Consider the following 99,528-nt stretch of genomic DNA (forward strand, 5'->3'; position numbering starts at 1 on the left):
ATCTCAAAAATTTCTTCTAGAGGCCGCGCGCTAAATACCTTTCAAAAACAAAGCTATTTAGCGCGCGGCAACGATTTTTGTGCCACAATGTCAAGTTTTTTTGATGTTAATTTTCCTTTTGATGATATCTTTTTCCTTTTGGAGTGCTGAAACTCTAAACTCTAGTTATAAAAATCCCGTTATTTTTTAGGTTCGTGCAAAATTCGGGCTAATTACTTGGCAAGGGTCTGGAATTTTATATACCATGCAATAATTGTCTGGCTGAAACACAACAGTAATTAACAAATTTATGCAACTATGGTTAGAGTAAAACATTTAATACTCGATGTACTTAAACCGCATCAGCCAAATGGACTGGCATTTGCCAGTGCTTTAGCAGAAAAATGCCCTGACTGCCATATCAAATATACGGTTGTGGAAGTGGATGAAAAAACAGAATCAGTCATACTTTCCATTGCCGGTGATAATATTCGATTTGAAATTATCGAAGAAGCTATTAGCACCATGGGCGCATCCATTCACAGCATTGATGAGGTTGAAGTCGTTGGAACAGATCCAGCGGCCTGAAAATCCTTTTCCTCCATGCGACTGATCAATCAGTTTTCATTTCTGGCGAATATCACACGATCACATCTCATCGCAAGACGTTATTTTGTCGTCAATGGTTTTGACGGCGCGCTCGCCATGTTAGGTCTTTTAATGGGGTTTCATGTCAGCAATCAAACCGATTTGATTACGGTCATCAATGTTTGTCTGGGTGCGGCGGTTGCGCTGGGCATGAGTGGCATAACCAGCGCTTATATCAGCGAGGCTGCCGAAAAGCAGCAGGAACTGAAAAATCTGGAAGAAGCCATGCTGTCGAATCTGAGTCAATCGGCGCATGGCCGGGCAGCAAGAATCATGCCCATGGTCGTTGCTGCCACCAACGGCCTAACACCATTTATCATAGCAATCATTATCATGCTGCCACTGATGATTGCTCGCTGGATACCCGGACTTATCGAAAATCCTCTGGAAATTGCCACCCTGCTTGCTTTCATATTAATTTTTCTGCTTGGTGTTTTTCTCGGACGGATTAGCGGCCATCTCTGGCTCTGGTCGGGAATTAAAACATTATTTGTTGCATTGATAACCACACTGATCATTTATTTGTTAAGGCCACTTTAAATTAAAACCGGCAACTGCAACAATACAGTCGAAAGAAGCAGCAGAGCCGGACCCGGCCAGTGTCATCGTTTCCCACCATCACATCACTGATGTCAGTTTTTTCATTTACCTACATATATAAACAAATATCCGTTCGACCGAAACGCATCTGATCCTGAAAAGATCGTGTCCATATTTTTTTGTAATTGATCTTATTCACAGTCTACCCTTGTTCATTTGGTGTCAATAACGACGTCTTAACCAATAAGCATGTGTTCTCGACATAATTTTGCTTACGGTTGGTTTTATCTTTAAAAATTAATGTTAATGATAATTGTTTTTGTTTGCGTGCAGAGAATTTGCCCTGTATAATGCTTTATCATTCTTTGCAGCCTTATCTGACGAAGCGCTGCCCACCAGCCAGCGTATAACCAGTACAGCCCAACCGAATGATTGGATTTATTCAAGTTATACAGGGAAGCTACCCGGCATATCACATCTCTGGATCGATTGCGATATGCCGGTTTTTTTATGCTTTATTCACTTCGCAACATTTATTCCATTCCAGCAAGCAAACTGAATGAAACTTGTGCAGAACTGCTTACTTCAGGAAAAACCGATATAACATGATAGAAATAAACATGTTTTCACAAAGAGAACAGGGCAGGAAAAATTTTTACTCGTTTCGCTGCTAACCCCCGCCTGGAAGAACGGATTGATAAACTGCGCTACCGAAGGCTTTTGCAAAGCCTTGCATCCGGTTTAACCGCCGAAGCAGATCCTGGAATAAAAAACTGTACATCGAACTGGTTATTTCAAATATCGAAATGACTAACTGATTGCATGTTTGGATTGGCCATTCATGCACATACGCCTTATAATCAGGCAACAACAGACAAAGTTACCGGTGAAGCCTACAACTCGGAATTGACCTTCCACACAAAACAGAATAATAGCGATAAATCCGCAATAACATGAATTCAAATCTTGATCTTCTGCAGCCCTATCCGTTCCAGAAACTACGTAAACTGTTTGAAAACCTCGCACATAAAGCCGACTTAAGTCCAATCAATCTGCATATAGGCGAACCCAAACATGCAACACCGGATTTCATACGTCAGGCCATGGTCGAACATTTACACAGACTGTCAAATTATCCCACGACACAGGGCATGCCAGAATTGCGTCACAGCATCGCAGACTGGATCGTGCGCCGTTTTAATGTGCCCGCAATCAATCCAGACAGCGAGATTATTCCCGTAAACGGCAGCCGTGAAGCTTTGTTTTCTTTTGCTCAGGCTGTTATCGATACAGCTGCAACACCTGCACCCTATGTTGTGTGCCCAAATCCTTTTTACCAGATATACGAAGGTGCTGCACTTCTTGGCGGCGCCTCGCCACAGTATATCAATACTACCGCAGACAATGCTTTCAGGCTGGATTTTTCACAGCTTCCCGATACTGTCTGGTCACGCACACAACTGATTTATGTCTGCAATCCGAACAACCCGACGGGCAGCGTCATGTCTCTGGATGAATGGCGCCAGCTGTTCGAGTTATCAGATCGCTACGGCTGCATCATTGCTGCCGATGAGTGTTATTCTGAAATATATTTCAACGAAAACAGACCACCACTGGGCGCGCTCACTGCTGCGCATCAATTGGGACGCACAGGATTTCCACGATTGGTGGTATTCAACAGTCTGTCCAAACGATCGAATGTACCGGGGCTACGTTCCGGTTTTGTTGCGGGCGACGCGCAAATTCTGGAAAAATATTTACTGTATCGTACTTATCATGGCTGCGCCATGAATCCTGCAACACAGGCAGCCAGTATCGCCGCCTGGTGTGATGAAACTCACGTTGCAGAAAACCGGCACTTATACACCCGGAAATTTTCCGAAGCAACGACTAGGTTGTCCGGTGCAGCGGCTGCGCAAATGCCTGATGCGGGCTTTTATCTGTGGTACAAGACGCCGATCAGCGATACTGATTTCACCAGGCAGCTGCGCCGCGACTATAATGTCACCGTGCTGCCGGGCAGTTATCTGGGCCGTGAAGTACACGGTGTCAATCCGGGAAAAAATCACGTGCGTATCGCGCTTGTAGCGCCACTGGTTGAATGTATCGAAGCAATTGATCGAATTAAAAATCTGCTGAACGATTTGAGCCGCGCTTAAATACAGCAATCAAAAAAATTCTTACTAACAAAACCTAGGAAAAACTATGAAAGAACTGCAAACCACGATTGAAGAAGCATTTGACCGTCGCGCCGAAATCACACCGCGTAATGTCGGTGCCAACCTGAAAGAATCAATCGCGCAGGTATTGAATATGCTTGATAGCGGCAAACTGCGCGTTGCTGAAAAAAGCAATGGCGAATGGATCACCCATCAATGGATCAAGAAAGCCGTACTGCTGTCATTCCGCATTGAAGACAACAGCTTTATTAAAGGCGGTTTTTCCAATTATTACGACAAAGTACCGTCAAAATTTGCTGATTATAGTTCGCGTGATTTTCGCGACGGCGGTTTCCGTGTTGTTCCGCCGGCGGCGGTTCGTAAAGGTGCCTTTATCGCCGGCAATGTGGTTCTAATGCCATCATACGTAAATATCGGTGCTTATGTCGATGAGGGCACGATGGTAGACACCTGGGCCACTGTCGGCTCATGCGCACAAATCGGCAAAAATGTCCATTTATCCGGCGGCGTTGGCATAGGCGGTGTGCTGGAACCCGTCCAGGCCAATCCGACAATTATTGAAGATAACTGCTTTATCGGCGCACGCTCTGAAATTGTTGAAGGTGTTATCGTCGGCGAAAACTCGGTCATTTCAATGGGCGTTTATATCGGCCAGAGCACTAAAATCTATCATCGCGAAACAGGTGAGGTCACCTACGGACACATCCCACCCGGCTCGGTCGTCGTTTCTGGCAGCCTACCTTCAGCGAATAAGGAATACAGCCTTTATTGTGCAGTAATCGTTAAACAGGTCGATGCCAAAACACGCTCTAAAACTGGAATTAATGAATTGCTGCGCGGCATCTAACACTTCGCGGTATGTCTATAGTCAGCAATGTCGCTGAAGTGTCAATCGATTCGTTCATTTCCTGATGAAGCACCCCTGCCAAACACCGGACAGGGGTTTTATGCTTATCAGCCACCTTTATAATCAACAATTCCCGGTTATCTGACGTTCAACTGGTTATCGACATCTTTGACGCCGTCAACCATCCAGGACAGCATATTGATTTTGGTAATTTGATGGTTATTTGTCACTGTTCCGGTCAGCAGTACGTTACCATCATCGACTTTGAGCTCGACCTCGCTGCCTTCCAGGTCGGGGTCCGTATTGAGTGCATAGGAAATCCTAGCGTAAATGGTTGAATCATCATAGGCAATGCCAGACGGCTTTTCGATCCATGATTCATGCGTTCTTTCTGCATAATTTTCGCATCCACTCAGGCCGAATACCAATATGAACGCAACGATGGAAATTGTTAATGTATCACGACAAAACATAAGTTCACTTCCTATCAAGTTCTCAACAAAATGTTATTGCTCAACGGGTCTTATAATTCATTCTGAAGTGCAATTCAACTGTTCTCATGTTTTTCAGTACGGCATGAAATTCTGCGCCCGATTATCCGCAAGATCACCTATCAATCATAACCCTGCTGTATTATCGCCGACTAGACCATTCAATATCAGTCATTCGGTACAAAACCGGAAAGCAGCCCATTATCCAAAAAACCCGCAGCATTGCTGCAGCGGGTTAAATAGGATTGACAAATTTTACAGATGACGCAGTAAACATTACAAATAACATTCGTATGTTGTTATTCCAATCATCTTAACATTCAGCATTACTCATCATCTGATTCTCTCGGGCTGGTATCAAAATCAGCAGCATCATAAGCAGATGGTGTCGGCTTATCCATCAGATGACCGTCAGGTGTTCTTCTCGGCTCACCGCATGCACCTAAAGCAAAAACTGCAATTACGAGTGCCAAAAAAGAATACTTCATACTTAATCTCCTTTTAAAATTATTTAAAAACCAAATAAGGTAAACGCTTTCTCACTGCGCTTTCTCACTGCTTTTTGAAAATCTCACGAAATTGCGTCTTGCATCTTGACAATAATCAAAAAACAGCAATGTTTGCAACCTTCTCGCTTTGTCACTGCTTTGTTTCACTGACGATATGCGCAGCTTGTAAAAACCTGCAAACCTGAAGATGCACGTCATCTGCCAGGCAATCAAAAGCAATGATTTCATGTCCACGCATTATACTGCGTAACCAGGTCAGTTGTCGCTTGGCAAGTTGCCTCGTGGCAGCGATACCCTTGTCACGCAACGTCTCATGGTTGATTTTTTTCTCGAGAAACAGCCATGCCTGCCGGTAGCCAACACAACGCATCGATGGTAGATCCGGATTTAGCTCGAATTGCTGACGCAACAACGACAGTTCATCAATCAGCCCCCTTTGCAGCATACCTTCAAAGCGTTCCGCAATCCGTTGATGCAACTGACTGCGATCAGCAGGTAATAGTGCAATCTTGATCAACCGAAAAGGCAGTTCAGCATTTCGAGGCGCCTTGAGAATCTCTGACATAGGACGGCCCGTAATCATGCAGACCTCCAGCGCACGTTGTATACGCTGGCTGTCCGCAGGTTGAATCCGTGCAGCACTTTCGGCATCAATCGTGGCGAGCTTTTTGTGTAATGCTGGCCAACCGGAGATCTTTGCCTCGTTCTCAATTGCTGCACGCAGTTGGCTGTCGGCTTCCGGCAGCGTCGAAAGTCCATCCAGCAGTGCCTGAAAATACAACATGGTTCCGCCAGCCAATAGCGGAATCTTGCCACGCCGGACAATATCCTGCATCACGTCCAGTACATCCTGCCTGAACTGTGCAGCGGAATACTGTTCAACCGGATCTATCAGGTCAATTAAATGATGCGGTGTTTGAATCAGTATCTTCCGGTCTGGCTTGGCTGTACCGATGTTCATATACCGGTAAACCTGCGCCGAATCAACGCTGACAATCTCAACCGGAAATCGTTGTGCGATCTCCAGTGCGACCCGGCTTTTCCCACTCGCTGTCGGCCCCATCAATACAACAGCAATAGGCATTTGATTATGCGTACCCTGTTTGCGCAAAACGGCAGAATCGGCAGGCAATTTTTTGACTTTTTCTTCAGGCATACAAGGTGTCATCCATCAGTTCGAACAACGCAATTTGAACTATTCTGTGAATATAACTTAGAATAAACAACCATGAAACAACGCACCGTCAATTGTCCACAATGTGGTAAAGCCGTGATCTGGAGCCAGGCAAACAGGTTTCGTCCTTTCTGCTCAGAACGCTGCAAGACAATGGATCTTGCACAATGGGCACAGGAATCCTATCGAATTCCGGAACCCGAACAATCTGTAACCGAGAGTGATGAACCCGGTCCAAATAAAAATTGACCGAATTTCAATCATTTTGGAACTGTAATACAGCGTTTACAGACGGCTGGTTCCGCGTATCATGGCCACGCCATGCGCGCCCAGCTCGCGGGCGATGGCCTGATCATCCGGCTCCATGCCGCCCAGGGCATAAACCGGAAGCGGATAGTCACGGATAAGGTCGGCGAATTTCCGCCACCCCATTGGCGTTGCATCGGCGTGACTCGACGTCTGTAAAACCGGCCCCAGCACTACAAAATCAACTCCAATTAGTGAGGCCTGGTACAATTCCTCGCTATTATGACAGGAGGCGCCACACCAGTTGTCCCCTGATGTGGGGCGGCTGGACAGAGCCATGAGCTGCGGCGCGGTCAGGTGAATGCCATCCGTTCCACACGTATCAGGCAAAATCGTATCGCTGTTTCGTAAAACATACGCTCCCGTCCCGTGCGCAAGCGATATAATTTTTTCTGCAAACGCCTGCAGCACATCCTTTTCCATCGTTTTTTCCCTGATCTGTATCAGGCGAACTCCATGCTGCAGCGCCAATTCAATCTGTTGTAAAGCGGCCGGGACACCAAGCTCCGTTGCCCGTGTAATCGCATAAACCGGGGGCAGTATCAACGCACGCAACACTGGTGCATTTGCAGGCAACATCGGTGAAACCGTGACCTGATCTGGCCGTTGCCATGCCAGTTGCTGATGTTCCCGGGCCTGCGGCATTCCCTGCCACCGGATAACGCGGAAAAAATGCAAACAAACAGTGGCATGGGAATACGTAAAGTTACGCGTAATCCATGGCTCTGCATGCAGAATCTGGATACCGAGTTCCTCCTGCAGCTCCCGGTCCAGCGCATGCAGCGGCGACTCTCCCGGTTCTATCTTGCCGCCAGGAAATTCCCAGTAACCGGCGTAGGGTTTTCCTTCGGGGCGGCATGTCAGCAGGAAACGGCCATCCGGCTGCATAATTACGGCAGCGGCGACATCAACAATCCCGAATGATTCTCGCGTCATCATGAATCAGTCACTTGCCGGGCTGAACGGGCAACCGGCCTAAGGCATGTTGCCGCCCTGCAAAATCGCACGCAAACTGCCAAGCGACCCGGCCACTGCGCGAACCTCGCCCGAGTGCCCATTGCAATGCCGCCCGGTGTAGTTCATCATTCATTTCTGTAAACCCGAAACCGGCCAGCCAGCAGCGCACAATTTCAAGATACTGATCCTGATCAAACGGGTAAAACGATACCCATAAACCGAAACGTTCCGACAGTGAAATTTTCTCTTCGACTGTCTCGCTTGGATGCACTTCTTCTCCCACATGACGCGTATCGAGATTATCGCGCATATATTCCGGCACCATATGCCGGCGATTGGATGTAGCATAAATCAGCACATTATCCGAGACCGTCGCAACGGAGCCATCCAGCACCACCTTCAATGCCTTGTAGCCTGGCTCATCACGCTCAAAAGTAAGATCGTCACAGAATATGATAAACCGCTCCGGGCGCTGCGCTATTTGTTCCACAATGTCATGCAGGTCCACCAGATGATCCTTTTCCACCTCTATCAGGCGCAACCCGTTGCCGGCATACTGATTCAGCACCGCCTTGATCAAAGATGACTTGCCGGTGCCACGTGCGCCGGTAAGCAGTACGTTATTTGCCGAAAAACCCTGCACAAACTGATGGGTGTTCTGATCAACAAGCCTTTTTTGGTTATCAACACCATGCAAGTCCTTTAGCGTTATCTGGTGCGGACGTGGCACCGGTTGAATAAAACCGCTGTTGTGGCGGCGACGCCAGCGAAAAGCAGTGCTTGACGACCAGTCAGGCTCAAGCGGTTGTACAGGCAGAAAATTTTCAAGACGATCAAGCAGCGCCTCTGCGCGATCGCAGAACTTTTTCAATTCTTCCATATTAATTGCACCAGCGATCAGCTGCGGTAGTCGGCGTTAATCTTCACGTAATCGTATGAAAAATCACACGTCCAGACTGTTGACGACGCGGCGCCACGGTTCAACACGATCCGCACGGTAATTTCGGATTGATTCATGACAGACTGACCGTCCTCTTCCCGATAGGTTGGTGCACGCGCACCTTTTTCAGCCACCAGAACATCCCCGAGATACAACTCAACGCCGCTGATATCGAGATCTTCGATTCCAGCATTGCCAATTGCCGCCAGTATTCTGCCGAGGTTGGGATCGGACGCAAAAAAAGCGGTTTTAACGAGCGGCGAATGCGCAACGGCATATGCTGCAAGCCTGCACTCTGTTTCATTGTAACCGGAATCAACCTGCACGGTAATAAATTTGGTTGCCCCTTCACCATCTCGCACGATCATTTGTGCCAGCGTTACTGCCACATCGGTTACAGCATCCCTGAGCTGTTGAAATTCGGCGCTGTTTCGTTCATCGATTTCGGTGTGACCGGCACAGCCGGTTGCCATCAGCATAAATGCATCATTTGTCGATGTATCGCCATCCACCGTAATACAGTTAAATGAACGGTTTGCTGAATAACGCACAATCTCCTGCAGCAGCGCGTGACTGATGTTGGCATCAGTGGCAACAAAACCAAGCATGGTTGCCATATTTGGCCTGATCATGCCCGAACCTTTAGCAATGCCGGTAATGGTTACCGTTTTGCCATTTAGTGTAATTTGTCTGGACACGCCTTTGGGCACGATATCAGTCGTCATTATCGCCCGTGCCGCGTCGAACCAGTTATCCACTTTAAGGTCCGTCACGGCAGCTGGTAATCCGTTAACCAGTGTGTCAATAGGTAATGGCTCCATAATCACACCGGTAGAAAATGGGAGCACCTGTTTCGTTTCACAGTCAAGCAGTTCGGCAAGCGCCGCGCACGTTGTGCGGGCATGTTCCAACCCTGTTTCACCGGTACCGGCATTGGCGTTGCCGGTATTCACCACCAGCGCCCTAACCGTTGACAAGGCCAGATGCGCCTTCGCCACAATCACCGGTGCGGCACAAAAACGGTTATGTGTAAAAACACCGGCTACCCGGGTGCCTTCATCCAGTTTAAAAACCAGCACGTCTTTACGGTGCTGTTTTTTTATACCTGCTTCAGCAATGCCCAGCGAAACGCCCGGTACCGGCAATAAATGGTCTGGAGCTAATGCAGTGATATTTACGGGCATAGTAGTTCAGTCTGTCGAAAAAAAACATTATGCTACCGCATCTTTTGCAGCTATTCACAAAAATTGATCATTACATTTAACCGGTTTCACTCTTCTTCCTGCTGAAGCGCTTGAATTCGCCTGGCAAGCCATTGATCGATATCATGCAACAGTCTGCTTCTTAACGGCTCAGTCAAAAATAAATGCTGATGGTAACGCCATTGCTGCAATGCCTGGTATGCATTATCAGGATGATTGTGTAATGTTGCGTCGATAAAATCTTTACTGCCCCAGGCCGGCGTGATGGGGTCATGCACGGAAAATATCAAATAATACGGCAAGGAAAACCTGTCCATGTGGCGGCGAAACTGCACAATTTCATTTTCAATTCCTTTAACGTACCGCAACAGGCTGCGTCGAATAATCCACCCATCAGATCGCAAACGGGCTTTTTCACTGGCGCTGTCAGTCAGATAATCAACGACCCAGTCGGGTGCTGCTGGTGTGGCAAGACGGCGTATACCGGGCCAGGAAAGCACTTCAAATGCTCCGTCCAGAATCGGCACTGTCAACAAGGACACAAGCTGATTGAAAAGCAATACAGGTAACGGCTCATCGTGTGGATGCAAAAAATGCGTTTCGGCATGGAACGACAACTTGATCAACGGATTGGCCAGCCAGCCCCGCCACCCCGGCACTTCGCTGACGGCGAAACCGGGCCCAAGAAGTACAACACCGGCTATACGGTCGGCCGCTTCATCGGCACCATACCGCTGCAGCGCATATGAAACCGTTACCAGCGCGCCGAGACTGTGTGCAACAATAAATACCGGTTTTTTCGATTTATCCTGGGCATCGCAGATCTGCACCGTTTTTTTGATTGCGCGATCAAGATCACGGCGTAGCGGTTCGAGATCGTCAAGCGCGACCTGCGCCAGATACGCTTCGCTCACATCCTGTTTATCAGCACCGTCAGCCAGTCTTTTATCTGCCTGTTGCAACACCGGGTTGGACAGGCCGTGCGCAAAATAATCAAACCCGGCGACCATATACTGCCGCGAAAAGAAGTGTGCAACATCCTCATAACGACCGATATATTCGTTCATGCCGTGCACAAGCAGTAAACAACCCACAGGCGGTCTTCCTTCCGAAGGTGCCATGACACGCAGCAACAGGGAATCTGATGCAACCGCGTTACCAGTGCCGGATAATCCGGTAATCGGGTATTCTTTCCCCCAGCGCGGATATGGCTTGTCGACATATTGCGGCTGCACGCATCCCGACAATACTCCCAGCATAAGTAACAGGTATATTCGATACATAGCAGTTTTTCCTGATATCGGGACTTCACCCGTCACTTCAGTTCGCCAAAGCGTTTATCGGTATTCCGGTTTTGCTCACCATCCGGCCCTGCAAATGGATTGCAACATAAACTTGTTATCAGCGGTTTGAAATACAGAATCAGGCATTGGCACAAGCACTGAGTGTTTCTGCAAAAACCTGAAGATCAGCATCGCTGAACAAAACAAAACGGACATGATTGACCCTGGTGAAGTCGGGCAGAACATCAAGCACCGTTTTCAATGCAATCTTGGCTGCAGACTGCAGCGGAAACCCAAAGACACCTGTGGAAATTGCAGGGAAAGCTATGGATTCAACGCCTTTTTCTTCAGCCAGCTTCAGGGCATTGCGAAAACACGAAGCAAGCAATTCATCAGAAGGCTCGTCAACCCCATAAACCGGTCCCAGGCAATGAATGACATAACGATTCGGCAGCCGGTGCGCGCCGGTAATGATTGCCTGCCCAGGGCGGATTGGCGCAAACTCCCTGCATTCCGCCGCAAGTCCGGGGCCGGCGCTCCTGTGAATGGCACCGGCAACGCCACCGCCAGTTCGAAGTTGGGCATTCGCCGCATTAACAATAGCGGCCATGTCAGGCTGCTCGGCAATGTTTCCCTGGATGCATTCAATAAGAATGCCATTTGATTTGAATTGAGTCACCGTACTATCGCTGTTATTTCAACTGAAACCATATTATGGTTCGACATACAGCAATTGTATTCCTTTAACAGGTTGTGAAGCAAAACCCGTCCAATTGGCAAACTTCGATACCACCAGTTTGAAATAAAACCTACATGCCGCTCAATTGTTTAAACTTTGCATACTGTTTGAACAACGGGATCATTTTCGATAAATGCCAAATTTCAAGCACGATACCGGTAGCCAGCATGGTGTACACAACTTCATGATTATTCAATAACGGATGAAATGCATCGCCTTTGGCGACAACAAGACCATAAATCCCCAGCCCCAGAAACAATGTGGGGATTACACCGATAATCTGCATACGGACAATACTGTTTTGCATCTCTGTCCGTTCATTTTCTTTACGCGTGCTCATCTTATTTACTGATCTCCAGTCTGATTGAAAAAAATTCCTGCTATGGGCGGATCTTGAAAACCATTGTCAGACTGTCAATAGGCCGAGACAAAAAAAAAAGGTGAAAACACAGTTTTTGCATGAGATGCGTCATTACATCTGTTTTTTTAACCGTTGCGCCAACGGCACCCGGACAGTTTTTCAACGATCCTCAGTCTTCACGGTTATTGCTTGTACGGCGCATTGAGCGTTCCCTTGACTTCACCGGCTGCTGAAAAAATCAGAATCACATTATGGTACCGGGCCTGCAAGGGCATATAAATGTAATCGCTTTTATCGCCTTTCGATTGTGCCAGGAAGGTATCGAGTTCCTGCCGCATCTGCGCATTGCGTGCAACGATTTCATCAATATCAAGTTGATTCACAAATATTTCATCCCGGTTTTGCCTGAACGGACGGTAAAGCTGAAACTGTTCAAACGGCGCCAGTTTTTTTTCAGTACTCAGGGCGAGCAGTTCATGAAGTTCCTCAATACTGACCGGGCGCCTGGCATGAATCAGCACGGGTGTTTTCGTACCGTATTGCGCCAGTTGTTCCAAAACGATATTCTGCTGATGATACGCTTTGGCAGGCATGCTGAAGAACTCACCGTCCCAGTGAACGATGGCAACCGGGCGTTCATCGTGCACTGTATAAATGCCCCAGGCAAGCACACTGGCCTGTACCAGCGCAATCGTTCCAAGATCAAACCGGATCTCCCGTTTCGATTTTCCCGGGTTAAAAATGATCAGTGTCATCAGCGGACCGAGCACCAGATCGATCAATGCAACAATGCGTATACCCTGCCAGCCACCATCGGCGGTGAAATACGGCAGGGGATACCATTTGAATATAATAAAATATGCGAGTATCAGAAAAACAATGCCGCTGATAGCCAGATGAATGCCGGCTGCCTTGAATTTTGATTTGATTAAAGAAGTATGTTGTGCAATAGTCATTGCCGCTTCCATGAATACCTCACTGCTTGTGTGTAACTGAAATAGATCAAAGTTATTTGAAAAATTAGCTAATCTGCGCCCACCAAAACTGAAGAAAACCCCTGACAGCCCCTGAAGAATGCTGTCGCGGCCTGCATATAAACAGTTTTGTAACAACCTGTTCAGTAACGGCGCACGGATTTTATGCTTTAATAGTGCAAATGCCATCTTACAATATCGATAAATTGAGATATGCCATGAAAAAACAACTAACAGTATTATTTATTCTCGCTTTGATCCCTGTTGCCGGCTATACGCAACAGACAGGCTTCAATCCGGAACACATGCAGCAACTCATGCAGCAGGCACGGCAAATGCAGGCTTGCATGGCCCAAATTGACCAGAATGCACTTGCGGCCCTGGGACAGCGTGCGCAAACCGTGGAAGCCGAAATCAAATCCCTGTGCCAGTCTGGCAGACGGGACGAAGCAATGGACGTGGCAGTTACATTTGGGCGGGAAATGGCCAACGACGACAATGTCCGGATCGCCCGGGAATGCGGCGAAATGGCACAAAAAATGTTGCCTGACTTCAAATTTCCAACCAGCAAGGCGGAAGCAAAAAGCAGCCATATATGCGATGTATACACACAATAAAGTCGCCAATCGCTCAATCCGGCTGTTGACATGACCCAGTTATACTGGCTAGATCGATGGGAGCGTAACGAAACCGGCTTTCATCTGGAGACATTCAATCCGTATCTGGTCGAATTCTGGCCAGTACTGCGCCTTGCTGCCGGCAGCACGGTATTCGTGCCGCTTTGTGGAAAAACACGCGACATGGTCTGGCTGCGTGATCAGGGTCATGACGTACTGGGCGTTGAATTAAGCGCGCTCGCAGTGCAGGCTTTTTATCAGGAGAATGCGCTCGTACCAGCCCTGGAACAACTTCCAAACGGCCTTTTCAATTGTTATTCCGCAGCAAACATCAACATTCTGCACGGCGATTTTTTTGATCTGAACAAAACCGATTTGACCGGCATTCACGCTGTTTATGACCGTGCATCGCTGGTCGCACTACCACCGGATATACGCAGACGGTATGTCGCCCGCATGATCGACATTCTGCCGCCCGCCACTCAGATTCTGCTGGTCGGCTTTGACTATCCGCAGGCTGAAATGCAGGGTCCACCCTATGCGGTGCCACCCGAAGAAGTAACTGCGCTGTACCAGCCGGACGCTGACGTGCGACTGCTGGCACAGATTGACGTGCTTGCAGACAGTCCGCGTTTTCAACAGCGCGGACTGACCCGGCTGATAGAAAGCGTTTATCTATTGACCCTGCATCATCCAGAACGGTCCTGAACAGAAACTCAGCAAGCCGGATCAATTTCATGCGGACGCCACAATTGCGCGGCGCCGCGCACGCCGGAGCTGTCACCGTGTATGTTCCTCAATACAGGCGTAGTGAATTCGTCATTGAACACATAGTGGGCGACGCGCTCGCGCCCTTCGGTATAAAGCCTGTCTACATTCGACAGGCCGCCGCCGAGCACAACCACATCAGGATCAAGGATATTGACCACCGTCGCCAGTGCGCGGCCGAAGCGGTCAAAAAACCGCCGCATTGCAGTCTCAGCCAGGACATTCCCCTGCGCCGCCAATGCAACGATATCACCGGCAGCCAGTGCCGGATCTCCACCACAACGATGAAAATCAGCCGCCAGCCCCGGACCCGAAATCAGCGTCTCCACACAGCCGCAATGACCGCAATAGCACGCTGGCCCGTCCCGTTCGAGTATATTATGTCCCCACTCTCCGCCAATATGCTGGCGGCCCGCATGCAATTGCCCGTTGAACACCACACCACCGCCAACGCCGGTACCCATGATCACGCCAAACACCACGTTATGGCCTTTTCCCGCGCCGTCGAGCGCTTCACTCAGCGCAAAACAGTTGGCATCGTTGGCGATACGCAACGGACGGTTTAGCAAATCCCGCAAATCTTCCAGCAATGGCTGTCCGTTCAGGCATACGGTATTGGAGTTTTTCATGCAGCCAGTGACCGCAGAAATCGCCCCGGGCGTACCAATACCAACTGAACAACGCCTACCGGCCTCTGCTTCCAGCTGACCAGTCAGTTGCGCCACTGCATTCAAAATCGCCCGATAACCATCGGCCTGTGGCGTGGCCACACGTTTTCTCAGCAATTCACTGCCGTTACTATCCAGCACCACACCTTCGATTTTGGTGCCGCCAAGATCGATTCCGATACGCATTTTCCAGTACTTTTATTTCACGCCTTCCTTCAGGCTCGCCATAATAAACTGGTTGAGATCCCCGTCGAGGACAGCCTGGGTATTACCGGTCTCGACATGAGTACGCAGATCCTTGATGCGTGACTGGTCGAGCACATAGGAGCGGATCTGGTGACCCCAGCCGATATCGGTTTTGGCGTCTTCGATGTTTTGTTTTTCTTCGTTGCGCTTGCGCAGTTCGGCCTCGAATAACCGGGATTTCAGCATTGACATCGCCTCCGCCCTGTTCTTGTGCTGTGAACGGCTGCTCTGGCACTGCACGACAATGTTGGTCGGCACATGCGTCACACGCACGGCGGAATCGGTCTTGTTGATGTGCTGTCCGCCTGCGCCCGAGGCACGGAACGTGTCGACACGCAAATCTGCCGGATTGATATCCACCTCAAACGATTCATCGACTTCGGGGTAAACGAATATACTGGCGAATGATGTATGGCGGCGATTGCCTGAGTCAAAAGGGGATTTTCTGACCAGTCGGTGCACGCCGGTCTCTGTCCTCAAATAGCCGTACGCATATTCTCCGGTAATTTTTAAGGTAGCGCTTTTAATGCCGGCAATATCGCCGGGCGATTCCTCGAGCACTTCCACCTGCAACCCCTGCCGCTCGCAGTACCGCAAGTACATGCGTTCCAGCATTGCCGCCCAGTCCTGCGCTTCGGTACCGCCCGAGCCGGACTGCACATCCAGAAAGCAATTGCTGGGATCCATAGGATCAGAAAACATCCGGCGGAATTCCAGCTTTGAAACAGTTTCCTCGACGGTTTCAATATCGTCGACGATACTGTCAAGCGCGGCATTATCGGATTCTTCTTTTGCCAGCGCAAACAATTCACCGGTATCACTGAGCTGCTGGTCCAGCGTCTCGAGCGTCAATACCACGTCTTCGAGCGATTTCTTATCCCGGCTCACCTGTTCCGCCTGCTTGGCGTCATTCCAGATAGCCGGGTCTTCGAGCAAACGGTTTAACTCGACAAGTTTTGTTTTCTTGCTGTCGTAGTCAAAGATACCTCCGCAAGTCACGGGTGCGCGTATTGAGCGCCTCAAGCTGTTCATCCATTGCATTGATTTGTTCTGCTTCCATCAGTCTCTCTGCCTCCTGTATCGATAGATCAAACATATATTGTAATCCGAAATGCATAACAATCCGATTTTGTATCATCAATAAACCCTTACAAGGGTTACCGGCAAACACAATTATTGATTAGAATACACGGCATACAAAACTTACCGAAGTCCTGTTTTTAATCATCATACTTACAATGCCGAATTATTATGCGCTTATTCCAGCAGCCGGTTACGGTGCGCGAATGGGCAATCAGTTGCCCAAGCAATACCTGACACTGGCTGGCCATCCCATGATTTATCACGCAACTCGCACATTTTGCGAATCACCTCAGATCAAACGCGTATTTATCGTCCTTTCACCACAGGACCCCGAATGGAAAAAATATGACTGGGACGTGTTTTCCGACAAGCTGAGCGTGTTCTACTGCGGTGGTGAAACCCGCGCGGAAAGCGTATTCAACGGACTGAACACCGCAGCCGGGCACTTTGCCATTGAGTCGTCCGACTGGATTCTGGTGCACGATGCCGCCCGGCCTTTACTGACACAGCACCAGCTCAGCCAGCTGATTGACGAACTCGCCGACGACGCAATCGGCGGCCTGCTCGCAGTACCTGTCGCCGACACGCTCAAGCGTAGCGGAGCTGACGCCCGCATACTGCAGACCGAATCGCGGGAACATCTCTGGCAGGCGCAGACACCGCAAATGTTCCGTTATGCGATGCTTCTGGAAGCATTGAACAATGTGCCGGAATTGAGCATTACCGATGACGCCAGCGCTATTGAAGCCATGGGCCACCATCCCAGGCTGGTGCACAACAAATCCGATAATTTTAAAATCACCTACCCGCAGGATCTCGCGCTCGCCGAGCTCATCATGCAACAAAGGAACCAGCAATGAATAATGGCATACGAATAGGGCAAGGCTCTGATGTACACCAGCTCGTCGAGAACCGCAAACTGATCATCGGCGGCGTCACCATTCCCCATGAAAAAGGACTGCTGGGACACTCCGACGCGGACGTGCTACTGCACGCAATATGCGACGCCTTACTGGGAGCGGCCGCGCTTGGCGATATCGGCAGGCATTTTTCGGATACCGACGCTCGATACAAAAATATCGACAGCCGCGAATTATTACGCGCCGTACGGCAATTATTGCAAACGCACGGTTACGGAATCGTCAATGTCGATGCCACGATCACTGCGCAGGCCCCCAAAATGGCACCCCATATTCCGGCAATGATTGCCAATATCGCTCTGGATCTGGCAATAGCCGAAAATTGCGTCAATATCAAGGCAAAGACTGCAGAGCATCTCGGCCCGATCGGGCGCAAGGAAGGCATCATGGCTGACGCCGTATGCCTGATTCAGCAGACCGCAACATTAAACAGATAGTGTGACCAGAAACAGCAGCGACGCGAAAATCCGCAACGGTAACAATCAACCAAATGAGGCACGGTTATTTTTCGCCATTCAGCCTGCCGGAAAAATCCGGACAATACTGGGCGACATGGCGCAAAAACTGGCTGAGCAGTCCGGCGGGCGCCACATCAGGCCGGAAAATATTCATCTGACATTATTATTCCTGGGACGTACACCCAAGGAAAAAATTCCGGGACTCGTTTCAGCCGCCAGCGACATTTCTGCTGAACCCTTTGATCTGATCATTCAAAAAACCCGATTCTGGAAACGCAGTCGAATAATTTTTGCGGCGGCCGAAACATATCCGCCGGCGCTATTTACGCTTGCAAACGCAATCAGGACCACGACCCGCAACGCCGGGTTTGAATCTGACGACCGGGCATACAAGCCGCACATGACACTGGTTAGAAAAGCCACGCAACACAAACCGGCAGATTTTGACAAACCGATTGCATGGCAGGTCACGCACTGGCTGCTCATGCAGTCGGAACAAAACAAACTGGGGGTCCGCTACAAAACACTTCATCAATGGAGGCTCGGCTGACAGGATGTTAAAATGTGCACACTAGCAGTCACGCAATTGGCATCGTAACCGGCATATGGCTCGCCGCGAACGAAGAACCGGGATTGCTTCAGATATTGCTGAACCACATTTTATTTTTGCGATACGACTTTCGATACGACATTAGTTTTACATTGAAAATACTGGCTTTTGACACCTCTACAGAATACTGTTCGGCAGCGCTCTTTAATGACGGAGAAATCTCGCAGACCGAAACACTGGCTGTTCGCCGTCATTCCGAACTATTACTGCCGATGGTCCAGGCAATACTGGCGGATGCCGACCTCAAGCTGGGAAAAATCGACGGAATCGCATTTGGCGCCGGGCCGGGCTCCTTTACAGGACTCAGAATAGCCTGTGGCGTAGCGCAGGGACTGGCTTTTGCCACCGGCTTGCCAGTCATCGGCATCAGCACACTGGAAGCAATCGCTCAACAGGAACTGCATGACAACATTGTCGTGGCAATGGACGCGCGGATGGGCGAGATTTATCACGCCGCCTTTGTCAGGGAAGCAGGCCGCTGGCAGGTTGCCAGCAAGCCGGCATTATGCCGGCCGCAACATGCACCCGGCGTATCCGGTTCGCAGTGGATCGGTTGCGGCAGCGGGTTTGATATCTACGACAACACACTATCGGAACGTTATGGTCAACAACTGGCCCATATCCAATATGGATGCTATCCACATGCCCGTGAAATCGCCGTGCTTGCCGCCACCAGAGACATCAGCGACTTCCATGCTGATCCGTCGTTGGCAGCCCCGATATACATCCGCAACAAAGTAGCCCTCAAGGAATCCGAACGATGAATTCAGTGGTGTCCCAGCTTCCGCACGATCCGGTTATCAGGAAAATGCGCGAATCCGATCTGCGCCATGTCATCCTGATTGAACGCGAGATTTTTCTATTCCCATGGTCTCTGGAAAATTTTGCCGATTCTATTCGCGCGGGTTATCTTTGCAGCGTCATGGAAGCCAGCAACACGTTGCTAGGATACAGCATTTTGCTGCTCGGCCCGGATGAGGCGCATGTTCTGACGCTTGGTATCAGCGCGCAATGGCAGAAAAAAGGTCTGGGTGAGAAAATGCTTAGATACCTGATACAGCAATCGGGCGAGAACCATGCCAAATCGGTGCTTCTGGACGTGCGCGAGTCAAATCATGGCGCAGCCAGACTCTACAGGCAGCTCGGCTTTAAACAAATCGCCACACGCAAGGGCTACTATCCGGCCATGTGCGGACGCGAGGATGCGCTGGTTATGCGCCTGATGCTATGAAGGGCACCTCTAAAAATCCATACTTCGTTACAATACTTCGTTGCTCACAAAAAATGTTTCCTTACATATCTATCATATGCTGCGCCAACATTTTTTGCTCGCGCCTTGTCTTGTTTAAAACTATGAATTTTTAAAGGTGCCCTGGATACAATGAATACACGGCGCAAAATCATTCTCCGAGAACTGGGTTTGACGCCGCTATGGCGTCTTAAAGCCGACGCCGATGCCGAGACAGAAAACCAGTCGACACAGGCCGAAACCGGTTCGCTGGAACAGACCGCGCGCCCGATGGTTGAAGTCGCAGATATGGACTGGGAGCAACTGACAGCAACCGTAGCCGACTGCACTGCCTGCCCGTTACGGCAAACCTGCACCCAAACGGTCTTTGGGGTAGGTGACAAAGCCGCGGACTGGCTCTATATCGGCGAAGGCCCCGGCGCGCGCGAAGATGCGCTGGGCGAACCGTTTGTCGGCCAGGCCGGAAAACTGCTGGACAACATGCTGGCCGCTATCCAGCTCAAACGCGGTGAAAATGTGTATATCACCAACATCGTCAAATGCCGCCCCCCCAATAACCGCAATCCCAGCGAAGACGAAGCCAGACAATGCGCGCCCTATCTCGCCCGGCAGATTGCGCTGATCAAACCCAGGCTTATCGTTGCGCTGGGTAAGGTGGCCGCACAGAATCTCCTGAACAGTACCGACACCATTGCCAACCTGCGCGGCAAAGTCCACGACTATCACGGAATCCCCCTGATCGTCACCTATCATCCGGCGTATCTGTTGCGCGCGCTGCCCGAAAAAGCCAAGGCCTGGAAAGATCTGTGCATGGCCAGGGCGTTTATGGAATCGCAATCCTGAGTAACTAACGGTCTGATACCTTAAGAAAGGCTGTACGGCCAGCAGGCTCTGCTGCATGGTGGCCACGAGAATTCTAAAGACGCATTATTTGTCTTTTGTAACAATGAAAGATTGTGTCTGTAGAATTTGAATATGAGCCTGACTCTATCACTGCTACGCTTCATTTATTGAAAAAAACTTGCATACGAAAAAATCCGCGGAGTGTTCGGGATCCGCAGGAACGTATTGTTAGGCATTTTTTTCAATTTTACTTCCTTCCGCCATCAGGCGAGCAATTTTACTCGAGAGCCATGGGAGATACTCTTGAAATTGCCAAGAATTTTTCAACAATGCTGGAGTGCACCAAGTAGGACCATAATCGAGGATATTGGGCTTTGGAGGATTCGAAGAAACATTCAGACGGTGAGTCCGCGGCGAAGCCACACTGTGAAACATTTGATTTCGATATTGATTCCAATCCCGCCAGTTGGCCGAACGTTCTATGGACCGAATCGCTGCAATAATCGAAACATTACCCAGTGCGGATTTGATTTGTTTTTTAATCTGTCTAGGATCGGAGCCCCATTTTCGCCCTTTTATATCACCAAATTCTAGCGCTGTTGGATTTGCTTGGGTTGCCAGGACGTACAGCGAGTAATAGGTACTCTCAATCGCTGAAACTCCAAAAACGAACAGGGACAATAGATCCCTCTCTTGTTCGAAGAGATAACGGTGATCAGGGTACAACTCTAATGCAGCCCATTTCGTTTCCATTTGTAAAATAAGTTCTTTGAATGCAATAAAACGGTATGCTGTGGCCTTAATACCCCTAGAGAACTCAATCCAAGCTTCTCGATTCTCTGCGGTAAGTTCCTTGCCCTTTTCACTGTATGTGACATGCTCTGTAATAGGATATTCCGTCGGTACTTCCAATCCCCAAAACTCCATTTTTGGTTCTGTTTTAGCCATTTTTTCGCCTAACACTCCATTATGCACACTACCTCATTAATTTTTATAAAAATATATCAATCTAACTTTCATCACAGCAAACTTTGTACTATCTACAGACGGATCTATTCAATAAACCCGATGCAACACCGTTTTCTATACGCCGGAGAGGATAAATAAGGGTCTATTATTAACCCTGGCACTTTATCATTTTCACCTTCCAGGCCACCAGTATCATTCCCAGCAACGCGGATACCGCACTGATCGTAAACGTGGTCTCTGCGCCCAGATTATCCCATGCACTACCGCTTAGGATTGCACCCAAAGTCCCTCCCAGTCCATACGAAACGCTGGTATAAATCGTCTGGCCCTTTGCCTGATGCCGGCCCTGGAAGAAACGATGCACCAGCATCATCGCTGCCACATGGTGTGCGCCATAAGTTGCCGCATGCAGCACCTGCGCGCATACAATCACCGCCACCCATTCAACGCCCCAGCCGATCATCAGAAAGCGCAGCACAGCACAAGCAAAACTGAACATCAGGATTGTTCTTAGACTAAAACGCCGCATCATCCATGGCATCAGAAAAAACACCCCGATTTCACATATCACACCGATTGCCCAGAGCCAGCCGACAAAGCCCTTGTCATAACCGTGCTCTACAAGATAGATTGAGAAGAACGTGTAATAAACGCCATGCGCAAAAATCATCAACAAGCTGGAAAACAGAAATGCCAACACTTCCGGGCGTTGACACAGCTGTCGCATTGATTCCTGGTCCACACGCTCGCCGATTACCTCGGATTCCGGAACGCTGCGCGAAAAAACCAGTATGCCCAGTTTTAATACCAGCACCACCCATAGCAGCCAGATAATGCCAACCCTATCCAGCAGATAACCAACGCCAACAACCGTCAGAATAAACCCCACCGAACCCCAGGACCGAATTTGGCCGTACCGGTCGGTTTTATCCCTCAGGTGCGACAACGTCACTGCTTCTATCAACGGCAACGCCGCGCTCCAGCAAAAGCTCATCAGCAGCATCGCCATAAAAATCCAGGCAAAAGACTGGCCGAAGAAAAATCCAATGAAACTGACAAAACCGCCCAGTGCGGCGAACTGCACCACCATCATACGCCGGCCGGTATGATCCGCCAGCCAGCCCCAGACGGCAGGCGCAAAAATCCGTGTCACCAGCAACAGCGACATCAAAATGCCAATTTGCAGCGCACTAAATGATAGCGATTGAAGATACAGGGTCCAGTACGGCACGAACGCGCCAATCACTGCAAAATGAAAAAAATAAAAACCTGACAGTCGCCAGTAAGGTAAGGAATGCATCAGACTTTGTGAATGCGAAGGGTTCGGGTCTGAATAACAGCAGGATAGAAAAAAACGAATGCCCGGTCAGAAAACAATAACAATCAAAAGGGCCTGATTCTGTTCATGGCCCTGCTGACTGGTCTTTCGGCGACATAATGGGAACGCGGTCAAATTATCGTTTCCCTTCCACGACGATCAAAAGAACGTTAACCCATGGCCGTATCCAACCATGCAAAGCAGCATCGGGACCGATAAGGCGGTATTGGTGCGCGATGCCAGCAGCGCGGTTTTTTTCGCACTTGCAATGACCGCGGCGCTATGTTCCTTGCCGTCAAGACCCAGAATTTTCTTCTGGTTTGGCCAGATCAACACCCAGACGTTGAATAACATGATAGTACCCAGCCAGGAACCCAGACCAATGACTGCCATGCCGTTTGTCAGCATAAACGCGTCCACAATACCCTGCATGCCGCCGCCAATCTGGGCCAGCGCGCTAAGACCGGTAAGCCATGTTACTGCAGCAGCCATGCGGAACCATAACAGCGCTCTTGGCGCGATGTATTTATTGATTGCGGCAGGTTGCGGACCGTCCGGGTTCGCCAGTGCATCGCTGACACCGGGGACCTGAACGAAATTAAAATAATACAGCAGACCGATCCAGCAGACGCCCGCCAGCACATGCAGCCAGACCGTTGTATTTAACCCGGCAAGACCATTACCAAACCCGAAAGCAAGCGCAATTGCGAGAACAAAACCAACGGCAATGGTGCCTTTGACTGATAATAATGGATTCATAGTTATTCCTTGATCGAATAGTATTTGAGGTGCTAAAGATAGGTGATTTGCGCATTCAGCACAATAGCAAATTGTGTGTAGAGCACACACGAAGGAATCAGAATAGTATTACTGCACGGATCGCGTCAATTCGACAAATCATTGCTACATCGGGGACTACGCACAAATAGGGGTCAAAATAGGGGTCAAATAGGGGTCAAATCTATTTTTTTATAATTTTATCTACCTATAGCCGGATTCTATCAAATGAGTATTGCAGTTAATTTGTATTAATTAAACATGGACAGGATATAAACAAGAAAACATTTTGGTTTATTATTAATAAACGGACCTGGCCTTTATTAACATCGTAAAATCCAAAATCAAAACAACACTTGCCTTCATGCCGAAAGTGCATGTAAAATCTACGGTTACCACAAAATCAGCTTTTGCTGTGTATGTGTGGATTGATAAAAGAAATTCAGTTTTAAGGTTAAAGCTTTCAGGCAAACGCTAACAGACAAAAAATATGGTCATAATACGATTGGCACGCGGTGGTGCAAAAAAACGTCCTTTTTACAATATGGTAGTAGCTAATTCCCTGCGCGCTCGCGATGGCAAGTTTATAGAGCGTGTCGGCTTCTACAACCCGAGAGCGACAGGCGGCGAGGAAACCTTGCGTATTCATCTGGATAGGGTCAACTACTGGCAATCCAAAGGCGCACAGGTGTCCAGCACTGTTAAACGATTATTGAAACAGTTTGCAGCAACAAGCAAGGAAGCATCGCCAGATAACGCATCCTGACATAACCCAAGCGTCCATGATCGTCATGGGTCACGTGGTGAATGCTTTTGGCATACAGGGCTGGATAAGAGTCTATCCCTATACAGAAAAAGTCGATGGGCTGCTTGATTACTCATCATGGTGGCTCGAAAAAAACAAAACCGGCGAAACGAAAAGCAGCGACTGGATTGAAATGCAGCTTGTATCCGGGCGTGTCAACGGCACACTGCTGGATGCTAAATTAAAAGGATGCAATGACCGGGATCAGGCACTTCAGTATAAAGGCTTGAAAATTGCTATTCCACGAAACCAGCTGCCTGATTTACCGGATAGTGGAGAAGCAGGCTATTACTGGTCAGATTTGATCGGCGTTACGGTCGTTAATTTAGATGGCGTAAAATTGGGCACTGTTGCAGGATTGTTTGAAACCGGCGCAAATGACGTGCTGCGCGTGCAGAATACTTTACAGGATGCCGCACAAAGTGCAGCGCCGGACGCCAAGGAACTGCTGATTCCATTTATTGAATCAGCGGTTATAAAAAAAGTGGATTTGAAATGCCACGAAATCCTGGTGGACTGGGAGCCGGATTATTAAGCAGGCTATTGAGACAAGCGCATGCCGTATGAATGCGATGTAGTTACGCTGTTTCCGGAGATGTTTGATGCCATCACGCAATATGGTGTGACTGGAAGAGCGAGCAGAAACAGTATCTTTCGGCTGAAAATCTGGAATCCGCGCGATTTCAGCGATAACAGCCACCGTACAGTTGATGACAGTCCGTATGGTGGTGGGCCTGGAATGGTGATGATGGCAGGACCGCTTGAAGAAGCCATTATCAGCGCTCGGAAACGGCAGCAAATGCTCGGTATTGAAAAAACGGAGGTCATTTATCTGACGCCTCAGGGGCGACGGCTCGATCACTGTGAAGCCAAACGGCTGAGCCTTTCGCCCGGCATCATTTTACTCTGCGGGCGATACGAGGGTATTGATGAACGCGTCATTCACCGCCAGGTAGATACTGAAGTTTCAATTGGCGATTATGTATTATCAGGTGGTGAGTTGGCCGCTATGGTTGTCATAGACAGCGTCGTCAGACTGATTCCGGGAACACTGGGTGACCCCGAATCGGCGACTCAGGAATCGTTTGTCAATGGGCTTTTGGATTACCCCCATTACACACGGCCCGAGCAATATTGCGAAAGTAGCGTGCCGGATGTTTTGTTATCCGGTAATCATGCGCTGATACAACGCTGGCGCCTGCAGCAGGCTTTGGGGAAAACTTGGCTGAAACGCCCGGATTTGCTTAAGCTGAAAGAAAAAAATGGAATAACGGAAGAAGAAAAAACACTTCTGGAAGAATTTAAAAAAAACTGCAAGATCAAGTAAATATTTTGCCTTGAAGGAAACTATTATGAACATTATCGATCAATTGGAAGCTGAAGAAATCAGTCGCTTGAACAAGGAAATACCCAGTTTTGCGCCCGGCGACACGGTCGTTGTAAACGTGAATGTAGTCGAGGGCGATCGAAAACGTGTACAGGCTTATGAAGGTATTGTGATCGCAAAACGCAACCGTGGCCTGAATTCGGCATTTACCGTACGCAAGATCTCAAGTGGCGAAGGCGTTGAACGAACATTCCAGACCTATTCACCACTGATCGCAAGCATTGAAATCAAACGCCGCGGCGATGTGCGCCGTGCAAAACTCTATTATCTGAGAGAACGTTCAGGCAAATCTGCGCGCATACGCGAAAAACTGCCCGCACGTGTAAACAAACAGTATTAACCGGCATTCATTGCTACTTCAAACGCATTTGCCTTTACTACTAAAAAAAACCGCATATGTTCAATTCCATATGCGGTTTTTTTTGAAATATCAGCAGCTACAGCAAATCCCTGACATTTTCTGGCGGGCGGCATATTCTGGCCTTGTCGCCTTTAACGACAATTGGTCGCTGCATCAAATCCGGATTGTTAACCATGCATCGAATCAGCTCGTCTTCCGAAATCGTATTTAAGTCCAGATCTCGCGCAGCAGATTCATCCTTGCGCAAGACATCTTGCGCGGACAGCCCGAGCTTTTTGATTAATTCGCGTAACTTTTCAACAGTTAACGGTGTTTCGTAATAATTAACGGACTCGTAATCCTGCCCGCTCTCGTTCAGTATTGCCAGCGTTCCCCGGCATTTACTGCAGGTCGGTTTTTGATAAATGGTGATTTTGTCGCTCATGCTGCCTGCCTTCTCTCTTCGTACAACGCCCTGAACTGTTGCGGTACCCGGCACCAAAAACAGCTACCCGGCACAACCAATCAATACTAATACCGTGAATCGCAACGGTACTTAATTCATTCCACACGCTTCGGAAATCGATTTGTATGCAGCTGACGACCCATTCAATCCGAATGTATCTATTGTCTGTGTACCACGTGATGACACACCTTCGACGATCAGGGTATTACCCCGTCTGATTGCCTCGGTCAGCTTATTATCGGTTCCCTGGTCAGGCGCCCAGGCAGAATCATCCTGGGTAAACAATTTAAACGTCTGGTTATTGGCCTTAACAGTCACTTCGCTGCCTGCCTTGTATGTGTAGCCCGCTATATAGCTGAAAACATTTTTACTCCCTTCAGCCGGACGATGCGTTATCAATGCAAAAATATCACCACGCTTCGTATAATCGCCTTGATCTTTTTTGGGCTGACTGACCATATAGCATACCTTGCCGTTGTTTTCCATAAACGTATACGCTGTCCAGTCCCCATGCTGTCCAAGCAAAACAGGCTCCGATGCCTGTGCTGAACCCGCCGCGTTTACCAGTAAAACCATAACGGTGGTAAAAAAAAGCCTGCGCAATTGTCGACACTTCATAATGAAAAACCTTGAGATTGTATAAATATACCGTGTTTCAGTAAATTAACTGAACCTTTGAAAACAAGCCGGTCCGATTGAACCGGCTAAAAGCAAATTATGAACAGCCTTCCATTTTATAAATGTAGTAACCATCTTTATTGATGGCGTCAGTGACTTCCGGCGGCGCGCTCTGGCTATGGCAAAAACTGCATTCTTTACTGGTAACAACAGCGTCTCCTTCACCTATGGATGTCAGCCATTCTTTCGCATATTCAATGGCTTTCTGATCATCTTTAACTGCCGTAAAAACATCGAAATGCATAATATGTCCGTCTTTTGCTTTCACATAGGTATCATAAACATGAATCTGCATAGTTTTCCTTAATCATTAAGATTGAATACGAATTACCGCAAAGCCGTATCAGACCGATACAAAAATAGCCATGCGTTTCCAAACGGTGATTACTATAACAATTAATCCGGCAAACCGCCATGATAATGATCGGATTTTCCCGGATTAAACGAAAATGAAAACAGGCTATTCACAAGACTCAAATATCGAAACACCGACTGCAACCGGAGTCCGGGCACTAATTTCGCCGCCACCGGGCCGATTGGCGAAAGTCTCCAGCGGGCAGGTACTTAAGCACATAATCCGGGTTATTTCATCAGGACCCTACTACTTAATCTCAAGGTATTATGAACAGCCCGTCCATTAAACCACTTTCCTGCGTGCGACGATAACGCCGTCACGTGTTGGATTAATAAACGCATCAAACTCGGGATCATTGAAAATCATTTGATTATGCTCGACAATCGCTTCGGTCCAGCCCAGTGCTATATCGGTATAGGTTTCTGCGGCAACACGGCCATGCCATAGCACATTGTCTGCAATATATAACCCGCCAGGACGGATACGATCACGTGCCAGTTTCCAGACCTCGGGATACCACCCTTTATCGACGTCGTTGTAGCAGATATCGAAAAGACCATCGGTCTGGACAAAAATATCCTGAGCCATTCCCACATTGAATTCAATCCGGTCCCACAAACCGGCTGACGACAGGTATTGCTCGGCACGGTCTCTGTTTTCACTGTTGCCATCACTGCAGATTATTCGACCATCCTGGCCAACGGCACGCGCGAACCAGTAGGCGGAATAACCGTAACCGCTTCCGAACTCGAATACCTGCCTGGCGCCAATCATTCTGGCCTGCATTTCCAGAAAAATTCCGACAAGTCTGTTTACGATCGGAAACCTTTTTTGTTCAGCCAGCGCTTCCATTTCCAATAAAACAGGGTGATCCGTACTGCCGACTAGTGCTCGCATATAACCGTCTATCGCCGGATGAACGGGAATGATTTCACTGGAATTGTCTGATGTCGGTGTCAGTATTTCAGTCATTCTTGTCTCCTTTGCCAGTTTTTTCGTTCTTCGAATCTGGGGTAGATTGTCGTTTATTGTCACCTGTAATGCCGGAGTTGTCCGGTTTCACGCGCTGCCGGCAAGCAGCGATCGCTGTAATCACCAGCAACAGTATCGGTATCCGGCCAAAAATCAGAAAGGTTTCTGTCATTCCGGACAACACGACAAAGCTTATCATACAGACGCCCGCCAGAATCAGTCCGTGTTGCCTGAAGGTCCGCTGCCATGCCCACAATAAAAACAGCAATGCCCCCAGCCCCAAAACGCCCAGTTGCATGCCAATTTCAATCCAGTCATTGTGAAAATGCGAGGTTTTTTGGAACGCCGGAAGATTCTGATACAGACCCTGCTTATATTGAACAACCGTCCGATCAAAAAAATGCTCGGGCATCCCGGTACCTTGCCCCAATATTGGTTTTTGCGCAATACCATAAAGCCCCACATCCCACAAAGCGATACGGTACCCGATACTACTGTTAAAATGCCCTTGCTGTATGTGTTCTAAATCTGCGCCTGCCTGCACCCATCGTTCCTGAACCACCGGACTGGCATAGGCAAACAATAACAGCACCGGCAGCACCGGTACCGCTATAACCGCAAACCTGCTCAAAGAGATTCTGAAATGTGCGATCAGCGTAATGATCAGTGTTGCCAGCGTCGCCAGTAAAAACCCCCGCGCACTTTGATGAAACTGAAGATACAACAACCCCAGCGCACAGAGTGCCAGACAGAACCGGACCAGCGTACTGCGGCAAAGACAGGCAAAATAACATGCCACGATGCAGCCCACACCCAGCAATGCTGAAAAGGACAGATAAGACATGTTGAGTACAGGTATGCCCTGCCTGTTTTCCACCTGCCACTGATAGAATCCGGTAAACAGCACCAGGCAATATCCCGCGATCACGGCTCCAGTAGCCCATGGCAGCCTTCGTTCGTTCAACAGCGCCAGAAACGGCACATAAACCAGCAACAGAAAATATTTTGTCCACTTGTGCCGCCCTTCAAGCGGCGCTTCGCTCCAGAGCAGACCCAAAAGCAGGAATACGCATAACACAACAATCGCCTGAACCAGCGGCTCTGCAATCATTTGCCTGAATGTCGCGGCTTGGTCATCAATCAGCCATGCGAGTACAAGTAATACGACCAGGAATTTATACAGAACACTGAACCACAAACCCGCAGCAAAGCAGACGAGCACAGCTCTAATCAGCATTTCCCGCTGATGTGCAGTTAAATGTTGAAGTCCCGGCACAACTGTTCAGCCAGCGTATAAACGATAATCCGACTCAGGGCCGCTCAAAGATAAAACAGGTTTCCCCCCAGTTTTGAGTCGTTTTCTGTTTTACCTGAAATCCTGCCGCACTCATGAGTTGGACCGCCTCTTCCTGTTCATTTGCTGTACCCAGCTCTATAATGACCGATACCAGTTGCGGATTACTAAGCACTTTTTCGGCACCTCTCAAAATGGAAATTTCGATACCATCGACATCGATTTTCATGTAATTCGGATACGGAAATCCCCACAAACCGCATAAATCATCCAGCGTGACCCCGAACATTCCCTGTATGTGTGTTGCAGGAATTTTCATATTTTGAACATCTTCCCGTCCAAACTGGGAACGGTTTCCACCAGGAATAAATTTTGGAATATAGAGTTTGGAAAACTCGGTTTTACCAGAAACCGCAACACAATAAGCAGCTATATGATCAGCAAGACCATTGATATGGATATTCTTGTTGAGCGAATAATAATTATTGCTTTGTGGCTCGAACGCAAATATTTGGACAGATTTGCCGTACTTTTTCGCAGGATACAAAGAATACTGGCCGATATTCGCGCCAATATCGAAATAACAGGTGTCCGGTCTGAATTGATCCAGCCAGTCCAGCGTATCTGGCTCCTTGATGGAATAGTTCCTGGCCCGCTTGAGTACCCGCCAGTGATCGACCGCAATTTTGATCGGCTGGCCTCGCACGGTGGTACGGGTAAAACCACCGATTAACTGATAAAACGCGATCACAATGTTTTTAAAAAAATTTACCAGCATTGATGTCTCCGCTTCAGTTTACCGAGCCTGTTCATGCCGTTCGATTTCCGTGGCGGACTCCTCAAGTAATGCTACATAATGCTGCAGAACATCTTTGTCCGGCACATCGAGCATCGCGCTGAAAAACCGCTGACGGTGCTCCTCAACATAAAAATCATCGCAGCCATGGGTTATAAAATGATTGATTTTTTCATATACATCATCGCGGCACCTGAGTTCCGTTTCGGGCAGGTAATACGCCACGGTCGAGCGCCCGGCAATCAGATAATCCGCTGCAAGCACGGGTTTTCTGGTTCTGACGGCTTCGAAAACCACAGAAGTCGCCAGATCAATGATGACATCCGCCCAGTCCATCAAATGCGCCGAGTGGGCATGGTCATCAGCGATATGGACATTCGGCAGTTGCGTAACCGACTTGTCCCTGGTCAATGACTGTTTCCAGCCACTGCGGGTATGCGGTTTGATAATGATTTCCGTTCCCGGAAATTCCGCGATGAGATGTACGACCTCTGTAACCTCTTCCCAGAACGTTGTGAAATTTGCCTTGCGTAGAAACAGTACGATTTTCAGTCGACTGTCAGAACGCGTTATAGGCGACGACGGCAATATTTCCGGCAATTTAATCAGCCACTCCTCGCAGAAGCGCGGTGAACCCAGCACAGCGATCTTTTTCTCTTCTAGAAAAGGACGGAAACGCTTCGCACATAATTCATTGGGAACAACCAGACGATCAAAAATGTTCGCATTGGAGAATACGGTATCGGGACCAACCCGCCGCTCTCCGCGACGTATCAGTTGATTCACATGAGGACTGTCACCATGCGGCAGCGAAACCACGCTTAGCGCCCTGGCATGCGCCATTTCAATAAGGATATTGATCCACTCGACACTGATAACAGAATTCCGCTCGACCCAGTCAAAGGTAATCACACCGCTGCGGGCGTCTTCGAAACAATAGTTCAGCAAAACCCCGGTCGCCCGCCGCCACAGCTGCTCGCGGCGCGTTTGATCGTAGCGTTTCGCAATCCGTCGGGCAAGCGCCCCCAGCACGGGAATGCGTCTGACGTTACCGGTCAGCATGTACATCTGCAAGCGCCAGCGGATAAATTGAGGCCAGCCCAGCACTTCCCTGATGTGCGCGACGCGCACGCCAGCGAGTTGTTTGAGAAACTGAATACGGTAATCGCGACGGAATTTTATCGAGCCAATCAGCACGACGTCACAAGCATGCCCCGATACCGCCCATTTGTAAATCACCGGCGTAATATGGTCAATATCGTTATAATGGCGAAGAAAAAAAAGGACTTTCATTCCCTGGGAATGACTGAAGATGAATTCAAGATGACAAACATGTCTAATAAATGCCTTATATTTACTGATGTCTTATATTTACAGATGAGGCACCGGGCGTCTCCAACCACGAGCACAGTTAACACCCGGCCAGAGAAAACCGCAACAATTTTACACGTGCATCCTGCTCTTTACCACTTAACTGTCGCAATCCAGCAACTGGAAGCCTATACTTCCGGTGTTATATCCGGATTCACAGGATTACAATTGCCCAGACCTGCGAATAAACTGGATAATAACGCTTGCATTCAAACAGCAAACCTTTAACCGCTAATCCAATCAACATCATTACCGTTTTTCACAATCACGCATGAAAACTATCGCCGTCATCCCCGCACGCATGGGTTCTACACGCTTTCCAGGCAAACCTATCGCAACGCTTCTTGGCCGCCCCATGATTGAACATATTTATAAACGCGTAGCGCTCAGCAAAACGCTTGACGCCACCTATATCGCCACCTGCGACGAGGCGATCCGCGAAATCGCGGAAGGTTTCGGCGCTTCAGTCATTATGACCGCCGATACACATGAACGCGCCAGCGATCGTGTGGCTGAGGCGGTTGTCGGTCTGGATGCCGAACTGGTTGTCATGGTGCAGGGCGATGAACCAATGACGCATCCGGACATGATTGATGCCGCAGTTCAACCGTTCGAACAGGACCCCGAGCTCGGCTGCGTCAATCTGGTGCGCCGCATCGAGCAGGAGTCCGACTTTCGTGATCCCAACACAATAAAGGTCGTGATGGATCAAGCCAACAACGCGCTGTTCATGTCACGCCAGCCGATACCGACTCTGGCCAAATCCGGTTTCGAACAGACTATTGCCTATAAACAGGTCTGTATTATTCCGTTCCGTCGCGCATTATTGTTTAAATACACGCGCCTGCAGCCTACGACCCTGGAACAGCTTGAATCGGTCGATATGATGCGTTTGCTCGAACACGGTTATACTGTCAGAATGGTTCCGATCGAGTTCAACACCCAGGCAGTCGATACCGAAGCGGATCTGGCACGTGTGGCCAAACTGATGGCAGACGATCCGCTGCTATCGCGTTATTGACCCCTGATATGAAACCCATGCAACTCAAAACAAAACTCGTACAATCTCAGACAACAATCGGTTCCTGGATCACACTGGGGCACACGGCGATTGCCGAAATCATGGCTTCCGCCGGCTTCGACTGGCTGGTGCTGGACATGGAGCACAGTGTGCTGGAACTGAACGAAGTGCAGACAATCATTCAGGTGCTCGACAGCCGGAGTTGCCCCGCCATCGTACGACTGACTTCGAATCATCCCGATCAGATCAAACGTGTCATGGACGCCGGTGCAACTGGCGTAATGGTGCCGATGATTAAGTCCGCCGTGGATGCCCAAGCAGCGGTTGATGGCGTGTACTATCCGCCGCACGGCAGACGCGGTGTCGGTCTCGCACGTGCACAGGGTTTTGGTGCCAGTTTTCCGGCTTACCGACAATGGCTGGAGCAAAACGCGGTGATCGTTGCCATGATTGAACATGTTGACGCCGTGCATGCCATCGATCAAATCCTGAGCGTCACTGGTATCGATGCCTATATTATCGGCCCTTATGATCTGTCTGGCTCCATGGGCCGCCCCGGCGAACTGGACCACCCCGAAGTTCAGGAAGCCATTACCCATATCCGTGAAGCAGGACAACGCGCCAACAAGCCCGGCGGCATCCATGTCATTGAGCCTGAACCTGAAGCGCTGCAGCAACGCATCGAATCAGGTTTTAATTTTCTTGGCTACAGTCTGGACATCCGCATTCTGGATTCCATCTGCCGCAACCATTTACAACTGATCCGCACCTCGACGCAGCAATTATGAATACTTTTGTCATTTCCACCTCCTCGTTCGATACCGAGAATAACGCCGTCATTCACCGCCTCGTCAATGCGGGTCTGCAACTTGTCATGAATCCATACGGCCGCAGGTTGACAGAGGATGAAGCCGCAGCACTGCTCAATAACGATGTCGTCGGTATGATAGCCGGTGTCGAACCGCTCACGGCACGCGTGTTGCAATCGGCAAAAAATCTGAAAGTCATTTCGCGCTGCGGTACCGGTATGGACAGTGTTGACCTCGCCGCAGCCAAAAACCATGGCATCACCGTACTCAACACCCCCGAAGCGCCCGCGCAGGCTGTCGCCGAACTTACGCTTGGACTCATGCTTGCCGCATTGCGGCGAATCTGCCTGACAGACCGGCAAGTCCGTGCTAACGAGTGGCCACGCACGCAAGGCGGACTGCTCGCGGCGCAAACCGTCGGATTGATCGGCCTGGGTCATATTGGAAGACGCGTCGCCCGTCTGTGCCAGGCTTTTGAGGCGACTGTCATCGCCCACGATCCGCATGTCACACAGACACCAGCCGGCGTCGCAAACGTGCCAATGGCGCAGCTGCTTGAAACGGCTGATATCATCAGCCTGCACACGCCTTACACCCCTGAACTGCATCATCTGATTGATGGTCAGGCGCTGGCGCGCATGAAACCCGGCGCCATTGTCATCAACGCCGCCCGTGGCGGTCTGGTCGACGAAAGCGCACTTAAAGACGCGCTGGACAGTGGCAAACTGAGTGCAGCTGCACTGGATGCATTTGAGCAGGAACCATATCAGGGCGCGTTAATCAAAAATGACAATCTTATATTGTCATCGCATGTTGGCTCTCTGGCCAAAGAAGCGCGTCAGCGCATGGAACTGGAGGCCGCAGAAAATCTGCTGAATGGACTCATCAAAACAGGCATCATTCATGACGCATAACACCATTTCGAAGAACCTACCGTCTTCCAGCCAGACCGTCATTGTTTTCGGCGCCAGCGGCTTTCTCGGCAGCCATGTCGCCGACGCGCTCTCGTCCGCCGGTTATCGGGTGCGATTGTTTGACCGCAGCGCTTCGCCTTTCCTGAGACAGGGTCAGGAAATGATCACCGGCGACATCATGGATATGCAACAGGTAATCGATGCCGTCAAGGGCGCAGACATCGTGTACAACTTTGCTGCCATCGCTGATATTGATGAAGCGCATAACAAGCCCGTTGAAACCGCCACCATCAATGTGCTTGGTAATACTCATGTACTTGAAGCCGCGCGTCTTGCCAACGTCCGACGTTTCGTTTTCGCCAGCAGTGTTTATGTCTATTCGGAGTCCGGCTCGTTTTATCGCGCCAGCAAACAGGCGTCCGAACGCTTCACAGAAACTTATCACGAGCGCTACGGACTCGAATACAATATTCTGCGCTATGGTTCGCTGTATGGGCGGCGCAGCGACCGGCGCAACGGCATTTACCGCATGCTGCATGAAGCCATCACGCACCGTTCGATCACCTACAAGGGCAGCGGCAATGCCATACGTGAGTACATCCATGTCGAAGACGCCGCGCGCATGAGCGTGCAGATTCTCGCGCCGGAATTTGCCAACCGGCATTTGATCCTGACAGGACAGGAGAAACTGCGCATTCGGGACGTCATGACCATGATTTCAGAGATCATGCCATGGCCGGTCGAGTTGCGTTTCGATGAAGCCAGTACCGCTCACCATTATGAAATCACACCCTATGCGTTTCAGCCGCGCGTCGGACGCAAACTGGTGCTCAACGAACATGTTGATCTCGGCCAGGGGCTGCTGGACTGCATCCGTGAGATCCACCAGGTGCTGGAGCATGCCGATGAAAACGACGACGCCACGCCATCGACTTCCGACAACCGGGCCTGACAATCATGATTGCCATTACAAATTTTGAAGCGATTATCTTTGACTTTGACGGCGTCATCGCCGAATCCGGCGAAATCAAGACACAGGCGTTTGCTGAACTGTACCGCCCATACGGCGAAGCCGTCGTCACCGAAGTCGTCAGATACCATACTGCAAACGGCGGTCTGTCGCGATACAACAAATTCCGCCACTTTCAGCAGCAGCTGCTGCACGGAGACCCGCTGACATCCGAAGAAGAAAAGGAACTGGACCTGCGCTTCTCCGAACTGGTCGTGGAAGCTGTAGTGGCGGCTGACGCCGTACCTGGCGCCTATGAGCTGATTCACCAGCAGAATGACCGGATTCCATTATTTGTCGCTTCGGGAACACCTGAAGCCGAACTCAAAGTAATCGTCGAACGACGCGGCCTGACACCTTACTTCAAACAGGTACGCGGTGCGCCCAAGCTCAAACCGGTACTGATCGCGGAAATTCTGTCCGACCACGCGCTTGACCCAAACCGTGTACTGATGATCGGAGACGCCCTGGCCGACTATGAGGGTGCGCAGGCCAACAAAACTGCATTTCTGGGACGCGTGCGTCCCGGCGATAACAATCCTTTTCCACCCGGTACGCCGATAGTGCCGGATTTACGTGCACTTGTGATCTGAACTGTAATCTGAATTACCGCACGTGCAGAAAATACAGCGAAATACCTATACAACTACTGATGCACTCGCCGATGGCTTTGCCAACTATGCAGCCGAAGTTTTGCGCACCGCACTGACCCGTCAGCAAACGGCCAGTCTCGTCGTTCCCGGCGGCAGCACCCCGCGCGCCTACCTGCCTGCCCTTGCCGCCCAAACCCTGCCGTGGCAACGCATTACCATCACCCTGAGCGATGAACGCTGGGTCGATACCGGATTACATGACTCGAACGAACATCTGGTCAGAACCTGTTTGCTCAAGCGTTTGAATGTACAGCCGCATTTTACCGGTCTCAAAACGCCGCACGAAAAACCTGAAGCGGCGATTCCAGAAATTGAGCAGCGCCTGAAAACGCTGCCGCAACCGTTTACACTGACCGTATTGGGACTCGGCGAAGACGGCCATATCGCGTCACTGTTTCCGGGCCTGAAACTGCATGAAGCAACGCACAGCTCAGCGGAGCAACGCTGTATTGCCGTTTATCCACCCGTGGCTCCATCACCGCGCGTAAGCCTGTCGCTTGATGCGCTGGCCGGCAGTGCGCAAATTGCACTGGTCGCCACGGGGAAAGTCAAGCGACAATTACTTGACAGGCTTAAGGACGATGCCGATCCGGCGATACCGCTGGTCTGGCTATTGCAGCATGCCAGAACGCCTGTAGCGGTTTTTGAGACGAGTTGAATACAAAATAAAAAACTCATATCGCCGATAAAGACAGTAATGGGGATTTTCTGCACGAACGTTGCAATTCATGTAATTACAGGTAAAAATGCAAATTACGTTTTTTCAAATTGTAGTCTCTTCAAGCTGAATGAAATAGCTTATTATGCTAAGTTCATATATTCGTCATAACTCATTACTGAAAAAATTTTTGACTGCAGCAAAACAGTCATGCATGCTTTTGCAAATAAATCCAGGCTTGTTCAGAAATTAGCATCATCCAGGTCCACAACGCTGGACAGGACGTATATCGGGCAACGGCACGATATTCGCTCATTTCTACACACACACCGCAGGATCGATAACCCGGTCAGAACTAAATCAAATGGGGCAGGTTCAACACGCGGTCTGAGTCCGGAAGTGGACAACGACGAAATTATTCGCGGCCGTACGACCGGGGAAATTATTGGTGACATCGGTCGGCCTATCGGCACGGCACTGGGAAATGTGGCTGCATCGACCGCAAGCATGCTGACAGGAATCAGTATTACCACCACTACCAATCAAGGGCCCACCTGGAACAATCACGGTGCTTTTGTATGGCATGTCGGTTTCAACACCACAGGACGAACAGGCTGGATTATACAGGATATCGTCAATACCTGGCGGGCAAAGGATGCCCGGGGCAATGCTGTCGCAAGCCCGGTTACACCGCATTTCCTGGAAGCCTGGGCAGTGGATAACGCCGGCAAAGTAACGCCGAGCATTGGCACAGACAACGATTACTGGGACAACCCGAATCTGGTCACAACTTATGGCGCCGTCGAAGGGCATCTGGCAACCAGGGCAAAGCTTTATTTTACAAAAACAGATCCCGCTACTCAGGGTTTTATCAAAAACAATCCGGCCACTAATGCTGCCGGCTTGTTATCGTCGACCACCACCCCGGCCAACCTTGGCGTTGTCCGGTTATATCGCTACGCGCAAAGCACCTGGGACTCAACAGGAGCTGCGCCCATTCATTTTGGCTCGGCAGGACCGTAGAAACGGCCTAAGCCAGAATAGCTTTTCCTGATCATTTAGCTGGTCACTCATCAATAATTGCGGGTTTGACAAAGAATACAGGGATTTGTATATTTTCACTTGACCGTGTTTGTTCTTTCCACCACGGACTTGCGCGAATGGCGAAAATAATGGAGACCATGGACCATGTATACTGGTTTTGCAACATTCGCTTCACCGGCAACAACGACCAAACGGACTCGTCCGGCGTGTCACAACATCACTTCAAATCAGCATTCAGCTGTGCGTGCAATACTGCAACGCACCTTCGTGCAACCCATTTCAAACGCCCCGAACCAGACTGTTCAGAAAAAGATAAAAATCGGCTCGTCCGATGATCGGTATGAAAAAGAAGCGGATCACATGGCCGACCAGGTGGTATCACAGCATTCCGGATTGAGCACTGCAGTTCTGGAAAATACGGTTTCGGGTAACGTACAGCGTTTGTGCGATGAATGCGAAGAAACGATACAGCAAAAAGCGATGGACGCAGTTTCTGAAGCTCGCGATCCGAGTGGAATCAGGCAGGAAACATCCCCGGAGATTTCTTCACTTACAAAACACAACTCGAACGGGCACCCGTTGCCTTATGCATTGCGGCAATTTTACGAATCACGCATGGGGCGGGATTTTGGCAATGTGCGGCTGCACACAGACAACAGCAGCTCACAATCAGCCGAAGCAATCAATGCCAAGGCGTATACGCTGGGCAACCACATCACATTCAATCGCGGCCAATATCAACCGGGTACGGCGCAAGGCAGGCATTTGCTGGCTCATGAACTGACACACGTTGTTCAACAGGGAAAAGCCGCACCAAAAAACACCGCTGAATATTCAAACACCGGTGGCACTGCTCATGAGATCCATACAGTCCGAACAACTGTCGCGGACACTGTGCAGCGGGCCTGTGGCAGTACTGCAATCGGTGCACCAGGCGGTTGCACGCGTTCGCCTGATTACGGCGTTTTCAATCCGAGCAGTCCGGTCTATAAATTTGATTTTGATTGCGATACGTTCAAGCCTGGCGAAGACGTCAACCTGGAAAATGATCACCGCGGACTGCCAATCGGTACGCGATTTGCCGTGCACGGCTTCGCCAGCGTTGACGGCGATCCGGGCTACAATCACAATCTGGCCTGTGCCAGGGCTCTGGCTGCTGCAAACTTAATGATGACACCAGGTCCTCTGGGACTGGGTATTTCTGTTGGGAATATCGATGTCTTCAATCATGGGCCGACACCTGGTCCGGTCGATGAACGCCGCAGCGTGACCATCGAACACAACGCACCAGCACAACCGGTTCCGCCCGAGGAAAGGCCGCCGCTGTGCGGACCGGATGCCACACAATGGCTGATCGATCAGATGAATGCAGCGCTCACAGACGCCGCCGTGCTTGCAATACAGGCAGATATTACCGCGGCTGACGGAATTGCGAGAAGACACGGCATCACAGCGCATCAGGTAGCCGAGGGCGCCACGACATTGCGCTTATTGGCCGAAGAGGCTTTACTTCAGGCGCAGGGTAAGAATCCTGCCCGCAACCCGACAATTAATGCACAAATTGCTGCTGGCAGCGCCTCGGGAGCGATCGTTTCCAGGGCACTTCGGGCACACCCAATCGATGCGCTGACCATTGCCAATCATATTAACAACGCGGCCACGGCCTGGGCCGCACTGGTGACCCATGGCGCGCGTTATGACTTTAAATTGAATCCCGCGCAGATGCATTTTCCTCGGACAGCAAACTGTCCCGAAGAAGAATGCGATCAGGGTGAAGTCGGCATTATCACCCTGTGCCCCGGCGTGCTTCCGGAAAACTGCTACCAGTCCGATTTACCGGGAAACCTTTTCTTTTCACGAATTGGCCAGTTTGCAGGATTCAGCGCACTAACCCTGCAGCTGGGCTCGCAATTCGCCGAATTGCTGGATACCGTTCCGCGCCCCGCCCGACCGCATGTGACCTGGGACTCACCGGAAGACACAAGCGCGATACATGTAGCGTCTTCACTTACACTGCCGTTAACGCGGTCCTCACTGTGCAGCATCCTTGCCGCCCACCGCGGTAGTCTCTCGCGCCGGAATGGCTGCCGGGATTGCACTCGACTGACCACGGCAATCATTACTTAGGATTAATTTCGATATCCAGCGATTACTGTTTCTTAACTAGTACTCTATCAATATGATATTGATAGAGTACTAGGCAGAATTCTATTTCGAAACCTATAACGCTTAAACCACAAAACTGGAACTTCATACCGTGGGGCGCGCTCGGAAATTGATTGCGCCTTGATATCTCTGCCCGGTTTCTCAATGTTTCCGATTCCGTTAAAGATCGATATCAACAATCTGCAATGTTGGCATTTACACTGTGTGCAAAATTAGCTCAACTATTTCAATGAGGAAATAATTTTACGTCTATATCAGGGCAGCCGGCATTGAAAACCGTTTCCTGTCAAAAATTCGTTACAACACTCGCCTGGCGATCAGATTCAGTTTCTGCGACATGCGTTGTCATATGAGTGACATTCAACTGTCATGTTATTTAGATAGATTCCACCCGTTAATTGAACTTTATACTCAGAACGTCTGACCGTATAAAGCTACGTCAACTGCAACGCTTCTCAATTGATTATTAGAATAATATGAAACTGCAACTCACTCGCCATTCTTCAGTGATCATTCTGATCGTGATGATACTGGTCACAATACTGCTGGGCTTCCACTATCAGAAATTAGTCAGGGAATCGTTGATCAATGGACAGCAACAAGCAGGCTTGATGCTTACAAAGTCGTACGCGAACTCGATTTGGCCCAGCCATGCGGGTTTCGTACAGCGCGCTGCATCAATCAAGCACGATAATCTGCGAAACAGTGACGAGTTACAGTATATCCACCGCGATCTGCGTCGATTAGTGCGCGGCAGTAACATCCTACGGGTCGCCATCATTGACATAAACGGCCTGATAGTCTATTCAACGAATAGGGAACGGGTAGGTAAGCAATTAACGAATGATGCTGGTTATCAGAACGCGGTTACCGGAACAATACACAGCTCGCTATCATTTCATGATGCTTACAAAAGCAGCCGCGCTGATTTGGAAAGGCGTTATGTCGTGACCAGCCACGTTCCTGTCAGAATCCTCGACGCTGCACCAGTCGAGGCTGTTATTGCCATCGATTTCGATACCACAACCTTGATGAACGAGCTGAATTATCAGCAGATTCAGACGATTGGCTGGCTTGTATTGGTGATGGCGCTCGTATCTTTGCTTTTGTATGGATTTACCAAACATTCCGATCAGCTGCTGGAAAAACAGCTGTTACAACGCGAGAAAGATATCAAGCATATGCGCCACCTCGCCTATCATGATTCCCTGACCGGTTTTCCGAACCGTACAAGCTTCAATGAACATACCGAGGAAGCAGTGTTCCGCGCTAAACGCGTAGGATGGACAATGGCCGTCATGTTTCTTGACCTCGATCGTTTCAAGCTGATTAATGATAGCCTGGGACACGATGCCGGTGATCAGCTGCTTTGTCTCACAGCACATCGAATTCGGGAAGTACTGCGCGAAAGCGATCTGTTATTTCGCATGGGGGGTGACGAATTCACGGTGATTCTGGAAGGTGTCAAAATCCCGGAGCAAGCCGCGGATGTGGCAAACCGGGTGCTGGAAGTGGTAAGTCAGCCACTGGAACTGCAGGAAGAGGAATTTACAATCTCCGCCAGTATCGGCATGGCTGTTTACCCTCGGGATGCAAAATCGGCTGAGCATCTTGTTAAATGTGCCGACGCCGCCATGTATCGCGCCAAGGAAATGGGCGGCAACTGCTTCAGCTTTTATTCTCAGGAAATGAATGAACGGTTCGAGAACCAGCTAAAAATGGAAACGGCCCTGCGCCGTGCCGTCACCAATGAAGAGCTTTTCCTGCAATACCAGCCACGAATATGCAGCCACACACAGAAAATTATTGGAACCGAAGCATTACTGCGCTGGAAGCATCCGGAATGGGGAATAGTCCCTCCTAGTCGTTTCATTTCTCAACTCGAAGAATCGGGACTCATCATACAGGTAGGAACCTGGGTTATCAGAGAAGCATGTCGCCAGAACAAATTATGGCAGGATATGGGACTTGAACCAATACGTGTATCGGTAAACCTCTCATCGCGGCAGTTTCGTAGTGAATCGCTGGTAAACGCTGTACGTTCCGCCCTTGCCGATTCCGGACTTGAGCCGTGCTATCTCGAACTGGAACTGACCGAAAGTCTGCTGGTGGACAATACTGAGCATGCCATTTCACTCATGTATGCCCTGAAGGAGCTCGGTATCGCTCTGTCCATTGATGATTTTGGCACCGGTTACTCGTCACTGAGTTATCTCAAGCGCTTTCCCATTGATTGTCTCAAAATAGATCGCAGCTTCATTACAGAAATTGCCAGCAATACCAAGGATGCAGCCATTGTTGAGGCTATTTCAACACTGGCCCACAATCTCGGTATCGGACTCGTTGCGGAGGGTGTTGAGAATATCAATCAGGCCAAACTGCTGAAAGGATACGGGTGCAACGAAATGCAGGGATATTATTACAGTAGACCAGTCGATGCCAATCACCTGGCCAGTGTAATCAGTCAACAAAACTCATTGATATCGCCTACGAAAATAGCCTGAACCATACTGCCAAGTAGTACTTTTTGCCGCTCGTTTGATAGCATGCGGCGATATACGCCGCGCAAAAATGTTTCAAGAATGTCAATCGCGAGAAAAATTTATAGCATTCATTCATCGATTTTTGTCAGCTAGAGAACACTGAAAGCAATTCTGATTTCATACTGTTACGGCAAACCAGGGGTTACTTCCCCCTCTGATATCCAGTCCAAAAGAACAAAACCAGAGAATTCAGTGAACTGCAGGTATGGAATAATTTAGAATTTTACGGCATTTGCTAACGGCCAAATCTATCGTACCTGGTAGAGAATATATAATCCCGCCATATAAAAAATCAAAACCAGAAGCGAATCAATATTCATGCCAAAAAGTTTCAGTTTTGGGCGAATTGCAATTCCAATACAATAAATTGCTGTCAAGAAAATACCACCAACTAGTGCAACTGACGCTGACAGATCAATATGATTCAAAACCGGGCCATCCGAAAAAAAAGCATCCACCGGGAGTATCAGAAACGTCACGATCAGGTTACTGCCAAAAATATTGGAAATCGCCATGGTATGGGCTTTTATCCTGATTGCAGCAATGGCTGTACTCAGTTCCGGCAGTGACGTTGTCAGCGCCAATAAAGAAACTCCAATAAAACTGCTGCCGAGCCCGGTCTGATCGGCCAATGTCTCAGCAGCATGTACGATAAACACACCGCACACTAAGATAACTACCCCTGCAGCCACCGAAAAAAGAATCAAAATGTGCAGAGACAGATTATCATAATGATTGCTTCGTGCCTCTCCACGCGCTGGCTGTTCATTTGGAAGATCAACCGGACTCCAGGTGTTGCGGCCCTGAATTTTCCAAAGCAAGTACATAAAGAAAATATACAGCAGAGCGATCAAAATGCTGCCAAGCCCGATATGCGCCACTATTGGTATATCACCAATGAAACTTATCATAAGCAGTATCGAAAGCGATGGAATCAATAACAAACCGGCTACTAATACTGAAAGACTGCGTGGCGCGGAACTGAGCACGCCTCTTATGATAAAAATTTCGGCGATGGCCAGCACGACCAACTGCATCATAATACCGCCAAATATATTGTTGAGAGCAAGCGTACCGTTACCTGCCGAGACTGCGGTAATACTCGTTACCATTTCCGGCAATTCAGTGATTGTAGCCAGAAAAATAAGTCCCATAAAAGCACGTGCGATTTTCGTCTGCTCGGCAATCGCGTCAACGAAGTATGACAAATACGTGCCGGATGTCCATATCGCACCGGCAAGTACAGCAAAAATCAATAAATTGATTGTTATTGAAAACGCTTCAAACAATGAACCGCCTCCAATCTCCGTACTCGTTATAAATTTTACCGCGCGGCAGGCACAGCCCGATTAAAAGCAAACCGCAGGCCATACTGGACATCAGGGAGACCGTGCTTGTCTCGAAGAAAAACGGGGTAACCAGTAATGCTGTTCCCAAAGGCAATATAAAAAAACGAAATGCGCGGCCCGATTCAGCCAACGCGGTAATGGTTACTGTCAACACCAGCGAACCAATCAAATGGTCGGCATTTGCCATGCCCGCCTCAGTGCCGATTGTCACACGTGTAAACATCAGCCAGCCCCCAACAGGAATGCAAAGTACCAGGTTCCAGGGTAGCGTCACGCCTCCGCCAAGCATTTCCTTGATAATGACGGATGGTTTCTGTGCAAAATCATCCTCAACCGTTTCCCATTTACCTTCATCTGTATCGCCCTGAAAAAAGACGCGCAAAAGAGAGCGGCCTTGTTTTTTTCTACGGTAAAGAAATTCGGTGGTGGCTATCAATTCATCCAAAGAATAAGGAATCTGTATCAGCATCGCGGCCGCAGCAATCAAACATAGCGTGCACCATGTTCCAATCAGGATAGGTTGGATAATGATAAAGAAAATTGAAACAATACCGAGTGGCACTATCATAATACCGAACAGTATCACCAGCCATGGCATGGTACGCCAGCGTCTGGACGAACCCATAATTCCGGTTAGTATTTCAAGCGCATAAGTCATTGCCCCAAGTCCTGCATCCGGTACCGGCCAGGCTTTGGAAACCGAAGATGTTATGATCTCTTCAGTACCATTTTTTGGGTCCTGTGGCGAACCTGAAAAGAAGGGTTCCCACACACTATCGATATGACCCAGCTGATAAGCACACAAATAGCGGGATATGAAAAAGCCGATAAATGCCAGAATGATGATTGGCAATCGCTGAAACCAGCTAGATGGGGAATAGGTCCATCCGGGTGGTATGGTAGGCCCGGTTTGGGCGGCTACAGGTGAAATACCCGGTACCGGTCTCGTCAAAACTGCAAAACCCATGACCAGCATGCCAACTATGGTATCGTTTAAATAAGCAGCTGCCGTCGGTGCCCAGAAAATTAACGGTGCCCCAAGCAACCAGAGTCCCACTCCGCCACAAAGCCAACGCGCCAGACCAAAACGCCAGGATAACGATACAAATGAGAGCACAAGCAGTGCAATACCAGACAAGACATCGCTCCAGATCATAACCTGTGATTCATAACCCAGCGTATAAGGAGCCATTATCAGCCAGCCAGCCAGACCCATATTAAGAAAATGCGCCCAAATATTCTCACTGTGCTGGCGGCGATAAGCTGATTCGTGCTTTTCTCTGATTCGGTCTGCATTTTTATGTTTCTCTTGCGCAGCCCGCACCCAGTCTGGCTCCGTTATGTGATTTCTTTCATACCAGGCAGCAGGGTCTTTTTTGAGACTGGCAACAATACTTTTCAATCCATCATAAATGCGATGATTGGGCTGCCAATCAAGCAATGTTGTTGCCTGAGTAGTGTCCAGATCGTAATGATCCGAAGCCAGATCAATCATGAATGGTTTGATAAAAGGCTTTTCACCACGGTCAATCACATCAGGAATAACGGGCTCTGCTTTTTCTTCCAGCCACGCACCTGATTTCGCAAGAAATTCGGGCATATCTATGGTTTGCCATTCTTTTTTGCCAAATACCAGATACCCGATCCTATTTTGTAGTTCCTGATAGCCCATCACTTCGCTTTCACCCGCGAGCATGATGCTGGTTTCCGGCAGTTTCTTACGCCTGTCCACCACTTTCTGAAATAGCGCTACCATGTCTTCTTTATGGATAAAAGCCTGACCGGCCATCAGGTCGCCTGCATAAAGATGGCTCTTGAAGTCGCGTTCATAAATTCGGGAAATCTGGTAGGCTAATGTCGGCACTGCACTGTCATCATCATATACACCTGCAAGCCGTAAAATGGTATAAGGCATACGGCCGTGCTGCTGCTTGATGATCTCTTCTGCTTCGGCTTTGGATTGTGGATATGCCCAGCTTGGTTTCAGCGGCATATTTTCATCAATTTTCTGGCCGGGCACTGTTGGCTCATGGACGAGCATCGTGCTGGCATAGACAAACCGTTCGACCTCGAAATCTTGAAGAAATTTCAGTAAGCGCCGGGTTCCGTCAACGGTTACTTTCCTATACAGTGGATGATGCACCCCAGTGAAATCATAGTAGGCCGCCAGATGAATGACGGCCGCTATTTTTTCTCCATGCTGCGCGCGGACAGTATCCAAAGCTGTTTTTACAGAATCATCAGACGTCAGGTCACATTCAATACTGGCTTCTGCATGTTCACAGGGATTGATATCAAACCCAATAACCCGGTATCTTTGTTTCAAGCTTTGACTGAGCGTTTCGCCGATATTCCCGGAAGCGCCTGTCACAATTACAAATGGTTTCTGTCGGCTGGCCATTACTCTATTTACCTCTCTGATTCAATGAATTAACAGATTGATCTTGTAGGGTGGATTTTGTATTGCCGCGTAATATGCCGCGCTGGCTCCAGCGTTTTTGAATAATCAAAAAACCCGGTTTAATCATGTTGAAGCGACTTTGTCTAAGAATTACGATACCAGAGATATTGGAATTTTTGAAATCCTGTAATAGACACATGCATGTTGTATTCGACACTGCACGGGCTAGAATCGACTCCGTAAATGGCTGGCAAACTCCGCTTACCCTTTGTCAATCGTCAGCCAGGCAGTCATTTTGAATCATCGTAATAAATCAAACTTTAGGTTTTGGGTGTAAATTGTATTACAATGCAACATATTATTTAAAGATAATTCTATTCAATAGGTTACCAGATTACCACTTCGGAACATCCTTGGATAATCTATTTTCAAACTCACCAACCAACAAGACATCATTATTTTTATGACGCTGCCTGCCTGACGATTGATGCATAAATTAACATCAGAATCCACGCGGCAGACAACTCCAAAATGAGCGAAACAATCTGGTCTTTCATTATTGTAATGATCTTGCTTACTATGAGCGGAACCATGGCGATGGTCCGAAAACGCAAAACCCCTGAAGATTATCTGGTGGCCAGCCGCAGAGTAAGCCCCTGGCTGACGGCGCTCTCGACTGTAGCCACCAATAACAGCGGCTTCATGTTCATCGGCATGATTGCCTATACCTACCGTTTTGGCTATGAATCTGTCTGGCTTATGCTGGGATGGGTGCTGGGCGATCTTATGGTGTGGATTTTCATACACCCACGTGTGCGCAGAATTTCCGGTAAAGCCAAAATCAATACGCTGCCTTTGTTAATCGCGACCGAGGATAACAGCGTCAATCGCTTGATAGTCATCAGCGCCGGGCTCATTACCATTGTTTTCCTTGGAATCTACGCGGCAGCACAGCTAAAAGCCGGCAGTACTGCGCTGCATGCATTATTTGGCTGGGAAATGTATGTTGGCGCACTTGTCGGCGCTTTTATTGTGATCGTTTATTCTTTTGCTGGCGGTATACGCGCCGACATCTGGACCGATGCTGCGCAGTCTTTTGCCATGATTATCACAATGCTGGCAATCCTGATTGCCGGATTTTTGAATGTGGGTGGTTTGTCTTCGCTGACAGCAAATCTTGGCGCCCAGGATCCGGCACTTGTTTCTTGGTTTCCACAGGAGCTTCAATTTGGCGTATTTGCATTTATTACCGGCTATATTTTTGCAGGCCTTGGCACGATTGGCCAACCGCATTTAATGACGCGCTTGTTGGCTATTAAATCAGTCGACGCAATCAAGCGTGCACGCATATATTATTTCATATGGTATATCATATTTTTTGCAGCCTCTATTGGCGTTGGCCTGTACTGCCGTGCGATTATCCCAGATCTTGCCAATTTGCCAAGTGTTGCAGGTTTAAAAGAACCCACCGAGCTAGCGCTACCAGTACTCACCATGCAGCTGCTCCCGGGAATTTTCGTCGGGGTCGCCCTTGCAGGACTATTTGCCGCGACTGTCTCCACGGCTGATTCGCAAATTATCGTATGCTCGGGCACCCTAACCCAGGAAATTTTCCCGCGTTGGAAAGATTCTTATCTTGCCTCCAAGCTTGGCACGTTCGCCATCACGACAGCCGCACTTGCGATTGCGCTTTTTGCACATGAAGGGGTCTTCGGTCTGGTACTCATTGCCTGGTCGGCAATGGGTGCAAGCCTCGGACCAGTTCTGGTTCTTCGTATGTTTTATCTCCCTTTGACTGCGCCAGTTGCGCTTGCCATGATGGCTGTTGCGATTATCACTGCCACTCTCTGGCATTTTTCAGGATACGATGACGACATGCTAAAGATATTCCCGGCTACAATCGCTGCACTGTTAATTTATCTGTGCTGGTACGTGATGAATCACGTCAAATTTTTCAAGTAAACTTTTTTACTTCTTTTCAACTAGAAAAATAACTTCCAGGCAGTCAGAACCACACACAAAAAACAAGTCGGTAACTGATTCTGCTTTACGACTCAAAAGCAAAAATAGGCACGCCATGTTTGAAACTTGAATTTTTCCGATACGATTCTGACAGGATAATCGCAACAAGTACTAATTGGTATGGAGCAAGTTTAAGATTCTGATTAAATGAAAAATATTTCTTGTCGATGCTGGTCATCACCATTTCGAATCGAAAACCCAATATCGCACAACTGTTACAACTCACCCCGCAGCAAATGATGATATACTTCTGCCGTTATTGATGTTTTGAATTCACTCATCATATCCACTGCGCCACAACCCCTGAAATACGCATGAGTATAAAAACCAGCACTATGGCGCATGCGCGCAATCGCCAGCTGCAAAATACGCTGAATGACCTGATCAGACAGGCCAGGGAAAACGAGAAAAAACAGGAGTTATACGAAACTCTCGGTTTTGAAATCATCGGCGCCGGCTCGCCGAAAGCACTGCTTGATCTGCTTCTGACAGAAACAATTGTACGCTGCCAGCTTGATGAAGCCGTTCTGTGCCTGATTGATCGTCATAGAGATATCAAACGCCTGTTTTTCAATCACAATGATGAAATTCGTGTGCTATATGAAAACAGGCTGGTGATACTGGATTGTGTCAAGGATACCAGATTTGCCGACTCCCTGACTCATACGCCGTTACTTGGTGCCGGGCCGTTGAAAAATTTCCACTGGATGGCTTCCGGCTTTAAAACAAGCAACCCGTTCAAAAGCGCGGCATACCTGCCACTATTGAGAGACAACAGCATTATCGGCGCGCTATTTTTGCTGAGTCACGACAGTAACAGGTTTCCGAAAGATGCTGGTACGCTTTTTTTGAAAAAACTATCCATCATGGCCGCTGTAGCCGTGGAAAACTGCCTTAATCAGCAAAGGGTCAAGGAGATCAGTTATCAGGATGTGCTTACCCAGGTTTATAACCGGCGATATTTTGATTTGCGCTTCAAGGACGAAATCGAACGCTCGCTGCGCCTGCAGGACGACCTTGTCTGCATGTTTCTCGATATTGATTTTTTCAAAAAGATAAATGACACCTATGGTCACCAGGCAGGCGACAGAACGCTGATACACATCGCAAATCTGATAAAAGATCATTTGCGCGCCTGTGACATAGTGGCACGCTACGGTGGAGAAGAATTTGTGGCCGCGCTGCCTGCGACCACTCTGCAACAGGCCCTTGAAATCGCCGAGCGCCTGCGCGAAACCGTTCAGTCAACGGCCCACGATTTCGAAACCGAGTCATTTCATGTCACCATTTCAATCGGCATGACACACTTCAAAAGTCTGGACTCGCTTCAGCACCAGGGCCGACCGGATAGCGAACAGATTGCCACACTTATGCTTGATTATGCGGATAAAGCGTTATACCAGGCAAAATCCGATGGCAGAAACCAGGTTGTGGTGTACGATCCAGACATCGTCATCTCTTAACGATTTTTCCCTGCATTGCACTCGTTATGCCAGTTTTCAACAGTTTTATTGAAGAACTGGCATGCATAAAGACATGCGGTGTGTCCTGCACATTATCGGCCATACTCCTGTCGGCCAGATCAATTGTCAGCAATTATCCAGGATTTCCCAGCGTTCCAATTACAATCCTGTAATCCTGTTTCAGTCTTCATTACGCTGGGAGAAATGCCATTATCCCGGTTCAATAACCGCGGCACTCTCTGTTAGCCATACTATGCGATATTATTTCTGATCCAGGCTTTACAATCTATGAAATCCTGGTTAGCTTTGGTGCCGGCCAGTCCGTTGTTCTGAATCACCTGTTCCCAGGCATATCCGATCTGCCTTCTCGATCTTCCGGCAAAATTGACTCTTGTGGCGTTATTACCGTTGTATTTAACGTGATCCCCGAAATGGATATGCCATCCGGCCCCGATACCCGCATCGAATCTTCTCTGAATGACCTGGCTACCGGATACCTGGAACTGGATGGAGCCGGTTTGCAGCTGTTTCGCGGAGTGGTTTGACAGGTCGTCGGGGACAGTATTGCGCATCGCTTCGGTCGAAGAAGCAATTTCCAATGACTTGTTTCCCATCACATCCGCTTCAGATTCCAGTGCGTGGTCGTCATTTACCGGCACACCTTCTTTCAACTGCATCGTTGGTTGAACCCGTCCCTGGGCCTGTTGCACCACATGCCAGGCCTCGTGCGGCAAATGCTGCTCCTGCCCCGGCCCCAGATGAATATCGGACCCTTGCGCATAGGCAAGGGCATTCAGTTGCGCCGGCCTGTCGGAATTGTAATGCACCCGTACATTGTCCATAGAAATGCCGGAAAGTGACTCGATACCTGTCTTGAGATTATCCGGCAGGCCGGTGTTATTCGATGGTGCTGCCGGCGTTTCCTTACGCTGCAGCAGTTTGTCGGAAACAAATTTACCCTGCAGGGGCTCTTCTTCCTCAAACTTTTGTACCGTCAGGAATTTCCCTTGCAGCAACTCTTCGTCTTCCATGCGCTGCAAAACGTCGAATTTTCCCTGCAGAGGCTCATCTTCCTCCATGCGCTGCGCGGCATCGAATCGTCCCTGCAACAATTCATCTTCGGGTGTATTCTGTAATTGTGCAGCTGCATTGCCTGCGTAATTAAACCGGTTTCTTTGTACGGTCATGCGGGGGCTGTTATGGACCGACTCAGCTTCTCTTCGTTGTGCGACAACGCGTGGGCTGGCAGCGATACCGGCAATTAACCGGCGCTGTGCAATGGTTTCTGTACGTGTATCTGCAAGACCGGATGTATTCACTGCGCGATGATTCCGGCCTGCACGAGGACTGTTGTTTGCATGGCGGTTGTGCTGTTCCAAATCAGGCGATACGACTCGTCTCATACCTTCCTCCGTAATTACATTAACAGGTTGCTCATGCCCGTCTATGCCGCTACAGCAGCAGTCCAGGACCGGATAAAGTCATTTGCGAATATTTTGTCACGTCCTGAACAGATAAGCATATCATGTTGCAATAATACCAACAGCATAGAATCGCAGACAGCTCCCTAATACTCTATCAATATGATATTGCCGGGTTCAGTGAGCTTATCAGTGTTCATGGCAAGGCGTGTCTTGCAGGAAATAATTGTTCTATTACCAAAAGACACAACGTAGTCCATGGACGCTGACAAGCTCACCCACAGGGCGTTACCGTGGTGTCCTGCAGCCGTGTTACAGTACTTGAAAAGGGAATAACCCTTTCCCGCGTACTGTGCCTTGCTCCATAACACCACGGCAACGCTGTACCTGGCAATATCATATTGATAGAGTAATATGCACTACTGGCTTGGACAGACCGTCCCTGTATCAGCATGTGCTGCTGGTAAATTCCCGATATACCTCTGTAACAGACAAATTAGATATCAGTCACAGCAAGTGCCTGCTCGATATCGCCAATAATATCGTCGATATGTTCAATACCAACGGATAAGCGTACAAGATCCTGGCTTACTCCGGCAGCTGCCAGTTCATTTTCATTTAACTGCCGGTGCGTGGTCGATGCAGGATGACATGCCAGTGACTTGGCATCGCCGATATTCACCAGGCGCAGAATCATGTTTAACGCATCAATAAACTGTACGCCAGCATTAAACCCACCCTTAATACCAAAGCTTAAAATGCCCGAAGCTTTTCCACCGGTAATTTTCTGACAGGTCTGGAAATACGGGCTATTGGGCAATGCCGCGTAATTAACCCATTCGATTTTATCGTGATTTTGTAAATACGCCGCCACTTTTTCGGCATTTTCACAATGTCGTTCCATACGCAATCCTAATGTCTCAAGGCCCTGCATAATCAGAAACGAATTAAAAGGTGATAATGCCGCCCCCATATTTCTCAGCGGCACAACACGGCAGCGCCCGATATACGCCGCCGGTCCCAAGGCTTCAGTATAAACCACGCCATGATATGACGGGTCCGGTTCGTTCAGCATCTTGAATCTATCTTTATGAGCTACCCAGTCAAATCGGCCGGAATCGATAATCGCGCCGCCGATACAGGTCCCGTGCCCGCCAATGTATTTGGTCAGCGAATGCACGACGATATCTGCACCCAATTCAAATGGACGGCACAAATACGGCGTCGCAACAGTATTATCGACAATCAGCGGGACGCCAAATTTGTGTCCAATAGTCGCCAGACGTTCTATATCAACCACATTACCGGCCGGATTGCCGATTGATTCGCAAAATATCGCGCGGGTATTTGCATCTATCGCCTGCGCGATCGCATCAAAATCTTCATGCGACACCATGCGGACATCGATACCCTGTCTGGGCAGGGAATGCGCAAAAAGATTATACGTGCCGCCGTACAACTGGCTGATACTGACAATATTCGTACCCGCGTCACAGATACACTGTATTGCATACGTAATTGCTGCCATGCCAGAAGCCACCGCAAGCGCGCCAACCCCACCTTCCATCGCTGCCAAACGCTGCTCCAGTACGTCGGAAGTCGGGTTCATGATACGCGTGTATATGTTCCCCGGTACTTTCAAATCAAAAAGATCGGCGCCATGTTGCGTGTCTTTAAATGTAAATGAAGTGGTTTGATAAATCGGCACCGCTGCGGCCCGGGTTGTCGCTTCAGACGCATACGCGTGATGCAAAGCCAGGGTTTCAAGTTTCATGATTTTTTCTCTGCTTTATAGGTTAAAGATAGATTTCTTGTGCGTACCTGACGCGTCCCTATCGTTCTCGAATTGACATTTTTACACCGCAAGAAAAGGTTTAATCAATCCATTTCAAGTTATTAAAAATAAAAGCCGCCTTGTTGAAAAGTTGTATGACCATTGATTCCGGACATGAATGGAATTTACGTCCAGGCTCAATCGTCATTCAGATTTTGGTACCGGTCTTGGGCGCCGGTTCTCGTCGATGGCCACGTAAGTCAGTTCTGCCTCGGTGACTTTGATACAAATTTCCTCACTCCCCTCGCGCAACCCGCGTTGAGCGTATACCGCCACATCGACGGTAATTGAAGTACGGCCAATTTTGATAATGTCGGCGTAAAAACTGACAAGATCACCAACCAGTACAGGTTGTTTGAACACAAAGGAATTGACAGCCACGGTTGCCACACGTCCGCGCGCGCGCCGAATGGCTGGTATTGTGCCCGCAATATCGACCTGCGACATGATCCAACCGCCAAAGATATCTCCCGCATGATTGGTATCCGACGATTTGGGTACCATGCGCAATACCGGCTGCGCCTCCGGCAAGGGAACATGAAGTGCGGGATCACTGTCATTCTCATGCATAATTATTTTCTGCCATAAGTTGATGATTGAGAAAATAATGAACAAACAACTGCGTTTTCATTGTCGCATATACACTGTCAAACCGGACCGCCATTCTCAAGCCATTCCCTGCTATCGTTCGTCAGAGCCTGTTTACAGGCAGCTTCGTAGAGCACCAGTTCTTCGTCAGACAATACTTCGCACCACCGTCCGTTGGTGCCCTTGTGGAGAAAAGCGGCTGCCCCGCCCTTCCAGAACTGACCGCCCCCCGGCGCATACAAGTCGCCTTGTTGTTTCATTTCGCTAAATGATACGGCTCTGATGAGCGTATCCCAGGCATGATCCGGCACTTCGATTTCCAGAAATGCTGCCATTCGTCGAATCTCTCGTTCTGTATCTGCCAGCATATCGCTGTAATGAAACAGTTCGATATTGGGTAAATGACGGTAAGGCCACCACGACTGCACATTGGATAAATGCGACCAGTACGGCCAGCCATCGCCTTCCCATTCAAACGCGCCACGTGTCATCCAGTTTTTCCAGAAAACATGAATATCTTCCGGTGGTGGAGGAAGCTCGTCGCCCTGTCGGCCTGGCAGATGATTCATAAGCATGAATGTTTCTTCTTTCATCGTTGAATAATGATTCCATAATGACATAAACACATCACGGGCATCCCGGGCGATATAAAGGTACTTGGTATCCTGACGATACGGCAGGCCATCCAGCGGCAGGTGTGTTTTGATAAAACGACGGTGCTGTTGCGCTTTCAGCTTGTTCAATACCACTTCGAGCGGCACAATCCGCATATCCAGCCACGGCGACATTTCAAAGGGCGGAGCAGGAAAACGACCATCCGGAAAAAGCAGATGCGCTGCAATTGCCTGCGTCCAGGTTGTACCTGCTTTATATGAAGTCGCAATCACAATATCATCGTCCCGCGGCTCAAAGTAGTCCCATCGGGTGCTGTCCATATGATGATTCTGATATGTCCGGGTGCGTCGGGGCAGATTACTCATCCTGTGTGTCCTGTTCGAAATAATCGAAATAATTTAATAGAAAACATGCTGTCAGGCAAATAATCCTGCTTACAAATCAAGCGTACCAGTCACACCAGATTGCGTTTAATGCGGCGATTCCAGTTTCTGGAATAAATGCGTTTATCCGCCTCATAAGCATCAAGTTCGGCATCAAGAAAAAAACTGCTTTCGTCACAACGTAATACAGTCCGCGTCACGGTTTTGACATGCCAGTCATTTCGCTTCAGGCTTCTCGTCCACAACGTTTCACCCCGCACTGAGCTGAAATCATCACCCTGGTATGAATACCACTCTTCTGCCTTGCGTTGCACCGTCAAATCAATTTCCTCCAACTGGTAAACGCCGTTGTCGTTGATAACTTCCAGTATCGATACATCTTGATCGAGTTCACGTATGACACGCCAGTTATGGCACCCTTCAGTTATCTGGCGTTGCCCGCTGCTTACTGATCCCTCGGCCTCTGAGAAGTTAATGCATTCTTCCCGCTGCGAGCGTATCGGCAATGTCAGCCGGCTGTTTCCAGTAAAAATTTTTACCTGGGTTGATTGCGGTGGTGGCCAGGCGAGCGGAAAATAAGAGGTGGAGATCGCGATGCGAATGCGGTGACCCGCTGGAAATGTTTGCGCTACATCATTGAGCTGCATGCGCACAGAATAGCGCTTACCCGGCTCCAGAGGCAAAGGACTGGCATGGCTGTCGCGGTGTGTAAGATTCAGTAATCCATAGGTAATACGCGTTACTTTATTGTCCGGTCGCATATCAGACAGGCGTACGGCAATCATGGCCACCGGCTGATTCGCCGACACGTCCAGTTCAAGTACAGGCGCACCCAGTATTTCAAGCGTATGGGGCAAAAAAGCTGAGGTAAACACCAAGGCGCCGCCATCTTCTTCACGCTGGTCATGCGGCAAATCGGGAGTTGCGCTGTAGGAACACCATTTGCCGGCAAACAGACCGTTGCTCAACGGTGACTGCAATGTCAACACATGCTCCGCTGTTGTCTCATTCTCATCGACCAGACGGTATTCATCCAATTTGTAAACCATCGGTTTGACATTGGTTGTCGGCCAGCATGGCTCACTGATCCAGCGCCCGTAGCGCTGATGATAAAAGGTAGACGGTGGCATGCTGTCGAGCATCCATGCGCGCAGCATGGGTTCATTCATAATCCCGGTTTCCTGCTGTTTTAGCCATTGATCCCACCAGCGCAGACATTCCTGCAAGAAACCGATCGCGGGCCCGGGCACGCCTAAATGTGGATATTTATGACTCCACGGTCCGATCAGTCCCTGCCGCGGTCCGGACAGATTTTTCAATAGACGGAACACTGCGTTAGAGTATCCGTCAGCCCAGCCGCTCACCGCCATTACAGGAATCTGCACTCGGGAAAAGTCTTCGCAGACAGAACCATGTTGCCAGTATTCATCCCGATGCTGATGCTGCAGCCAGGTATTCAGCCATAATCCACTGTTCTCGAGTCGTTCAAACCACATATCGCGCCACTTGTCGCCGACAATGACTGGGTCAGGCGGCAGCGAATTATAGGCAAACATGGTTGAAGCCCAGGAAAGATTGTCGCCGAGCAGGCAGCCACCCATATAATGCACGTCATCTGCATATCGATCGTCAGTAGAACATACACTGATAACCGCTTTTAACGCAGGCGGCTGCAACGCGGCAATCTGCAATCCATTAAAGCCCCCCCAGGAGATACCGATCATTCCAACATTTCCATCGCACCAGTACTGTTGCGTCAACCACGCAATGATGGCTACGCCGTCATCAAGCTCGCGCTGCAGATACTCATCGCGTAACACGCCTTCTGAATCACCGCTACCACGGATATCCACACGAACGCAGGCATAGCCGTGCCCAGCAAAATACGGATGCATGGTTTCATCGCGCAAACGGACACCGTCTCGTTTGCGATAGGGAATATATTCAAGTATGGCAGGAACCGGATGTGTATTCGCAGATTCAGGGATCCAGATACGCGCGGCCAGCCGCACGCCATCCGGCATTTGAATCCACTGATGTTCAATATGACGAATTCGGCAAGGAAAGTCTTCAAACGTTTTCATAGGAATACACCTTGGTTCACCAGTCAACCGACGGGTTCGAGCTCGATCTGCATCGCTTTTTTCAAGTCACGGTATTTTTGCAGCAATTCCTGTTGACTGTTACCTGCCAGAAAAATAACTGCGATTTCATAGCTATAACTGTCCTGATCCATGAGCTCCGACAAGCGCATACCACTGCGAACATGCAATTGAATGTTCGCATCTGCGTATTCATGTTCAAGCATCTGAAGGTCCTGCGCTGAAGGCACATGCCGGATATATGCGTCATGATTAATACGCCACATAAACTTTGCTGCTATCTTGTGTTTTCCCTCGCGATGAGGAAAATCCGGTTTTTCTCCTAATCCCAGCTCCAGCATGACTTTCTGATGTGTAGCGCCATCGACATCGCGAAACAGCGGGCAGTGCGATTTTGAAATCCGCGTGTTGATTTCAAGCAACCAGATTCTGTCGCGACCGGCTTTTATCGGTTCCCAGTAGTATTCAATATTAAACGGACCGTTATCAAAACCGATATGCTTAAGAAAACATTCAGTTGTAGCGATCATTTCCCGCTGGATACGCATTGGAATCGTTGACGGGTACTGATAACGCGCAAAGCTGGAACGATGCTGTCCTTCACGAATCGAATCGACGACGCCATACACTGTCATGTCACCATGATAAACATAACCTTCAAGCGTGCATTGTCGTCCTCTGGAAATAATCCCCTCCACAATACAATAATTTCCATCCACAGCATCAATTTCGTCTGGCAACTCGGCAAACTGCAACATATAGTTAAATGGTCTGGAAAAACGACAAATTTTCTTACGGATAATCTGCAAAACCTGATCGAGCTCAGTGTCATTACGCACTTTAAAACCCAGATGAGAAGAAGCTGATTTGACCGGCTTGATCCAGAACGGGTATTGAACTGTTACCGATTGTTTGGCATTGGTGTCGAACGGATTAATTGCACAAAAATCGGGAATATAGTCGGGAATAACCTTTTTTTGTTCCAACCGACACCAGTATTTATGTTCACAAATAAGTACTGATCGATAGCTGGGCGAAGGTAAACCAAACGGTTGCCGAAGTAGCGGTAGCATAGTACTGACCGGAAAATCCCAATAGCCGACAATTGCGTCGACGGATCCGGAAAAAGCCTTTAAACGCTCCATCGCACTTTTGTGAATCTTTTGCACCGAATGCCCATTCCAGCATTTAACCTGTTGATGTGTAAGCAATTCATGAAAACAGTAATGTTTCGCGGAAGCGAGTGCCTTCATTTGATTTATATTGAACTCCTCCGCCCCAAAAACGAAGATATTTTTTTTACACGTATCATGCATCATGATATTTTCACCCATCTCCCCGTAACACTGTCTCAGTCGTTACGATAACACATACCCGTATGGCATTCATGGACAAACACCAGCTGAAATGATTTCGATCATAGTAAGCCGTTGAATTCCGATTTCGAAATGATAGCCAGACCCGTTCCGCGTGGTGTTTATGCAAAAAGCAAACAAACATCCGTTTTTCCGGCCACTTGAACCGTCAAACTCAACCAGCCATAGCTTTGTTGTTAAAAACAGGCGACAATAATCAACAAACACAAATTTTCTGTTCTTGACTCTTACTATGGAATCGCTTTTTGACGCAGCTCATCGCTGCTTGAATACCCGGGAATTAGACCATAAGCTGTACTTAACCCATCAAACCGCCCAAATGTGGCATCAGGATTTGTTATCAATCGAATACAGTCAGGTACCCGAACCCATAGGAGAGCCCGGACGCCCGGCGAAGCCCGAGTTGGTATTACCCGCCAATGTGCCTAAACGCCGACTGGGCACGAAAGCAGGACTTGTCTCATTAATTCATGCTGTTACACACATTGAATTTAACGCCATCAACCTCGCCTGGGACGCGGTGTATCGTTTTCGCCAGCTTCCCACGCAGTATTACAGTGACTGGATACGTGTCGCCTGCGAGGAAGCTCATCATTTCCACTTACTGCGAAATCGCTTGCTTGAACTGGAGCATGATTACGGCGACTTTCCAGCCCATAACGGCTTGTGGGAGATGGCCAGAAAAACGGCCTTTGATCCGATGGTGCGTATGGCCCTGGTCCCGCGTGTACTGGAAGCCAGAGGGCTGGATGTAACACCGGGCATTATCAATCGCCTCCGTATCGCTGGAGATGAAAAAACCGTTGCAATACTTGAAGTTATTCTGCACGATGAAATCGGCCATGTAAAAATCGGTTCACACTGGTTTCAGTATTTTTGCAATCAACGACAATTGAACGCGGACCGCACATTCAGCAGGTTGCTCAATCAATACTACACGGGACAGCTCTCTGGCCCGTTTCACTATGAAGCGAGACAACAGGCGGGTTTTACCGAAACCGAACTCAGAACGCTCGAAAGCATGAAACGCTGATATCCTGGCAGGTTTTTATTTGTACTGATTTACACGTGGATCGTTACCTGAATTTCAGCATTCTGAGTTGACCATATCGTTGATACGATTTGCCCAAACCAGTGCCTCCAGCTCCAGCTGTGTAAATTCTGTCATATTGAGGAACCCCAGTTCCGACAGTATTGATGAAACAGTTTCGAATTCACCAATTTCGTGTGCTTCTATCAGTGCCAGTTGGCGGCCCAGGTAACCCCGCCTTGACAACAAGGCGTCACTCATATCTTTCTGGATACTCAGCGTTTTTACGAGTTCGGACATTTTCATACCCAACAAGGTATCCAGTAACGATAACACGCCCACCATGAAAGCACGGTCATGATGATTCTTGTCATGGGGCCGGTCTGCTATTGCAATGAGTTCGAGTAATTTTCCACGAACAGATGCGGTCTGAATAAGTGCATCCGATGTGCTGCCATCTTTTTGTTTGGCGGAATAAAGCAGAATCTGCACCCATCGCTGGAGCTGTTTTCTGCCCAAAATCATGATTGCTCTTTTAATCGAATTTACCGTTCTGGCCGTGCCCGTGGCAGCAGAATTCACCATGCGAAGCAGGTTGTAACTCAATCCAGGTTGATACTTAAGCTCGTTCTCGATATCGACAACCTCGCTGTCTTTGACTACGAGCAGCAATAGTTTCAGTAGCGACAGTTTGGATGGATCAATACGTTTTCCAGAAATGATCTCGGGCCTTGCAAAATAAAAGCCCTGCAACATATTAAAACCCAGCTCTATGCATTTCCTCGCTGTTTCCCGGCTTTCAACTTTCTCTGCCAGCAATAGGACAGGCCACCGCCTCAGTTTCTTGATCAGCCTGACTAGCTCTTTACTTTCCAGCTCGCTGACATTGACTTTAACCACATTAACCATGGGCATTAACCTATCCAGCCGCTCATCGACTTGCACCACGCCTGTCAAAGCGATCTGATAACCTTTCTGCCTTATTTCCTTGCAGCGCTCTATAATGGCATCGTCTATTTCAACATTTCTCAATATTTCGAAAACAATCTGGCTTTTAGGCAGCAAAAATACCGCGTCACTCATTAAAAATTTGGCATCGACCTTGATGAAGCCGCGCCGTTTGCCCATGACATTTTCAATACCCAATTGCCCGTAAGTATCGATGATGACATTCGCCGATGCCGCCCGGTTGTCTGTAACACGCACTTTATTCAGCTGATTGGAACGAAACAAGAGCTCAAATGCAACGATGTTCTGTTTATTGTCCAGTATCGGAAGCCTGCCTAGAAATACTTCATTCATTGTTAGTCCTGTAAACGCGCAAGCTGCAGCAGATTCTTCAATATTAACGTTTTAAGCCATATTTACCTGTCACGCACAATCTGACACAGAACATGCAATTCGTTGATATCGAACAGGAGTCTAACGGATAATAAACTCTTAGGATTCTTCGTTTAAGGAATGTTTATGCCTTTATTTATCCGTTTAAGCGCTTTATCCGACTGATTGCGCTTTATAAAAACACCCGTACAATGTCAGGAAACATCATGACGATTACCAGCCCAATCAATTGCAATATAATGAACGGTATCACGCCGCGGTAAATATGCAACGTACCGAGCGATACCGGTGCCACACCACGCAGATAAAACAGTGAAAACCCGAATGGCGGGGTCAGGAAAGAGGCCTGCAAATTCAGTGCAACCAGGATACCGAACCAGAGTGGATCAATATCCAGTTTCAGCAGTACAGGCGCTATCATGGGAACAAAAATATAAGCTATCTCGACAAAATCAATGAAAAATCCCAGCAAAAAAATAACGATCATCATCAAGACGACAAATCCCCATTGGCCGCCAGGCAGATATTCCATGATTCGTTCTACTGCGTCATCACCACCAGTATAAGTAAAAACCATTGAAAAAAATGTCGCGCCAGCCAGGATGGTAAATACCATGGCACTGATTTTTGTCGTCTCCATCGCAACCTGATGCAGCATGGAAACGCGCAGGTTACCGCCAAGCACAGCAAGAATAATTGCACCTACGGTACCCATCGCAGCTGATTCGGTTGGAGTAGCGATACCTGTTATCACGGTACCAAGCACCACCATCACCAACGTCAGCGCAGGAGTGATTGCAAGAAGTGCCTGCCAAAATTGTTTTGAGCTGATCCGGGATGCCCGCGGAATGGCTGGAGCGGTATCCCTTTTAAAATAAGCTGCCGCCAGACAGTAAATTATATACAGCAGAACCAGAAGCAGGCCGGGCAGCAATGCAGCACGATAAAAGTCACCCACGGGCTGGTGCAACACATCAGCCAGAATGATCAATACGATCGAAGGTGGAATGATCTGGCCCAGCGTACCAGAAGCACAAATCACGCCGCAGGCAAGCTGCTGATTGTAGTTATATTTCAGCATGACAGGTAATGCAATCAGCCCCATAGTCACAACCGAAGCGCCCACAACGCCAGTAGATGCAGCAAGCAACATACCAACAACAACTGTGGATACCGCCAATCCACCGCGGATATGCCCGAACAGCAGCCCCATAGACTCAAGCATTCTTTCTGCGATCCCGGATCTTTCCAGAACCAGCCCCATGAAAATAAAAAGCGGTACTGCCATTAACGTGATATTGGTCATTATTGCGTACAGGCGATACGCAATCAGCATAAACAGGTCTAGCCCTTCAGCATATAGTCCGAAAAATACAGAAACACCGGCAAATGTAAAAGCTACAGGATAACCCAGTGTCAGCATCAACAAGCAGACAACAAACATGACCAGACCGATCACGATTTTTCCCGATGTTCTGGCGTGCTTTGGCCTGGATCTAAAGAATCACCGGCAAGTAAACGAATATTTTGCGAAATAACCGCAATTGCCTGGATCAAAACCAGAAAATATCCAAATGGTAGCAACGCCTTGAACGCAAACCGGTAAGGCAAGCCGCCCGGGTCGCTGGATACCTCCTGAGTTTCATAAGAATAAGCAACAAAATCGAATGAGCTGTACAGAATCAATGTACTCATCGGAATGACAAAAATCACTGTTCCGAACAAATCAATCGCAGCCTTTCTGCGAATGGAAAGCTTTTCATACAATACGTCTACACGCACGTTTGCATTTTCACGCATGGTATATGCAGCACCCAGCAAAAACACAGCAGCAAATAAATGCCATTCCAGTTCCTGCATGGCAATTGACCCGGATTCAAATGCGTAGCGCGCTATCACATCAACGAACACGACAGCAATCATGAGTATACACAGCCATCCAGCCAACCAGCCAAACAGGCCGGATATTCGACCTATGTATAGCTCCAATTGACGCAACTTCTGCATAATGGAAATACTTCAGCCACCCGCGACGGTCATGTGGTCAATCAGAATAGAGCCGCTCAGTTTGGAGCCGCGCACGACGACGTCGTTACCAATTGCTGCTATTCCCAGGAACATTTCTTTCAGATTGCCTGCAATGGTGATTTCTTCGACGGGAAAACTGATCTCCCCATTTTCTATCCAGTAGCCGGACGCACCCCGCGAATAATCCCCAGTCACGGTATTGATGCCATGTCCCATCAGTTCGGTTACCAGCAATCCTCTGTTCATTTGCTTCAGCAGAACGTCAAAGCCCACTGGCTCACCGTTTTCGATAATCAGGTTGTGTACACCGCCAGCATTGCCCGTTGTCTGCATACCCAGTTTTCGCGCAGAGTAGCTGCTCAGGAAATAGCCTTGAACTATGCCATTTTCAACCACATTTCGTGTTGCCGTTGCAACGCCTTCGTCATCAAAAACGCTGCTGGCCAGCCCTTTGGGTAAATGTGGCCATTCACGGATATTGATATTGCCACCAAAAATTTGTTGACCCATGCTGTTCAATAAAAAGGTCGATTTACGATACAGATTGCTTCCGCTGACTGCTGATGCAAAATGACCAAGCAAGCTAGCCGCAACCGGCGCTTCAAACAGTACGGGTACTTCGCAGGTCGGAATCTGGCGTGCTCCCAGACGCGCAACAGTCCGTTCTCCTGCTTTTCTGCCTATTTGCTCGACAGCTTCCAGATCTTGAACATCACGTGCTACGCTATACCAGTAATCCCGTTGCTTGGCGCCATTTTGCTCAGCAATAGCAACACAACTTATGCTATGCCTCGAATATGGGCACCCTCCTACAAATCCCAGACTGTTGGCATAAACAAACTGCGATTCATCCGTTGATATACTAGCGCCCTCAGAGTTGCTAATCCGCGCATCTACTGCAAAAGCGGACTGTTCGCAGTTCCTGGCCAATTCAATGGCCTTTTCTACAGGTAAGTTCCAAGGATGATACAAATCCAAATCAGGGAAACTCCGGGCAAGCAGTTCTGGGTCAGCCAGCCCCGCACAATCATCTGTAGCTGTATGTCGTGCTATCGACAAAGCAGCACTTACTGTTTCGCTGATCGCTTGTGGCGTAAAATCTGATGTGCTGGCATTTCCACGCTTCTGCCCAATATAAACGGTAACCGAAAGCCCCTTATCGCGGTTATATTCTATGGTCTCAACTTCATTTTTGCGAACCGTTACCGTTTGCCCGAAACCATCGGATACATGCGTCTCACAGGCACTGGCACCGCCACGCTTGGCATGGTCAAGAATATCGCGGGCAATTTGCTCAAGCCTCGAATAGGTATTTGAAAATCGAGTAGGTTGCTTTTCTGCTGATAACGTATTCATAAAATTATTTTGTGGATTGATTAAATTATTATTAATTTTTTAGAATGATTACTGTAAATACAGATATGAAGCATGACATGCAATAGGCTGAGGCGGAATGAATTGTTATTTTGTCGGCGCATTATCTGCACTAATGCTTTCTTGATAGAACTGGATTATACGCAATATTACAATAAGAACAGATTGGGTTAGACGCATTAAATAAATCTGGTTTGACTTTGATCTAAACGTTATGATGAATCGTATTCATTTTACCTTACACAATTGACGTGCAAAACACTACTGATAAAACCGACAAGAGGGAAGATAAACCCAGTAAAACGCAACGCAAACTCGCAATGCATTCATTGCAAAAAACCGGGGAGCAGCTGGTTACACTGAGTGATAATCAGCTTGCCGAGCTGGATTTACCGGAAAACCTGCATGAAGCAATCTTAGTTGCGCGTCAAATCACCAAATTTGGCGCACGCCAGCGGCAAATGCAGTTTATTGGAAAGTTGATGCGGCGAATTGATATTCTACCTATTGAAGAAAAGCTTAAAGCCTTGCAACGAAATTCCTCCCATCAGATAGCTCTGACACACCTGGCAGAACGCTGGCGCGAGCAACTTTTATCCGACAATGAAGCTTTAACTGAATTTACCAGACAATATTCAGGTGCTGAAACTACACAAATCAGGACGTTGGTGCGAAATGCGCGCAAAGAAATAAACAGCAATAAAGCATCTAAAAACTATCGTCAATTGTTTCACGCATTACTGGAAACAATTAAAAACGAGCGAAATTCACGAAGTAAAGATATTAGTCATCCTTGTTGAATTTTGCGGCATCAAGAATTGACCACAAATGAATAATGCCGCCTACAACTGCCGGAATGATCAGGGCGGCAAAAAAGTAATTAGTGCTGACTACAACGAAAAACAATAAGGCCGATAATGCACGTCCTTGAACTAATTGTCCTAATCCAGGGATAAGAAAGCTGCATATTGCCGCGAGCACGTTTCCGCCAGAACCCTGTCCTGTCATAATATACGCTGTTGTGCCATGAGTAATGCCGCAAGAAAAGGATTCAACGACTGACGCAATTCCAGCTTGATATCATTTAATGACTGAAACTGATTGAAACTGAAACAGAGACTACGGCAATTAATCCATAGTCTCTGTATTCGATAATTTAAATATAGATATAATGATCGACAAGCAATGCCACAAACAGTAACGCAAGATACAATATGGAATAGCGAAAAGCTTTCCGTGCCAGCTGATCACTGTAATTTCTGTATATTTCTATGGCGTAATACATAAATACAGCATTTAACGCAAGCGCACTGATGATATAAATCATACCACTCATTTGCGTTAGATATGGAAACACGGTGATGATACAAAGAATAATTGTATATAAAAGCACATGCAATTTGGTAAATTGATCACCGTGTGTAACAGGCAGCATTGGCATACCAATTGATGCGTACTCATTCTTCCGATAAAGCGCCAATGCCCAGAAATGTGGTGGTGTCCAAGCAAAAATAATCAGAAACAGCAGTAAAGCATCTGCAGTAATTTCACCCGTGACAGCAGTCCATCCCAAAACCGGGGGCATTGCACCTGAAGCACCGCCAATGACGATATTCTGAGGTGTTAAAGGTTTTAGTATTACTGTATAAATAATTGCGTACCCGACAAACGTTCCCAGTGTCAACCACATCGTCAACGGATTGACCCATTCATACAGTATAAACAACCCGGCTCCGCCAACTAAGAGAAGAAAAAAGAGTGTTTCCGGAACGCTAACCCCACCTTGTGGCAGTGGACGCCCTTTGGTTCTGGCCATAATAGCATCCATCTTATACTCGACCAGACAATTCAATGCTGCTGCCGCTCCTGCAACCAAAGCGATTCCGATCGTTCCAAAAAATAATGCGTCTATTGGTACCGCGCCCGGAACGGACAAAAACATTCCAATCACGGCAGTAAATACGATTAATGAGACCACTCTTGGTTTTGTTAATCGGTAGAACTGTTGAATACGTGTTGCTGCTTCATGCAATGCTAAACTCGTTGCCATTTGACTCATCTCCTGCCTTATTTATCTTTTGCCTTATTGATGATTTAAACTGTCATTCCAAAAGCTAAAGTAAGTAATTTGATATTTCGATTCTTTTAATATTTACATGTGCTCATCATGTGACACTTGTAATAATCGCTTGAGGTCATCGCTCATTTTTCTTGGCTCCAAATCCTCAGGGAAGCGCATCATCAAATTGCCATAGGGATCAATTAAATAGATATGATTACGCTGCGTTTCCCTGCTGGGAATCTGATCAAGAAGCTCGCTATCTCGAGCGTTGACAATCTGAGTGCCTTTATATTCTTCCCAGAACCTGTCCTCGACGGGAACATTGTCATCCACCAACCACAACCTTTCTATGCGATGCATATCCTTGTTTTGCATGGTTCGAATCTGCCGCATAAAATATAACTTCTGCTGACACGCCTGATCACAATTACCGGAATCGATTGTTAGCATCACCCATTTCCCATGCAGATCCTTGATTCTTAGAATGGTATTTTCATCTTGCGTTACACCGCTACCTGACAATTTATGTAGATCAAGAAGCTCTCCATAATTCACACTGCTTCCAGGTCGATACCCTGCAAAAAAAAGTGTGTATGAAATTATAATCGGAGCAAGTAAAACTACCCCAATCATGACAAATTTAATCCTATTGGCTCTTCTTGTTGCTTCGTCTAACATTTAACACCAGAAAAATTATGATTGTCGTTATAGCAAGGGAAAACCATTGAATTGCATAGCCGATATTTTTTGATGCTCCGGAGTCAGCTTTTTTCCAGTCACGGATTAAACCATCCTTTATATGACCAGTTTGTTGAATCATAATCGGTTGCATTACAAGATTAGATGCCTGCTGAAAACGCTCTAAATCGAAGTTTATCCAAACGGTCCCTGAGGTATCCGGTTCAGCCAGTTCAAGCATTCTCAATTCTGGGGATACGACAGTACCAGTTATTATTGTTTCTCCAGTATCTACCGGAACTTCTGGTAACTCGGACCGATCATATCCGGTCGCTATCCAACCCCTGTTAATCATCACATGCCACTCACTATTTGCAATCTGCAAAGGCGTTAGCACATGATAACCCGCCTGTCCTTTATACGTTTTGTTGTCCAGATAAATCGTAAATTCCGGTCTATATCTTCCTCTAACTTCTACCTGTCGATATAGAAAATCTTCCATCGTTATGCGACTGTCCGGAATATTGACTACAGGTTCATTTGACAGCTGCTCCAGTTGCTGGTGGCGTTCATTTCTCTCATCAGCGCGAGACAACTGCCACTTTCCCAACTCTAGAAAAATCACTACCATACCTGCTGTTACAATCCAAGCCCAAAGCTTGGGCTTAAACTGAAAACCTTTAAAAGCCATAGTGTATGTGTAGCAGCAATAAACTTAGAATCTTCTTACCGTGTATCTGGGATATTTATATATAAAAAGATTCCAGTCTTTTACATCTCAATCCTGCAGACATCAAAATCAGCAACATGCAATGTAAAAGCTGGAACCCTGTTCATAACAAATACTGTTTCTATTTACATCAGATAAACAAATATAAACAGCCCCAACCAGACCACGTCTACAAAGTGCCAGTACCAGGCTACGCCCTCAAAACCGAAGTGTCTTTCCGGTGTGAAATGTCCTGCAGCACATCTGAAATAGATAACAAGCAGCATGATCGTGCCCAGCGTCACATGGAAACCATGAAATCCCGTAAGCATAAAGAATGTTGAACCATAAGCGCCGGTATCCAGTCGCAGATTCAAATCATTATAAGCATGAACGTATTCATAGCCTTGCAGTCCCAGGAACAACGCGCCCAAGAAAACTGTTGCCAACATCCATTTCTTCAGTGCATCACGCCGCCCTTCTTTTAAGGCCCAGTGAGCATAAGTAACGGTCACACCTGAAGTTAGCAAAATCAGCGTATTAATCGCCGGTAATCCCCATGCACCCATTGGCGTAAATGCAGCGTGTTCTCCAGGTCCCGTAGTTGGCCAACCGCCTTCATAAGCACCCCAGAATGACTGGCCTAAAACCTGACTTTCTTCAGCCAACCATGGAATTGACAAAACGCGCATGTAAAACAGTGCGCCAAAAAAAGCAGCAAAAAACATAACTTCCGAGAAAATAAACCATGTCATTCCCCAGCGAAATGACTTATCGACATCCAGACCATATTTTCCGCTTTCACTTTCTGCTGCAACTGTGCCAAACCAGCGAAAGCACATGTATATCAGTATCGCGAAGCCTATCGCCAACAGACCATAGCCCAGCTCCATTTTATTCATCGTTAACGCGGCACCAAACCCCATAAACAATAACGCCGTTGATCCGATAATCGGATATGTTGACGGGGCTGGTACATAGTAGTGACCCGTTTGTTGACTCATTCTTACCCTCCTAGTTCCAAATTTTCAATTCAAGTTAACAATAATTTTGACCAGTATCAAAATACTGATTACAAAAAGCGTTGCTCCGATTAGTCCGCCTATGATTAACTGGGCCGGTTTTAAATTGGCTGCATCGTTTTCCAAATCGCTTTGCTTTCGGATTCCCATAAACGCTGCCAATACAGCCTTGGCTACCTGCATGAATGTACCGGAAGCTTTTTTCTCTTCTTTACTCATACACTTATTTTTCGCTGATAGCCGGCGTCCCTACGGGAAGTTCAAAAAAGGTATACGAAATCGTAATCGTATGAAACTCCTTAGGCAAAGTCGGCTCGATCACAAACTGGACCGGCATTTGCCTCACTTCCTTTGGTTTTAAAACCTGCCTGGTAAAACAAAAACATTCGAATTTCTTTAAATGCTTGTCCAGAAAGCGCGGACTATAACTCGGTATCGCCTGACCTGTAATCTCTCGCTCCGAGTTATTGATAATTTCGTACATCACTTCTACTGATTCACCTGGATGGACACGAACGCTGCGCTGTAACGGCTTGAAGTCCCATGGTAATCCTCGTGTATTTGCATCAAGCTCTATTGTCACCCAGCGTGCGGTATCCGTTTCCTGTTCTTGAGTCAGTGTATCCGGCTGTAACAGATTATTGATACCGGCTACTTCACAAAATTTTTCATAAAACGGCACCATTGCATAGCCAAAAACAAACATAACGACTGTGAAGACCAACAACTTCTTCATCATTGTCAGGTTATTTTCCATCTTGTCTTTGATCGCCATTTTGTCTTTCACCTTTTATCAATTCATCGGCTACAGCCGCAGCGTACAGATCTGTTGAACGTATTCAATCTATTCGGCGGTCACATGCCTTTAGCGTGATTCATAGATTGGTCTTCCTTTTATAATTTCATGTAAAGAAAGGCACCTACATATATTACTATCACTAAAATAAATAAGATAACTGCCGTTTTGATTTTTCTACGCTTCAAATCTGTTTCATCTGACATACGAATCTCGTCGGTTATTATTTAACAACTGGTGGTGTTTCAAAGCTATGATATGGCGCTGGTGTTGGCAAATGCGTCCACTCCAGTGTTTTTGCACCGTCCCACGGCTTTTCAGGTGCTGGCTCTTTGCTGCGTATACATTTGATTACAATGTAAACAAATAATAATTGCGTCAAACCAAATCCAAATGCACCGAGACTGGAAATCATATTGAAATCAGCGAATTGCAAAGCGTAATCGGGAATTCTGCGCGGCATGCCTGCAAGACCCAGGAAATGCTGAACAAAGAACGCCATGTTAAAGAAGATCATTGACAACCAGAAATGCCATTTGCCCAGAGTCTCATCATACATGTGCCCCGTCCATTTAGGCAGCCAGTAATAAGCGCCGCCAAACAAAGCAAATAAAGCACCTGATACAAGTACGTAATGGAAGTGTGCAATTACATAATAAGTATCTTGGACTTGAATATCAATTGGTACGATAGCGCAGATAACACCGCTGAAACCACCAATCACGAACAGGAAGATAAATCCGATCGCAAACAGCATTGGTGTTTCAAATGTCATTTCGCCTTTCCACATTGTCGCGGTCCAGTTGAACACTTTCACACCTGTTGGCACAGCAATCAGCATGGTTGCATACATGAAGAACAGTTGTCCGACGGTCGGCATACCAGAAGTGAACATGTGATGCGCCCATACGATACACGAAAGAATCGCAATAGATGCTGTCGCATACACCATTGAAGAGTAACCAAACAGCGGCTTGCGTGAGAATGTAGGAATGATTTCAGACACAATACCAAATGCCGGCAAAATCATGATATACACTTCAGGATGACCAAAGAACCAGAAAATGTGCTGGAACAACACAGGATCACCACCACCAGCAGCATTGAAGAAGCTTGTGCCAAAGTGACGATCAGTAATCAGCATTGTCACCACACCAGCGAGTACCGGCATTGCCAGCACCAGCAGATATGCAGTAATCAACCACGTCCATACGAACAATGGCATTTTCATCAGCGTCATGCCCGGTGCGCGCATATTCAGTACAGTGGTAATAATATTGATAGAGCCCATAATCGATGATGCGCCAAGAATGTGTACTGCAAACAGCATCATATCGACACCAAGGCCACCTTGCGTTGACAGCGGCGGATAAAATGTCCAGCCACCTGCTGCTGCACCTCCTGGCACAAAGAACGACGAAATTAATAGTAACGCTGCGGGTATCAACAACCAGAAGCTCCAGTTGTTCATACGGGCAAACGCCATATCGGGCGCACCGACCATCATCGGTATTTGCCAGTTAGCAAACCCCACAAACGCCGGCATGATGGCACCAAACACCATAATCAAGCCATGTAATGTGGTAAATGAGTTAAATAATTCGGGCTCAAGAATCTGAATACCGGGCTGGAATAATTCAGCTCGGATACCCATCGCCAGGAAGCCACCCGTAAAGAACATTGCCAAACTGAACCACAGGTACATTGTCCCAATGTCCTTGTGGTTGGTTGTTGTTACCCAACGCATGATACCTGTTGGGTGATGGTCGTCATGCCCGTGACCATGTACGTCACCATGTACTGCTGCCATAGGTTATCTCCTCTTAATTATTATCTGAATCTTTTTCAGCTGCTTCAACCGCTTCGGCATCGCTCGCTACATCAGTCGCCACAGAAGCAAGATTAACAGAGTCTTTTTTCATGCTAGCCAGTTTCTCAGCGGCCCACTCTGAGTAAGCTTCTTCGTCTAGAACTTCCACTACAATTGGCATATAACCATGATCCTTGCCACACAATTCAGCGCATTGACCGCGATAGATGCCCGGTGTATCAGCTGTGAACCATGAATCACGAATAAATCCTGGAATCGCATCCTGCTTAACGCCCAATGCAGGCACCCACCATGCGTGAATCACATCATTGGCAGTCAAAATCATGCGCACTTTTTTGCCTACCGGCACCACAACATGATTGTCGACTTCCAGAAGATAGTGCTCGCCTTTCGGCTCCTTGTTTTCCAATTGTGCTCTAGGTGTTGAGAGCTTGCTGTAGAAGCTGATGCCCTCACCTTCGCCTTGCAGGTAATCGTAACCCCACATCCATTGATAGCCAGTTGCCTTGATCGTCATATCCGGACTGGAAGTGTCTTTCATCGCGATGACAGTCTTGGTAGCCGGCCATGCCATTACAATTAGAATCAAACAAGGAATTATTGTCCAGATCACCTCGGCTGTAGTGCTGTGATGAAAGTTTGCAGCTTTGTGTCCTACTGATTTACGATGTTTCAGAATCGAATAAAACATGACGCCAAAAACAGCGATAAAGATAGCCAGACAGATCCACAAAAGCATCATATGCTGATCATAAATATCTTGCGCAATGACGCTCTGTGGCTCTTGAAAATTATATTTTGATCCCACCGCCATGCTTGAATACAAGGCTAGAGCGGTAACCCCCGCCAAGGTTGCTACTGATTTATTTCTCATATTTCCCCCACATGATTATTACGAACTCTTCGATTCCAGGCATCGCTCTTGCATTAGAGAGCAAAACAAACATCTTTGTTCAGTCTGTATATGCTTGAGCGAAGCACTGTAATCTCATCTTGCAAAAAAATAACCATACCATATCGACGACAATTACTTTTATTAGCCGAAATTTATTGTTATCTATAACTTAGATTTACCAAGTTAAGGACAACTTTTTTGTGTTACTAAATCGAATGGAAATTCTAGCATGCTGCCGTGCCCCGAACAAGGGAAAATCATGATTTTTATAGCAATATTCCCCTGTTTATAAAGTGGTATTTTCAATTTGACGTCATTAAAAAACCCTGTTGACATCTCGATAATCACACTTTTATTTTCCCGTTTGCCTGCTGCACTCAGTTTTATCCGGCATTGATATTTTGCAGAAATAAAGGACGCTAATAGCGTCATTCGTTCATGCCGACAGCTTGGGTATTGACGCGGTTATTTCAAAAACAGAACAATACATTTTGTAATGTCTGGCGTTGTACAATGCAATGTGGAATGGAAATTTTTATCGATATCAGCTGCACGGGACCCGATTATTTATTTCAGCTAAAAAACAGGAGAAAATGCCACTAATCAAGACACATACATCGGTATCAATCGATTATTTTCAATATAGATTAAAATTATTGATCAAACTATACCAATCAACATTAACTGGCCAACCTGAAACACCTCAATCCAATCAATACCGTATATGCCACAAACATCGTTTTTTATTAATTTTTTTTCAGGGCTGGTACTTTTACACTGCACTTCATTAAGTCAGGCCACAACATTCGACACCGAAAGTCTGCAATCGGCACTGAACACTTTCGTGTCCCGGTACGTTGATGACCCGCGACACGAATATATTGATCTGACCAAACTGCAGGAATTCTATTCGGCAAGAGACTATCGGCCCGCATGGACTGATTCCGTCACACAATTGACGCGTTTGGAAATTGCTTTGTCTTTTATTGGCACCGCTGAAAATGAGGGGCTGGAGAGCCGGGAATATCGACTTGATCGTTTGATGCAGTTATTCAAAACGCGAAACCCATCTGAGCGCTTCGAGCTTGAATTTCTGACAACATTGTCATTATTGCGGTTTAGCAACGATTTATACCGTGGTCGATTTACCGCTTCCAGACTCGATCCTGACTGGCACATTCCACAACCGGCTTTCAATGCGATCAATTTCTTACTATCGACAGTAGACACTGACACCTTTCAACAATCACTTCTGGGACTGGCACCCAATATACCCAACTATCACTTACTCAAGCAGGTGCTGTTGAAATTTCGCAACCTGGCCGAACGCGGGGTTTCCTGGCAGCATATTCCAGATATGCCATTGCTTCGACCCGGCGAATCGCATCAGGCCATTCCTTTGATACGTATACGTATCGCTCAAGCCTACGAAACGCATGACAAAACTGAATATAATCTGTCTCATTCGGAAGAGAGCATAAACAGCACAATATATGATCGCAGCCTGGTCAATGCCATCAAGGCCTTTCAGCTGCAACACGGACTGAATGCTGACGGTATCATCGGAAAAAATACCATAAACGCACTCAATAAAACGCTCGACGAAAAAATACAGCAACTGCGCATTACTATGGAACGACTGCGCTGGCTGCCACGCGAACTGGGCAGTCGTTATCTGCTCGTAAATACTGCAGGCTTTCAGCTCGCCGCCGTGGAAAACGATGAGTATATGCTAGACATGCGTATTATTGTCGGGCGTGATTACCGTTCAACACCCAGTTTTAACAGTCGCATCACACATTTGATTATTAATCCCTACTGGAACATTCCAGCCAGTATAGCCAGCAAGGATCTGTTGCCCAAACAGCAGAAAAATCCAGATTACTTTACATCTCAAAATATCAGGGTCTATTCCGACTATGCTTACAACGCAGAACCGATAGATCCAGACAGCATCGACTGGCTGGCAATCAGGCGTGGTTTTCCATATATTCTGCGACAGGATCCCGGTATCCACAACGCGCTGGGAACTATCAAATTCATGCTGCCGAATCCTTTTAGCATTTATTTACATGATACACCAACCAAAACTCTGTTTAACAAAGATATTCGCACCTTCAGTTCAGGTTGTATACGCCTGGAAAAACCGCTGCAACTGGCAGAGTTCGCGTTAAGGAAACAATTAACGCAAGAAACTTTGAAAGCACAGATCGAATTCGGGAAAACCAGACAAATTAATCTTCCTGAGCCGCTGCCGACTTTTATTGTGTATTTGACAGCCTGGATAGACAGCGAAAACAACATACATTATTCGCCGGATAGTTACCAAAGAGATAGACGCGCACTCGCCTTTGCGCGCTGGTAACTTCATTTACTGCATTGTTAATTATGAAAATTCATGTTAGGGTTCGAACACTCACATAAGGAGGATCCAGAATGTCAACCAGCTTACGCTCCCACTCCCGAGATCACTCAGCCTCGGTCAGTGTATCCAATAAACAGAAATATGGTCGCCGTCATTTTTTGAAAGCCGGCATCGGCGCGTGTACACTACTCGCACTGCCTAATGTGCATGCATCCCCATTTAATTTGAGTGAACGCAAGCTTGCCTTGCTGAATCTGCATACGGGCGAACGGGTTAAAACAACATACTGGGCGGAAGGTCAGTATGTCTCGGAAGGTTTAACGGCGATCAGAAAAGTATTGCGCGACCACCGTACCGGTGAAACTTATGAAATTGATCCTAATCTGCTGGATATGCTGCAACTGCTAAACTATAAAATGAAATCAAAAAAAGAGTTTCATGTGATATCCGGTTACCGTTCACCCGCTACCAATGCGCAGCTGAACGCACGCAGCAATGGGGTGGCTAAGCGCAGTCTTCACATGCAAGGCAGGGCAATCGATCTACGTTTGCCTGGGCATATGCTTTCAGATCTACATAATGCGGCACTGTCATTGCAGGCTGGCGGTGTCGGTTATTATCCAAAATCCGATTTTATTCACATTGATACCGGACATTTTCGTCAATGGAGAGGCTAACACACAAACCTGACTGTTAAACCGGAACTTGTATACACTATCCCAAATAACAATAGCACAGGCATCCATATTCAATTAATTCAGACACACCAGATACCTGGTTTTGATGAAATCAACCTGCTGCACCCCAGCAATATTGGCGCGGTAATCCCGTGACTGTACCAACAGTCTACTGTCGGCAAGTTATGCTTTGAAAAAGGCATATTGCGAGTGTCCGACTTCATTGCTGCGTTGCGCGGATGCCTGTTCATACAAAAAACTATTGTTTCAACCAATATTGCCGTTAAATATACGGAGTACATCGATTACCGCAGAAGCACAAATGAGACAGAAAACCGGCTGGTAGTCTGAGGTTCCCGGGCTTGTAATATACCGGGAAAATTTAACACCTTCTTTTCCAATTCTTTGATTGAAAATTAGCGTTTTACAGGAGTGACAATGGCTTATGAATTTAACCGAAAATATAAATGATATAGAGAGCCCGTCTACTTCCACCAAAAACAGCGACTCTGCAACCCGGAAAAAACAGGATACGACAAATGATACTGTTTTTTCTTTTAAAGACATGCAGTTAAAAATTAACGACAAATTGCAGATCCAGCCTGCCACCTTGTCAAAAAAGTCGCAAAGTCCTACACAGGTTACTTATTACACAGCAAAACTCATCGGGTACTATCTTAATTTAGGATTACTGATTTCAGAACCTCATTCCGTTAAAATCAATGAATATCCACTTCTGGAAGGCGATGAATTATTTATTTTTTATTTCAATGGACAAACACTGTTCAAATTCACTTCATATGTTGAAAAAATTATAACGCTACCTTTCAAGTATCTACATTTAACATTTCCAAAGCATATTTCAGGTAAGCAAATTCGCAGTTCCAGACGCGTTAGCGTAAATATAGAAGCGACGGTTAATAGCATTACTTCGCCTGTCATCATCACTGATATCAGTACTACAGGAGCAAAAATTGAGACCAACCAGGAATTAGGCGGCATCAACACGGCTATAGACATTGCTTTTGAAATCGGTCTGCATGAACTCAAAACAAAATTACAATTAAAGGGAAAAGTTCAGTCATTCAACATATCCCATACAAACGCATTGAATCCACTATGTTACGGCATCAGATTTACTTCTCTGCAACATGACCAAAACCTTCTTTTGCATAACCTGATTTATCAGAATCTGATGGATGAATTCACTTAAGCATTGGAAATGTCCCTGTTTATTTTTAAGTTTGCAAAGTGCAATACATTTGTTAACTGAAAAACAAACGCGGGCATTCAGTTCGATCCGATTTGCTTAAAATTCGATAGGGTCCACATCAAGCACCCAACGCACTTTAAATGCGGTCAGGGCACTCAACTGTTCACACCAACGTGTTAAAAACGACTGCAGTTTCCCGCGCGAGCGGGATTGTACCAGCAGATGCGCACGTTCCATACCTTTCAATCGCGCCATATATGCCGGAACAGGATCGAATATTTCTACACCGGCATGATGAGAGTACGCTATTTTTTGTGCAGCACCCAAGAAATCCAATACCCTGGTCAAATTGTGCGCCTCCGCGCGTAACAATGCCTGATATACATACGGCGGGAAGCCTGCCATTTTTCTTTCGGCCAGCATCGACTCGGCCAGTACGTCATAATCATGCTGTCGCAGGGCCTGATACAACGGATGGCGTGGAAATTCCGTCTGAACCAGGACACTGCCGGAAACAGCGGCTCGACCGGCACGGCCAGCCACCTGCATGAGCTGCGTAAACAGACGCTCACCTGCCCTGAAATCAGTACTGTATAAAGATCTGTCCGAACCCAGTATGCCGACCAGCGCCAGATTTGGAAAATCATGCCCCTTGGCCAGCAATTGCGTTCCAACCAGAATATCAATTTCTTGTCGATGGATAGCTTGCAGAATCGTTTGCCAGGAGTTCTTGCGGCGTATACTGTCACGATCGATACGCTGGATGCGTGCCAACGGAAACTGTGTTGCCAGGGCCTCCTCAATACGCTGAGTGCCGCGTCCGAATGGAATCATATCCTGGTTCCCGCACTGCGGGCATGCGCGTGGGAAGTATTCCTGATGACCACAGTGATGGCAGGATAACCGCTTATCCTGCAAATGAACGACCAGGCGACTGGAACAGCGCTGACAAACAGCTGCCCACCCGCAGGAGGGACACAACAATACCGGCGCATAACCACGGCGATTAATGAAAATCAAGCATTGCAACTGACGATCCAGACATTTCCCAATAGCGTGTATTAACCGGGCTGACAAACCATCTGCAGTTTTCTCGGACCGCATGTCAATACATTCAACCGGCGGTAATACAGCATTGCGGACAGCGCGACTGCTCAAACGCAAACATCGGTATTTGCCACTCAAAACATTATAATAAGTTTCCAGAGAGGGCGTAGCTGATCCGAGCACTACGGGTATTTGCATCTGCCTTGCACGAAATATGGCCAAATCACGTGCCGAGTAACGCAGCCCATCCTGTTGCTTGAATGAACTGTCCTGCTCTTCGTCAACAATAATCAATCCTAGTCTCGGCGCCGGCGTGAATACTGCCAGTCTTGTTCCGAGAATAATGTCTGCCCTCCCTTGTTGTGCCTGCAGCCAACCGGTCAGCCGCTCGGTATCATTCAGACCACTGTGTAAACTGACTATTCGAGAAGCTGTAAAGCGATTGCGGAAAACCGTCTCGAGTTGTGGCGTCAGGCTGATTTCCGGAATCAACACCAATGTTTGAATGTTTTCTTTGAGTGCCCGGTCTATCAACCGCAAATAAACTTCGGTTTTACCGCTTCCAGTAATGCCATGTAATAACCAGGTTTCAAATTGTTTGAATTTATCGGTAATCGCAGCGACGGCAACCGACTGCTCTTCCGTCAACTCTGGAACAATTTTTTTAATCGAATCACTGCCCGTTTCGATTGCTTCCTCCAGCCAGCCTTTGTCCAGCCAGCCTTTCAGAATAGTGACTGCACGCGGTGAAATGTCTCTGGCTTGCCGTAACGTCAGCAACTGCTCATTTTGCAAAACAGTCCACAAACGACGCTTCAGCGTATTTCGTGATGGAATGGTTGCAATATCAATTTTTCGACCGGCTTCGGTTAATACAAACCCTGTATGATTCACTGTGCCCTTGAAGCTGACCGGTTTATTATTGCGGATCTTGCCTGGCAGACTATTCATTACAACCATACCCAGAGGATGATGGTAATAATTACTGCAGAAGCGCAAAAGTGCCAGTAACTCACTTGACAGTGGCGGTATTTCACGAAAAATACAGATGATGTATTTCAGCTTCTCCAATGGCACATCAGAATCTGAACAAATGTCCAGAATGATGCCGGTAACTTTCTTTTTACCAAATGGCACACAGACACGCAAACCGATATCGTTTTCATCGGCTTCATCTGCAATATAGTCAAACAACGTGTCGACAGGAATATTCAGTGCGACACGCAGAATGGGCATATCAGGAGAAAATGGACAACCACCGAATCACCGGAAATATCTATTTTCCGGCAACTCAGCGGCATATGAGTTATATCAAGAATCTATCACGGCTATGTATTAGCCGGAGACGCGATAGACGGTTACCGGATCTTCGCCTTGTACTTCAAGCTTGGCAGTATCGCCACTCGAATCTATGGTAAAGCGATGCGCACCATCGCTACCGGAAAATCCCAGACAACCGTCCGTATTATACGTAAAGCTGGAGATTTTCAATTGATTGCTGGCCTTATTGTAGTCGTACGTCGCAAATTCCACACCCGGTTTGGCGCATCGTGCCTGATTATCGCGCGCGCCCTCACCAATCGGATCAATCGAAATGATACGATTATTGACAAAAAATACCAGCATTTTTGTGTTTATAGCATCAGCATCAAACGCCCAGGCACCGACTATGCCATCAGGATCGTTATCGATTCTTGAAAATCGTGTTTCTTTGATTTCCTTCTCGACAACTTCATTCTCATCGCTCAGCTCAATCGGTTTGGCAATATGAAACATCTCGCCAAAGACGCTTTTCTGTTCTCGTTCACGTTGTACCGTCACAATGTCGGAGTGAATCATGTCCAGACCATCTGTACGGATGCGGCGAGTGGGACCAGGATCGGACAGGCCGGCTTTTAAGTTGGTGTCAATCGACGTCTCCCCGATAACTTTGAAACCGCGGGTATCGAATTCGATAGCCTTGGCAACACCATGCTCGACACCTGCTTGAAAAATAGTACGGCCACCACATACCCGGTTCTCATCACATGAATCATCGGGGGTTGCCTGGCCCTGCAGATATTCTCCACTACCGTCAGCTGCAACACGGAGTACCGTGGCGGTACTGTCGCTATAATTCACCCAAATTTGTGCACTCAAAGAAGTTACACCCGAAACCATAAAGTGCTCGCTGACTTCCTCAACCGTTTTAGCTGCATGCTCAATACCAGCAGCTTCCAGAATACTTTGCAGCTCAGACGAATTAGCAAACGCTTCAGGCTCGTTATTAAGCTTGATAGCGTTAGTCACAGCAGCCGCTGCTTCATTGGTAATGTTGATACCGTTTGTCGCATCACCATCTTCATCCAGTGACTGTAATAATATCAATAGATTGATCAGTCGCTTTTCATCGTTTTCGGCCAGATCAATCGGTGTCACGATCGGCGTACCCTGTACCTTTCCCAAGGTAAGTTCTCCGAGTTTGAATTCAACAGTATCACCATAATTGAAATCAAACTCACCCGCCACATTAGTCACACCTTTTTTACCAGACGATGCACTATACGTAACTCCTGCTACAGGACTGTCAAGCAAAACACCGGTGGCGGCCCCGGTTGGCATCACACGTTTGGCAGTCGATGTTTCGCTACTGCTGCTGCCCATGCCGCCCGTATCACTATCACCACACGCAGTCAGCCCGGCAACCAGGGCAACAGAAGCCAGGCAAACCCATGGATTCATTCGAATCTTTTGATTGCGTTTCATCAAAACTCTCTCTTTATGTTTAATAAATTAATCGATTAAATGGTTGTATTGCATCATAACCACATACTTTTTGTATGTTAATTGACTGATAGAAGGATAAGGAAATTTTCTATCACAACCACTATTATAGCCAAGCTGTTTCGTTTAGGTTCTTCTTATCTTGATTTTTTGACCTTAAAATTATAGCTTTTTAATTTTCTAAGCTGTCAGTAATACACTGCGGAGAACGGATTAAGATAGGATATTTAACATGTCTGACATGACAGAAATTGCGCAACTGGCCGGATCATCTATCCAGTTGCCCATTGAATGGTATTTCAACCCCAAGATACTGGAGGCCGAAAAAAAACTTTTGTTCGACAACGGTCCAGGCTATATCGGCCATGAAGTCATGGTGCCGGAGGTCGGAGATTACTATGTGCCCGAATGGCTGCATCATGCTAAAATTCTGGTCCGTCATCAAGAGGGTATCGATTTAGTTTCCAATATCTGCCGTCACCGCCAGGCACGTATCCTCGAAGGCAGGGGCAACACAAAAAGTATTGTTTGTCCCCTGCATCGCTGGACGTATGCACTGGATGGCCAGTTACTGGGCGCACCGCACTTTGATCAAAATCCCTGTTTGCATCTGGAAAGAACACCGCTGCAAAACTGGAATGGCCTGTTATTCAACGGTAAACGCACAGTCGCTCAAGACATGGCCGGTCTCGGCGTAATGCATGATTTTGATTTTTCCGATTACCTGCTCGATACCATACGAATCGACCACTATAATTGCAACTGGAAAACCTTCATTGAAGTATATCTGGAAGACTACCATGTCGATCCTTTTCATCCAGGGCTTGGCAATTTCGTCAGCACTGCCGATCTAACCTGGGAGTTTGGAGACTGGTACAGCGCCCAAACTGTTGGCGTCAACAGCGGGCACCTCAAACGCTCCGGGACACCCGTATACGAAAAATGGCAGCAACAGGTTTTGGCTCACCATGAAAACGAGCTACCACAACATGGTGCAATATGGTTACTATATTTTCCAAATATCATGCTGGAATGGTATCCGCACACACTTGTTATCAGCACCATCATACCTACCGGCACTGAGCACTGTATGAACGTTGTTGAATTTTATTACCCTGAGGAAATGGTGCTTTTCGAGCGCGAATTTGTCGAAGCAGAGCAGGCCGCCTATATGGAGACTGCTGCAGAGGATGAAGAAATATGCAGACGCATGACTGAAGGTCGCCAGGCTTTATATAAATTATCTATCAACGAAACGGGACCTTATCAAATGCCCATGGAAGCAGGCATGGTCCATTTCCATCAGTTTCTCCGTCGCGAAGTAGCACCATTTCTGTAAACATATTCATACTCAAGCAATGCGATCATTCTGGATGCTTGTAGCCGCTTTTTTATTTGCCTGCATGGGAGTTCTGGTCAAACTCAGCGCGGGTCATTTTACCAGTATTGAACTGGTGTTCTACCGGTCCTTGATAGGTGTCGGGATCACCTATTTGTTTGTACGCCATCACCGCCTCACACTAAAAACCGGCCACTGGAAAACACATTGCAGCCGGGGTCTGGCGGGACTCGGCAGTCTGTTGATGTTTTTTTACTGCATCACCGAATTGCCGCTGGCCACCGCTATTTCACTCAACTACACCTGGCCACTGTTTATGGCATTGTTTTCAACTTTTATTCTCAGGGAACAGTTGCACTGGCCAATGGCCTTTGCCATCGCACTGGGATTTGTCGGTGTCGTATTCCTGTTGCGACCGACGCTGGATAATGACCATTGGATAGCCGCATGCCTTGGACTGGCCTCCGGTTTCTTTGCTGCAATTGCCTATCTGAATGTCCGCCAACTGGGCAGCCTGGGTGAATCTGAATGGCGAGTCGTGTTCTACTTTACGCTGATCAGCACACTGATTACAGGCGCGTGGCTGCTGCTGACCGCATTCAACCCTGTTACGCTACAAAATATTAATCTGCTGATCGGTATTGGCATCACCGCCACACTGGCACAACTGGCAATGACACGCGCCTACCGCACGGGCACAACGCTGGTTGTCAGTTCACTGGGCTACAGCACCGTTCTGTTTGCGGGGATTTGGGGCATTCTGGTCTGGAATGACACTCTGCCCTCTGTTGCCTGGCTTGGCATGAGTTTCATTATTGCGGGCGGTGCCTTAAGCGGTATTCTTGGGCACTACACAGCACTGAAAGCTCGCAATGACATATCCTAAACAGGACAGCTCACAATGAATTTATCAGTGATATCAAAAGCCATCCTCTTAACCTGCTATCGATCACATACTTTACCGAACAGATATGTTTACCCTGTTCAAATATAACAGTGCCCGAACAAGAAAACGTATTTTGAAATGCAGACAGAAAAACACCGGCCAGCGGCCGGTGTTTTTCTGTTTTTATTATTATTATTTATGAATACGCGTAAAGCTGTTGTTTTTGCCTAAACTACAAGCGATTCCAGTATCAGGAACATAAACAAAACAATAATCATTGCATAATAGGTTTTAGGCAGTTTTTCCTTTTTCATGATTTTCTCCTCATTTAATAAAGTTAATAAAAATAACGACTCAGTAAAGCTTGTTTAACAAATTTGACGCACATCATAACATAAAGTTCACAAAAACTTTACAAAAATTTCACAATTAATTGACAAAAACTTCACAAATTCTTTACTTTTATAAATACCTTTTAAAATCATAGGCTTTTATTCTATATGCCACCCCGGCAATATATGAATGCAAGCATGATACTCAAACTAGTGCTCTTTCAATATGATATTGCCGCGTTCAGTGCGCTTGTCAGCGCTCATGGCAAGGCGTGTCTTGCAGGAAATAGTCATTCTATTACCAAAAGACACAACACAGTCCATGGGCGCTGACAAGCGCACCCACCGGACGTTACCGTGGTGTCCTGCAGCCGCGTTACAGTACTTGAAAAGGGAATAACCCTTTCCCGTGTACTGTGCCTTGCTGCATAACACCACGATAACGCTGTACCTGACAATATCATATTGAAAGAGCACTAGGAGTCCAGCCTTCTCAAGCTGATAACCACAATAGCCGTAATAATTAACCATACTTTTGTGTAATTACAGTTTAAAAGACAAGATAAGAATTTTTCATATTTTATAAACTAGAACATGATATTATCTTCCGCTTTTGAGCTATTGCATTAAATACAAATACTTTCTGCGGCACGTCCTGAAGAACATTAGTGTCTACTGGCATGCATCCACTGCTCGCGCAACAATGCTGTATGCCAATACAAAGGAATAATTTGATGAAAAACCAACTGTTATGCTTCTTAGTATTAATGTTTTCCGGAACCATTCATGCCGCAATAATTGATGGCTTTAACGGCCCCTATCATGTCGCCAACTGGTCTACAACAAACGGTCTCACAGGTGAACTGAGTGTCGACAATCCAACGGCACAATCAATAAATTTCGAAATCGCCAACCCTTCCTACACCTATCCGGTTAATACTTTCCTTGAATTACAAACGGTGGCGGCCGGAACAGGAATGGTTTCGTTTGATTTAATCATGAGCCTTCTTTTCAGACCATTTGGCGCCTATGCGCCTACCCTGACGTTCTTTACTGTAGTGGACGGTATTCATTCAGTTGAGGCTACACACAATTTGGATAACAGTCTGTTTCAACATGTAGACATCATGGTTCATAACGGCCAGCGTTTTGGATTCAGATTCGATGCACAGAATGTTCAACAGGGTGTATTCACCGGCGCAACAATTACAAACTTCAGCGCGCCTGTTTCAGAACCGGCTACATTGTTAATGGCCGCGACAGGCGTCATGATAATGTTGCGCCTGAATCGTAGTAAAAAAGGGAAACTGCGGCCTAGATAACTGAGCTGAATAACGATTTTTCTATTCTTTATACTTTAACAGCAAACCTGCACCATCACTCTTGGTCAGCTTCAAACCAGGCCAGTCTCTGGTGCAGTCGCACAACTTCGCCAACGATAATCAGCGTTGGTGCTGTAAGCTTCGCATCAGTCGCCAGTTTCGGCAGTGTCTCCAGCGAGCCGGTTACGACCTTTTGTGTTTGCGTGGTACCCTGCTGAATAATGGCAGCCGAGGTATTGGCCGGACAACCGTGGGCGATTAATTGCTGACACAATACTGGCAGACCTAACAATCCCATGTAAATGACAATCGTCTGATTCGGTCGCACCAACGAAGACCAGTCAAGATCAAGACCATTGTGCTTCAGATGTCCCGTCACAAAAATACAAGATTGCGCATAATCACGGTGTGTAAGCGGAATACCAGCATACGCCGCAACACCTGAAGCGGCAGTAATACCGGGCACAACCTGAAATGGAATCCGATGGTCTGTCAGCGTTTCAATTTCCTCACCGCCCCGACCAAATATAAACGGATCACCCCCTTTGAGTCTGAGTACACGTTTGCCTTCTTGCGCCAGCCGCACCAGCAGCTGGTTTATGGTTTCCTGACTCAGTGTGTGGTGGTTACGTTCCTTACCGGCATAAATACGTTCGGCATCACGCCGAACCAGGTTCAGAATATCCGGCGATACCAACCGGTCATAGACAACCACATCGGCCTGCTGCATCAACCGCATGGCGCGGAATGTCAGCAAATCGGGGTTACCAGGTCCCGCACCGACCAGGTAAACTTCGCCTTGGGGGGTGTTATCCAATGCATCTTTCAGCAATTGCTGAAAATAATCTTGCGCAGAACTGTCTTTTCCAGCCAATACCATTTCTGCAAACCGGCCTTGCAAGGCTTTTTCCCAAAACAGTCGCCTGTTCTTTTTGTGCACAAAATGCTCTTTTACCAGAGGGCGGAATTTTGCCGCATAGGACGCCAAGCGGGCATATGCATGCGGAATCAATGTTTCCAGCTTGGAACGCACTATTCTGGCAAGCACAGGTGCGTGTCCCCCACTGGAAATAGCGATCATCAACGGCGATCGGTCAACGATTGCGGGCATGATAAATGTACATAATTCAGGACTGTCCACCACATTGACGGGAATATTTGTTGCAGCGGCAGACTCGTATATCGTACGGTTTGCAATTGAATCACTGGTTGCTGCTATGACCAGCGTGCATCCCTTCAGATGGTCTGGGTCGAATCCGTTTGCATCATGCGTGATTTTATTCTGCTGCAGCAGCACTGCCACCGGTTCAGCCAGCGAGGGCGCAACGACATGAACCGCTGCTCCCGCTTCGAGCAACAACGAAATTTTGCGAAAAGCCACGGAACCGCCCCCAACAACCAGGCAGCGCTGATTCCTGACATTCAGGAAAACGGGCAGAAAATCCATTTCATGTGCACCATACAAATCAATACATGCTTACTGGTTATTTCAACGCGCAAACGGATTCTGTCCTGTTTGTCCGCCCGCAGGTGGCGCAAAGGGAGACGCAGATGAAGTCGTGCCGCCACCAGATGTTCCTGTACCACTCGAAGCACCGAACGGCGAGGAGGACGTACCCGCCGATCCTGATTGATTCTGCTGGTTTGCCTTGTTTTCTCCTCCGGCATCCCTTGAAAAAACAAACTGCCAATCCTGATAGGTTTCTGCCTCTGTAAATTTGGCAAAATGGTCCGGGAAATTGTCCTTTTTCAAAGGCTGTTGCTCGGAAAGACTGTACACTCCGGTGATGCCCTTGCGCGAACTGATTTGACTTCCTCCCAATGTGTTACTGGCGGGACTGGCAGGATTCGCATTTCCTGCACTATTATTCTGGCTCTGTGCCTGTTGCGGAACTGCTTCTTCTTCAACAACCCCCCATTTATCCTCCATTGTCATGGGATCGATATAAATTTTTCTTAAATGTCGCACTGTCGCAGGACCGCGCTTGTCCTCCAGTAATTCTTCCAATGATTCAGGATATTCACGAACGCCTGCTACCTGGCTGTTATAGTATGACATGATTGCCTTTCTATACTGATCACCTATGAACAACAACTCCAATTCTTTCTCGCGCTTCATTTTTATCTGCCATACCTGCCCTGTAGCTGCCAGCACTATACCGGCCGCCGTCACAGCAAACAGCGCCCAGAGGTAAACAAAACCCTTGTCCGAACGCTTCTTCATTTACCATTCTTCATAAAATGTTCCATCCAGCGCCCTGCCTGTAAAACCGCTATGAACATCATAGACACCTTCTTCATCCTCATTTGGGGAAGGCATTTCAACCCATGTCATATTACTTTCGGTCATCGGGTCAATGGGTACACTGCGCAAATAGCGCCTGTCAACGAGTTCCTCGAGATCAAGCGGATATTTTCCAAAATCTGCGTAATACTGATCGATTGCGTCACGCATGATCTTGAGATCTTGACGCAAAACCGCCTCTTTGGCTTTCTCGACAGAGTTAAAATAGCGTGGTGCGACAATACTCAACAACGTGGCGATGATAGCCATTACCACCAGTAGCTCAATCAACGTAAATCCGGCCTCATCGCTCACAACTGCAACCTGTTTTTTTGGGTACATTAGCGCACAATTACCACTTGGAATATTCAACACCATTCAAACCAATCGCTTCCGAAAGTGAATAAATATCGAAAACATCATCGCCTTCCTTGGGATTTTCAGCTGAACTCTCATAACTGCGAAGCCCCCAGGTTTCGGCTGCCGGCGTCTGTTCGATCCCGGCAACATCCATATCCTCAAACATCGGATCACGCGGCAGGCGCCGCAAAAAATAAATATTTTTCGGATCAGCGCTTTTAATGTCAGGCACACCCCTGATCAGATCCTCAAGCGTTGGCGGATAACCGGATTCGTCCGCCTTTATCTCAATGCGACCGTCATCTGCAGCCTGTTTATACGCATCAATTGCATTACGTATCTGACGTAGCGCAATGCGCAGCTCCTGTTCCTTCTCGCGCTTGACCGTCAGCTCGCGTAACGGCATAGCGGCAGTAGCCAATACTGCCATGATGGCAAGCACTATCATCAACTCGATGAGTGTAAAACCGCGTTGCTGATGGAATTTGCGGAAACAGGTCTTGTACCAAATCATTTACTGAATTTTTATAGTCGCAGGTTCTGGTAGTGAGATCTCTAGTGACTCACCCGTCTCGGAATCTTCACCGGCGGCGCTCTGCACGCTGATCTCTGTCTCGCCCTCATTGGGTGTAATCACTTTGAAACGTAACTGCGCGGCCATGCCACTGGGTTCGTTCTTGCCGAATTTAATCGAATGGGTTCCCGTGTTGCCGGATCCGTCAAGCAGTTCCAGCATATCCGAGTCATAACTGACCAGCGCTTCGCCGGATACCGTGGCCCTGGCGCCGACCAGCCTGACTCTCACGGAAAATTCCTTTTCAAATGTCATGAGACTTGGAGCCTGTATTGTCAGTGTTGGTTCACCTGCGGCATTGATAGCAGCCTGTTGCGCAAACGGATTAGGCGGAACCCTTGAACCGTCAGACGAAAACGCTTGCGCTCCCCGGCTTAATATTGAGGATGCGCCCCCCCTGCCCGCAGGACCGACAGGTGCCATCGCCAGACCACCGGCCGATGTTTTGCGTATCCTGACAGGCAGTTTACCAGCCTCGTTGGAGGTACCGTAATGAAATTCGCTTTCGAGATGGCTTTGCTGCGAAATATTGCGAATAATGCGCGGCGTCAGCAGCAATACTATCTCGCGCTTGGTTCGATCAACTTTTTGTCCGGAAGTCAGGCGATCCAAACCCGGAATATTGATCAAGCCTGCCAAGCCCTTGACAGCACGGTTATCCAATTCCTCAAGCAAACCAGCCAGTACTTGCGTTTCACCGTCTTTCAAGACCAGAATAGTTTCCGCATTGGTCGTCGAAATCACGGGGGCCGTACTTCGCCCATCTGGAGCAGGGCGACTACCAGTAATGTTACTGACCTCAAGCTGGATTTTCATCGTCACTTCATTGTTGGTACTGATTACCGGCTCGATATCCAGTTTCGTACCAACGTCAATAAATGTCGGTGTCGACGTCACCACGGCACTCACACCCGCTGCAACGTTAGATGTAAAAACTGGTTCCTTGGTACCAATATGAAATTTTGCCGCCTCACGGTTCTTGACCCGCACACGCGGATTTGCGAGCACATCATCCAGCGAGACGTTTTGTAGAAAATCCAGTTTGACCTGGTCAGTTATAGCAAAGCTTTTTAAATTTGGAAAACCCGCGTTACTGATCGCATCAAAGGTTACCGACGCCGCCGCGTCGGCACCCGGCACAGCCGCGCGAGTAAAACTGAAGCTAGCACTTTGCGGCAGATTGGGTCCTAATAGAAAATTATTAGTGCGGCTCACAGTTAGTATCAATACTTCAAGCATCACTTCCGGCTCGGGCAGATCGTTCAGCGACACAAGCTTTTCGACCATACGAATCGCCTCCAGCGTATCGCGCATGATAAAAAGATTCAGTTGTTCATTGACATAAATATCCTTGGCCTTGACCAGCCCCCGAACCATGGCCACCATTTGCTTGACATCAGTATAGGCCACATGAAAACTGCGCACCATCAATTCCTGGTATTCCTTTTGCTTGGCCGGTGTATTTGGATAAATCAACAGCGAATTGTCATTCAGACGTGTGTATGCCAGCTGATTGGTCATCAGCAGCAATTTAAGAATATCTTCGACCGTGTTGTCGCGCACGAATACAGAAATTTTGGCTTCCTGCCGCACATCCTTGTCAAAAACGAAATTGACACCCGCCGTTCGCGACATGATTTCAAAAACGGACTTGAGCTCGGTGTCTTTGAACTCCATTGACAGCGGTTTCTCGAACGCGGTTTCCAATGTCAGGTCCATGCTCTCTGCACGGGCAATATGCTTATTGAGTTCTTTGATAAATTCGCGCGCCTGCGGTTGCATCGGGTTTTCCTGCAGTACGGTCCTGACCGCTTTTTCAGCGCCCTCCACATCATTAAGCGCCAGCAACTGCTCTGCGTATTCAACAGAAGCGATATGATGACGATCCTGTCCGACAGCATCCAGCCCTGCCTGCGCTCGCTCATTGCGCGGGAACAGATCAAGAATCCGCATGAATTTTTCTTCAGCAAGATCCAGTTCGCCGGACAGGCGCGTGTCAGTAGCATCCGCAAGCATTTGACTAAGAACAGCATCACGCTGACGTAAGAGTACAGCACGAATTTCCTTATTATTCGGTGCCTCCTGTGCTGCCTGCTCCAGCCTCATCAATCCCAGCTCCAGTTCACCGCTTTGAATCAGTTGCTGTCCCTCTTCAAACGCCTTGTTGCGGGTACCGAACGTTTTGTTATTTATCGCGCAACCACTGATAATGAAAGTCGTTATCAATAAAAAAACAGCGCATTTATCCGTTCTCATCAAAATTTTCCTGTCTGCTGATCATTTATAGAAAGCGTTTGTTTTACGTTCAGCGGCAAATAGGTCAAAGTGACCGATTCATCATTGACGGTGTCCAGACGGTATTTTTCATCGACCTTTTCACCAATTCTGGCTATGAAGTTTTCATCATCCTGCGCAAGAAAAACCCAGGTTTTGTTGCCTTCAATGGCCTTTCCGATATATTTAAACTGCAGCGGCGGTGGTGTCGGTGCCGGAGGAGTTGCTTTTGCTTTCGCTCTGGCCTCGGCCTCGGCACGTTTCTGTGCATTGATCGCCTGCTGCTGCGGGCTGATCGGCGGACGTTTTGGCGCCCATGAAGTTGACGCAAACAGCTCCCCAGCCTGCGGATCGAACTTTCTCTGACCAAGCTGACCGATGTTAAGATAATCATTCTGTACGGCTGGTGCGTCTACTCTCTCTGATGTCGACCGCTTCATTGGTTTTGGTGCAACGGGCTGCGCCGTATCTACAGTCATCTCTTCTTCATCTTCGACCAGCACAACCGCTATCAGTGTTGCCGCCAGCGCCAGGCCAATAATCGTTTTTCGCTTTTTTTCTGCTGCATCCATGGTATTCATTCATTCAGATAAAGGCTCATCTCGAATCGCACCTCAAGCAGTGCAGACTGGACATTGTCGCGTTTAATGGAAAATCCTGTGATTGCCAGTGCCGGGACAGCTTCCAGCGCATCTGCCATGAATGCGCGAATCTGGGCATACCGGCCTGAGACGGGCATAGTGATATCATATCGGGACAACCGCCAGTCCCGTTCTAATGTCAATCGAAAATCACCGCTGTTAATCTCAAGACCCTGCTTTTGCGCGACACGCACCAGTTCGCGTATCCAGAACGGCGATGAATCAAAACGAGGAAAAAAATTATAAAACTGCTGTAGTGCCTGGTCGTTGGTCAGTTTTTTTTCAACAACAGGTGTGCCGTCAGATCCGGATTGAACTTGCAGCCTTAGTATTTTTTCGCGTTCCCTCAGCGTCTCCAGCGCATTTTGTTCCGGCAAAACAGCACCTATAAAAAAAATACCGGCGACGACCAGCAGGCCCACGCCAATTTTACCGGTATTTCCCAAACGTGCCATCTGCCAGCGGAGTAACAGCATAATCCGCTGACTTTGCGCCAGTATGACATCGCGCCTCAAGATTTTGTTGTCCATATGGTGGTTAACAGAAAATCGACTGGACGATAGGGATTGTCCTGTTTGATTTTGTAGTTGACAAGATGCGCTTTCTCAAAAATGGCTTCACGTTCCATCGCTTCAATAAAATCGAGTAATACGGCCATATTTCTCGCTTCCCCGCTAATCCGCAAAACCCGGTTAGAAACATTTGGTTGTAGCGCCAGTAACGCAATATCTTCGGTGACAATATGTTCTATGGCATCAAACAACGCTTCCCAGGGCAAATTGATCTGTCCTAAAATGATATTGGCATTCTGCAGTTCCTTGCCGATCTCGTGGCCAATCTCACGTTTACGCGATGAAGGGCGTGAGCGTGAAACCGCAGCGTTACCGGATTGCTGTTTTTCCAGGCGCTCGACACGCGCACTCAGCGTGCCCGATTCTTCGGCAATTTGCCTGAACTGGTAAAAAGCAACCAGTACGGCGAACAATCCTATGCACAACAGTGTCATATCAATAGTGCGCGACTGCTGACCCGAATAAGGAAAAGATAATTTTAGTCGGGTCATGTCCCTTCCTTCCGCCAGTCCGCTATAACAACCGGGAAATGTCTTGGCACAAAAATTCGATCACTTTGTAATGGTACAGTTTGCCAGCCGCTTTCAATGGGCAGCGTCAATTCCGGATGTTCCGGTGCAAATAGAAAAACCTGCTCGGCAGATTCTTTCTGACCTGACAATACGGCTTCCTGGTCCAGCGTTGCCCATAACTCACCGACCGTGTCATTCAAAACACGCTGATTTCGTATATTCCGCCAGACACCATCTTCCAGCAAGGCAACACAAATCCGGCCAGTTTCAACCAAGGCGACAAAAGACCTGTGCCTGTCCAGTACTTTTTTCCATGTATCCATAACCGCGGTCAAATACGGTTCGATACCTTCAAGCGTGATTTGATGTCGTGCTGATAACTCCTCAAGTTTGACAAGCAAATCCTGTGAAATCGCCGCGCAGACAGCACCATATAGAGGATTCCATGAGCTGATACTGAGCACCCATTGATCTACGCGCGCACCATAAATCTCCCGCATACGGAAATTCGCATACGCCAGCACTTCCTCGGGTGAGGTAATTTCGGATTGTGGCGGCAGGGTTACATAACGAACAAAATGATTTGAAAGTGTTATTCTCATACTGACGCCAGCAGTTTCAGCCAACAATAGCTCCAGTTGCTGCACGGTCTGCAACCACGCCGGATACGCACCTGCATCATTATCAATCAGCTCAGTAGTCACAGGCAATTGCACTGGTTTTATGCCACGTTTTGAGCGTGCCAGATCTATACGTCCGGGTGCAAGAAACGCTTCTAGTCGATCACGCCACAATGGTGACACGATTGGCCTCCTCTAAACTGGTTTCACCTTTCCTGACCATGTCCAGCGCGGCCTCACGCAAGAACTTGGTACCGTTTGCTCTGGCCGCTTCCTTGATTTTGCGTATCGGTTCCTGAGCCACAATCAGTTCTCGAATTTCATCATTCAAAATCAGTATTTCTGAAATTGCATGGCGTCCGCGATAGCCGCTGCCACGACACTGACCGCACCCTTTTCCAATTCGGAATACAAAGCTGCCCACAGCTTCTGGTTCGATACCGGCCTCTTTTATCTGTTCGTCAGTCGGACGTTCATCCACTGTACAGTGCGGGCATAACAAGCGCACCAGCCGCTGTGCAGCGATACCATTCAACGCCGATACAAAACTATAGGGGTCCACGCCCATATGGGCAAAGCGGCCTATCACATCAAACACATTGTTGGCATGTACCGTGGTGAAAACCAGATGCCCCGTCAGTGCAGCCTGTATCGCAATCTGTGCCGTTTCAGCGTCGCGAATCTCGCCCACCATGATTTTATCGGGATCATGCCGCAGGATTGAACGCAGCCCTCGTGCAAATGTCAACCCTTTTTTTTCATTGACCGGAATTTGCAGCACCCCCGCCAGCTGATATTCGATCGGATCCTCAATGGTGATAATCTTGTCACTGCCCCGATTAACCTCTGAAATGGCTGCGTATAGCGACGTTGTTTTTCCACTTCCGGTCGGACCGGTAACCAGCAACATACCATAAGGTTCTGAACTGAGCCGACGCAAAGTTGCAATATCCGGGGCGCTAAATCCCAAATGGTTCAGTGTCAGTCCTTCCACATGATCAGACAATGCCTGACGATCCAGAATCCGCAATACAGCATCTTCTCCGAAGATACTCGGCATGATGGAAACCCGGAAATCAACTTCCCTTCCCTGTATGGATACTTTGAAACGTCCATCCTGTGGCACGCGCCGCTCAGCGATATCCAGTTCTGACATCACTTTAATTCTGGAAATCACCTGCTCGGCCAGATCGGCGCCCTTGATCACACCCACCGACATCAGAACGCCATCAATCCGGTATTTGATCGACAGTGCGCCAACCACCATTTCCAGATGTATATCGCTTGCCTGTGATTTGTGAGCATCATACAGTGTTGAATGCACCAGACGGACCACCGGGCTGGTACCTTCGTTAATGGTTTTTAATGAAAGATCTTCAATGGTGCTCTGAATTTCATCCAGATTCTGATCTGGCAATACATGATCCATGGCACGCATATTTTTTTCCTGCTGCGTGAAGAAAGCCGCCAAATCAGCAGGATGCACCAGACGCCACGCAATTTTCATTTCAAAACGTTCTTCAGCCCACAACCGCAGCTTCGGTGAAAACGGATTACTGATGACCAGTAAAAAATCGTTATCCGTTTTGAACAATACACATTCATGCCGTACCGCTTCGGCAAACGGCAGGATATCGAAAGCCGGCTCAAGTGCGTGGATTGTCTTCATCTCCAGTGCCGGAATGTGCAGCAGCTGCCCCAATTCCTGAATCAGTTCACTGGGCGAATATCCGCTGGTTTCCTCTAGCAGTTCAACTACCGAAACGCCCTGCTTGCTCGCCTGAGCATATGCGAAGCTGACATCATTGAGATTCAGCGATTGTTTTTTTGGGGATTGCGCGAGCGTCTCTGTCAATTGATACTTCCTGCAAGTTCAAAAATTGGCAAATACATCAAAATAATAATGCCGCCGATAACGACACCGATAACTGCCATCAGAATAGGTTCAATCAATTTTGTAGTCCACTCAACCCAACGGGCAATTTCCTCATCGTGAAAAGCGCCGATGCGCTCCATCATATCCCCCATAAGACCTGTGCGTTCACCAACTCTTAACATGCGATTACCCACGGCTGTCGTCAACCCCTCCATCTCCATCGCGCTGGAAATAGTTTGCCCTTCACGAATTCGATTCGCCGCCGCTTCGATCCTGGGTCGAAAGTGCGATTGCAACAAACCGCTGACCATTTGTAGTGCCTGCGTTATCGGAATACCACCGCGCTGCAGCATGCCCAGTGTCTTATAAAAACGGGCCAGTTGATAGACACGCATGTGCTCACCGATTGCAGGTATCCGCCACAGCAATTCCAGCACATAGACGCGAAATGTCTCTCGGCTGACTGCATAGGCTATAACCGCCAGCAACGTGAGGAAAAAAATGGCCAGTTCCCATCCATGCTCCTGAACGAAATGCCCCCATTCAATCAGTAATACAGACATCCAGGGCAGATCAGAGCCCATGTCATCATAGATAGCGCTGAATTTGGGCACCACAAAAATCAGCAAAAACAGCGACACCAGCAATCCCACAACCAGCAGCAACACGGGATAGATCGAAGCTCCTACCAGTTTCTTGCGGACGAAATCCATCTGTGTCTGGTATGTTACAAAACGTGTCAGGGCTTCTGCCAGATCACCCGTACGCTCACTCGCCCGAACCGTCGCAATATACAGCATTGGAAAAGCCTGAGGATATGATTCAAGCGCCTGTGAAAAAGTTATGCCTTCGTAGAGCCGCTCAAGTAAGCCGTGTATAAGCTTCCGGTTGCTTGCGTCCTGCTCTTTATCTACCAGTGTTTCCAGGCATTCCACAAGACTCAGGCCCGCAGTGATCAGCGACAACAACTCCTGACTGAAATGAACCAGCGGAAAACGCGTTCTGGACTTGAATGACAGGCCGGTAAATCTTCGCTTGACACTCAACACCATACCGCCCTGCTCTGTTACCTGGCGCCGGGCTTCTTCTTCGCTGTTTGCCTCAAGTTCAAGATTTACAGCGCCCTGGTCGGACATGACAGCTTTTACTTCATAACGCATGGTTCAATTGACCTGTTTACCAATTGGTAATATCAGCTGCCTCACCTTCTCCGCCAATCTGCCCATCCCTTCCCATTGAAAACAAATCGAACTCAGAATTTTCACCCGGATATTTGTATACGTAAGGACGGCCCCATGGATCATCGGGCGGCACTTTAGATAAATAAGGTCCCTGCCATTTAGGTTCATCGTTTGGCTGCGCTACCAGTGCAGAGAGCCCGTTTTCTGTTGTCGGATAGCTGCCAACATCGAGACGGTACTGGTGCAATGCTTTTTCCAGGGCATCAATCTGCGCCTGTGCCATTTTAATTTCAGATTTACCCACTTGTGAAAAATATTTCGGGCCGACATAAGCCGCCAACAGACCGATAATAACCATGACGACAAGTAATTCAAGCAAAGTAAAACCACGTTCAAACCAGACTTGTCGCTGCTTATATCCAAAATGCATCATATTGATCCTCTTTCAACACAAAATACTTCAATGATAACTCCTAATCATGAAAGAAATTTTAAACCACGGTCGTAACCGAACTTACCTGCGAAGTATCGCCCACCACCGGCCGATATTCAACAGTGTCATTAACGATGCTGAAACATAAGTCCATGCAGCCGCCCTCAGTATACGGCGTGCATGTTTTTCATCGCCTTTAATCAAATAACCGCCTTTATCCAGCATGGGCAGCGCGCGCGCAAAACTTGCGTGCATTTCCATCGGCAATGTAACCAAATGAACAAGTGTCGTCGCACCCAGCGTCAATAAACCCCCAACAAAAAATAACGCACCCGCCAGTGGCGCGCGCGTAATAATCATTATCAGCGGTGCAAACATTAAAATTGCCGCACCCAATTTTTCCGCCGGTGCAGCGATCTGAACCAAACGGGTACGTATTTTTAACGGCAGATATCCGTCACGATCCTGAACTGCATGGCCAACTTCGTGCGCTGCTACAGTAATAGCGGTCAACGACTTGCCATTATATTTATCCGGCATTAACCGAACTGCCTTGGCTAATGGGTCGTAATGATCACCTTGCTCTGTCATTTCGACCTTGACAGACTGCAGCTTGGCCCAATCCAGCAGAATTCGCGCAAGTTCAGCACCCGTTCCGGGATAACGGTCCTTTGGGTAACTATATTTTTCAAGTGTGTGCCTCACCCAGTAGGACGGTCCGTAAACTAATGCTGCAACAATGATGATAATGACTATATACAACATATCATGCCGGATTTCAGCTCGACTCCCGCAAAACAAATAATTTAAACCATATCAACAGTCAGGTAGCTCTGTATCAGACCGCCAGATAATGATAATTTCTCAAAAAAAACGGATACAAGAACAGCATTCAATCATCAATTTGTAGAAAGTACAGAATACCAAATCATGAAATGCTACCAGGCTGTAAAATAGCAGCCGTCAGACCCTGTAATGATGAATCATTTCGAATATACCTAAAAAACGACAGCTTGCATCGCTGACAGTCCTGGCACATGGCCCTGTTATCAATAGCACTTCAGCGAAACAAACTATCAAATTTTCAAAACACCTATTCATACACACGCGGACTGACTTGTTTAGTACGCATCGCATCATATTCATCCTGAAAGAAAAATTTTTCTTCCCCAAATGCCGGTTTTAAATGATCCAGCCAGGTGGCTTCGGGATCAAACCGTGCGAAAAAAGGACGCTGCACCCAGTCCGGATTACGCGCCTGAAGAAAACGTAAAACGAAAACCTGTTCGCCATTGATTTCTGAAATACCCTGGATTTCGACCTTGCCGGGTCCAGCACTCATGGACGGCCCTCGTGCAGTCCGACCCAACCCAGATACACGCTTCAACGCCTCGCGATAAACCTCCCAGGCACGCGCCAGAGGCACCTCAAAGTAACGGCGCGCACCTGTATCCCGCTCAACGAACATATAATACGGCACCAAACCCAGGCGTACTTGCTCTCGCCACATACGGGCCCAAACATCAGGATCATTATTGATATGGTTCAATAATGGTGATTGCGTGCGGATAACAACGCCAGATGCTCTCAGCCTGCTGACCGCCTCGTGCACAATGGGCGTTGACATTTCCTGCCAATGATTAAAATGCGCCATAATCGCGACATGCTTACCTGCTTTAACCATTCTTTCCAGCAACAATAACAACTGTGAGGAATCTTCATCACTGACATAACGCTGCGGCCAGAAACTTAATGATTTCGTTCCGATACGAATTGTCTGAACATGATCAAACTCCGGCCGAAGAAGCGGTTCGAGATAGGCCGACAAATGATCTGTCTTCATAACCATAGGGTCGCCGCCGGTTATTAACAGATCACTGATGCTTTTGTATTTTGCCAGATAATGATGCAGCTTTTGCGCCTCAGTATTCGAAAAACGCAAACTCTTGTCACCGATAAATTGCGCCCAACGAAAACAAAAACTGCAGAAACTATGGCACACCTGCCCCTGACCTGGAAAAAATAGCACTGTTTCTCGGTACTTGTGCTGAATGCCTTCTATCGGCTCATCATCTTCATAAGGCACGTTCAAAGATTGCTGCTCTGCAGGGTGCGGATTCAATCGCAACCTGATCTCATTCGCATTTTTCAGAATTACACTGCGATCATTCGTACTGCGCAGGACTGAGGCCATTTGATTATAATCATCATCCGACAACATGCCTTTCTGTGGAAATACCAGCTGGAAAATCGGGTCATCCGGCACATTTTGCCAGTTAATCAAATTGTCAATCACATATTTGTTCACCCTGAAGGGCAAAACATTTGCAACTACTTTCATCTCAAAGCGTTGTTCCTCAGACATCTGCTTTAACGCTTCGATCTTGTCAATTTGACGTTCTGTGTAAACCTGAAAATGCTCAGGTGCATTATATTGTGTTGTAAGAAACTGTTTTTTAATCAATGGTAATACGGGTGTCATACGCTTCTCCGTTAAAAAAAAATTGCTCAAAGGAGAAATTGCCACCAGATTGAATCATAATGACAAAGCCAAATTTTGCTTGATAAGATAAAACAATAATGTTTCTGATACGTTAAGCGGTATTCTTCATAAATTACAGGCAAACGCACATTATGAATAATCCGGTCTTTCTAACGCAGTGCTTTCTCACGGCACATCCCAGCAAGGCTTTTGCGGCTATCCCAAATATTAAATAGCCTTTAATATCAACTGTTTAATAAATTAATCAAATATAAAGCAATTCAGTTACTCAAAGTTAGATTATAACATGCACAAAAAATTGCTCTTATGAGCCCATTATTTCGCCAAATATCAGGACAAATGAATGAATTGGAGCATTTTTACCCTGTTTGTATCGACATTCACCAGGCTGCACTATTGTTAAAATCAGTTAAGATTTCATTTCATTCAAACTGATAGCACATCCCGAAGAATGATATTGGTGCAGCTTATCCTTGGATTTGGTAAAGGGAACTCATATGATAAAAACACAATATGCTTTTAAGGCAAACAGTACCCAGCTCATAAAATGCGAATTAAAAATAAAAACCCGAACCGGTAACGTATTTGTCTATCACGGCCTTTTCAACTCCACCGCAGCAGCCATCACAGATGCGATAAACAGGTTCGAAATTGCCACGATTTTTGTTCGTGCGGTTTAACTGGCAATAAAAACAGAAAACAGGCAAATCGGCAGCCAGCACCATACTCACCCGCCTGTTCTAAATGCAAGGTATTCCGATTCCTGGTAAAAATCATCCCAAATCAATGAAGGGTTTGGCGTTGGATAAGTCGGAAGCCAGAATGTCGCCAGATCCAGTACGCCACTACCTGTTCGGCTTGCCGTATGCACGGCTCCCCTGAGTATGCCCTCTGTCCAGCCAATAAACTGGCTCTGCTCTCTTTGATTCCATAAAATAATATTTTTAGGCAGCTCCAACCAGCCGGTCGCCACATTGGCAACACCACTCAATATCTTCATACCGGCTTTACTGAAATATGTGTCTGTGGCACTTTCCTGCGCAATGGCAGAAGACGAAAACAGGAGCGATAGACACAGCATCAATAAACACACGCATGTTCTCATCATGTTCAAATCCCTTTAAATGTGTCGATACCGATATGAAATAATAACCATCTTGCCGTATTTTCCCCAACAATATCACAGGTAGGAATTAAGCCACCGGCCTGGGTAAATCATATCGACTGAAAACAAGACAACAATCCGACGCAATAACCTGCGCCCAAACAACATCTTAACGTAATTATTAAAAAGCCGTATTGGATAATCAAAATCCGACCGGGCGCAGTGAACGGAATGTTTGGTAGATACAATTCTATAACTAGTTCCCATCCATAAACGTAACTCTATGAATTCATTTTTATAATTCATAGAAAATGGATGAAAACTCCAGTGGAGAGGTGTACAATTATAGTCAAGCCATTGATTATAAACAGAACACGAAACCACTGGAGGTG

97 protein-coding genes are annotated in these 99,528 nt (G+C 47.7%); 36 read left to right on the forward strand and 61 right to left on the reverse strand.

Annotated elements, in window-relative coordinates; all coding sequences use genetic code 11:
* The first annotated feature begins 297 nt into the window (after positions 1 to 297).
* The 4 genes from BMY62_RS06795 (at position 298) to dapD (ending at position 4,194) form a co-directional block, all read left to right on the forward strand.
* Complete coding sequence (locus BMY62_RS06795; RefSeq protein ID WP_090657996.1) at positions 298 to 567, forward strand: DUF211 domain-containing protein; 270 nt, start codon at positions 298 to 300, stop codon at positions 565 to 567.
* A 15-nt stretch (positions 568 to 582) separates the two neighbouring features.
* Positions 583 to 1,167, forward strand: coding sequence for a VIT1/CCC1 transporter family protein (locus BMY62_RS06800; RefSeq protein WP_090657998.1), 585 nt, complete (start codon positions 583 to 585; stop codon positions 1,165 to 1,167).
* A gap of 953 nt (positions 1,168 to 2,120) precedes the next feature.
* Positions 2,121 to 3,326, forward strand: coding sequence for a succinyldiaminopimelate transaminase (dapC, locus tag BMY62_RS06810; RefSeq protein WP_090658002.1), 1,206 nt, complete (start codon positions 2,121 to 2,123; stop codon positions 3,324 to 3,326).
* A 46-nt stretch (positions 3,327 to 3,372) separates the two neighbouring features.
* Entirely contained in the window at positions 3,373 to 4,194 is an 822-nt protein-coding gene (gene dapD, locus BMY62_RS06815) for a 2,3,4,5-tetrahydropyridine-2,6-dicarboxylate N-succinyltransferase (protein ID WP_090658004.1), read from the forward strand.
* Positions 4,195 to 4,331: 137 nt separating this feature from the next.
* On the opposite strand, the gene BMY62_RS06820 is transcribed toward dapD, so the two are convergent.
* The 3 genes from BMY62_RS06820 to miaA all read right to left on the reverse strand — a co-directional run bounded on the left by BMY62_RS06820 (position 4,332) and on the right by miaA (position 6,257).
* Complete coding sequence (locus BMY62_RS06820) at positions 4,332 to 4,667, reverse strand: BON domain-containing protein (protein ID WP_090658006.1); 336 nt, start codon at positions 4,665 to 4,667, stop codon at positions 4,332 to 4,334.
* Positions 4,668 to 5,011: 344 nt separating this feature from the next.
* Entirely contained in the window at positions 5,012 to 5,173 is a 162-nt protein-coding gene (locus BMY62_RS16090; RefSeq protein ID WP_177170321.1) for a hypothetical protein, read from the reverse strand.
* Positions 5,174 to 5,324: 151 nt separating this feature from the next.
* A complete protein-coding gene (gene miaA, locus BMY62_RS06825) occupies positions 5,325 to 6,257 on the reverse strand; it encodes a tRNA (adenosine(37)-N6)-dimethylallyltransferase MiaA (protein WP_218142949.1) in 933 nt (310 codons plus the stop codon).
* 165 nt (positions 6,258 to 6,422) lie between these two features.
* Between miaA and BMY62_RS06830 the strand changes: the two genes are divergently transcribed.
* The gene (locus BMY62_RS06830) at positions 6,423 to 6,617 is read left to right on the forward strand and encodes a DNA gyrase inhibitor YacG (RefSeq protein WP_090658008.1); all 195 of its coding nucleotides are present in this window, start codon (positions 6,423 to 6,425) and stop codon (positions 6,615 to 6,617) included.
* Positions 6,618 to 6,653: 36 nt separating this feature from the next.
* Here the strand turns inward: BMY62_RS06830 and BMY62_RS06835 are convergent, their stop codons facing one another.
* From BMY62_RS06835 to BMY62_RS06865, 7 genes are all read right to left on the reverse strand, one after another.
* Complete coding sequence (locus tag BMY62_RS06835) at positions 6,654 to 7,613, reverse strand: Nudix family hydrolase (RefSeq protein ID WP_371264077.1); 960 nt, start codon at positions 7,611 to 7,613, stop codon at positions 6,654 to 6,656.
* A 7-nt stretch (positions 7,614 to 7,620) separates the two neighbouring features.
* The gene (locus tag BMY62_RS06840) at positions 7,621 to 8,511 is read right to left on the reverse strand and encodes an ATP-binding protein (protein ID WP_090658010.1); all 891 of its coding nucleotides are present in this window, start codon (positions 8,509 to 8,511) and stop codon (positions 7,621 to 7,623) included.
* Between the two features lie 17 nt (positions 8,512 to 8,528).
* Entirely contained in the window at positions 8,529 to 9,755 is a 1,227-nt protein-coding gene (argJ, locus tag BMY62_RS06845; RefSeq protein ID WP_090658012.1) for a bifunctional glutamate N-acetyltransferase/amino-acid acetyltransferase ArgJ, read from the reverse strand.
* Positions 9,756 to 9,841: 86 nt separating this feature from the next.
* Positions 9,842 to 11,056: an alpha/beta fold hydrolase gene (locus BMY62_RS06850; protein ID WP_090658013.1), complete on the reverse strand. Its 1,215-nt coding sequence runs from the start codon at positions 11,054 to 11,056 to the stop codon at positions 9,842 to 9,844.
* A gap of 139 nt (positions 11,057 to 11,195) precedes the next feature.
* Positions 11,196 to 11,735 (reverse strand): macro domain-containing protein, encoded by a 540-nt coding sequence (locus BMY62_RS06855; protein ID WP_218142946.1) that lies wholly within the window; start codon positions 11,733 to 11,735, stop codon positions 11,196 to 11,198.
* A gap of 130 nt (positions 11,736 to 11,865) precedes the next feature.
* Positions 11,866 to 12,135 (reverse strand): hypothetical protein, encoded by a 270-nt coding sequence (locus tag BMY62_RS06860; RefSeq protein WP_090658015.1) that lies wholly within the window; start codon positions 12,133 to 12,135, stop codon positions 11,866 to 11,868.
* 203 nt (positions 12,136 to 12,338) lie between these two features.
* Entirely contained in the window at positions 12,339 to 13,319 is a 981-nt protein-coding gene (locus BMY62_RS06865) for a hypothetical protein (protein WP_090658017.1), read from the reverse strand.
* A 29-nt stretch (positions 13,320 to 13,348) separates the two neighbouring features.
* Between BMY62_RS06865 and BMY62_RS06870 the strand changes: the two genes are divergently transcribed.
* Both BMY62_RS06870 and BMY62_RS06875 read left to right on the forward strand, forming a co-directional pair.
* Complete coding sequence (locus BMY62_RS06870) at positions 13,349 to 13,747, forward strand: hypothetical protein (protein ID WP_090658019.1); 399 nt, start codon at positions 13,349 to 13,351, stop codon at positions 13,745 to 13,747.
* A gap of 30 nt (positions 13,748 to 13,777) precedes the next feature.
* Positions 13,778 to 14,455: a thiopurine S-methyltransferase gene (locus BMY62_RS06875; RefSeq protein WP_090658021.1), complete on the forward strand. Its 678-nt coding sequence runs from the start codon at positions 13,778 to 13,780 to the stop codon at positions 14,453 to 14,455.
* 8 nt (positions 14,456 to 14,463) lie between these two features.
* On the opposite strand, the gene BMY62_RS06880 is transcribed toward BMY62_RS06875, so the two are convergent.
* Positions 14,464 to 15,369, reverse strand: coding sequence for an ROK family protein (locus tag BMY62_RS06880; protein WP_090658023.1), 906 nt, complete (start codon positions 15,367 to 15,369; stop codon positions 14,464 to 14,466).
* 12 nt (positions 15,370 to 15,381) lie between these two features.
* Positions 15,382 to 16,525, reverse strand: a protein-coding gene (prfB, locus tag BMY62_RS06885) for a peptide chain release factor 2 (protein ID WP_256207466.1) whose coding sequence is annotated in 2 segments (ribosomal slippage) — positions 15,382 to 16,407 and positions 16,409 to 16,525 — 1,143 coding nt in all. Because the reading frame shifts where the segments join, the coding sequence is not laid out codon by codon here.
* 142 nt (positions 16,526 to 16,667) lie between these two features.
* Here prfB and ispD point away from each other — a divergent pair.
* The 6 genes from ispD (at position 16,668) to BMY62_RS06915 (ending at position 20,592) form a co-directional block, all read left to right on the forward strand.
* The gene (ispD, locus tag BMY62_RS06890) at positions 16,668 to 17,372 is read left to right on the forward strand and encodes a 2-C-methyl-D-erythritol 4-phosphate cytidylyltransferase (RefSeq protein ID WP_090658025.1); all 705 of its coding nucleotides are present in this window, start codon (positions 16,668 to 16,670) and stop codon (positions 17,370 to 17,372) included.
* Positions 17,369 to 17,869, forward strand: a complete 501-nt coding sequence (gene ispF, locus BMY62_RS06895; RefSeq protein WP_090658028.1) for a 2-C-methyl-D-erythritol 2,4-cyclodiphosphate synthase — start codon at positions 17,369 to 17,371, stop codon at positions 17,867 to 17,869. The genes ispD and ispF overlap by 4 nt, the downstream gene beginning before the upstream one ends.
* 1 nt (position 17,870) lies before the next feature.
* Positions 17,871 to 18,440, forward strand: coding sequence for an RNA 2',3'-cyclic phosphodiesterase (gene thpR / locus BMY62_RS06900; protein WP_090658031.1), 570 nt, complete (start codon positions 17,871 to 17,873; stop codon positions 18,438 to 18,440).
* A 14-nt stretch (positions 18,441 to 18,454) separates the two neighbouring features.
* On the forward strand, positions 18,455 to 19,264 hold the full coding sequence (gene tsaB / locus BMY62_RS06905) for a tRNA (adenosine(37)-N6)-threonylcarbamoyltransferase complex dimerization subunit type 1 TsaB (protein WP_371264078.1): 810 nt from the start codon (positions 18,455 to 18,457) through the stop codon (positions 19,262 to 19,264).
* Positions 19,261 to 19,731 carry a ribosomal protein S18-alanine N-acetyltransferase gene (gene rimI / locus BMY62_RS06910; RefSeq protein WP_090658033.1) on the forward strand — a complete coding sequence of 157 codons (471 nt, stop codon included), beginning with the start codon at positions 19,261 to 19,263 and terminating at the stop codon, positions 19,729 to 19,731. Before tsaB ends, rimI begins: the two co-directional genes overlap by 4 nt.
* Positions 19,732 to 19,881: 150 nt before the next feature.
* A complete protein-coding gene (locus BMY62_RS06915) occupies positions 19,882 to 20,592 on the forward strand; it encodes a uracil-DNA glycosylase (RefSeq protein WP_090658035.1) in 711 nt (236 codons plus the stop codon).
* Between the two features lie 228 nt (positions 20,593 to 20,820).
* On the opposite strand, the gene BMY62_RS06920 is transcribed toward BMY62_RS06915, so the two are convergent.
* The 3 genes from BMY62_RS06920 to BMY62_RS06930 all read right to left on the reverse strand — a co-directional run bounded on the left by BMY62_RS06920 (position 20,821) and on the right by BMY62_RS06930 (position 23,638).
* Complete coding sequence (locus BMY62_RS06920) at positions 20,821 to 21,540, reverse strand: hypothetical protein (RefSeq protein WP_090658037.1); 720 nt, start codon at positions 21,538 to 21,540, stop codon at positions 20,821 to 20,823.
* A gap of 169 nt (positions 21,541 to 21,709) precedes the next feature.
* On the reverse strand, positions 21,710 to 22,861 hold the full coding sequence (locus BMY62_RS06925) for an MFS transporter (protein WP_090658039.1): 1,152 nt from the start codon (positions 22,859 to 22,861) through the stop codon (positions 21,710 to 21,712).
* A gap of 177 nt (positions 22,862 to 23,038) precedes the next feature.
* Positions 23,039 to 23,638 carry a urate hydroxylase PuuD gene (locus BMY62_RS06930; protein ID WP_090658041.1) on the reverse strand — a complete coding sequence of 200 codons (600 nt, stop codon included), beginning with the start codon at positions 23,636 to 23,638 and terminating at the stop codon, positions 23,039 to 23,041.
* Positions 23,639 to 24,146: 508 nt separating this feature from the next.
* On the opposite strand from BMY62_RS06930, the gene rpsP reads away from it, so the two are divergent.
* From rpsP to rplS, 4 genes are read left to right on the forward strand one after another with little or no spacing between them, the layout of a single operon-like run.
* Positions 24,147 to 24,422 (forward strand): 30S ribosomal protein S16, encoded by a 276-nt coding sequence (rpsP, locus tag BMY62_RS06935; RefSeq protein WP_090626875.1) that lies wholly within the window; start codon positions 24,147 to 24,149, stop codon positions 24,420 to 24,422.
* Positions 24,379 to 24,996 carry a ribosome maturation factor RimM gene (gene rimM / locus BMY62_RS06940; RefSeq protein WP_256207469.1) on the forward strand — a complete coding sequence of 206 codons (618 nt, stop codon included), beginning with the start codon at positions 24,379 to 24,381 and terminating at the stop codon, positions 24,994 to 24,996. Before rpsP ends, rimM begins: the two co-directional genes overlap by 44 nt.
* A gap of 21 nt (positions 24,997 to 25,017) precedes the next feature.
* Positions 25,018 to 25,788, forward strand: a complete 771-nt coding sequence (gene trmD, locus BMY62_RS06945) for a tRNA (guanosine(37)-N1)-methyltransferase TrmD (RefSeq protein WP_090658045.1) — start codon at positions 25,018 to 25,020, stop codon at positions 25,786 to 25,788.
* 25 nt (positions 25,789 to 25,813) lie between these two features.
* Positions 25,814 to 26,188, forward strand: coding sequence for a 50S ribosomal protein L19 (gene rplS / locus BMY62_RS06950; protein ID WP_090658047.1), 375 nt, complete (start codon positions 25,814 to 25,816; stop codon positions 26,186 to 26,188).
* A gap of 97 nt (positions 26,189 to 26,285) precedes the next feature.
* Here rplS and arsC read toward each other — a convergent pair whose 3' ends face one another.
* From arsC to BMY62_RS06985, 7 genes are all read right to left on the reverse strand, one after another.
* Complete coding sequence (gene arsC / locus BMY62_RS06955) at positions 26,286 to 26,633, reverse strand: arsenate reductase (glutaredoxin) (RefSeq protein ID WP_090658049.1); 348 nt, start codon at positions 26,631 to 26,633, stop codon at positions 26,286 to 26,288.
* Between the two features lie 111 nt (positions 26,634 to 26,744).
* Positions 26,745 to 27,272 (reverse strand): invasion associated locus B family protein, encoded by a 528-nt coding sequence (locus BMY62_RS06960; protein WP_256207470.1) that lies wholly within the window; start codon positions 27,270 to 27,272, stop codon positions 26,745 to 26,747.
* A gap of 97 nt (positions 27,273 to 27,369) precedes the next feature.
* The gene (locus BMY62_RS06965; protein WP_090626889.1) at positions 27,370 to 27,627 is read right to left on the reverse strand and encodes a DUF2024 family protein; all 258 of its coding nucleotides are present in this window, start codon (positions 27,625 to 27,627) and stop codon (positions 27,370 to 27,372) included.
* 342 nt (positions 27,628 to 27,969) lie between these two features.
* Positions 27,970 to 28,659 (reverse strand): O-methyltransferase, encoded by a 690-nt coding sequence (locus BMY62_RS06970; RefSeq protein WP_090658053.1) that lies wholly within the window; start codon positions 28,657 to 28,659, stop codon positions 27,970 to 27,972.
* A complete protein-coding gene (locus tag BMY62_RS06975) occupies positions 28,652 to 29,935 on the reverse strand; it encodes an O-antigen ligase family protein (RefSeq protein ID WP_256207471.1) in 1,284 nt (427 codons plus the stop codon). Before BMY62_RS06975 ends, BMY62_RS06970 begins: the two co-directional genes overlap by 8 nt.
* Positions 29,936 to 29,969: 34 nt before the next feature.
* Positions 29,970 to 30,731, reverse strand: coding sequence for an FkbM family methyltransferase (locus BMY62_RS06980; protein ID WP_090658056.1), 762 nt, complete (start codon positions 30,729 to 30,731; stop codon positions 29,970 to 29,972).
* A gap of 18 nt (positions 30,732 to 30,749) precedes the next feature.
* Complete coding sequence (locus BMY62_RS06985) at positions 30,750 to 32,042, reverse strand: hypothetical protein (protein WP_090658058.1); 1,293 nt, start codon at positions 32,040 to 32,042, stop codon at positions 30,750 to 30,752.
* Between the two features lie 349 nt (positions 32,043 to 32,391).
* Between BMY62_RS06985 and BMY62_RS06995 the strand changes: the two genes are divergently transcribed.
* The 9 genes from BMY62_RS06995 (at position 32,392) to BMY62_RS07035 (ending at position 42,898) form a co-directional block, all read left to right on the forward strand.
* The gene (locus tag BMY62_RS06995; protein ID WP_090658062.1) at positions 32,392 to 33,141 is read left to right on the forward strand and encodes a 3-deoxy-manno-octulosonate cytidylyltransferase; all 750 of its coding nucleotides are present in this window, start codon (positions 32,392 to 32,394) and stop codon (positions 33,139 to 33,141) included.
* 17 nt (positions 33,142 to 33,158) lie between these two features.
* Positions 33,159 to 33,929, forward strand: a complete 771-nt coding sequence (locus tag BMY62_RS07000) for an HpcH/HpaI aldolase family protein (RefSeq protein WP_090658064.1) — start codon at positions 33,159 to 33,161, stop codon at positions 33,927 to 33,929.
* A complete protein-coding gene (locus tag BMY62_RS07005) occupies positions 33,926 to 34,864 on the forward strand; it encodes a phosphoglycerate dehydrogenase (protein WP_090658065.1) in 939 nt (312 codons plus the stop codon). The genes BMY62_RS07000 and BMY62_RS07005 overlap by 4 nt, the downstream gene beginning before the upstream one ends.
* Entirely contained in the window at positions 34,854 to 35,816 is a 963-nt protein-coding gene (locus BMY62_RS07010; protein WP_090658067.1) for an NAD-dependent epimerase/dehydratase family protein, read from the forward strand. The genes BMY62_RS07005 and BMY62_RS07010 overlap by 11 nt, the downstream gene beginning before the upstream one ends.
* 5 nt (positions 35,817 to 35,821) lie before the next feature.
* The gene (locus BMY62_RS07015; RefSeq protein ID WP_177170324.1) at positions 35,822 to 36,466 is read left to right on the forward strand and encodes an HAD family hydrolase; all 645 of its coding nucleotides are present in this window, start codon (positions 35,822 to 35,824) and stop codon (positions 36,464 to 36,466) included.
* A 22-nt stretch (positions 36,467 to 36,488) separates the two neighbouring features.
* Positions 36,489 to 37,184, forward strand: coding sequence for a 6-phosphogluconolactonase (gene pgl / locus BMY62_RS07020; RefSeq protein ID WP_256207475.1), 696 nt, complete (start codon positions 36,489 to 36,491; stop codon positions 37,182 to 37,184).
* A gap of 210 nt (positions 37,185 to 37,394) precedes the next feature.
* Complete coding sequence (locus BMY62_RS07025) at positions 37,395 to 38,207, forward strand: hypothetical protein (protein WP_090658068.1); 813 nt, start codon at positions 37,395 to 37,397, stop codon at positions 38,205 to 38,207.
* 165 nt (positions 38,208 to 38,372) lie between these two features.
* On the forward strand, positions 38,373 to 40,355 hold the full coding sequence (locus tag BMY62_RS07030) for an eCIS core domain-containing protein (protein ID WP_090658070.1): 1,983 nt from the start codon (positions 38,373 to 38,375) through the stop codon (positions 40,353 to 40,355).
* Positions 40,356 to 40,870: 515 nt separating this feature from the next.
* Complete coding sequence (locus BMY62_RS07035; protein ID WP_090658071.1) at positions 40,871 to 42,898, forward strand: putative bifunctional diguanylate cyclase/phosphodiesterase; 2,028 nt, start codon at positions 40,871 to 40,873, stop codon at positions 42,896 to 42,898.
* A 287-nt stretch (positions 42,899 to 43,185) separates the two neighbouring features.
* Here the strand turns inward: BMY62_RS07035 and BMY62_RS07040 are convergent, their stop codons facing one another.
* Positions 43,186 to 44,226, reverse strand: a complete 1,041-nt coding sequence (locus BMY62_RS07040; protein ID WP_090658073.1) for a sodium:calcium antiporter — start codon at positions 44,224 to 44,226, stop codon at positions 43,186 to 43,188.
* Positions 44,219 to 46,687, reverse strand: coding sequence for a vitamin K epoxide reductase family protein (locus BMY62_RS07045; protein WP_090658075.1), 2,469 nt, complete (start codon positions 46,685 to 46,687; stop codon positions 44,219 to 44,221). The genes BMY62_RS07040 and BMY62_RS07045 overlap by 8 nt, the downstream gene beginning before the upstream one ends.
* A 531-nt stretch (positions 46,688 to 47,218) precedes the next feature.
* Between BMY62_RS07045 and BMY62_RS07050 the strand changes: the two genes are divergently transcribed.
* Together BMY62_RS07050 and BMY62_RS07055 are read left to right on the forward strand one after the other, a co-directional pair.
* Positions 47,219 to 48,649, forward strand: coding sequence for a sodium/proline symporter (locus BMY62_RS07050; RefSeq protein ID WP_090658076.1), 1,431 nt, complete (start codon positions 47,219 to 47,221; stop codon positions 48,647 to 48,649).
* A 374-nt stretch (positions 48,650 to 49,023) separates the two neighbouring features.
* On the forward strand, positions 49,024 to 50,172 hold the full coding sequence (locus BMY62_RS07055; protein ID WP_256207477.1) for a GGDEF domain-containing protein: 1,149 nt from the start codon (positions 49,024 to 49,026) through the stop codon (positions 50,170 to 50,172).
* A gap of 251 nt (positions 50,173 to 50,423) precedes the next feature.
* Here BMY62_RS07055 and BMY62_RS07060 read toward each other — a convergent pair whose 3' ends face one another.
* From BMY62_RS07060 to BMY62_RS07085, 6 genes are all read right to left on the reverse strand, one after another.
* A complete protein-coding gene (locus tag BMY62_RS07060) occupies positions 50,424 to 51,575 on the reverse strand; it encodes an eCIS core domain-containing protein (RefSeq protein ID WP_218142947.1) in 1,152 nt (383 codons plus the stop codon).
* A gap of 514 nt (positions 51,576 to 52,089) precedes the next feature.
* On the reverse strand, positions 52,090 to 53,367 hold the full coding sequence (locus BMY62_RS07065) for an O-acetylhomoserine aminocarboxypropyltransferase/cysteine synthase family protein (protein WP_090658078.1): 1,278 nt from the start codon (positions 53,365 to 53,367) through the stop codon (positions 52,090 to 52,092).
* Between the two features lie 204 nt (positions 53,368 to 53,571).
* A complete protein-coding gene (locus BMY62_RS07070; RefSeq protein WP_090658080.1) occupies positions 53,572 to 53,997 on the reverse strand; it encodes an acyl-CoA thioesterase in 426 nt (141 codons plus the stop codon).
* A 77-nt stretch (positions 53,998 to 54,074) separates the two neighbouring features.
* Positions 54,075 to 54,995: a sulfotransferase domain-containing protein gene (locus BMY62_RS07075; protein ID WP_090658082.1), complete on the reverse strand. Its 921-nt coding sequence runs from the start codon at positions 54,993 to 54,995 to the stop codon at positions 54,075 to 54,077.
* An 89-nt stretch (positions 54,996 to 55,084) separates the two neighbouring features.
* Positions 55,085 to 57,097 (reverse strand): CocE/NonD family hydrolase, encoded by a 2,013-nt coding sequence (locus BMY62_RS07080; RefSeq protein ID WP_090658084.1) that lies wholly within the window; start codon positions 57,095 to 57,097, stop codon positions 55,085 to 55,087.
* Positions 57,098 to 57,120: 23 nt separating this feature from the next.
* Positions 57,121 to 58,284, reverse strand: coding sequence for an ATP-grasp domain-containing protein (locus tag BMY62_RS07085; RefSeq protein WP_218142948.1), 1,164 nt, complete (start codon positions 58,282 to 58,284; stop codon positions 57,121 to 57,123).
* 439 nt (positions 58,285 to 58,723) lie between these two features.
* On the opposite strand from BMY62_RS07085, the gene BMY62_RS07090 reads away from it, so the two are divergent.
* The gene (locus tag BMY62_RS07090; RefSeq protein WP_090658086.1) at positions 58,724 to 59,524 is read left to right on the forward strand and encodes a ferritin-like domain-containing protein; all 801 of its coding nucleotides are present in this window, start codon (positions 58,724 to 58,726) and stop codon (positions 59,522 to 59,524) included.
* A 54-nt stretch (positions 59,525 to 59,578) separates the two neighbouring features.
* On the opposite strand, the gene BMY62_RS07095 is transcribed toward BMY62_RS07090, so the two are convergent.
* The 4 genes from BMY62_RS07095 to pmbA form a co-directional block, all read right to left on the reverse strand.
* Positions 59,579 to 60,823 (reverse strand): EAL and HDOD domain-containing protein, encoded by a 1,245-nt coding sequence (locus BMY62_RS07095; protein ID WP_090658089.1) that lies wholly within the window; start codon positions 60,821 to 60,823, stop codon positions 59,579 to 59,581.
* A gap of 211 nt (positions 60,824 to 61,034) precedes the next feature.
* Complete coding sequence (locus BMY62_RS07100; protein ID WP_090658091.1) at positions 61,035 to 62,321, reverse strand: TRAP transporter large permease; 1,287 nt, start codon at positions 62,319 to 62,321, stop codon at positions 61,035 to 61,037.
* Positions 62,318 to 62,869, reverse strand: a complete 552-nt coding sequence (locus tag BMY62_RS07105; protein WP_090658093.1) for a TRAP transporter small permease subunit — start codon at positions 62,867 to 62,869, stop codon at positions 62,318 to 62,320. The genes BMY62_RS07100 and BMY62_RS07105 overlap by 4 nt, the downstream gene beginning before the upstream one ends.
* 12 nt (positions 62,870 to 62,881) lie before the next feature.
* Positions 62,882 to 64,246, reverse strand: a complete 1,365-nt coding sequence (gene pmbA / locus BMY62_RS07110) for a metalloprotease PmbA (RefSeq protein ID WP_090658095.1) — start codon at positions 64,244 to 64,246, stop codon at positions 62,882 to 62,884.
* A 269-nt stretch (positions 64,247 to 64,515) separates the two neighbouring features.
* Here pmbA and yjgA point away from each other — a divergent pair, with 269 nt between their 5' ends.
* A complete protein-coding gene (gene yjgA, locus BMY62_RS07115; RefSeq protein ID WP_090658097.1) occupies positions 64,516 to 65,064 on the forward strand; it encodes a ribosome biogenesis factor YjgA in 549 nt (182 codons plus the stop codon).
* Here yjgA and BMY62_RS07120 read toward each other — a convergent pair.
* The 10 genes from BMY62_RS07120 to BMY62_RS07165 all read right to left on the reverse strand — a co-directional run bounded on the left by BMY62_RS07120 (position 65,048) and on the right by BMY62_RS07165 (position 72,689).
* On the reverse strand, positions 65,048 to 65,272 hold the full coding sequence (locus BMY62_RS07120) for a DUF6677 family protein (protein ID WP_090658099.1): 225 nt from the start codon (positions 65,270 to 65,272) through the stop codon (positions 65,048 to 65,050). The two genes, yjgA and BMY62_RS07120, sit on opposite strands and share 17 nt — an antisense overlap.
* Positions 65,273 to 65,420: 148 nt before the next feature.
* Positions 65,421 to 66,314: a heme o synthase gene (gene cyoE, locus BMY62_RS07125; RefSeq protein ID WP_177170325.1), complete on the reverse strand. Its 894-nt coding sequence runs from the start codon at positions 66,312 to 66,314 to the stop codon at positions 65,421 to 65,423.
* 102 nt (positions 66,315 to 66,416) lie between these two features.
* Positions 66,417 to 66,881: an SCO family protein gene (locus BMY62_RS07130; RefSeq protein ID WP_256207479.1), complete on the reverse strand. Its 465-nt coding sequence runs from the start codon at positions 66,879 to 66,881 to the stop codon at positions 66,417 to 66,419.
* A gap of 91 nt (positions 66,882 to 66,972) precedes the next feature.
* The gene (locus BMY62_RS07135; protein WP_090658105.1) at positions 66,973 to 67,695 is read right to left on the reverse strand and encodes an SURF1 family protein; all 723 of its coding nucleotides are present in this window, start codon (positions 67,693 to 67,695) and stop codon (positions 66,973 to 66,975) included.
* 164 nt (positions 67,696 to 67,859) lie between these two features.
* The gene (locus BMY62_RS07140; protein WP_090658107.1) at positions 67,860 to 68,717 is read right to left on the reverse strand and encodes a cytochrome c oxidase subunit 3; all 858 of its coding nucleotides are present in this window, start codon (positions 68,715 to 68,717) and stop codon (positions 67,860 to 67,862) included.
* A gap of 24 nt (positions 68,718 to 68,741) precedes the next feature.
* Positions 68,742 to 68,954 (reverse strand): DUF2970 domain-containing protein, encoded by a 213-nt coding sequence (locus BMY62_RS07145; protein ID WP_090658109.1) that lies wholly within the window; start codon positions 68,952 to 68,954, stop codon positions 68,742 to 68,744.
* A gap of 4 nt (positions 68,955 to 68,958) precedes the next feature.
* A complete protein-coding gene (locus tag BMY62_RS07150) occupies positions 68,959 to 69,510 on the reverse strand; it encodes a cytochrome c oxidase assembly protein (protein WP_090658111.1) in 552 nt (183 codons plus the stop codon).
* 244 nt (positions 69,511 to 69,754) lie between these two features.
* Positions 69,755 to 71,341 carry a cytochrome c oxidase subunit I gene (gene ctaD, locus BMY62_RS07155; RefSeq protein WP_090658113.1) on the reverse strand — a complete coding sequence of 529 codons (1,587 nt, stop codon included), beginning with the start codon at positions 71,339 to 71,341 and terminating at the stop codon, positions 69,755 to 69,757.
* A 13-nt stretch (positions 71,342 to 71,354) separates the two neighbouring features.
* Entirely contained in the window at positions 71,355 to 72,236 is an 882-nt protein-coding gene (coxB, locus tag BMY62_RS07160; RefSeq protein ID WP_090658115.1) for a cytochrome c oxidase subunit II, read from the reverse strand.
* A 204-nt stretch (positions 72,237 to 72,440) separates the two neighbouring features.
* Positions 72,441 to 72,689: a hypothetical protein gene (locus BMY62_RS07165; protein WP_090658117.1), complete on the reverse strand. Its 249-nt coding sequence runs from the start codon at positions 72,687 to 72,689 to the stop codon at positions 72,441 to 72,443.
* A 292-nt stretch (positions 72,690 to 72,981) separates the two neighbouring features.
* Between BMY62_RS07165 and BMY62_RS07170 the strand changes: the two genes are divergently transcribed.
* From BMY62_RS07170 to BMY62_RS07180, 3 genes are all read left to right on the forward strand, one after another.
* Positions 72,982 to 74,622: a L,D-transpeptidase family protein gene (locus tag BMY62_RS07170; RefSeq protein ID WP_090658119.1), complete on the forward strand. Its 1,641-nt coding sequence runs from the start codon at positions 72,982 to 72,984 to the stop codon at positions 74,620 to 74,622.
* Between the two features lie 71 nt (positions 74,623 to 74,693).
* Positions 74,694 to 75,299 (forward strand): peptidoglycan L,D-endopeptidase MepK, encoded by a 606-nt coding sequence (locus tag BMY62_RS07175; protein WP_090658121.1) that lies wholly within the window; start codon positions 74,694 to 74,696, stop codon positions 75,297 to 75,299.
* A 445-nt stretch (positions 75,300 to 75,744) separates the two neighbouring features.
* Positions 75,745 to 76,512 (forward strand): flagellar brake protein, encoded by a 768-nt coding sequence (locus tag BMY62_RS07180; RefSeq protein ID WP_090658123.1) that lies wholly within the window; start codon positions 75,745 to 75,747, stop codon positions 76,510 to 76,512.
* Positions 76,513 to 76,608: 96 nt separating this feature from the next.
* Here the strand turns inward: BMY62_RS07180 and BMY62_RS07185 are convergent, their stop codons facing one another.
* Positions 76,609 to 78,795: a primosomal protein N' gene (locus tag BMY62_RS07185; RefSeq protein ID WP_090658125.1), complete on the reverse strand. Its 2,187-nt coding sequence runs from the start codon at positions 78,793 to 78,795 to the stop codon at positions 76,609 to 76,611.
* 99 nt (positions 78,796 to 78,894) lie between these two features.
* Positions 78,895 to 80,304 (reverse strand): adhesin, encoded by a 1,410-nt coding sequence (locus tag BMY62_RS07190; RefSeq protein WP_090658127.1) that lies wholly within the window; start codon positions 80,302 to 80,304, stop codon positions 78,895 to 78,897.
* A gap of 250 nt (positions 80,305 to 80,554) precedes the next feature.
* On the opposite strand from BMY62_RS07190, the gene BMY62_RS07195 reads away from it, so the two are divergent.
* The 3 genes from BMY62_RS07195 (at position 80,555) to BMY62_RS07210 (ending at position 84,201) form a co-directional block, all read left to right on the forward strand.
* Positions 80,555 to 81,661 (forward strand): aromatic ring-hydroxylating oxygenase subunit alpha, encoded by a 1,107-nt coding sequence (locus tag BMY62_RS07195; RefSeq protein ID WP_090658129.1) that lies wholly within the window; start codon positions 80,555 to 80,557, stop codon positions 81,659 to 81,661.
* Positions 81,662 to 81,680: 19 nt separating this feature from the next.
* Positions 81,681 to 82,547, forward strand: coding sequence for a DMT family transporter (locus BMY62_RS07200; protein ID WP_256207480.1), 867 nt, complete (start codon positions 81,681 to 81,683; stop codon positions 82,545 to 82,547).
* Positions 82,548 to 83,613: 1,066 nt separating this feature from the next.
* Entirely contained in the window at positions 83,614 to 84,201 is a 588-nt protein-coding gene (locus BMY62_RS07210; protein WP_090658135.1) for a hypothetical protein, read from the forward strand.
* A 55-nt stretch (positions 84,202 to 84,256) separates the two neighbouring features.
* Here the strand turns inward: BMY62_RS07210 and cysG are convergent, their stop codons facing one another.
* The 15 genes from cysG to BMY62_RS07285 form a co-directional block, all read right to left on the reverse strand.
* The gene (gene cysG, locus BMY62_RS07215; RefSeq protein ID WP_090658174.1) at positions 84,257 to 85,648 is read right to left on the reverse strand and encodes a siroheme synthase CysG; all 1,392 of its coding nucleotides are present in this window, start codon (positions 85,646 to 85,648) and stop codon (positions 84,257 to 84,259) included.
* A 42-nt stretch (positions 85,649 to 85,690) separates the two neighbouring features.
* Entirely contained in the window at positions 85,691 to 86,425 is a 735-nt protein-coding gene (locus BMY62_RS07220) for a type II secretion system protein (protein WP_090658137.1), read from the reverse strand.
* Positions 86,426 to 86,827, reverse strand: a complete 402-nt coding sequence (locus BMY62_RS07225; RefSeq protein WP_090658139.1) for a type II secretion system protein — start codon at positions 86,825 to 86,827, stop codon at positions 86,426 to 86,428. It abuts the gene before it with no gap.
* Positions 86,828 to 86,837: 10 nt separating this feature from the next.
* Entirely contained in the window at positions 86,838 to 87,359 is a 522-nt protein-coding gene (locus BMY62_RS07230) for a type II secretion system protein (RefSeq protein WP_090658141.1), read from the reverse strand.
* Positions 87,360 to 89,675: a secretin and TonB N-terminal domain-containing protein gene (locus BMY62_RS07235; protein ID WP_090658143.1), complete on the reverse strand. Its 2,316-nt coding sequence runs from the start codon at positions 89,673 to 89,675 to the stop codon at positions 87,360 to 87,362.
* Positions 89,675 to 90,265, reverse strand: a complete 591-nt coding sequence (locus BMY62_RS07240; RefSeq protein ID WP_090658176.1) for a hypothetical protein — start codon at positions 90,263 to 90,265, stop codon at positions 89,675 to 89,677. The genes BMY62_RS07235 and BMY62_RS07240 overlap by 1 nt, the downstream gene beginning before the upstream one ends.
* Before the next feature lie 5 nt (positions 90,266 to 90,270).
* Positions 90,271 to 90,864: a hypothetical protein gene (locus tag BMY62_RS07245; RefSeq protein ID WP_090658145.1), complete on the reverse strand. Its 594-nt coding sequence runs from the start codon at positions 90,862 to 90,864 to the stop codon at positions 90,271 to 90,273.
* The gene (locus BMY62_RS07250; protein WP_090658146.1) at positions 90,846 to 91,397 is read right to left on the reverse strand and encodes a PilN domain-containing protein; all 552 of its coding nucleotides are present in this window, start codon (positions 91,395 to 91,397) and stop codon (positions 90,846 to 90,848) included. Before BMY62_RS07250 ends, BMY62_RS07245 begins: the two co-directional genes overlap by 19 nt.
* The gene (locus BMY62_RS07255) at positions 91,394 to 92,221 is read right to left on the reverse strand and encodes a hypothetical protein (RefSeq protein WP_090658148.1); all 828 of its coding nucleotides are present in this window, start codon (positions 92,219 to 92,221) and stop codon (positions 91,394 to 91,396) included. Before BMY62_RS07255 ends, BMY62_RS07250 begins: the two co-directional genes overlap by 4 nt.
* A complete protein-coding gene (locus tag BMY62_RS07260; protein WP_090658149.1) occupies positions 92,202 to 93,893 on the reverse strand; it encodes a GspE/PulE family protein in 1,692 nt (563 codons plus the stop codon). Before BMY62_RS07260 ends, BMY62_RS07255 begins: the two co-directional genes overlap by 20 nt.
* Positions 93,890 to 95,074: a type II secretion system F family protein gene (locus tag BMY62_RS07265; RefSeq protein WP_090658151.1), complete on the reverse strand. Its 1,185-nt coding sequence runs from the start codon at positions 95,072 to 95,074 to the stop codon at positions 93,890 to 93,892. The genes BMY62_RS07260 and BMY62_RS07265 overlap by 4 nt, the downstream gene beginning before the upstream one ends.
* 16 nt (positions 95,075 to 95,090) lie before the next feature.
* The gene (gspG, locus tag BMY62_RS07270) at positions 95,091 to 95,525 is read right to left on the reverse strand and encodes a type II secretion system major pseudopilin GspG (protein WP_090658178.1); all 435 of its coding nucleotides are present in this window, start codon (positions 95,523 to 95,525) and stop codon (positions 95,091 to 95,093) included.
* An 84-nt stretch (positions 95,526 to 95,609) separates the two neighbouring features.
* On the reverse strand, positions 95,610 to 96,293 hold the full coding sequence (locus tag BMY62_RS07275; RefSeq protein ID WP_090658153.1) for a zinc metallopeptidase: 684 nt from the start codon (positions 96,291 to 96,293) through the stop codon (positions 95,610 to 95,612).
* Positions 96,294 to 96,621: 328 nt separating this feature from the next.
* Positions 96,622 to 98,010, reverse strand: coding sequence for a KamA family radical SAM protein (locus BMY62_RS07280; protein WP_256207481.1), 1,389 nt, complete (start codon positions 98,008 to 98,010; stop codon positions 96,622 to 96,624).
* Positions 98,011 to 98,758: 748 nt separating this feature from the next.
* Complete coding sequence (locus tag BMY62_RS07285) at positions 98,759 to 99,139, reverse strand: exosortase system-associated protein, TIGR04073 family (protein WP_256207482.1); 381 nt, start codon at positions 99,137 to 99,139, stop codon at positions 98,759 to 98,761.
* Between the last annotated feature and the right edge of the window lie 389 nt (positions 99,140 to 99,528).

The sequence above is a fragment of the Nitrosomonas marina genome (assembly GCF_900111605.1).
GTDB lineage: Bacteria > Pseudomonadota > Gammaproteobacteria > Burkholderiales > Nitrosomonadaceae > Nitrosomonas > Nitrosomonas marina_A.

Excerpts from the sequence above, each read along its gene's own strand:
- BMY62_RS06795 (WP_090657996.1), top strand. The coding sequence starts at position 298 with ATGGTTAGAGTAAAACATTTAATACTCGATGTACTTAAACCGCATCAG.
- BMY62_RS06800 (WP_090657998.1), top strand. The coding sequence starts at position 583 with ATGCGACTGATCAATCAGTTTTCATTTCTGGCGAATATCACACGATCA.
- dapC (WP_090658002.1), top strand. The coding sequence starts at position 2,121 with ATGAATTCAAATCTTGATCTTCTGCAGCCCTATCCGTTCCAGAAACTA.
- dapD (WP_090658004.1), top strand. The coding sequence starts at position 3,373 with ATGAAAGAACTGCAAACCACGATTGAAGAAGCATTTGACCGTCGCGCC.
- BMY62_RS06820 (WP_090658006.1), bottom strand. The coding sequence starts at position 4,667 with ATGTTTTGTCGTGATACATTAACAATTTCCATCGTTGCGTTCATATTG.
- BMY62_RS16090 (WP_177170321.1), bottom strand. The coding sequence starts at position 5,173 with ATGAAGTATTCTTTTTTGGCACTCGTAATTGCAGTTTTTGCTTTAGGT.
- miaA (WP_218142949.1), bottom strand. The coding sequence starts at position 6,257 with ATGGGGCCGACAGCGAGTGGGAAAAGCCGGGTCGCACTGGAGATCGCA.
- BMY62_RS06830 (WP_090658008.1), top strand. The coding sequence starts at position 6,423 with ATGAAACAACGCACCGTCAATTGTCCACAATGTGGTAAAGCCGTGATC.
- BMY62_RS06835 (WP_371264077.1), bottom strand. The coding sequence starts at position 7,613 with ATGATGACGCGAGAATCATTCGGGATTGTTGATGTCGCCGCTGCCGTA.
- BMY62_RS06840 (WP_090658010.1), bottom strand. The coding sequence starts at position 8,511 with ATGGAAGAATTGAAAAAGTTCTGCGATCGCGCAGAGGCGCTGCTTGAT.
- argJ (WP_090658012.1), bottom strand. The coding sequence starts at position 9,755 with ATGCCCGTAAATATCACTGCATTAGCTCCAGACCATTTATTGCCGGTA.
- BMY62_RS06850 (WP_090658013.1), bottom strand. The coding sequence starts at position 11,056 with ATGTATCGAATATACCTGTTACTTATGCTGGGAGTATTGTCGGGATGC.
- BMY62_RS06860 (WP_090658015.1), bottom strand. The coding sequence starts at position 12,135 with ATGAGCACGCGTAAAGAAAATGAACGGACAGAGATGCAAAACAGTATT.
- BMY62_RS06865 (WP_090658017.1), bottom strand. The coding sequence starts at position 13,319 with ATGGCATTTGCACTATTAAAGCATAAAATCCGTGCGCCGTTACTGAAC.
- BMY62_RS06870 (WP_090658019.1), top strand. The coding sequence starts at position 13,349 with ATGAAAAAACAACTAACAGTATTATTTATTCTCGCTTTGATCCCTGTT.
- BMY62_RS06875 (WP_090658021.1), top strand. The coding sequence starts at position 13,778 with ATGACCCAGTTATACTGGCTAGATCGATGGGAGCGTAACGAAACCGGC.
- BMY62_RS06880 (WP_090658023.1), bottom strand. The coding sequence starts at position 15,369 with ATGCGTATCGGAATCGATCTTGGCGGCACCAAAATCGAAGGTGTGGTG.
- ispD (WP_090658025.1), top strand. The coding sequence starts at position 16,668 with ATGCCGAATTATTATGCGCTTATTCCAGCAGCCGGTTACGGTGCGCGA.
- ispF (WP_090658028.1), top strand. The coding sequence starts at position 17,369 with ATGAATAATGGCATACGAATAGGGCAAGGCTCTGATGTACACCAGCTC.
- rimI (WP_090658033.1), top strand. The coding sequence starts at position 19,261 with ATGAATTCAGTGGTGTCCCAGCTTCCGCACGATCCGGTTATCAGGAAA.
- BMY62_RS06915 (WP_090658035.1), top strand. The coding sequence starts at position 19,882 with ATGAATACACGGCGCAAAATCATTCTCCGAGAACTGGGTTTGACGCCG.
- BMY62_RS06920 (WP_090658037.1), bottom strand. The coding sequence starts at position 21,540 with ATGGCTAAAACAGAACCAAAAATGGAGTTTTGGGGATTGGAAGTACCG.
- BMY62_RS06925 (WP_090658039.1), bottom strand. The coding sequence starts at position 22,861 with ATGCATTCCTTACCTTACTGGCGACTGTCAGGTTTTTATTTTTTTCAT.
- BMY62_RS06930 (WP_090658041.1), bottom strand. The coding sequence starts at position 23,638 with ATGAATCCATTATTATCAGTCAAAGGCACCATTGCCGTTGGTTTTGTT.
- rpsP (WP_090626875.1), top strand. The coding sequence starts at position 24,147 with ATGGTCATAATACGATTGGCACGCGGTGGTGCAAAAAAACGTCCTTTT.
- trmD (WP_090658045.1), top strand. The coding sequence starts at position 25,018 with ATGCCGTATGAATGCGATGTAGTTACGCTGTTTCCGGAGATGTTTGAT.
- rplS (WP_090658047.1), top strand. The coding sequence starts at position 25,814 with ATGAACATTATCGATCAATTGGAAGCTGAAGAAATCAGTCGCTTGAAC.
- arsC (WP_090658049.1), bottom strand. The coding sequence starts at position 26,633 with ATGAGCGACAAAATCACCATTTATCAAAAACCGACCTGCAGTAAATGC.
- BMY62_RS06960 (WP_256207470.1), bottom strand. The coding sequence starts at position 27,272 with ATGAAGTGTCGACAATTGCGCAGGCTTTTTTTTACCACCGTTATGGTT.
- BMY62_RS06965 (WP_090626889.1), bottom strand. The coding sequence starts at position 27,627 with ATGCAGATTCATGTTTATGATACCTATGTGAAAGCAAAAGACGGACAT.
- BMY62_RS06970 (WP_090658053.1), bottom strand. The coding sequence starts at position 28,659 with ATGACTGAAATACTGACACCGACATCAGACAATTCCAGTGAAATCATT.
- BMY62_RS06980 (WP_090658056.1), bottom strand. The coding sequence starts at position 30,731 with ATGCTGGTAAATTTTTTTAAAAACATTGTGATCGCGTTTTATCAGTTA.
- BMY62_RS06985 (WP_090658058.1), bottom strand. The coding sequence starts at position 32,042 with ATGAAAGTCCTTTTTTTTCTTCGCCATTATAACGATATTGACCATATT.
- BMY62_RS06995 (WP_090658062.1), top strand. The coding sequence starts at position 32,392 with ATGAAAACTATCGCCGTCATCCCCGCACGCATGGGTTCTACACGCTTT.
- BMY62_RS07000 (WP_090658064.1), top strand. The coding sequence starts at position 33,159 with ATGCAACTCAAAACAAAACTCGTACAATCTCAGACAACAATCGGTTCC.
- BMY62_RS07005 (WP_090658065.1), top strand. The coding sequence starts at position 33,926 with ATGAATACTTTTGTCATTTCCACCTCCTCGTTCGATACCGAGAATAAC.
- BMY62_RS07010 (WP_090658067.1), top strand. The coding sequence starts at position 34,854 with ATGACGCATAACACCATTTCGAAGAACCTACCGTCTTCCAGCCAGACC.
- BMY62_RS07015 (WP_177170324.1), top strand. The coding sequence starts at position 35,822 with ATGATTGCCATTACAAATTTTGAAGCGATTATCTTTGACTTTGACGGC.
- BMY62_RS07025 (WP_090658068.1), top strand. The coding sequence starts at position 37,395 with ATGCATGCTTTTGCAAATAAATCCAGGCTTGTTCAGAAATTAGCATCA.
- BMY62_RS07030 (WP_090658070.1), top strand. The coding sequence starts at position 38,373 with ATGTATACTGGTTTTGCAACATTCGCTTCACCGGCAACAACGACCAAA.
- BMY62_RS07035 (WP_090658071.1), top strand. The coding sequence starts at position 40,871 with ATGAAACTGCAACTCACTCGCCATTCTTCAGTGATCATTCTGATCGTG.
- BMY62_RS07045 (WP_090658075.1), bottom strand. The coding sequence starts at position 46,687 with ATGGCCAGCCGACAGAAACCATTTGTAATTGTGACAGGCGCTTCCGGG.
- BMY62_RS07050 (WP_090658076.1), top strand. The coding sequence starts at position 47,219 with ATGAGCGAAACAATCTGGTCTTTCATTATTGTAATGATCTTGCTTACT.
- BMY62_RS07055 (WP_256207477.1), top strand. The coding sequence starts at position 49,024 with ATGAGTATAAAAACCAGCACTATGGCGCATGCGCGCAATCGCCAGCTG.
- BMY62_RS07060 (WP_218142947.1), bottom strand. The coding sequence starts at position 51,575 with ATGAGACGAGTCGTATCGCCTGATTTGGAACAGCACAACCGCCATGCA.
- BMY62_RS07065 (WP_090658078.1), bottom strand. The coding sequence starts at position 53,367 with ATGAAACTTGAAACCCTGGCTTTGCATCACGCGTATGCGTCTGAAGCG.
- BMY62_RS07070 (WP_090658080.1), bottom strand. The coding sequence starts at position 53,997 with ATGCATGAGAATGACAGTGATCCCGCACTTCATGTTCCCTTGCCGGAG.
- BMY62_RS07075 (WP_090658082.1), bottom strand. The coding sequence starts at position 54,995 with ATGAGTAATCTGCCCCGACGCACCCGGACATATCAGAATCATCATATG.
- BMY62_RS07080 (WP_090658084.1), bottom strand. The coding sequence starts at position 57,097 with ATGAAAACGTTTGAAGACTTTCCTTGCCGAATTCGTCATATTGAACAT.
- BMY62_RS07090 (WP_090658086.1), top strand. The coding sequence starts at position 58,724 with ATGGAATCGCTTTTTGACGCAGCTCATCGCTGCTTGAATACCCGGGAA.
- BMY62_RS07095 (WP_090658089.1), bottom strand. The coding sequence starts at position 60,823 with ATGAATGAAGTATTTCTAGGCAGGCTTCCGATACTGGACAATAAACAG.
- BMY62_RS07105 (WP_090658093.1), bottom strand. The coding sequence starts at position 62,869 with ATGCAGAAGTTGCGTCAATTGGAGCTATACATAGGTCGAATATCCGGC.
- pmbA (WP_090658095.1), bottom strand. The coding sequence starts at position 64,246 with ATGAATACGTTATCAGCAGAAAAGCAACCTACTCGATTTTCAAATACC.
- BMY62_RS07120 (WP_090658099.1), bottom strand. The coding sequence starts at position 65,272 with ATGACAGGACAGGGTTCTGGCGGAAACGTGCTCGCGGCAATATGCAGC.
- cyoE (WP_177170325.1), bottom strand. The coding sequence starts at position 66,314 with ATGGCAACGAGTTTAGCATTGCATGAAGCAGCAACACGTATTCAACAG.
- BMY62_RS07135 (WP_090658105.1), bottom strand. The coding sequence starts at position 67,695 with ATGGCTTTTAAAGGTTTTCAGTTTAAGCCCAAGCTTTGGGCTTGGATT.
- BMY62_RS07140 (WP_090658107.1), bottom strand. The coding sequence starts at position 68,717 with ATGAGTCAACAAACGGGTCACTACTATGTACCAGCCCCGTCAACATAT.
- BMY62_RS07145 (WP_090658109.1), bottom strand. The coding sequence starts at position 68,954 with ATGAGTAAAGAAGAGAAAAAAGCTTCCGGTACATTCATGCAGGTAGCC.
- BMY62_RS07150 (WP_090658111.1), bottom strand. The coding sequence starts at position 69,510 with ATGGCGATCAAAGACAAGATGGAAAATAACCTGACAATGATGAAGAAG.
- ctaD (WP_090658113.1), bottom strand. The coding sequence starts at position 71,341 with ATGGCAGCAGTACATGGTGACGTACATGGTCACGGGCATGACGACCAT.
- coxB (WP_090658115.1), bottom strand. The coding sequence starts at position 72,236 with ATGAGAAATAAATCAGTAGCAACCTTGGCGGGGGTTACCGCTCTAGCC.
- BMY62_RS07165 (WP_090658117.1), bottom strand. The coding sequence starts at position 72,689 with ATGACGCTATTAGCGTCCTTTATTTCTGCAAAATATCAATGCCGGATA.
- BMY62_RS07170 (WP_090658119.1), top strand. The coding sequence starts at position 72,982 with ATGCCACAAACATCGTTTTTTATTAATTTTTTTTCAGGGCTGGTACTT.
- BMY62_RS07175 (WP_090658121.1), top strand. The coding sequence starts at position 74,694 with ATGTCAACCAGCTTACGCTCCCACTCCCGAGATCACTCAGCCTCGGTC.
- BMY62_RS07180 (WP_090658123.1), top strand. The coding sequence starts at position 75,745 with ATGAATTTAACCGAAAATATAAATGATATAGAGAGCCCGTCTACTTCC.
- BMY62_RS07185 (WP_090658125.1), bottom strand. The coding sequence starts at position 78,795 with ATGCCCATTCTGCGTGTCGCACTGAATATTCCTGTCGACACGTTGTTT.
- BMY62_RS07190 (WP_090658127.1), bottom strand. The coding sequence starts at position 80,304 with ATGAAACGCAATCAAAAGATTCGAATGAATCCATGGGTTTGCCTGGCT.
- BMY62_RS07195 (WP_090658129.1), top strand. The coding sequence starts at position 80,555 with ATGTCTGACATGACAGAAATTGCGCAACTGGCCGGATCATCTATCCAG.
- BMY62_RS07200 (WP_256207480.1), top strand. The coding sequence starts at position 81,681 with ATGCGATCATTCTGGATGCTTGTAGCCGCTTTTTTATTTGCCTGCATG.
- BMY62_RS07210 (WP_090658135.1), top strand. The coding sequence starts at position 83,614 with ATGAAAAACCAACTGTTATGCTTCTTAGTATTAATGTTTTCCGGAACC.
- cysG (WP_090658174.1), bottom strand. The coding sequence starts at position 85,648 with ATGGATTTTCTGCCCGTTTTCCTGAATGTCAGGAATCAGCGCTGCCTG.
- BMY62_RS07220 (WP_090658137.1), bottom strand. The coding sequence starts at position 86,425 with ATGAAGAAGCGTTCGGACAAGGGTTTTGTTTACCTCTGGGCGCTGTTT.
- BMY62_RS07225 (WP_090658139.1), bottom strand. The coding sequence starts at position 86,827 with ATGTACCCAAAAAAACAGGTTGCAGTTGTGAGCGATGAGGCCGGATTT.
- BMY62_RS07230 (WP_090658141.1), bottom strand. The coding sequence starts at position 87,359 with ATGATTTGGTACAAGACCTGTTTCCGCAAATTCCATCAGCAACGCGGT.
- BMY62_RS07235 (WP_090658143.1), bottom strand. The coding sequence starts at position 89,675 with ATGAGAACGGATAAATGCGCTGTTTTTTTATTGATAACGACTTTCATT.
- BMY62_RS07240 (WP_090658176.1), bottom strand. The coding sequence starts at position 90,265 with ATGGATGCAGCAGAAAAAAAGCGAAAAACGATTATTGGCCTGGCGCTG.
- BMY62_RS07245 (WP_090658145.1), bottom strand. The coding sequence starts at position 90,864 with ATGGACAACAAAATCTTGAGGCGCGATGTCATACTGGCGCAAAGTCAG.
- BMY62_RS07250 (WP_090658146.1), bottom strand. The coding sequence starts at position 91,397 with ATGACCCGACTAAAATTATCTTTTCCTTATTCGGGTCAGCAGTCGCGC.
- BMY62_RS07265 (WP_090658151.1), bottom strand. The coding sequence starts at position 95,074 with ATGCGTTATGAAGTAAAAGCTGTCATGTCCGACCAGGGCGCTGTAAAT.
- gspG (WP_090658178.1), bottom strand. The coding sequence starts at position 95,525 with ATGCATTTTGGATATAAGCAGCGACAAGTCTGGTTTGAACGTGGTTTT.
- BMY62_RS07275 (WP_090658153.1), bottom strand. The coding sequence starts at position 96,293 with ATGTTGTATATAGTCATTATCATCATTGTTGCAGCATTAGTTTACGGA.
- BMY62_RS07280 (WP_256207481.1), bottom strand. The coding sequence starts at position 98,010 with ATGACACCCGTATTACCATTGATTAAAAAACAGTTTCTTACAACACAA.
- BMY62_RS07285 (WP_256207482.1), bottom strand. The coding sequence starts at position 99,139 with ATGATGAGAACATGCGTGTGTTTATTGATGCTGTGTCTATCGCTCCTG.